At 69.0% G+C, this 113,538-nt stretch carries 97 protein-coding genes, 1 tRNA gene and 12 pseudogenes (1 of these 110 cut by a window edge); 40 read left to right on the top strand and 70 right to left on the bottom strand.

The annotated features are described in order from the left end of the window. Positions 1-126 precede the first annotated feature (126 nt). The 3 genes from K6K41_RS20065 to K6K41_RS20055 all read right to left on the bottom strand — a co-directional run bounded on the left by K6K41_RS20065 (position 127) and on the right by K6K41_RS20055 (position 4,935). A complete protein-coding gene (locus K6K41_RS20065; protein WP_261401967.1) occupies positions 127-1,800 on the bottom strand; it encodes an SWIM zinc finger family protein in 1,674 nt (557 codons plus the stop codon). Continuing rightward, complete coding sequence (locus tag K6K41_RS20060; protein WP_261401966.1) at positions 1,800-3,983, bottom strand: hypothetical protein; 2,184 nt, start codon at positions 3,981-3,983, stop codon at positions 1,800-1,802. Before K6K41_RS20060 ends, K6K41_RS20065 begins: the two co-directional genes overlap by 1 nt. 604 nt (positions 3,984-4,587) lie before the next feature. Next, a complete protein-coding gene (locus tag K6K41_RS20055; protein ID WP_261401965.1) occupies positions 4,588-4,935 on the bottom strand; it encodes a hypothetical protein in 348 nt (115 codons plus the stop codon). A 223-nt stretch (positions 4,936-5,158) separates the two neighbouring features. Between K6K41_RS20055 and K6K41_RS20050 the strand changes: the two genes are divergently transcribed. The 4 genes from K6K41_RS20050 (at position 5,159) to K6K41_RS20035 (ending at position 9,166) form a co-directional block, all read left to right on the top strand. Continuing rightward, complete coding sequence (locus tag K6K41_RS20050) at positions 5,159-5,776, top strand: acyl-CoA-like ligand-binding transcription factor (protein ID WP_261401964.1); 618 nt, start codon at positions 5,159-5,161, stop codon at positions 5,774-5,776. Positions 5,777-5,894: 118 nt separating this feature from the next. Then, positions 5,895-7,034, top strand: a complete 1,140-nt coding sequence (locus K6K41_RS20045; RefSeq protein WP_261401963.1) for a prolyl oligopeptidase family protein — start codon at positions 5,895-5,897, stop codon at positions 7,032-7,034. Positions 7,035-7,152: 118 nt separating this feature from the next. After that, positions 7,153-7,953 (top strand): prolyl oligopeptidase family serine peptidase, encoded by an 801-nt coding sequence (locus K6K41_RS20040; RefSeq protein WP_261401962.1) that lies wholly within the window; start codon positions 7,153-7,155, stop codon positions 7,951-7,953. Between the two features lie 121 nt (positions 7,954-8,074). Next, a complete protein-coding gene (locus K6K41_RS20035; RefSeq protein WP_261401961.1) occupies positions 8,075-9,166 on the top strand; it encodes a hypothetical protein in 1,092 nt (363 codons plus the stop codon). Positions 9,167-9,169: 3 nt separating this feature from the next. Here the strand turns inward: K6K41_RS20035 and K6K41_RS20030 are convergent, their stop codons facing one another. Both K6K41_RS20030 and K6K41_RS20025 read right to left on the bottom strand, forming a co-directional pair. After that, positions 9,170-9,826: a response regulator gene (locus K6K41_RS20030; protein ID WP_261401960.1), complete on the bottom strand. Its 657-nt coding sequence runs from the start codon at positions 9,824-9,826 to the stop codon at positions 9,170-9,172. Between the two features lie 4 nt (positions 9,827-9,830). Beyond that, complete coding sequence (locus tag K6K41_RS20025) at positions 9,831-11,228, bottom strand: histidine kinase (RefSeq protein WP_261401959.1); 1,398 nt, start codon at positions 11,226-11,228, stop codon at positions 9,831-9,833. Between the two features lie 223 nt (positions 11,229-11,451). Here K6K41_RS20025 and xoxF5 point away from each other — a divergent pair. After that, positions 11,452-13,257 (top strand): annotated as a pseudogene (gene xoxF5 / locus K6K41_RS20020) (lanthanide-dependent methanol dehydrogenase XoxF5). A gap of 592 nt (positions 13,258-13,849) precedes the next feature. Here the strand turns inward: xoxF5 and K6K41_RS20015 are convergent. The 7 genes and pseudogenes from K6K41_RS20015 to K6K41_RS19985 all read right to left on the bottom strand — a co-directional run bounded on the left by K6K41_RS20015 (position 13,850) and on the right by K6K41_RS19985 (position 25,120). Then, a complete protein-coding gene (locus K6K41_RS20015; protein ID WP_261401958.1) occupies positions 13,850-15,280 on the bottom strand; it encodes an NAD(P)(+) transhydrogenase (Re/Si-specific) subunit beta in 1,431 nt (476 codons plus the stop codon). A gap of 10 nt (positions 15,281-15,290) precedes the next feature. Then, positions 15,291-16,860, bottom strand: a pseudogene (locus K6K41_RS20010) (Re/Si-specific NAD(P)(+) transhydrogenase subunit alpha). A gap of 134 nt (positions 16,861-16,994) precedes the next feature. Next, positions 16,995-18,914 (bottom strand): dihydrolipoyl dehydrogenase, encoded by a 1,920-nt coding sequence (gene lpdA, locus K6K41_RS20005; protein ID WP_261401957.1) that lies wholly within the window; start codon positions 18,912-18,914, stop codon positions 16,995-16,997. A 16-nt stretch (positions 18,915-18,930) separates the two neighbouring features. Continuing rightward, the gene (locus tag K6K41_RS20000) at positions 18,931-20,538 is read right to left on the bottom strand and encodes a dihydrolipoyllysine-residue acetyltransferase (RefSeq protein ID WP_261401956.1); all 1,608 of its coding nucleotides are present in this window, start codon (positions 20,536-20,538) and stop codon (positions 18,931-18,933) included. 24 nt (positions 20,539-20,562) lie between these two features. Continuing rightward, on the bottom strand, positions 20,563-23,247 hold the full coding sequence (gene aceE, locus K6K41_RS19995; RefSeq protein ID WP_261401955.1) for a pyruvate dehydrogenase (acetyl-transferring), homodimeric type: 2,685 nt from the start codon (positions 23,245-23,247) through the stop codon (positions 20,563-20,565). Between the two features lie 111 nt (positions 23,248-23,358). Beyond that, entirely contained in the window at positions 23,359-24,921 is a 1,563-nt protein-coding gene (gene dld, locus K6K41_RS19990) for a D-lactate dehydrogenase (protein ID WP_261401954.1), read from the bottom strand. Next, the gene (locus K6K41_RS19985; RefSeq protein ID WP_261401953.1) at positions 24,833-25,120 is read right to left on the bottom strand and encodes a hypothetical protein; all 288 of its coding nucleotides are present in this window, start codon (positions 25,118-25,120) and stop codon (positions 24,833-24,835) included. The genes dld and K6K41_RS19985 overlap by 89 nt, the downstream gene beginning before the upstream one ends. Before the next feature lie 251 nt (positions 25,121-25,371). Here K6K41_RS19985 and K6K41_RS19980 point away from each other — a divergent pair, with 251 nt between their 5' ends. Continuing rightward, positions 25,372-26,175, top strand: a complete 804-nt coding sequence (locus K6K41_RS19980; protein ID WP_261401952.1) for a transporter substrate-binding domain-containing protein — start codon at positions 25,372-25,374, stop codon at positions 26,173-26,175. A gap of 65 nt (positions 26,176-26,240) precedes the next feature. Here K6K41_RS19980 and K6K41_RS19975 read toward each other — a convergent pair. From K6K41_RS19975 to K6K41_RS19935, 9 genes and pseudogenes are all read right to left on the bottom strand, one after another. Next, positions 26,241-27,298 (bottom strand): annotated as a pseudogene (locus tag K6K41_RS19975) (hypothetical protein). Between the two features lie 120 nt (positions 27,299-27,418). Then, positions 27,419-28,537: a hypothetical protein gene (locus K6K41_RS19970; RefSeq protein WP_261401951.1), complete on the bottom strand. Its 1,119-nt coding sequence runs from the start codon at positions 28,535-28,537 to the stop codon at positions 27,419-27,421. After that, positions 28,531-28,878, bottom strand: coding sequence for a hypothetical protein (locus tag K6K41_RS19965; RefSeq protein ID WP_261401950.1), 348 nt, complete (start codon positions 28,876-28,878; stop codon positions 28,531-28,533). The genes K6K41_RS19970 and K6K41_RS19965 overlap by 7 nt, the downstream gene beginning before the upstream one ends. A gap of 80 nt (positions 28,879-28,958) precedes the next feature. Beyond that, positions 28,959-31,855 (bottom strand): annotated as a pseudogene (locus K6K41_RS19960) (FAD-binding and (Fe-S)-binding domain-containing protein). A 133-nt stretch (positions 31,856-31,988) separates the two neighbouring features. Continuing rightward, positions 31,989-33,521, bottom strand: a complete 1,533-nt coding sequence (locus K6K41_RS19955) for a tripartite tricarboxylate transporter permease (protein WP_261401949.1) — start codon at positions 33,519-33,521, stop codon at positions 31,989-31,991. A gap of 13 nt (positions 33,522-33,534) precedes the next feature. Beyond that, on the bottom strand, positions 33,535-34,047 hold the full coding sequence (locus K6K41_RS19950) for a tripartite tricarboxylate transporter TctB family protein (protein ID WP_261401948.1): 513 nt from the start codon (positions 34,045-34,047) through the stop codon (positions 33,535-33,537). Between the two features lie 216 nt (positions 34,048-34,263). After that, entirely contained in the window at positions 34,264-35,250 is a 987-nt protein-coding gene (locus K6K41_RS19945) for a tripartite tricarboxylate transporter substrate binding protein (protein ID WP_261401947.1), read from the bottom strand. Positions 35,251-35,355: 105 nt separating this feature from the next. Then, entirely contained in the window at positions 35,356-36,342 is a 987-nt protein-coding gene (locus K6K41_RS19940; protein ID WP_261401946.1) for a tripartite tricarboxylate transporter substrate binding protein, read from the bottom strand. 106 nt (positions 36,343-36,448) lie between these two features. Continuing rightward, complete coding sequence (locus K6K41_RS19935) at positions 36,449-37,213, bottom strand: GntR family transcriptional regulator (protein ID WP_261401945.1); 765 nt, start codon at positions 37,211-37,213, stop codon at positions 36,449-36,451. 150 nt (positions 37,214-37,363) lie between these two features. Here K6K41_RS19935 and K6K41_RS19930 point away from each other — a divergent pair. Continuing rightward, positions 37,364-38,561 (top strand): annotated as a pseudogene (locus tag K6K41_RS19930) (pyridoxal-phosphate-dependent aminotransferase family protein). A gap of 231 nt (positions 38,562-38,792) precedes the next feature. Here K6K41_RS19930 and bhcD read toward each other — a convergent pair. The 9 genes from bhcD to K6K41_RS19885 form a co-directional block, all read right to left on the bottom strand. After that, complete coding sequence (gene bhcD / locus K6K41_RS19925) at positions 38,793-39,758, bottom strand: iminosuccinate reductase BhcD (RefSeq protein WP_261401944.1); 966 nt, start codon at positions 39,756-39,758, stop codon at positions 38,793-38,795. 22 nt (positions 39,759-39,780) lie between these two features. Beyond that, entirely contained in the window at positions 39,781-40,944 is a 1,164-nt protein-coding gene (bhcC, locus tag K6K41_RS19920; protein WP_261401943.1) for a 3-hydroxy-D-aspartate aldolase BhcC, read from the bottom strand. A 13-nt stretch (positions 40,945-40,957) separates the two neighbouring features. After that, positions 40,958-41,905, bottom strand: coding sequence for a beta-hydroxyaspartate dehydratase BhcB (bhcB, locus tag K6K41_RS19915; protein WP_261401942.1), 948 nt, complete (start codon positions 41,903-41,905; stop codon positions 40,958-40,960). A 350-nt stretch (positions 41,906-42,255) separates the two neighbouring features. Continuing rightward, the gene (locus K6K41_RS19910; RefSeq protein ID WP_261401941.1) at positions 42,256-42,549 is read right to left on the bottom strand and encodes a putative quinol monooxygenase; all 294 of its coding nucleotides are present in this window, start codon (positions 42,547-42,549) and stop codon (positions 42,256-42,258) included. A gap of 14 nt (positions 42,550-42,563) precedes the next feature. Beyond that, entirely contained in the window at positions 42,564-43,580 is a 1,017-nt protein-coding gene (locus K6K41_RS19905) for a 2-hydroxyacid dehydrogenase (RefSeq protein WP_428978608.1), read from the bottom strand. Further along, a complete protein-coding gene (locus K6K41_RS19900) occupies positions 43,577-45,076 on the bottom strand; it encodes a tripartite tricarboxylate transporter permease (RefSeq protein WP_261401940.1) in 1,500 nt (499 codons plus the stop codon). Before K6K41_RS19900 ends, K6K41_RS19905 begins: the two co-directional genes overlap by 4 nt. A 4-nt stretch (positions 45,077-45,080) precedes the next feature. Then, positions 45,081-45,527 (bottom strand): tripartite tricarboxylate transporter TctB family protein, encoded by a 447-nt coding sequence (locus tag K6K41_RS19895; RefSeq protein ID WP_261401939.1) that lies wholly within the window; start codon positions 45,525-45,527, stop codon positions 45,081-45,083. Positions 45,528-45,531: 4 nt separating this feature from the next. Continuing rightward, on the bottom strand, positions 45,532-46,515 hold the full coding sequence (locus K6K41_RS19890) for a Bug family tripartite tricarboxylate transporter substrate binding protein (protein ID WP_261401938.1): 984 nt from the start codon (positions 46,513-46,515) through the stop codon (positions 45,532-45,534). 213 nt (positions 46,516-46,728) lie between these two features. Then, positions 46,729-47,823 (bottom strand): calcium-binding protein, encoded by a 1,095-nt coding sequence (locus K6K41_RS19885; RefSeq protein ID WP_261401937.1) that lies wholly within the window; start codon positions 47,821-47,823, stop codon positions 46,729-46,731. A 254-nt stretch (positions 47,824-48,077) separates the two neighbouring features. Here K6K41_RS19885 and K6K41_RS19880 point away from each other — a divergent pair, with 254 nt between their 5' ends. From K6K41_RS19880 to K6K41_RS19865, 4 genes are read left to right on the top strand one after another with little or no spacing between them, the layout of a single operon-like run. Beyond that, a complete protein-coding gene (locus K6K41_RS19880; protein ID WP_261401936.1) occupies positions 48,078-48,539 on the top strand; it encodes a MarR family winged helix-turn-helix transcriptional regulator in 462 nt (153 codons plus the stop codon). Further along, positions 48,536-50,578: an FUSC family protein gene (locus K6K41_RS19875; RefSeq protein WP_261401935.1), complete on the top strand. Its 2,043-nt coding sequence runs from the start codon at positions 48,536-48,538 to the stop codon at positions 50,576-50,578. Before K6K41_RS19880 ends, K6K41_RS19875 begins: the two co-directional genes overlap by 4 nt. Next, positions 50,578-50,775 (top strand): DUF1656 domain-containing protein, encoded by a 198-nt coding sequence (locus K6K41_RS19870; RefSeq protein WP_261401934.1) that lies wholly within the window; start codon positions 50,578-50,580, stop codon positions 50,773-50,775. Before K6K41_RS19875 ends, K6K41_RS19870 begins: the two co-directional genes overlap by 1 nt. Positions 50,776-50,789: 14 nt before the next feature. Next, complete coding sequence (locus K6K41_RS19865) at positions 50,790-51,680, top strand: efflux RND transporter periplasmic adaptor subunit (RefSeq protein ID WP_261401933.1); 891 nt, start codon at positions 50,790-50,792, stop codon at positions 51,678-51,680. A gap of 6 nt (positions 51,681-51,686) precedes the next feature. Here K6K41_RS19865 and K6K41_RS19860 read toward each other — a convergent pair whose 3' ends face one another. Together K6K41_RS19860 and K6K41_RS19855 are read right to left on the bottom strand one after the other, a co-directional pair. Continuing rightward, positions 51,687-53,054, bottom strand: a complete 1,368-nt coding sequence (locus K6K41_RS19860) for a sensor histidine kinase (protein WP_261401932.1) — start codon at positions 53,052-53,054, stop codon at positions 51,687-51,689. After that, a complete protein-coding gene (locus K6K41_RS19855; protein WP_261401931.1) occupies positions 53,051-53,761 on the bottom strand; it encodes a response regulator in 711 nt (236 codons plus the stop codon). Before K6K41_RS19855 ends, K6K41_RS19860 begins: the two co-directional genes overlap by 4 nt. Before the next feature lie 186 nt (positions 53,762-53,947). Between K6K41_RS19855 and K6K41_RS19850 the strand changes: the two genes are divergently transcribed. The 7 genes from K6K41_RS19850 (at position 53,948) to K6K41_RS19820 (ending at position 60,979) form a co-directional block, all read left to right on the top strand. Further along, positions 53,948-54,184: a hypothetical protein gene (locus tag K6K41_RS19850; RefSeq protein WP_261401930.1), complete on the top strand. Its 237-nt coding sequence runs from the start codon at positions 53,948-53,950 to the stop codon at positions 54,182-54,184. Positions 54,185-54,211: 27 nt separating this feature from the next. Continuing rightward, entirely contained in the window at positions 54,212-55,126 is a 915-nt protein-coding gene (locus tag K6K41_RS19845) for a sterol desaturase family protein (protein ID WP_261401929.1), read from the top strand. 58 nt (positions 55,127-55,184) lie between these two features. Next, complete coding sequence (locus tag K6K41_RS19840; protein WP_261401928.1) at positions 55,185-55,433, top strand: hypothetical protein; 249 nt, start codon at positions 55,185-55,187, stop codon at positions 55,431-55,433. A 190-nt stretch (positions 55,434-55,623) separates the two neighbouring features. Continuing rightward, a complete protein-coding gene (locus K6K41_RS19835; RefSeq protein ID WP_261401927.1) occupies positions 55,624-56,235 on the top strand; it encodes an SH3 domain-containing protein in 612 nt (203 codons plus the stop codon). A gap of 55 nt (positions 56,236-56,290) precedes the next feature. Continuing rightward, the gene (locus K6K41_RS19830) at positions 56,291-56,479 is read left to right on the top strand and encodes a cysteine rich repeat-containing protein (RefSeq protein ID WP_261401926.1); all 189 of its coding nucleotides are present in this window, start codon (positions 56,291-56,293) and stop codon (positions 56,477-56,479) included. Between the two features lie 150 nt (positions 56,480-56,629). Next, on the top strand, positions 56,630-57,817 hold the full coding sequence (locus K6K41_RS19825) for an efflux RND transporter periplasmic adaptor subunit (RefSeq protein WP_261401925.1): 1,188 nt from the start codon (positions 56,630-56,632) through the stop codon (positions 57,815-57,817). 12 nt (positions 57,818-57,829) lie between these two features. Further along, on the top strand, positions 57,830-60,979 hold the full coding sequence (locus K6K41_RS19820) for an efflux RND transporter permease subunit (protein WP_261401924.1): 3,150 nt from the start codon (positions 57,830-57,832) through the stop codon (positions 60,977-60,979). Positions 60,980-60,992: 13 nt separating this feature from the next. Here K6K41_RS19820 and K6K41_RS19815 read toward each other — a convergent pair whose 3' ends face one another. From K6K41_RS19815 to K6K41_RS19780, 8 genes are all read right to left on the bottom strand, one after another. Beyond that, positions 60,993-61,721, bottom strand: coding sequence for an amino acid ABC transporter ATP-binding protein (locus K6K41_RS19815; RefSeq protein ID WP_261401923.1), 729 nt, complete (start codon positions 61,719-61,721; stop codon positions 60,993-60,995). Continuing rightward, positions 61,699-62,358 (bottom strand): amino acid ABC transporter permease, encoded by a 660-nt coding sequence (locus tag K6K41_RS19810; protein WP_261401922.1) that lies wholly within the window; start codon positions 62,356-62,358, stop codon positions 61,699-61,701. The genes K6K41_RS19815 and K6K41_RS19810 overlap by 23 nt, the downstream gene beginning before the upstream one ends. Next, positions 62,355-63,029, bottom strand: a complete 675-nt coding sequence (locus K6K41_RS19805; RefSeq protein WP_261401921.1) for an amino acid ABC transporter permease — start codon at positions 63,027-63,029, stop codon at positions 62,355-62,357. Before K6K41_RS19805 ends, K6K41_RS19810 begins: the two co-directional genes overlap by 4 nt. A 34-nt stretch (positions 63,030-63,063) precedes the next feature. Continuing rightward, positions 63,064-63,801, bottom strand: coding sequence for a transporter substrate-binding domain-containing protein (locus K6K41_RS19800; protein WP_378145047.1), 738 nt, complete (start codon positions 63,799-63,801; stop codon positions 63,064-63,066). Positions 63,802-64,148: 347 nt separating this feature from the next. After that, positions 64,149-64,643, bottom strand: a complete 495-nt coding sequence (locus tag K6K41_RS19795; RefSeq protein WP_261401919.1) for an ureidoglycolate lyase — start codon at positions 64,641-64,643, stop codon at positions 64,149-64,151. Next, entirely contained in the window at positions 64,640-65,641 is a 1,002-nt protein-coding gene (gene alc, locus K6K41_RS19790) for an allantoicase (RefSeq protein ID WP_261401918.1), read from the bottom strand. The genes K6K41_RS19795 and alc overlap by 4 nt, the downstream gene beginning before the upstream one ends. A gap of 109 nt (positions 65,642-65,750) precedes the next feature. Next, positions 65,751-67,205, bottom strand: a complete 1,455-nt coding sequence (locus K6K41_RS19785) for an NCS1 family nucleobase:cation symporter-1 (protein ID WP_261401917.1) — start codon at positions 67,203-67,205, stop codon at positions 65,751-65,753. Positions 67,206-67,352: 147 nt separating this feature from the next. Next, positions 67,353-68,027 carry an aspartate/glutamate racemase family protein gene (locus K6K41_RS19780; RefSeq protein ID WP_261405795.1) on the bottom strand — a complete coding sequence of 225 codons (675 nt, stop codon included), beginning with the start codon at positions 68,025-68,027 and terminating at the stop codon, positions 67,353-67,355. Positions 68,028-68,217: 190 nt separating this feature from the next. On the opposite strand from K6K41_RS19780, the gene K6K41_RS19775 reads away from it, so the two are divergent. Together K6K41_RS19775 and puuE are read left to right on the top strand one after the other, a co-directional pair. Next, on the top strand, positions 68,218-68,886 hold the full coding sequence (locus K6K41_RS19775; protein WP_261401916.1) for a TetR/AcrR family transcriptional regulator: 669 nt from the start codon (positions 68,218-68,220) through the stop codon (positions 68,884-68,886). Positions 68,887-68,893: 7 nt separating this feature from the next. Then, positions 68,894-69,808 carry an allantoinase PuuE gene (gene puuE / locus K6K41_RS19770; protein ID WP_261401915.1) on the top strand — a complete coding sequence of 305 codons (915 nt, stop codon included), beginning with the start codon at positions 68,894-68,896 and terminating at the stop codon, positions 69,806-69,808. 3 nt (positions 69,809-69,811) lie between these two features. Here the strand turns inward: puuE and K6K41_RS19765 are convergent, their stop codons facing one another. Continuing rightward, positions 69,812-70,531, bottom strand: a complete 720-nt coding sequence (locus tag K6K41_RS19765; RefSeq protein WP_261401914.1) for a GntR family transcriptional regulator — start codon at positions 70,529-70,531, stop codon at positions 69,812-69,814. 253 nt (positions 70,532-70,784) lie between these two features. On the opposite strand from K6K41_RS19765, the gene K6K41_RS19760 reads away from it, so the two are divergent. From K6K41_RS19760 to K6K41_RS19725, 8 genes are all read left to right on the top strand, one after another. Continuing rightward, positions 70,785-72,137, top strand: a complete 1,353-nt coding sequence (locus K6K41_RS19760; protein ID WP_261401913.1) for an SLC13 family permease — start codon at positions 70,785-70,787, stop codon at positions 72,135-72,137. A gap of 144 nt (positions 72,138-72,281) precedes the next feature. After that, entirely contained in the window at positions 72,282-73,931 is a 1,650-nt protein-coding gene (gene mdcA / locus K6K41_RS19755; RefSeq protein ID WP_378145013.1) for a malonate decarboxylase subunit alpha, read from the top strand. Between the two features lie 3 nt (positions 73,932-73,934). After that, on the top strand, positions 73,935-74,906 hold the full coding sequence (locus tag K6K41_RS19750) for a triphosphoribosyl-dephospho-CoA synthase (protein WP_261401912.1): 972 nt from the start codon (positions 73,935-73,937) through the stop codon (positions 74,904-74,906). Beyond that, positions 74,906-75,193: a malonate decarboxylase subunit delta gene (locus tag K6K41_RS19745; protein ID WP_261401911.1), complete on the top strand. Its 288-nt coding sequence runs from the start codon at positions 74,906-74,908 to the stop codon at positions 75,191-75,193. Before K6K41_RS19750 ends, K6K41_RS19745 begins: the two co-directional genes overlap by 1 nt. After that, the gene (locus K6K41_RS19740) at positions 75,190-76,032 is read left to right on the top strand and encodes a biotin-independent malonate decarboxylase subunit beta (protein WP_261401910.1); all 843 of its coding nucleotides are present in this window, start codon (positions 75,190-75,192) and stop codon (positions 76,030-76,032) included. Before K6K41_RS19745 ends, K6K41_RS19740 begins: the two co-directional genes overlap by 4 nt. Continuing rightward, on the top strand, positions 76,029-76,835 hold the full coding sequence (gene mdcE / locus K6K41_RS19735; RefSeq protein ID WP_261401909.1) for a biotin-independent malonate decarboxylase subunit gamma: 807 nt from the start codon (positions 76,029-76,031) through the stop codon (positions 76,833-76,835). Before K6K41_RS19740 ends, mdcE begins: the two co-directional genes overlap by 4 nt. Then, the gene (locus tag K6K41_RS19730) at positions 76,832-77,440 is read left to right on the top strand and encodes a malonate decarboxylase holo-ACP synthase (RefSeq protein ID WP_261401908.1); all 609 of its coding nucleotides are present in this window, start codon (positions 76,832-76,834) and stop codon (positions 77,438-77,440) included. Before mdcE ends, K6K41_RS19730 begins: the two co-directional genes overlap by 4 nt. Further along, positions 77,434-78,363, top strand: a complete 930-nt coding sequence (locus K6K41_RS19725) for an ACP S-malonyltransferase (protein ID WP_261401907.1) — start codon at positions 77,434-77,436, stop codon at positions 78,361-78,363. Before K6K41_RS19730 ends, K6K41_RS19725 begins: the two co-directional genes overlap by 7 nt. Before the next feature lie 74 nt (positions 78,364-78,437). Here K6K41_RS19725 and katG read toward each other — a convergent pair whose 3' ends face one another. Continuing rightward, positions 78,438-80,603: a catalase/peroxidase HPI gene (gene katG / locus K6K41_RS19720; RefSeq protein WP_261401906.1), complete on the bottom strand. Its 2,166-nt coding sequence runs from the start codon at positions 80,601-80,603 to the stop codon at positions 78,438-78,440. Between the two features lie 161 nt (positions 80,604-80,764). On the opposite strand from katG, the gene K6K41_RS19715 reads away from it, so the two are divergent. Continuing rightward, positions 80,765-81,688 carry a hydrogen peroxide-inducible genes activator gene (locus tag K6K41_RS19715; RefSeq protein WP_261401905.1) on the top strand — a complete coding sequence of 308 codons (924 nt, stop codon included), beginning with the start codon at positions 80,765-80,767 and terminating at the stop codon, positions 81,686-81,688. 12 nt (positions 81,689-81,700) lie between these two features. On the opposite strand, the gene K6K41_RS19710 is transcribed toward K6K41_RS19715, so the two are convergent. Then, on the bottom strand, positions 81,701-83,755 hold the full coding sequence (locus tag K6K41_RS19710; protein ID WP_261401904.1) for an ATP-dependent helicase: 2,055 nt from the start codon (positions 83,753-83,755) through the stop codon (positions 81,701-81,703). A 122-nt stretch (positions 83,756-83,877) separates the two neighbouring features. Here K6K41_RS19710 and K6K41_RS19705 point away from each other — a divergent pair, with 122 nt between their 5' ends. Continuing rightward, positions 83,878-84,114, top strand: a complete 237-nt coding sequence (locus K6K41_RS19705) for a hypothetical protein (RefSeq protein WP_261401903.1) — start codon at positions 83,878-83,880, stop codon at positions 84,112-84,114. A gap of 49 nt (positions 84,115-84,163) precedes the next feature. After that, positions 84,164-85,003 carry an oxygenase MpaB family protein gene (locus K6K41_RS19700; RefSeq protein WP_261401902.1) on the top strand — a complete coding sequence of 280 codons (840 nt, stop codon included), beginning with the start codon at positions 84,164-84,166 and terminating at the stop codon, positions 85,001-85,003. Here the strand turns inward: K6K41_RS19700 and K6K41_RS19695 are convergent. The 12 genes and pseudogenes from K6K41_RS19695 to obgE all read right to left on the bottom strand — a co-directional run bounded on the left by K6K41_RS19695 (position 85,000) and on the right by obgE (position 95,771). Then, the gene (locus K6K41_RS19695; protein ID WP_261401901.1) at positions 85,000-85,509 is read right to left on the bottom strand and encodes an RNA pyrophosphohydrolase; all 510 of its coding nucleotides are present in this window, start codon (positions 85,507-85,509) and stop codon (positions 85,000-85,002) included. The two genes, K6K41_RS19700 and K6K41_RS19695, sit on opposite strands and share 4 nt — an antisense overlap. Beyond that, complete coding sequence (locus K6K41_RS19690; protein WP_261401900.1) at positions 85,506-86,702, bottom strand: divergent polysaccharide deacetylase family protein; 1,197 nt, start codon at positions 86,700-86,702, stop codon at positions 85,506-85,508. Before K6K41_RS19690 ends, K6K41_RS19695 begins: the two co-directional genes overlap by 4 nt. A 204-nt stretch (positions 86,703-86,906) precedes the next feature. Further along, a complete protein-coding gene (locus K6K41_RS19685; protein ID WP_449252277.1) occupies positions 86,907-88,235 on the bottom strand; it encodes a S41 family peptidase in 1,329 nt (442 codons plus the stop codon). Then, complete coding sequence (locus K6K41_RS19680; protein WP_261401898.1) at positions 88,235-89,515, bottom strand: murein hydrolase activator EnvC family protein; 1,281 nt, start codon at positions 89,513-89,515, stop codon at positions 88,235-88,237. The genes K6K41_RS19685 and K6K41_RS19680 overlap by 1 nt, the downstream gene beginning before the upstream one ends. A gap of 198 nt (positions 89,516-89,713) precedes the next feature. After that, complete coding sequence (gene rlmH, locus K6K41_RS19675) at positions 89,714-90,244, bottom strand: 23S rRNA (pseudouridine(1915)-N(3))-methyltransferase RlmH (protein ID WP_261405793.1); 531 nt, start codon at positions 90,242-90,244, stop codon at positions 89,714-89,716. Further along, entirely contained in the window at positions 90,193-90,585 is a 393-nt protein-coding gene (gene rsfS / locus K6K41_RS19670; protein ID WP_428978535.1) for a ribosome silencing factor, read from the bottom strand. Before rsfS ends, rlmH begins: the two co-directional genes overlap by 52 nt. A gap of 143 nt (positions 90,586-90,728) precedes the next feature. Further along, positions 90,729-91,364, bottom strand: coding sequence for a nicotinate-nucleotide adenylyltransferase (locus K6K41_RS19665; protein ID WP_261401897.1), 636 nt, complete (start codon positions 91,362-91,364; stop codon positions 90,729-90,731). 17 nt (positions 91,365-91,381) lie between these two features. Continuing rightward, positions 91,382-92,666: pseudogene (locus K6K41_RS19660) on the bottom strand (glutamate-5-semialdehyde dehydrogenase). Between the two features lie 216 nt (positions 92,667-92,882). Further along, positions 92,883-94,007: a glutamate 5-kinase gene (gene proB, locus K6K41_RS19655; protein WP_261401896.1), complete on the bottom strand. Its 1,125-nt coding sequence runs from the start codon at positions 94,005-94,007 to the stop codon at positions 92,883-92,885. Beyond that, positions 94,004-94,402 (bottom strand): type II toxin-antitoxin system VapC family toxin, encoded by a 399-nt coding sequence (locus tag K6K41_RS19650; protein ID WP_261401895.1) that lies wholly within the window; start codon positions 94,400-94,402, stop codon positions 94,004-94,006. Before K6K41_RS19650 ends, proB begins: the two co-directional genes overlap by 4 nt. Continuing rightward, the gene (locus K6K41_RS19645; RefSeq protein ID WP_261401894.1) at positions 94,399-94,677 is read right to left on the bottom strand and encodes a type II toxin-antitoxin system VapB family antitoxin; all 279 of its coding nucleotides are present in this window, start codon (positions 94,675-94,677) and stop codon (positions 94,399-94,401) included. Before K6K41_RS19645 ends, K6K41_RS19650 begins: the two co-directional genes overlap by 4 nt. Positions 94,678-94,725: 48 nt before the next feature. After that, positions 94,726-95,771, bottom strand: a pseudogene (gene obgE, locus K6K41_RS19640) (GTPase ObgE). A 191-nt stretch (positions 95,772-95,962) separates the two neighbouring features. On the opposite strand from obgE, the pseudogene K6K41_RS19635 reads away from it, so the two are divergent. Beyond that, positions 95,963-97,107, top strand: a pseudogene (locus K6K41_RS19635) (alpha-hydroxy acid oxidase). 15 nt (positions 97,108-97,122) lie between these two features. Here the strand turns inward: K6K41_RS19635 and K6K41_RS19630 are convergent. Then, positions 97,123-97,842: a GNAT family N-acetyltransferase gene (locus K6K41_RS19630; RefSeq protein ID WP_346433460.1), complete on the bottom strand. Its 720-nt coding sequence runs from the start codon at positions 97,840-97,842 to the stop codon at positions 97,123-97,125. A 12-nt stretch (positions 97,843-97,854) separates the two neighbouring features. After that, a pseudogene (locus K6K41_RS19625) lies at positions 97,855-97,959 on the bottom strand (GNAT family N-acetyltransferase); the annotation flags it as partial. A 134-nt stretch (positions 97,960-98,093) separates the two neighbouring features. On the opposite strand from K6K41_RS19625, the gene K6K41_RS19620 reads away from it, so the two are divergent. Then, positions 98,094-98,264, top strand: coding sequence for a hypothetical protein (locus K6K41_RS19620; protein ID WP_261401893.1), 171 nt, complete (start codon positions 98,094-98,096; stop codon positions 98,262-98,264). Between the two features lie 145 nt (positions 98,265-98,409). Here K6K41_RS19620 and K6K41_RS19615 read toward each other — a convergent pair whose 3' ends face one another. The 3 genes from K6K41_RS19615 to K6K41_RS19605 form a co-directional block, all read right to left on the bottom strand. Next, positions 98,410-98,676, bottom strand: coding sequence for a 50S ribosomal protein L27 (locus K6K41_RS19615; RefSeq protein WP_261405791.1), 267 nt, complete (start codon positions 98,674-98,676; stop codon positions 98,410-98,412). Positions 98,677-98,707: 31 nt separating this feature from the next. Further along, entirely contained in the window at positions 98,708-99,031 is a 324-nt protein-coding gene (rplU, locus tag K6K41_RS19610; RefSeq protein WP_261401892.1) for a 50S ribosomal protein L21, read from the bottom strand. A 193-nt stretch (positions 99,032-99,224) separates the two neighbouring features. Further along, complete coding sequence (locus K6K41_RS19605; RefSeq protein WP_261401891.1) at positions 99,225-100,142, bottom strand: EamA family transporter; 918 nt, start codon at positions 100,140-100,142, stop codon at positions 99,225-99,227. A gap of 137 nt (positions 100,143-100,279) precedes the next feature. Between K6K41_RS19605 and K6K41_RS19600 the strand changes: the two genes are divergently transcribed. Continuing rightward, the gene (locus K6K41_RS19600) at positions 100,280-100,756 is read left to right on the top strand and encodes an Lrp/AsnC family transcriptional regulator (RefSeq protein WP_261401890.1); all 477 of its coding nucleotides are present in this window, start codon (positions 100,280-100,282) and stop codon (positions 100,754-100,756) included. Positions 100,757-100,762: 6 nt separating this feature from the next. Here K6K41_RS19600 and K6K41_RS19595 read toward each other — a convergent pair whose 3' ends face one another. Beyond that, positions 100,763-101,254, bottom strand: a complete 492-nt coding sequence (locus K6K41_RS19595) for a prolyl-tRNA synthetase associated domain-containing protein (RefSeq protein ID WP_261401889.1) — start codon at positions 101,252-101,254, stop codon at positions 100,763-100,765. 187 nt (positions 101,255-101,441) lie between these two features. Here K6K41_RS19595 and K6K41_RS19590 point away from each other — a divergent pair. The 3 genes from K6K41_RS19590 (at position 101,442) to K6K41_RS19580 (ending at position 102,933) form a co-directional block, all read left to right on the top strand. Beyond that, positions 101,442-101,516, top strand: a tRNA-Gly gene (locus tag K6K41_RS19590). Between the two features lie 308 nt (positions 101,517-101,824). Then, positions 101,825-102,655: a universal stress protein gene (locus K6K41_RS19585; protein WP_261401888.1), complete on the top strand. Its 831-nt coding sequence runs from the start codon at positions 101,825-101,827 to the stop codon at positions 102,653-102,655. A 98-nt stretch (positions 102,656-102,753) separates the two neighbouring features. After that, a complete protein-coding gene (locus K6K41_RS19580) occupies positions 102,754-102,933 on the top strand; it encodes a hypothetical protein (RefSeq protein WP_261401887.1) in 180 nt (59 codons plus the stop codon). Here K6K41_RS19580 and K6K41_RS19575 read toward each other — a convergent pair. The 4 genes and pseudogenes from K6K41_RS19575 to K6K41_RS19560 all read right to left on the bottom strand — a co-directional run. Beyond that, positions 102,930-103,568, bottom strand: a complete 639-nt coding sequence (locus tag K6K41_RS19575) for a DUF1003 domain-containing protein (protein ID WP_378145049.1) — start codon at positions 103,566-103,568, stop codon at positions 102,930-102,932. The genes K6K41_RS19580 and K6K41_RS19575 overlap by 4 nt on opposite strands. A 52-nt stretch (positions 103,569-103,620) precedes the next feature. Then, entirely contained in the window at positions 103,621-103,713 is a 93-nt protein-coding gene (cydX, locus tag K6K41_RS19570; RefSeq protein ID WP_261401885.1) for a cytochrome bd-I oxidase subunit CydX, read from the bottom strand. A gap of 12 nt (positions 103,714-103,725) precedes the next feature. Then, the gene (gene cydB / locus K6K41_RS19565) at positions 103,726-104,865 is read right to left on the bottom strand and encodes a cytochrome d ubiquinol oxidase subunit II (RefSeq protein WP_261401884.1); all 1,140 of its coding nucleotides are present in this window, start codon (positions 104,863-104,865) and stop codon (positions 103,726-103,728) included. Positions 104,866-104,888: 23 nt separating this feature from the next. Further along, positions 104,889-106,357: pseudogene (locus tag K6K41_RS19560) on the bottom strand (cytochrome ubiquinol oxidase subunit I); the annotation flags it as partial. Positions 106,358-106,420: 63 nt separating this feature from the next. Between K6K41_RS19560 and K6K41_RS19555 the strand changes: the two are divergent. Then, positions 106,421-107,609: pseudogene (locus K6K41_RS19555) on the top strand (IS3 family transposase). Here K6K41_RS19555 and K6K41_RS19550 read toward each other — a convergent pair. The 5 genes and pseudogenes from K6K41_RS19550 to K6K41_RS19530 all read right to left on the bottom strand — a co-directional run bounded on the left by K6K41_RS19550 (position 107,599) and on the right by K6K41_RS19530 (position 111,848). Next, positions 107,599-107,910: a hypothetical protein gene (locus K6K41_RS19550; RefSeq protein ID WP_261401883.1), complete on the bottom strand. Its 312-nt coding sequence runs from the start codon at positions 107,908-107,910 to the stop codon at positions 107,599-107,601. The pseudogene K6K41_RS19555 and the gene K6K41_RS19550 overlap by 11 nt on opposite strands. 64 nt (positions 107,911-107,974) lie before the next feature. After that, positions 107,975-109,163, bottom strand: a pseudogene (locus K6K41_RS19545) (IS3 family transposase). Positions 109,164-109,213: 50 nt separating this feature from the next. Further along, complete coding sequence (locus K6K41_RS19540) at positions 109,214-109,573, bottom strand: hypothetical protein (RefSeq protein ID WP_261401882.1); 360 nt, start codon at positions 109,571-109,573, stop codon at positions 109,214-109,216. Between the two features lie 359 nt (positions 109,574-109,932). Continuing rightward, positions 109,933-110,775, bottom strand: coding sequence for a GntR family transcriptional regulator (locus K6K41_RS19535; protein ID WP_261401881.1), 843 nt, complete (start codon positions 110,773-110,775; stop codon positions 109,933-109,935). Positions 110,776-110,840: 65 nt separating this feature from the next. Continuing rightward, positions 110,841-111,848, bottom strand: a complete 1,008-nt coding sequence (locus K6K41_RS19530; protein WP_261401880.1) for a Bug family tripartite tricarboxylate transporter substrate binding protein — start codon at positions 111,846-111,848, stop codon at positions 110,841-110,843. Between the two features lie 190 nt (positions 111,849-112,038). Between K6K41_RS19530 and K6K41_RS19525 the strand changes: the two genes are divergently transcribed. Continuing rightward, on the top strand, positions 112,039-113,286 hold the full coding sequence (locus tag K6K41_RS19525) for an aconitase X catalytic domain-containing protein (RefSeq protein WP_261401879.1): 1,248 nt from the start codon (positions 112,039-112,041) through the stop codon (positions 113,284-113,286). Continuing rightward, positions 113,286-113,538, top strand: the 5' portion of a protein-coding gene (locus K6K41_RS19520; RefSeq protein WP_261401878.1) for an aconitase X swivel domain-containing protein. It continues 167 nt past the right edge of the window; 253 of the gene's 420 nt are visible here — the first part of the coding sequence; the start codon lies at positions 113,286-113,288; the stop codon falls past the right edge of the window. The genes K6K41_RS19525 and K6K41_RS19520 overlap by 1 nt, the downstream gene beginning before the upstream one ends.

Below are 113,538 nucleotides of genomic sequence, written 5' to 3'. Positions count from 1 at the left end.
TGACGCGGAGCTTAGGGGCCCCGCGCCGATCCATCAATCTCGAAAACGCGGGACGCGCCGCGCGCGCGCCCCTCCCCCTTGCGAGGACGGACAGCGTCGCGGCTCCCGCGCCTGCATGGCAAACCATCACGCCACGCCCTCCGCCCGGAAGGCGCGGGGCTTGCCCTCGACCTCCAAGTGATAGAGCCGGCGCAGCGCCAGCATGTGCTCGCAGGGGCCGCGCATCAGCTTGTTGTGACCGTAGAACCAGCAGTCGCAGGCCGCGGTCGAGAGCCGATCGTCGGCGTCGATGACGAGGCGCGGATGATGCGTCTTGCCGTCGTCCATCACCTCGCCGGAGACGCGTTTTCCCTCGCGCGTATCCACCGAGCCGATCGTGACGAGCCTCGCCGCGACGAAGCGGTCGGCTTTCTCCTCCTGTTCCGAAGAAAAGCGCAGCGCGCCGGGCTTCAGCGGGTCGCGCACGAGCTCGCGCAGGCGATAGACGCCCTTGTCGAGGTCGTACATCGCGCGGCCCGCCTGCACATAGAGGCCGAGCGCGCCAGCCACGATCGAGCGGTCGAGCCCCGTCTCGAAGGCGAGTTCGGGGACGGTCGCGAAATGCTGGCCCTTCAGCGCGTCGAACACCTTTTGCGCGGTGGTCTCGTCGACCTCCGTGCGGGGCGCGAGCAGGTCGAACTGGCCGGCGCGCGACCAGTCGTTGGCGGTCCAGCCCGAAAGCCCGAGCGTGAAGCGCAGGCCGCCATAGTCGACGACCGCGAAGGACGGCAGGCCGCTGCCGAGCAGATGCAGCCGCACCGATTTCGCGAGCGGCAGCGCGCGTTCGAGGATGGCGAGCCGGCGCCGGCCCCAGATGCGGATCTCGGCGGGCTCGGAGCCCTTGTAGATCGAGCGGCGGAAGGTGAGCCGGTCGTTCCACGGCTCGATCAGCACCTCGACCGGCTTGTCGGGCTCCAGCAGGAAGCGCAGCGACCGCGGCCCGTGGCGCTCGCGCTTGGCCGCGAGACGGCTGAGGATCGCGTGCATGTCGACCGGAGCGAGGTCGACGACGTGGGCCGGCTGCGCCATCGCGCTCGAGACCTGCAGGAAGCCGCGCATCCAGCTGTCCGGCAGGTCGATCTTCTCCTCGCGGAAATTGGCCTCGCCCGCCGTCTGCACCTCGAAGCCCGAGGGCTCGATGGTGAGCGAGGTGTCGCGATAGCTGCGGATCTTCTGGAACTCGTCGTAGAGCGCGTGGCTGTAGTCGATGTTGGTGGTGCCACAGGCCATCTCCTCGACGCGCTCGAACACGTCGTGGTCGCAGGACAGCCGGCCATAGGTGGATTCGTCGAGGCTGAAGCACTCGAAGAACACCTCGTCGGGATGGACGGTGATGACCGGGTCCAGCACGAACCAGGCGTCGCGGTTGTTCTGGTAGAGCCAGTCGAAGTAGCGCTTCTGGGCGCCGTAGAACGGGCGCATGATCTCGCTCGACAGCTTGTGGATGTCGGCGAACTCCACGCGAAGCGCGTCGATCCGCTCCCTCACCGCGCCGCGCTCGGCGACGGCCTCGGCGAGCAGCTGCTCCTCGTGGTCCTTCAGCCAGGCGAAATAGGCGGTGCGGTCCTTCGGCTTGAAGCGCAGGTCCGAGACCACGACGTGATGCAGCGCCGAGATCGCCTCGCGGAACGGCAGGTGGCGGCGCACCTTGCCGACGAAATAAGTGGGCTCGCGCAAGAGGTCGGGCGCGAAGGCGAGCGCGGTCGAAAGCGCGTCCGACGACGCCGAGGTCGCGCCGAAATAGCGATGCACGAAATTCATCAGGCGGCCCTCACGGGCGCCGCGCGCCGATTGAGCGGTGTCTCGATTCCCGGATGGGCCGCGCCGATGTCGCGCAACGCCAGGATCGCGGCGGCGCGGTCGCGCGCGACGCCGGCGATCGAGAGATCGGCGAACAGCGGCGCGACGCGCTCGGCTCGGCCGCGGTCGCGCAGCGCCTCCTTCAGCAGGAAGGCCGTGACGCGGTCCTTGGCGATGCGTCCCTTGTGGACCTGCAGCATGACGATGCGGGCGAGCGGCAGGAGCTTGTCGAACGCCTCCTCGCTTGCGGCGGCGTCCTCGGTCATGAGCTCGGTGGCGAGCAGATGCATCGACTGCGCGGGGTGCTCGAGCAGGCGCGTCAGCTGCGCCGCGGCGTCGCCGGGGGCGAGGCGGCTGCGCAGCAGGCGGCGGGCGAAGGCGAGCACGTCGGGCTTCACGCTGTCGGTGACGACGGCGAGCGCCGCCGGGCTCCAGGCGTCCTCCGGCCAGCCGTCGAAGTAGGAGCGCGCGAACTCCTGCGCGTCGTCCCAGTCGCTTTCGACCAGCAGCACCGCGTCCTCGGCCTCGTTCTGGAAGCGGCCGGGATCGTCGCGGAACGCGGCGAGCGCCCATGTCCGCGCGGCAAGATGCGGGTGGTTTCCGAGCCGCGCGATCTGGCGCACAGAAAGCTGCGAGGCCGGGCGGTTCTGGATCTCGGTCGAGCCGAGCAGCTGCGCGCCCTTGGCGCGGGCCTGCAGCAGGCGCCACAGCGTCCCGGGATCGATGGCGGCGACCTGCGCGGGCGTCGCCTCCTTGAGCAGCGCCACCACGTCGCCCGGATAGGCCTCGTCGGGCGCGGTCCGGAACAGGCTGTCGATCAGATCGCGCGACAGGCGCTCGGCGAGGCCCGGATCGCGCGCCGCGAGCCGCACGACGAGCGGCCGGGCGGCGCGGCGGAGCTCGCTCGAGGGCGCGGTGGCGAAGGCGACGACGAGGCTCGCATGGCTTGCGAGCGTGTCGTCGTCGAGCCGGCCGAAGAGGCGCAACGCCGCGCTCTGGACGTCGGTCTCGAACGAGCCGAGCAGCGCGGCCCAGCGCTCGTTCGGAACCGACGACACGTCCGCGCCCGCAAGCGCCAGGATGTCGATGCCGGCGGCCACGACCGCGGCCGCGGGATGGGCGAACGCGTCGATCGCCGCGTGGCCGATCGGCATGTCGCCGTCGCGCCAGAGCGCGCCGATGCGTTCGCGCACCCGGCGGATAAGCGCCTGGGTCGCCTCCTCGGGCTCCGGGGCGATGGCGAGAAGCCATGCGCCGAGGCGGTCGGCGAGCTCGGCCCCGACGACGGCGTCGACGCGCCGCTCGCCCGCCCAGCGCGGCACGGTGTCGGAGAGGTCGTCATGCGGAGAGGTGAGCGCCGCAAGGCCGAGCCCGGCGTCGCTCCAGGGCAGCGAGGGGTCGCGGTCGATCCGCGTCACGGCGAGGCGGCGCGCCTCGGGGAAGTCGGCGGCGAGCAACGCCGCGAGCAGCGCCGGATCGGCCTCGCCGCTCGCCAGGCGGTCGCGCGCCTCCGAAAAGCCGAGCCCCTGGGCCGCGACGTCGACCGAGCGCAGCAGGCGCAGCAGCGCCGCGGCGTCGACGCTCTTCAGGAAGCCGGGATTGGCCTTCAGCACCCGCACCCCGAGCCGCGACACGGGCTCGACCGCGCCGTCGGCCGCGAGATCGAGCGCGAGGTCCGGCCGGGCGTCCCAGAGCGCGGCGAAGGCCTCCGGGCGCTCGGTTGCGCCCGTGTCGGAGGGCTTCTCGCCGAAGGTGAGGCTCGCATAGCGCGGCTCGGCGAGCGGATCGTCGCGGCGCAGGATCTGGCTCGCGGACCAGTTGCGGTTGAGGCCTCCGCCGGTCGCGCGCTCCTCGCGGCTCCAGCGCCCGTTGTCGCCGCGCTTCCAGAACGTCTTGACGACAGGGGGCGACATGTCTTCGGACCGAAGGCTGAGCAGATAGCCGCAGCTGAGCTCGGCGTAGGCCGGGTCGCCGACCTCGCCGCGCTTGCGCAGCGAGCGCCAGATGCGGCGCTTGAGATAGGCGAGCGTGACGTTGGAGAGGCCGACCTTCGCGTCCGGCCGGCCCGCGACGTCGGCGATCCGGATCGCCCGCGCCGAGCTCCGGGATCCAGGGCCGGGCGTTGGGATAGTTCGGCCGGACATACATCGGCCGCGCGGTCTCGAAGGCGCGCGCCGTCACGGCGAACAGCGCGGCGTCGTCGGCCATCTCGGCGTGCTTGAAGAGGCGGCGCAGGCCGATGAGGAACGGCGGGCGCGCAGGCAGCGACCGGATCGCGGCCACGAGCGCGGCGTGGCGCGCCCGATCGCCCTGCGCGCGACGCGCGAGCGCCGCCATCGCCGCCGACGCGGGCCGGCTCGCGCGAGCCGAGATCGACAAGCGCCTGGACGAGGCCGCCGGCCTCGGCGGCCGCGCGCGAGACGGCGTCGAGGATGTCGCCGTCGCGGCTGTCGTGGATCCGCGCCTCGCCCATCAGCGTCGAAGCGAGCGCAAAACGTGCGAGGTCGTGGGTCAGCGCGCTTTTCGACTTGGCGGCGACCTCCGAAAGCATCGGCGCGGCGCGTTCCTGCCCAGCGCGCGCAAGCGCCCAGACGAGCGAGTAGCTCGCCTCCGAAGGACCGATCCGCGACGCGAGCTCGACGAGCAAGGAACCGGCGGCGCGAAGCTTCAGCTGGCCGATGCGCCAGACCAGCCGGTCGAGGTCGCGGGCGGGCCAGGGGCTTCGCACGCAGGCCTCGAGCCGCGCGATCAGCTCGCGGCCGCGTCCGTCGAGCGCCTCGCCCTGCAGGGCGGTCGGGCCGGACGCCCCGGGGGCTTCGGGGGTCTGGGCGGCGGCGGCGGGCTGGTCGTCCGGCGATATCCGTCGTTCACCTTGGAGACGACGATGCTGTCGAAGATCTTTTCGGCAGCGGCGGCCGCGACGGGCTGCGGCGTCTTCGACCCGTCGCGCAGCGTCGCGCCCCGGCGGCCGTAACGGAAATTGACGATGAAGCGCTGGTCGGACTGAAGGGCGTCGTTCTCGATCAGATCGACTTCGTAGAGCTTGTCCGAGGTTCCTTCCTTGAACCACAGCCGCGCCGACCGAACGAGCTTCATGGACCCCCCAACCGGCGACGATCGCCGCGACGGACCGTATAGGTAGAAATACGTATCCGCCAGACAGTTTGTGCGCCGTCCGCGACTTCGTCATCCGCGCCGGAGGCCGCCATCTGCGCCCATCGCGCATGGTCGACGACCGCGCCCCACTTCTGACACTTTGCGCCACGATAAATGTCACTTAGTGACACACATCGACGCGGAACAATGGTCGACGATCGAGATGACGCCCGTTTGTCGGTCGCGCGCCACGCCGCGAAGCTTTTCCTCGAGCGCGGCGTCTCGGGCGCGAGCGGCGACGACATCGCCGCCGCGGCCGGGCTCTCCAAACGCACGGTCTGGCGGTTTCCGGACCAAGGAGAGTTGCGTCGACCCGCTGTTCTCAGCCTCTCACCGCGGCTTTCTGGAGAAGCTGAAGCGCTGGCCGCGCGAGGCCACGATCGAGGCCCATCTCAGGGAGTGCTTCCGGCTCGACGCCAAGACGCAGCAGGAGATCGCCGACGAGGTGCTGATCGTGCGCCTCATCGCCGTCATGCCGGAGGAGCCGGATTTGCGCTCGGTCTGGCTGATGTCCTGTCAGGAGACCGAGGACGCCCTGATCGCGATCGTGGCCGACCGGCTCGACCGCTCGGTCAAGGATTTCGACGTGCGCCTGTGCGCCGCCACCATGGTGGCGGCGATCCGGATCGTGGACGAGACCATCAGCGTCGCGGCGATCCGCCACAAGCAGACATTCACGCTCGAAGACGTGGTCGAGCAGATGGCGAAGGCGATCCGCGCGGCGAGCACGCTGCCGATCTGCGATCCCGTGATTCCGAACGTCTTCGGGGGCAGGCCGTGACGCGCAGCCCCTCGCCTCCTTCGCCGCCCCTCCGGGCCGCGCTGCTGTGCGCGGCGCTCGCCCTGCCGGTCGCCGCCCTCCCCTCGCCCTCATTCGCCAATCGCTATCGGAGACGATCATGCCCGCATTCGCCCATCCCCAGACCAAGCGCGTCGAACTGGTGGAGGACCATTTCGGACAGAAGGTCTCCGATCCCTACCGGTGGCTGGAGAACGACATCCGGGAAGACGGCGAGGTCGCGGCGGTCGCGGCGCAGAACGACGTCACGGAGGCCTATCTCGAGGCCCTGCCGGGCAGGAAGATCTTCCGCGACCGGCTTTCGGCGCTGCTGAACTACGAGCGGCTCGCCCCGCCCCGCAAGCGCGGCGACCGCTATTTCTTCACCCGCAACGCCGGCCTCGACAACCAGGCGGCGCTGCATGTGCGCGACGGCGCCGCGGGCAAGGACCGCCTCCTCATCGATCCGAACGGCTGGTCGCAGGACGGCGCCACCGCGCTCGGCGAATGGGCGCCCTCCAAGGACGGCAAGCACGTCGCCTACGGGATCCAGCACGACGGCTCGGATTGGCGCGTGATCAGGGTCGTGAACGTCGACACCGGCGACGTGCTGGACGACAAGATCGAGTGGGCCCGCTTCGCCTCGATCGCCTGGTCGAAGGACGGCGCGGGCTTCTTCTACACGCGCTTTCCCGAGCCCGTGGCCGGCGGAACCTTCCAGGCCGGGGTCTCGGGCCATGCGGTGTACCATCACGCGCTCGGGACGCCGCAGTCCGCCGACCGCCTCGTCTATTCCGACCCCGAGCGGCCGCACTTCATCCACTCGGTCGAGGCGACCGACGACGGCCGCTATCTCGCGGTCTATTCGACGCCCGGCGCCGGCAACAACGCGCTGACGATCATCGATCTCGACAGCGCCGACTGGCGGCCGAAGACGGTGGCGGCCGCCGACGGCGACTTCTGGTACGTGGTCGGAAACGAGGGACCGACGCTCTACGTCATGACCAACAAGGGCGCGGCCCGCGGCAAGGTCCTGGCGATGGACCTCGGCGGCGACGAGCCGGTCTTCAGCGACCTCATCCCGGAGCGCCAGACGGTCCTGAGCGGCGGCGGCCTGCTCGGCGGCAAGCTGATCCTGACCTATCTCGAGGACGTCAAGACGCGCGTCCGGCGCTTCGAGACCGACGGGACGCCGGCGGGCGAGGGAGCTGCCGGGCGTCGGGACCGCGGGCGGCTTCCTCGGCGAGGCGAGCGACCGTGAGGTCTTCTATGTCTTCACGAGCTACAACGCCCCGACCACGATCTATCGCTACGACGTCGAGACCGGCGCCAGCACGGTCTGGGCCGCGCCCAAGGTCCCGATCGACCTCGACAGGATCGTGGTGGAGCAGCGCTTCTACGGATCGAAGGACGGGGCCAAGATCCCGATCTTCGTCATCCGCCGCAAGGACGTCGAGGGGCCGGCGCCGACTCTGCTTTACGGCTATGGCGGCTTCGGCATTCCGCTCGCGCCGTTCTACTCGCCGCCGCTCCTCGCCTGGGTCGAACAGGGCGGCGTCGCGGCCGTCGCCAACCTTCGCGGCGGCGGCGAATACGGCAAGGCCTGGCACGACGCCGGCCGGCGGGCCAACAAGCAGAACGTGTTCGACGACTACATCGCGGCGGGCGAGTTCCTGAAGGCGCAGGGGATCGCCTCGCAGGACGGCCTCGTGATCCAGGGCGAGTCGAACGGCGGACTTCTCGTCGGCGCCGTCGCCAACCAGCGGCCGGACCTGTTCGCCGCCGCCATTCCAGGCGTCGGCGTGATGGACATGGTCCGCTTCCCCCGCTTCACCGGCGGGCAGTTCTGGGTCGACGAATATGGCGACCCGGCCAAGGACACGGACTTCGCGACGCTCATCGCCTACTCGCCCTATCACAACGTCCGGTCCGGCGCGGACTATCCCGCGGTGCTCGCCGTCACCGCCGACACCGACGACCGCGTGGTCCCGAGCCACACCTTCAAATATGTCGCGGCGCTCCAGGCCGCCGATCTCGGCCCCAAGCCGCGCCTTCTCCGCGTCGAGGCGCGCGCCGGCCACGGCGGCGGCAAGCCGACCGACAAGATGATCGCCGAGGTCGCGGACATGTGGGCCTTCGCGGCGAAATGGGCGGGGCTTGAGACCCGCGCCAAGCCCTGAAGTCTCCTCGCGCCGGCGGCCGTTCGCCCCGCCGGCGCGCCCTGCCCTAACTTGCGACGCGTGGTCGCCATAACGCCGACCGAGGGTTTTCGGCGTGGCCCCGCGCCGCTAGGGTCGCGCGATGAAACGGGCGGGGGCCGGCATCTCGAAACTCATCCTGAGCCTCGGCGCCGTGGCGTCGCTTAGCCTCTCGGGCTGCTCGAGCTTCGCGCCCGAGCGGCTCTACCAGGACCAGATCGGCTACTCCGAGTCGCTCGGCGACAGCCAGAAGGCCCAGACGCTGCTCAACGTGGTGCGGCTGCGCTACGGCGATTTCCCGGTGTTCCTGAAGACCACGCAGGTGATCTCCGGCTATTCGCTGCAGCAGACGGTGGGCGCGAGCCTTGTGCCGTCCGCGGGCTGGAATTCGGTCGTCGGCACGCCCGGCGTCACCGTCGGCCAGACCCCGACCTTCACCTATCAGCCCGTCACCGGCGAGGCGCTCGCGCAGAGCTTCGTGCGCCCGCTCTCGCCGAGCGAGCTGCTGCCGCTGACGGTGAGCGGCATCCCGGTCGACGTGCTGTTCCGCCTGTCGGTGCAGTCGGTCAACGGGCTGACCAATGTGCGGCTGCTCGAATCGGGCGGCCGCGGCGGCTCGTCGGGCTTCGCCAAGCTCCTCGTGAACCTGCGCCGGCTGCAGAAGGCCGACCTCATCGGCGTGCGGCTTGACCAGAAGGGCGGCGGCGACCCGAAGGCCAAGGCCGCCGGCCGGCTGATGCTGACCATCGCGGCCGGCGGAGACCCGGCGTCGCGCGCCGTCGCCGACGAGACGCGGGCGATGCTCGGCTTCAGGCCGGGCTCCACGGAGGCCGAGGTCGTCTATGGCCGCGCGCCCTCGGCCGGCGGCAAGGTCTCGGTGCTGACCCGCTCGATGCTCGGCGTGCTGAGCTTCGTCGCCTCCGAAGTCGAGGTGTCGGAGGCCGACGTCTCGCGCGGCTCGACCATGGGCACGGCGAGCTACGCCGACATCCTGCGCCGGCCCGCCGTCGTGGTGCGCAGCGGCGAGAAGGCCCCCAAGGACGCATTCTCCCGCATCGACTATCGCGGCCGCGCCTACTGGATCGAGAACGACGACTTCGACAGCAAGCTCGCCTTCTCGGTCATCCAGATGCTGATGTCGCTCGCAGAGACGCCCCAGGGCGGCGGCCCGGTCGTGACCGTCCCGGCGCGTTGACGCTCAAGCGACGTCCGCCGGCGAGAGGTCGATCAACCCGGCGTCGATCGCGATGCGCACCAGCCGCGCGTCGGTGCGCGCGTCGAGCTTGGCCTTGATGGCCGAGTGGTAGTTCTGGATCGTCTTCTGGCTGAGCGAGAGCGCGTCGGCGATCTCCTCGGTGGTCATGCCCGAGGCGATCAGCTTGAGGATCTCGACCTCGCGCGGCCCGAGCCCCTCGACGGCGGAGCGCCGGCCGAGCAGCCGCTCGGCCGCGATCTCGCGCGCGATGTCGTCGCTCACCGCCTTGCCGCCGTGGCAGATCTGCTCCATCGCCGAGATCAACGCCTCGGGCGGGCTCGACTTGGTGACATAGCCCGACGCGCCCGCCTCAAAGGCTTTCAGCGCGTAGGACAGCCCGTCATGCATGGTGAAGACGAGGATGCGCGCCTTGCGGTCCACCGCCTTGATCCGGCGGATGCCCTCGAGGCCGCTGGTGCCCGGCATGGTGAGGTCGATGATCACGAGGTCGGCCGGGGCCCGGCGATAGGCGAGATAGGCGGCGGAAGCGCTGTCGGCCTCGGCGATCACGCAATAGCCGGGCTGCATCTCGATCAGCCGCCGGTAGCCGGCCCGGACCACGGGATGATCGTCGACGAGGAGAACGGTGCGGTCGCCCATCGGATCAAGCCGCCATCGCCGACGCCGCGCCGAGCGGAAGGCTCGCCGCGATCCTGACGCCGCCGAGGTCCGACGCCTCGGCCACGAAGCGGCCGCCGAGCGCGTCGACGCGCTCGCGGATGCCGATGAGGCCGTGGCCGGTCCCGCCTCCGGAAAGCGCGCTTGCGTCGCCGCCGCCGTCGTCGTCGACCGAGACCGCGACGCCCGGCTCGGGCGCCGAGACGCGCGCCACCCTGATGCGCACGAGACTCGGCGCCCCGTGCTTGGCGGCGTTGGTGAGCCCCTCCTGCGCGATGCGATAGACGGCGAGCGCGGTCGGGGCCGCGAGGTCGTCGAAATCGTCCGAAACCTCGAGGCGGAAGGTCGGCCGCCGCGTCGCGGTCGCGGTCCGGGCGTTCCAGCCGGAGACCAAATGCTCGAGGCTCGGCCGCAGGCCGATCTCGTCGAGCTCGGGAGGCCGCAACCGCGCGAGCGTGCTCCGCAGCGTCGCCGCCATGCCCTCGCTGATCACGCCGATCTCCCGCGCGCTGTCCCAGACCGCCGGCCGGTCGCGCGAGCTGACCGCGACCGCGGCCGCAAGCGCGCGCGTCGCGGCGAGGCACTGGCCGAACTCGTCGTGAAGGTCGCGGGCGAGCGAGCGGCGCTCGTCCTCCTGCACCTGGAACAGGCGCCGCGTCACCGCCGCGCGCTGCTCGGTCGAGCGCGCGAGGCGCTCGGAAAGCTCGTTGAAGGCGCTCGCCACCTGCGCGAATTCGCGCGCCGCGAAACTCGGCAGGCGGACACTCAGGTCGCCGTCCTCGAGCTTCTTCAGGCCGCGCGTGATGACCTCGGCGGGCCGCAGCGCATGCCCGATGGCGAAGCTCGCCAGAAGCGCGATCGCGACCGCCATCGCGCCCGCGACCCCCACCACCACGCTGACCTGCCGCCAGGCCTGCCAGTCCACGATCGCCTGGTCGGCCTCGGCGCGGATGGTCCCGACCTCGTGCCGGCCCGAGGTGACGGTTCTCAGCTCCGGTTCGATCGGTCCGAACAATGCGGCGTTGAAGTTCGAAAACCACTCCGGAGCGGCGCCGGTCTTGCGGCCGGGATCGCCGCCGCACACCCGCGCCGGCGCGTCGCCGTTCCATTCGAGCGTCACGCAATAGCCCGGCCCGACGATCCTGAGCGAATTCGCCGTGCGCCACTCGGGAAAGGCCAGCCGCGCCTGCGAGCCCTCGTTGCCGCGGAACATCACCTCACGCCAGGCGAGCGACCGCGCCTCGGTCTGGACGCGGGTCGCGGTGGCGGCGAGCTCGGTTCTTATGGACTGGTTGGCCTCGACCATGGTCCAGGCGCTGGCGCCCGCCAGACAGGCGGCCACGACGGCGAAGACGCGCAGCATGAGTCCAGTCAGCAAGGACATGGCTTTCGCCTTTCAGCTCAACGTCTTGGTGTCCGAAACTGGAGGCTTGCGCGCAAGCCTCTCGCGCAAGATCGGGAAAATCTCCCAGCCGACCCCGGGAAGCCGGCTCTACGGTTTCGCGCCCTTATTAGCAGTTTCACAGTCCTCTGCGGACGGGACGCCCACGGGGCGAAAAAGAATGCCGTAACGCCGGCGCCGCCGCCCGCTTTTTCGGAGGACGTCCATGAAACGCGCACTGTTTCTCGGGCTCGGCGCATCGTTGCTCGCCGGAACCGTTCCGGCTTTCGCCAACGACAGCGTGGAAGCCATCGTGAAAGACCCCAAGCAGTGGGGCATCCAGACCGGCGATTACGCCAACACCGCTATTCCAAGCTCGACCAGATCAACAAGGACAACGTCAAGAAGCTGACGGTGGCCTGGTCGTTCTCGACCGGCGTGCTTCGCGGACATGAGGGCGGCCCGCTCGTGGTCGGCGACATCATGTACGTGCACACGCCCTTCCCGAACACGGTCTACGCCCTCAACCTCAACGAGGAAGGCAAGATCATCTGGAAGTACGAGCCCAAGCAGGACAACAACGTCGTGCCGGTGATGTGCTGCGACACGGTCAACCGCGGCGTCGCCTACGCCGACGGCATGATCTTCCTGCACCAGGCCGACACGACCGTCGTCGCGCTCGACGCCAAGACGGGCCAGAAGAAGTGGTCGGTCCAGAACGGCGACCCGAAGAAGGGCGAGACCAACACCGCGACCGTGATGCCGGTGAAGGACAAGCTGATCGTCGGCATCTCGGGCGGCGAGTTCGGCGTCCAGGGCTCCCTCACGGCCTACAACATCGCCGACGGCAAGCGCGTGTGGCGCGGCTACTCGGTCGGCCCGGACGACCAGCTGCTTGTCGACCCGGAGAAGACCACCGAGCTCGGCAAGCCGATCGGCAAGGACTCGTCGCTGAAGACCTGGGAAGGCGATCAGTGGAAGATCGGCGGCGGCTCCACCTGGGGCTGGTACTCCTACGACCCGAAGCTCAACCTGATCTATTACGGCTCGGGCAACCCCTCGACCTGGAACCCCAAGCAGCGCCCCGGCGACAACAAGTGGTCGATGACCATCTGGGCGCGCGACGCCGACACGGGCATGGCCAAGGGTCTACCAGATGACCCCGCATGACGAGTGGGACTACGACGGCGTCAACGAGATGATCCTCACGGATCAGAAGATCGACGGCAAGGAGCGCCACCTGCTGACGCATCCCGACCGCAACGGCTTCGCCTACACGCTCGACCGCGTGACCGGCGAGCTGCTGGTGGCGGAGAAGTTCGACCCGGCGGTGAACTGGGCCACCAAGATCGACATGGACAAGTCGTCCAAGACCTACGGCCGCCCGCTGGTCGTCGCCAAATACTCGACCGAGCAGAACGGCGAAGACACCAACAGCCAGGGCATCTGCCCGGCGGCGCTTGGCACCAAGGACCAGCAGCCCTCGGCCTATTCGCCGAAGACCGAGCTGTTCTACCTGCCGACCAACCACGTCTGCATGGACTACGAGCCGTTCCGCGTGAGCTACACTGCGGGCCAGCCCTATGTCGGCGCGACGCTGTCGATGTACCCGGCCCCCAACAGCCATGGCGGCATGGGCAACTTCGTCGCCTGGGACAACCTCAAGGGCAAGATCGTCTGGTCGAACAAGGAGCAGTTCTCGGTGTGGTCGGGCGCTCTCGCGACCGCCGGCGACATCGTGTTCTACGGTACGCTCGAAGGCTACCTGAAGGCCGTCGACGCCAAGACCGGCAAGGAGCTTTACAAGTTCAAGACGCCGTCGGGCATCATCGGCAACGTCATGACCTATGAGAACAAGGGCAAGCAGTACGTCGCGGTGCTCTCGGGCGTCGGCGGCTGGGCGGGCATCGGCCTCGCGGCGGGCCTCACCGGCGGCACCGAAGGCCTCGGCGCGGTCGGCGGCTACGCGGCGCTCGCCAACTACACCGCTCTCGGCGGCCAGCTCACGGTCTTCCACCTTCCCACGAATTGACGAGGTCTAGGGCGGCGCCCTGCCGGGGGGCCGCCCACGACGAACTTCCATGCGCAGTCGCGCGGGCTTTCCTCCTCCCTCGGCCCGGGCATAACTTATGGACACGGCGAGCTCCAACGTGGGCTCGCCGTTTTTTTGTGTCTGGGTGCAAGGGGAGCGAGGGACGATGCGGCCGGCGCCGCCTCACAGGCTTCGCGAGCGAGCCGGCTGAAGCGTGATGCGATCTCGTCCGCTCCCGCCGTGATGCCCGGCGGCCCCGGCATCCACGACGTTCCCCACCGGCGAGCCTTAGGTCGAAGTCGCGGACGCCCGCCAAGACGCGGGCATGACGTGGCGGGTCAGCCTGAAGGCGTCGTGCTCCGGCGCCGCGCTCCGGGCGCCCCGTCTCCGGCGTCCGCGCCTTCCGAATCGGAGATCCACGATCCGGCCGATCGCCGACGCCCGGCTCCGCCGACGCAAGGGCGGCGCGAGCCAACCGACCGCCCGGAGCGTGCGGAGGCGGAGACAAGGCCAGCCCCGGCAGGCCGATGCTCGAAACGAAAAGAGGCGCGGCGATCGCTCGCCGCGCCTCCTTGTTCGGCCGTCCGCAGCCTCAGTTGATCATCGGCAGCAGCTTGTCGACCGAGGCCTTGGCGTCGCCGTAGAACATGCGCGTGTTCTCCTTGAAGAACAGCGGGTTCTCGATGCCCGAATAGCCCGCGCCCTGGCCGCGCTTCGAGACGAACACCTGACGCGCTTTCCAGCATTCGAGCACCGGCATGCCGGCGATCGGAGAGTTCGGGTCGTCCTGGGCCGCCGGGTTCACGATGTCGTTCGAGCCCACCACGATCGCGACGTCGGTCGAGGGGAAGTCCTCGTTGATCTCGTCCATTTCGAGGACGATGTCGTACGGCACCTTGGCCTCGGCGAGCAGCACGTTCATGTGGCCGGGCAGGCGCCCCGCCACCGGGTGGATGGCGAAGCGCACCGTCTTGCCGGACGCGCGCAGCTTGCGGGTCAGCTCCGAGATCGAGCCTTGCGCCTGCGCCACCGCCATGCCGTAGCCCGGAATGATGATGACGCTGTCGGCGTCGTTGAGGGCCGCCGCGACGCCGGCGGCGTCGATCGCCACCTGCTCGCCCTCGATCACCTGCGCGGGGCCGGTGGTCGTGCCGAAGCCGCCCAGGATGACCGAGATGAAGCTCCGGTTCATCGCCTTGCACATGATATAGGACAGGATCGCGCCCGAGGAGCCGACCAGCGCGCCGACCACGATCAGCAGGTCGTTGCCGAGCGTGAAGCCGATCGCGGCCGCGGCCCAGCCGGAATAGGAGTTCAGCATCGAGACGACGACGGGCATGTCGGCGCCGCCGATGCCCATGATCAGGTGCCAGCCGATGAACAGCGCGAGCGCCGTCATCAGGATCAGCGCCCAGATGCCCGCGCCGTTGCAGTAGAGGATCAGCAGCAGCAGCGACCCGGCCGCGGCGCCGGCGTTCAGCGCATGGCCGCCCGGCAGCTTGACGGCCTTGCCGTCGACCTTGCCGGCGAGCTTGCCGAAGGCCACCACGGAGCCGGTGAACGTCACCGCGCCGATGAAGACGCCGAGGAACACCTCGACCTTCAGGATCGCGATCTCGACGCCCGACTTGTGCGCGAGGATCGCGGCGAAGCCGGTGAGCGCCGCGCGCCCCGCCTCGTCGAGCGACTGGACGTGGGAGAGCTCGATGTCGGCGTTGTAGCCGATGAACACCGCGGCGAGGCCGACGAAGCTGTGCAGCGCCGCGACGAGCTGCGGCATCTCGGTCATCTGGACCTTGCCGGCTACGTACCAGCCGGCGGCCGAGCCGATCAGGACCATCAGGATGACGAGCCACAGATGCCCAACGCCCGGGCCGAGGATTGTGGCGAGGACCGCCACGGCCATGCCCACGATGCCGTACCACACGGCGCGCGCGCTTGCGCCTGGCCCGAGGCCGCCGAGCGAGAGGATGAAGAGGACCGCGGCCGCGATATAGGCGGCGGAGACGATTCCGATGCTCATGGGATCGCCCTCACGACTTCTGGAACATGGCGAGCATCCGGCGCGTGACCAGGAAGCCGCCGACGATGTTGATGGTCGCGATCAGCACCGAAATGGCCGCGAGAATCGCCACGATCGTCGAGCTCGAGCCGATCTGCAGCAGCGCGCCGATGATCACGATGCCCGAAATGGCGTTGGTGACGGCCATCAGCGGCGTGTGCAGCGAGTGGCTGACGTTCCAGATCACCTGGAAGCCGACGAAGCAGGCGAGCACGAACACGACGAAATGCGCCATGAAGCTCGCGGGCGCGAAGGCGCCGACGAGCAGCATGACGGCCGCGCCGGCAGCGAGCGTCGTTACCTGGCTTGGTCTGAGCCTTGAAGCCCGCGAGCTCCTTGGCGCGCTTCTCCTCAGGCGTCAGCTCCTTGGCCTTCTCCTTCGGCTTCTGGGCCGCGATTGCCGCGATCTTGGGCGGCGGCGGCGGGAAGGTGACGGCGCCCGCATGGGTCACCGTCGCGCCCCGGATGACGTCGTCCTCCATGTTGTGGACGATGACGCCGTCCTTCTCGGGCGTCAGGTCCGTCATCATGTGGCGGATGTTGGTGGAGAGCGCGCTCGACTGGGTCGCCATGCGGCTCGGGAAGTCGGTGTAGCCGACGATCGTCACGCCGTTGGGGCTCACGACCTTCTGGTCCGGGACCGTGAGGTCGCAGTTGCCGCCGCGCTCGGCCGCGAGGTCGATCACCACCGAGCCCGGCTTCATCATCGCCACCATGTCGGCGAGCCAGAGCTTGGGCGCCGGGCGTCCCGGGATCAGCGCGGTCGAGATGACGATGTCCATCTCGGGCGCGAGCTCGCGGAACTTGGCCAGCTGCTTCTCGCGGAATTCGGGGCTCGAGGGAGCCGCGTAACCGCCGGTCGCTGCGCCGTCGGCTTGGCTCTCCTCGAAGTCGAGGAACACGAAATTCGCGCCCATCGACTCGATCTGCTCGGCGACTTCCGGGCGCACATCGAACGCATAGGTGACGGCGCCGAGCGAGGTCGCGGTGCCGATCGCGGCCAGTCCCGCGACGCCCGCGCCGATCACCAGCACCTTGGCCGGGGGCACCTTGCCCGCGGCGGTCACCTGGCCGGTGAAGAAGCGGCCGAAGTTGGCGCCGGCCTCGATCACCGCGCGATAGCCGGCGATGTTCGCCATCGACGACAGCGCGTCCATCTTCTGCGCGCGGCTGATGCGGGGCACCATGTCCATCGCGACGACGGTCGCGCCGGTGTCGGCGCAACGCTTCAGCAGCTCTTCGCTCTGCGCCGGGTAGAAGAACGAGATCAGGGTCTTGCCCGAAGAGAGCCGCGACGCCTCGGCGTCCTCCGGCGGGCGCACCTTGGCGATGACGTCGGCCTTCGCCCAGAGGTCCTCGGCGGTCGGAACCACCTCGACGCCCGCGGCGCGATAGGCGTCGTCGAGATAGCCCGCGGCGGCGCCGGCGCCGGCCTCGATCAGGCACTCATGGCCAAGTTTTTGAAGCTGCGCCGCGCTGTCGGGCGTCATCGCGACGCGCGACTCCCCTGCGAACGTCTCTTTTGGCGAACCGATTTTCACTAAGGACCCCCTAGAACCCTTGGATCATGCTCCGGCGGAACAGCCGGAAAGGAGAGCGGCCGTCAAACGACGACATTGGGTGGGATTGCGGACCGTGCGGGCGTACGCCCACGGCCGCGCAGCATTTGCTCCCTTTAGAGCAACTCTGGCAATCTTGTCGTTGAACTTTCTTCCAGACAGGCTCGCCGCCGCCGCATGTCTCGAACGGCGGCGGACACGCCCGCATCTTGGCATACCATATACCAGAACGCGTTCAAGCGATCCTGGACGCCGGCGCTACTTCTCTTCTGCGGCGGCAGGTCGGTGCAGACGCCCTCGAACACTTCCGCCGCCATGCCGATGGACTCGCCGAGCGTCGGATGCGGATGGATGGTCTTGCCGATGTCGGCCGGCTCGCAGCCCATCTCGACCGCGAGGCAGATCTCGCTGATCAGGTCGCCGGCGTTCGTGCCGACGATCCCGCCGCCGATCACCCGGTGCGTCGCCTCGTCGAAGATGAGCTTCGTGAAGCCCTCGTCGCGGCCGTTGGCGATGGCGCGGCCCGAGGCCGCCCAGGGGAACACCGACTTGCCGTATTTGATCCCCTCGGCCTTGCATTGCTCCTCGGTCTTGCCCGTCCAGGCGATCTCCGGGTCGGTGTAGGCGACCGAGGGGATCTGGCGCGCGTCGAAATGCGAGGGCTGGCCGTTCGCGGCTTCGGCCGCGACATGGGCCTCGTGCACCGCCTTGTGGGCCAGCATCGGCTGCCCGACGATGTCGCCGATGGCGTAGATGTGAGCCACGTTGGTGGTCATCTGTTTGGTCGTGGAGATGAAGCCGCGGTCGCCGACCGCGACGCCGGCCTTCTCCGCGCCGATTTTCTTGCCGTTCGGCGAACGGCCGACCGCGACCAGCACCAGGTCGTAGAGCTGTGGCCCGGCCGGAGCCTTCTCGCCCTCGAACGTCACCTCGATGCCGGCCTCGGTCGCCTTGGCGCCGACCGTCTTGGTCTTGAGCATGACGTTGTCGAAGCGGGGAGCGTTCTTCTTCTCCCACACCTTCACGAGGTCCCGGTCCGCGCCCGGCATCAGGCCGTCGAGCATCTCGACGACGTCGACGCGCGCGCTCAGCGTGGAATAGACCGTCGCCATCTCGAGCCCGATGATTCCGCCGCCGATGACGAGCATGCGCTTGGGGATCGACTTCAGCAGCAGCGCGCCGGTCGAATCCACGATGCGCGGATCCTCCGGCAGGAACGGCAGTTTCACCGCCTGCGAGCCGGCGGCGATGATCGCCTTGGCGAACTTCACCGTCTTCTTGCCCGACGAGGTCTCGACCTCGAGATGGTGCGGATCGAGGAAGGCGCCGACGCCTGTGACGACCTCGACCTTGCGCATTTTGGCCATGCCCGCGAGACCGCCGGTGAGTTTGGCGATCACCCCGTCCTTGAAGCCGCGCAGCTTGTCGAGATCGACCTGCGGCGCGCCGAACGAGATGCCGTGGCGGCTAAGCGCCGCCACCTCATCCACGATGAAGGCCGAGTGCAGCAGCGCCTTGGACGGGATGCAACCGACATTGAGGCACACGCCGCCGAGCGTCGCGTAGCGCTCGACCAGCACCGTCTTCATGCCGAGATCGGCGGAGCGGAAGGCCGCCGAGTAACCGCCGGGGCCTGCGCCCATCACCACGACCTCGCACTCGATGTCGGCCTTGCCGCCGTAAACCGCGGCGGCCGGCGCCGGGGCGGCGGATGGCGCGGGGGCCGCCGCCGAGGGCGCCGAGGCGGCCGGAGCCGCGGCCGCGTCCTTCGGCGCGGAGGCGGAGGCCGTGTCGGCCGCCGCCTCGACGGTCAGGATCACCGCGCCTTCCGAGACCTTGTCGTCGACCTTGACCCGGATGTCCTTGACCACGCCCGCCGTCGAGGACGGGATCTCCATCGAGGCCTTGTCGGATTCCACCATGATGAGGCTGGTGTCGACCCGGATCGTCTCGCCGGGCGTCACCAGCACCTCGATCACGGCGACGTCCTTGAAGTCGCCGATGTCCGGAACCTTCACTTCGATCTGGTTCGCCATCTCGTCGCCCTCCCTCTCAGAACAGCACGCGCCGCATGTCCGCGAGGACAGCGGCGAAGTGGGTGTTGAAGCGGGCGGCGGCGGCGCCGTCGATCACGCGGTGGTCCCATGAGAGGGACAGAGGAAGCGTCAGCCGCGCCTCCCAGTTCTTGCCGTCGGCGGAGTGCTGCTTCCAGAAGCTCTTGCACACGCCCATGATCGCGACTTCGGGCGCGTTGATGATCGGCGTGAAGTAGGTGCCGCCGAGGCCGCCGAGCGAGGAGATCGAGAACGTCCCGCCCTGCATGTCGGCGGGCTTGATCTTGCCCTCGCGCGCAAGCTTGGCGAGGTCGTTCATCTCCTTGCCGATCTCGGGGATCGACTTCTTGTCCGCGTCCTTGATCACCGGGACCATCAGACCGTTCGGCGTGTCGGCCGCGAAGCCGATGTGCCAGTAGTTCTTGTAGACGAGGCTGTCGCCGTCGAGGCTGGCGTTGAACTCGGGGAACTTCTTCAGCGCCGAGACCGCGGCCTTCACCATGAAGGGCAGCAGCGACAGCTTCACGCCGCTCTTCTCCAGCTCCTTGTTCATGCGGACGCGGAACTGCTCGAGGTCGGTGATGTCGGCCTCCTCGTGGTTGGTGACGTGCGGGATCACCACCCAGTTGCGATGGAGGTTTGCGCCGGAGATCTTCTTGATCCGGCTAAGCTCCTTGCGCTCGACCGGCCCGTATTTGGCGAAGTCGACCTTGGGCCAGGGGAGCAGGTCGACGCCCCCGATCCCGCCGCCGGAGGCCGCAGGACCGGACGCGGCCTTGGCGGGCGCCGCCGCGCCGCCGACTTTCCCGCCTCCCTGGGCGAAGGCCTCGACGTCCTCGCGGGTGATGCGGCCGTGCTTGCCGGATCCGGTCACCTTGCCGAGGTCGACGCCCTTCTCACGGGCGAGGCCTCGCACCGCGGGGCTGGCGTAGGCGAGCGTGAAGGCCTTTTCGTCGATCGCCCCGCCCGGCGCTGACGCGGGAGCCGCCGGCGCCGCAGCCGCGGCGGCGCTCACCGCGGGCGCCGGCGTCGCGGCCGTCACGCCCGCCCCGTCGCCGGAGGCGAGCGTCAGAATGACCGCGCCCTCGCTCACCTTGTCGCCGACCTTGATGCGGATGTCCTGCACCTTGCCCGACAGCGGCGAGGGCACGTCCATCGTGGCCTTTTCGCTTTCGAGCGCGAGCAGCGGATCCTCGGCCTTCACCTCGTCGCCCGGCTTCACGAAGATCTCGATGACCGGCACGTCCTTGAAGTCGCCGATGTCGGGCACCCGCACCTCGGCGACGCCGGTCGGCGCGCTGACGGACGGCGGCGGCGCGGTGAGGTTCGTGCGCGCAGGCGCCTCGGCGGCGGCGGCCGGAGCCCCCTCGCCTTCCATCTGCATGATCACGACGCCGGCGCTGACCTTGTCGCCGACCTTGATCGAGACCGATTTGACGACGCCCGTCCGAGGAGACGGCACGTCCATCGTGGCCTTTTCGGATTCGAGCGAGATCAGCGGGTCTTCCGCCTTCACGGAGTCGCCGGGCTTCACGAAGATTTCGATGACGGGAACGTCGGTGAAGTCGCCGATGTCCGGGACTTCGATGTCGATCGCATTGCTCATCGTCTTGTCCTCCGAATGTCGCCGTCAGACCGTCCAGGGCGCGGCGCGCCCCTGGTCGAGCCCGTACTTCGCGATCGCTTCGGCGGCGACGGAGGAGGGCAGCATGTTCTCGTCCGCCAACGCCTTCAGCGCGGCCACCGCCACATAGTGGCGGTCCACCTCGAAGAAGCGTCTGAGGTTCACCCGGTAGTCGCTGCGCCCGAACCCGTCGGTGCCGAGCACGACGTAGCGCTTTCCGGCCGCGGTCACGTATTCGCGGATCTGGTCGGCGTAGTTGCGGACGTAGTCGGTCGAGGCGATCACCGGCCCGTCATGCGCGCCGAGCTTGGCCTCGACCCAGCTCTTCCGCCGATCCTCGGTCGGATGCAGCATGTTCCAGCGCTCCGCCGCCATGCCGTCGCGGCGCAGCTCGTTGAAGCTCGTGGCGGACCAGATGTTGGCCGCGACCCCGAAGTCCTTCTCGAGGAGTTCGGCGGCGGCGATGACCTCGCGCAGGATCGTGCCCGATCCGACGAGCTGGACGGTCTTGCCCGACGCCTGGCGCTCGCCCTTGCGCAGCAGATAGAGCCCGCGAAGGATGCCCTCCTCGGTCTCGTCTCCCGCCGCGGCCTCGGCCATGCCGGGGTGGGCGTAGTTCTCGTTCATCAGGGTGACGTAGTAGTAGACGTCCTCCTGCTCCTGATACATCCGCCGCATGCCGTCGCGGATAATCGTGACGACCTCATACGCGAAGGTCGGGTCGTAGGAGATGCAGTTCGGGATCGCGGCCGCGAAGACGTGGCTGTGCCCGTCCTCGTGCTGCAGGCCCTCGCCATTCAGCGTGGTGCGGCCGGCGGTGCCGCCGAGCAGGAAGCCGCGGGCGCGCATGTCGCCGGCGAGCCAGGCGAGGTCGCCGACGCGCTGGAGTCCGAACATCGAGTAGAAAATGTAGAACGGGATCATGGGCACGTTGTTCGTGCTGTAGGACGTCGCCGCCACGATCCAGCTCGACATCGCGCCGCCTTCGTTGATGCCCTCCTGCAGCACCTGCCCCTGCTTGTCCTCGCGGTAGTACATCAGCTGGTCGGCGTCTTCCGGCCGGTAGAGCTGGCCGACCGACGAGTAGATGCCGAGTTGGCGGAACATGCCCTCCATGCCGAAGGTGCGGCTCTCGTCCGGCACGATCGGCACGATGCGCTTGCCGATCTGCTTGTCGCGCACGAGGCTTCCGAGCATCTGCACGAAGGCCATGGTGGTCGAGATCTCGCGCTCGCCGGAGTTGTCGAGCAGGCGCTGGAAGCTCGACAGCGCCGGGATCTCGAGCGCTTCGGACTTCTGCCGCCGCTGCGGCAGCGAGCCGCCGAGCGCCGCGCGCTGGGCCCGCAGATACTGCATCTCGGGCGCGTCTTCGGGCAGCTTGATGAAGGGGACCTTGTCGAGGTCCTCGTCCGACACCGGGATCTGGAAACGGTCGCGGAAGCCCTTCAACGCCCCGGCCGTCATCTTCTTGGCCTGGTGGGCGATCATCTGGCCTTCGCCGCTTTCGCCCATGCCGTAGCCCTTGACGGTCTTCGGCAGAATGAGCGTCGGCTGGCCCGTGTGCTTCACCGCCGCCGCATAGGCCGCGAACACCTTCGCGGAGTCATGGCCGCCGCGGGTCAGCTTCCAGATGTCGTCGTCGCTCATGTCGGCGACGAGGGCCCTGGTCTCCTCGTATTTCCCGAAGAAGTGCTCGCGCACATAGGCGCCGCTCTTCGACTTGAAGGTCTGGTACTCGCCGTCGACGCACTCCTCCATGCGCTTCAGCAGCATGCCGGACTTGTCTTTCTCGATCAGCGCGTCCCAGCCGGTGCCCCAGAGCACCTTGATGACGTTCCACCCGGCGCCGCGGAAGTTGCTCTCGAGCTCCTGGACGATCTTGCCGTTGCCGCGCACGGGTCCGTCGAGGCGCTGCAGGTTGCAGTTGATGACGAAGATCAGGTTGTCGAGCTTTTCGCGGCCCGCGAGCGAGATCGCGCCCATCGACTCCGGCTCGTCCATCTCGCCGTCGCCCATGAAGGCCCAGACCTTGCGATTTGCTGTTTCAGCAAATCCACGGCTTTCGAGATATTTCAGAAACCGCGCCTGATAGATCGCCATCAGCGGCCCAAGGCCCATCGAGACGGTCGGGAACTGCCAGAAGTCCGGCATCAGCCAGGGATGGGGGTAGCTCGAGATGCCCTTGCCTTCGGTCTCCTGCCGGTAGTTGAGCAGCTGCTCTTCCGTCAGGCGTCCTTCGAGGAAGGCGCGGGCGTAGATGCCGGGCGAGGAATGGCCCTGCACGAAGATCAGGTCGCCGCCATGCCCCTCCGTCGGCGCGTGCCAGAAATGGCCGAAGCCGATGTCGTAGAGGGTCGCGGCCGACTGGAAGCTGGCGATGTGGCCGCCGAGTTCCGAGCTCTCCTTGTTGGCGCGCAGAATGATGGCGAGCGCGTTCCAGCGGATGATGGAGCGCAGCTTGCGCTCGAGCGCGCGGTCGCCGGGAAGCTGCGGCTGCTCGGCGACGGGGATCGTGTTGCGGTAGGGCGTCGTCAGGGATTGGGGAACGTAGAGCCACTCGCGCCGCGCCGCCTCGAGCACGGCGTCGACGATGTGGCTCGCACGGCCCTCGCCGCGCCGCTCCTTCAGCGCTTCGAGCGACTCCAGCCAGTCCTGGACTTCGAGGGCGTCTCCGTCGTCGTGGTCCATCATCGGGCTCTCCCTGCCTGTTCTTGTCTCTTTGGGGGCGACCGCCTCGATGCCCGGCGCCCGTGGAATTCGGCGTCCTGCCTGAACGCTAGCCTAAGCATCGCTGAACATCCGTCAGACTTCCGCAGCAGCGGGCACGCATCTAGGGCCGTGGCCGCCGACGTCCGCATCCGCGCAGCCCCAATGCCGACATTTGGACGTCTGGCCGATCCCCGGATTGAGGCTGTTGGTCGGATCGAGCTTTTTGTAGAAATCGGCGAGCGCGGGCTTGGCGTGATAAAGATGGCCGACATTGTGCTCGGCCGGATATTCCGCGCCGCGCTGGTCGAGAAGCTTCCACATCTCGTGCTCGACCGCGATGCAGTCATGGCCCTTCTTGACCACGTAATCCTGATGGAAGACGGCAGAAGAAGTGGCCGTAATAGAGCTTCTTCTCGATCTTGGCCTCGATCTCGGCCGGAAGGCGCTCGACCCAGTCGCGGTCGTTGCGACGCAGCGCGATGTCGAGCGCGACGATGTCCTCGACCTCGCGCGCATGGATCGCGCGGTAGCGGTTGGCGGCGCCCGCCACCGCGAAACGGTGGAGGAACGCGGCCTTGCCCTCCTCCGGCGTGCAACGGAACATCGCCCGGTCTTCGAGGGGAAGATCACGGACAAATACGCCTGCGCCTCCGCCACGCCGGCGCCGCCCATCTTCAGCATGAGGTGATGCTCGTAGGCGTCGCGGAACCCGTTCATGCGCGCCGGAAGATGCTGCGGCGTCAGCCCGCGGCGGCCTGCGCCAGCCTGTCCGACACCGTGGCGCCGAGCTTCAGGCGCTCGGTCAGCGCGTCGACGCGCTTTCGCGCTGAAGAAGGCCGGCATCCGGTCCGTGCCGGCCTTCTGGATGAACAGGAAGGTGTCCTTGCCGTATTTCGCCGCGACGTCGTAGGCCTCGCGATGAAGGTACTCGGCGGCGATCGGCAGGGTCTCGAAGCTCGCCAGGACATGGCGCCGGATCTCGGTCAGTTCGGCGGGATCGTTGGTTCCGACATAAAACACCGCGGTCTCGGTCTCGGCCGCGAAGGTGTCGAGCCGCACCGCGAACACCGCGAGCTTTCCGGCGCAGCCCGAGGCCTCGCGCAGGCGACGCGGATGGGCGTTGAAGCGCGCGGGCGTGTCGGCGTCGACGTCGCGGACATGGCTCGCGTATTCGCGGTCCGACGCCCAGGCGTTGCTGGGCTGCGGGGCCGGCAGATCGCCCCGCTCGACGCGAGAAAGAAGCTCCTCCGGATCCTCGCCGAGATCGAAGCCGAGATGGTTCACGAGCGCCACCGAACCGTCCTCGCGGACTTCGGCGAACAGCGTCATCTCGGTGTAGGCGGGCCCGCGCTGGATCAGCGAGCCGCCGGAATTGTTGCAGACGCCGCCGAGCACCGAGGCGCCGATGCAGGACGACCCGATCACCGAATGCGGCTCGCGCCCGAGCGGCCGCAGCAGCTTTTCGAGCGAGTCGAGCGTCGCGCCGGGCAGGCAGCAGACCTGGCGGCCCTCCTCGATCAGGTGGACGCCCTTGAGCCGCATGACGCTGACCAGCACGATCTCGCGGTCATAGTCGTCGCCCCAGGGCGTCGAGCCGCCCGTGAGCCCGGTGTTGGCCGCCTGGAAAATCGCCGCGCGCCCGGCCTCGACGATCACGTTGAGAGCCCGCCCACATCTCGACGAGCGAGCCCGGCCGCACCACCGCGGCCACCGGGCCGCCGCCATAGCGGAAGCCTTTGACGTAGCGGCGGGTCTCGGCGTCCGAGGTCAGGACGTCGGCGCTTCCGACGACGCCTGTCAGGCGGTTCAGCAGCTCGGCGCGCGACGGCGCATCCGGCGCGTGATGGCCAGACATGACGCTTCCTCCTCCGTGCGGCGTCTTGGCGCGCCGCTGCGCGATAAAACCACGATTGACGCGGAATGCGACCCGCATGTCCGCAGACGGGGCCCCTCAGGAACGCGTAGCTCCCTCAAAATGGACCAGCTGAGGGATCGACGCAGGCCGCCCTGGGCTGGATCAAACGTGAAGCAGGATACGACCAAAGTGGCATATCGCTTGCGTGCCAGGGCCGCGGCGCCCTTCGCCGGACACAACAGGACCTCGACATGCTCAAAATCGCAGCCCTTTCCGCCCTCCTGCTCGCCGGAGCGGCGCTCCCGGCTTCCGCCGACGTGATGGAGACGATCAAGGCGCGCGGGACGCTGATCGTGGGCATCAAGGCCGACTACAAGCCGTTCGGCTTCCGCGACACGTCCGGCGCGGTGGTGGGCATCGAGCCAGATCTGGCGGCCGACATCGCCCAGCGGCTGGGCGTGAAGCTCGAGATCGTGCCGGTGGTCTCGTCGAACCGCATCGAGTTCGTGAACCAGGGCAAGATCGACCTCGTGGTCGCGACCATGTCGGACAAGCCCGAGCGCCGTCAGTCGGTGCTCGCGATCGACCCGCAATACTATTCGGACTCGGTCAACGTGCTCATGAACAAGAAGGCCAGCTTCAAGAACTGGGAGGAGCTGAAGGGCAAGACGCTCTGCGGCACCTCGGGCGCCTTCTACAACAAGGAGGTCGAGGCGAAGTACGGCGCGACCGTGAAGGCCTTCGACGGCTCCGAGAAGCCGCTCTTCGCGCTGAAGCAGGGCGAGTGCGTCGGCTATCTCTACGACCAGACCTTCGTGCAGGGGAAGCTGCTCGACGCCGAGTGGAGCGAGGGCTACGGCATGCCGCTGCCCGGCATTCTCGAGACGCCCTGGATCATGGGCGTGAAGCACGGCGAGACCGCCTTCGCGAAGTTCCTGACCGACACGACCAACGACTGGTTCAAGACCGGCAAGATCGTCGAGCTCGAGAAGAAGTGGGGCATCGCCCCGACCGACTACGCCAAGCGCATGGCCGAGAAGGCCAAGGGCTCCTGACCCTCGCCCGGGCCGGGCGCCGTCGCGGCGTCCGGCCCGGGACCCGTGTCATTTTGAATTCATATTCAAGCCGCGGCGCGGCGGTTTTGTTCGAGCCGCGCGTCGATCAGCGCGACGGTTTCGTCGAGCGTCTCGTTCCGCATCCCCCTCTGCGCCGCAAGCGTCTGCACGAGCTTGTCGACCCGCTCGATGTTCTGCGCGCCGGCGAACAGCGCCCGCGCGGCCGAGGACGGGCTCGACAGCCCCTTCGCCGCGTTTGCGTATTTCTCGAAGGGCACCAGATCGCTTTCCTGCGCGCCAAGCGCGACGCAGACGTCTCGGACCCAGGCGTAGACGGCGCGCGAGGCCTCGATGTCCGAATGGACCGCGTCGCGGATCGCGCGCGGACCCTGCGGCGTCACGCAGCGATAGTTGCCGGTGAGCAGCATCGCCCATTTGGCGAGCGGCACGAACACGCTCTCATGCACCCTGAGCTTCACCGGCAGCTCGACGTCCGAGCCCGCCGGCCAGCGCACCGCGTCGACGCCCGCCTCGAGGTCGCGCAGGATCTTGGTGTGGGCGTCCTGCTCGAAGCGCGTCGCCTTGAAGTTCGTGGGCAGCGAGACCTGCAGCACGTTTGAGGGCTGCCCTTGCGGCCGGAACGCCTGCGGGTCCGGGCTGCACAGGGTGAGAAGCTCGGGGCTGACCGGCGCCCAGACGGACGGATCGGCAGAAGCGGCGCCGATCGAGCGGACGTCGACGCCCGGCAGCCGCGCGAGATAGGGCAGCGGCATGTTCATGATCGACATCGCCGGAACCTTGGCGCGGCCGATGCGCGCGAGCAGCTCGCGGACGCCGGGCGAGCGATATTGCGGCTCTTGCATCGCAAGGCACACGAGATCGAACTTCGCCGGATCGACCGCGTCGGGACCCGCGGCGGAGAGCTTTCCGGGCGCCTTGCGCGTGTCGACCTCGACCCGTTCGCGCTTCAGCGGCATGCGGATGCGTACGCCCTCGGCGTTGATGAGCTCGGCCTCGGCGGGCAGGCACACGAGCGTGACGTCGTTTCCGGCGAGGAGCAGTTTTGTCCGAGCAGCGATCCGTAGGACGCCCCGAGGATCAGGATCTTGTATCGGCCGCTCATGGTCCGTCTCCCAAATGCTTGTGGAGCGCCGGTCATGCGGTCGCCGGCGCATCGGGATCGACGATCGAATTCCTCGATCCGCCGATCACTATGCACGCGCCAAGCAGTGATTTGTGATAATTATGAATGCAAAATTGGAGGGTCTAGGGCCCCGGCCCCGCACGCAGCGGCCATCAAAGCTTCGCGACGAGGCGATGAGGCAGGCGACGCGCGGCCCCTGGGCCGCGCGTCGGATTCGCCGTTCGGTCTCGTCAATCGCCCCGGAAGGCGCCGATCATGTAGCTCTCGTTGCCGATCTGCGTGACCCGGCCGCGGACCTTGTAGGTCTCGAGGTCGATGATCCAGACGACGCTGGAGTTCGACGCTCCGCGCGGCACGCCGGTGATCGCCGCATAGCGTCCGTCGGCCGTGATCGCGATCCCGCGCGGGTTCGACGGTCCGCCGTCCGGCGTCTTGAGCGTGATCCGCTTCAGCGTGGCGTTCTTGCCCTTCAGCGCCTTCTTCACGTCGACGATGTCGACGTTGTCGGTGCGGAACTGCGTGGTGACGAGCCGCTGTCCGTCCGGCGTGAAGGCCGCGACGAACGGCCGGGGTGCCGACCTTCTTGTCGTCGGTCCCGACGCGGATGCGCGCCACTTCCGCCTTGGCGGGGTTCTTCAGCGCCTTCTTCACGTCGATCAGCGAGACGGTGTTGCCCTCCTTGCCTGTCTGGGCGTTCTCGCGCGAGGCGTGGGCGACGAGCGTCCCGTCAGGGCTCGTCGAGATTCCGAAGCCGCCGGCCTGCATCGGGATGCGGGCGACCTCCGGCTTGGCCAGCCCCTTGAGCGCCTTCTCGACGCTGATGACCGAGACGTCGTCTGTCCCGCCGTTCGCCGTGAAGATCGTTCCGCCGCCGAGCGGGCTGACGGTGACGCCGTTCGAATCCGGGAAGCAGCCGAAGTTCGGATCGGGCGCGCGCTTCGGGATCACGGGCGGCGGGCACTCGAAGCCCGGCTCGCCGAAGCGCTGCTTGATCCGCGACGTCACCTCCATGCGCTTCAGGTCCACGACGTTGATGTGGCGGCCGCCGTCCTCGTGGTGCTTCATCTCGGCATGGGCGAGCGCGCCATGCTTGCCGTCCGGCAGCAGCGCGAATCCGGTCGCCCCGAAGCCTTTCGAGTCGATGAAGCCCTCCACGGCCCCGAGCGTGCCGTTGACCGAAGGGTCGAGCGCCTTCTTGAGATTGACCACCGTCACCATGCCGGGCCAGCCGTGCTGGAAGGCCTCGGCCTTTTCAGGCGTCGTGGCGCCGGAGTGGAGCGAGACGTAGGCGCGCTTCTCGTCGGGCGCGATGGTGACGATGATCGGCTGGCCGCTCGCCGGAATGGTCTTGCCTCGACCTCGATGTCGGGCGTCACGCGCAGCCGGTTGATCACGGCGTTGGGGGTGGCGTCGTTCTTGGGGTCGATCGCTTTCTCGAGGTCGATGACCAGGACCACGTTGTCCCACCGCCCGGAGGCGAGGAAGTAGTCTTTCGCGAGCGCGGGTCCGCCCGCGACGGTCGCCGCCGCGAGCGCGGCGACCGAGAACGCAAGCGTCATCGTCCGTTTCTTGGTTGCATGCCAGTCCTCCCATGTCGCGCCCGGTTGATCCGGGCGTCGCATCGCGTCGGCGGCGGTCGTCAGCCCTCCAGCGCCAAGTCGAGAATTCGAACGACGTGCAGCGCCTCGCGCGAGGCGCCGTCATGGATCTGGTGGCGGCAGCTGGTCCCGTCGGCGACCACGACGTCGTCCGGGCCGGCATTGCGCACCGCCGGCAGCAGCGAGAGCTCGCCCATGGCGATCGAGACGTCGATGGTCTTCGCGCCATAGCCGAAGGCGCCCGACATGCCGCAACAGCTCGACTCGATCGGTCGGACGTCGAGGCCCGGCACCGACTTGAGCGCCGCCTGAACCGCGCCCATGGCGTCGAAGGCCTTCTGGTGGCAGTGGCCGTGAAGATGGGCGACGCGGCCGCCCTGGTCTTTGAGCGGGAGTTCGGGTTTGTCGGCCGCGATCAGTTCCTCGATCAGCAGCGCGGCGTCGGCGATCGGCTGGACGTCGGCCTTCGGAAGCAGCGCGAAGAACTCGTCGCGGAGCGTGAAGAGGCAGGAGGGTTCGAGCCCCACGACGCGCGCGCCCTTGGCGACGTATGGCGAGAGCGCGTCGAGCGTGCGCCGCGCTTCCTTCCGCGCCTCCTCCACCATGCCGGCCGAAAGATAGGTGCGTCCGCAGCAGAGCGGCCGGCCTCGGTCCGCCGGTTCGACGCGGTGGACGCGATAGCCGCCGGCCGCCAGCACCCGCTCGGCGGCCTCGAGATTCTCGCGCTCGTAGTAGCGGTTGAAGGTGTCGCCGAAGAGCACGACGTCGCGGCCGTCGCCCTCGACGCGAGACGGATCGGACGGCGCGCCCTTCTGCGCCCAGGGGCGCCGCCACTGCGGCAGCGTGCGGCGGGCCGAGAAGCCGAGGAGCTTTCGGTGAGCTTCGCCGCGCCCGGCAGCCGGTCGCGCAGGTTCATGAGCCACGACAGTTTCGCCGCCCAGGGCGCATAGGCCGGCAGATGCGCGATCAGCTTCTCTTTGAGCGGCAGGCCGTTCTTGGCGTGGTAGGCCGAAAGGAACTCGATCTTCATCCGCGCCATGTCGACGCCCGTCGGGCAGTCGCGCCGGCAGCCCTTGCAGGAGACGCAGAGGTCGAGCGTCTCCTTCATCTCGTCCGAGGTGAAGGCGTCCTCGCCGAGCTGGCCCGAAATCGCAAGCCTGAGCGTGTTGGCCCGCCCGCGGGTGAGGTGCTGCTCATCTTTCGTGACGCGGTACGACGGGCACATGGTCCCGCCGGTCATCTTCCGGCAGGTTCCGTTGTTGTTGCACATCTCGACGGCCTGCCCGAAGCCGCCCTGCTCGGACCAGTCGAGCGCGGGCGTCGCGGGCGCGGGCGTCTCGTAGCCCGGCGCGAAGCGCATCAGTTCGCGGTCGTCGAACTTCGGGCCGCGGACGATCTTGTTCGGGTTGAGGTGGTTCTTCGGGTCGAACCCGTCCTTCACCTGCTCGAAGGCGCGGGTGAGCTTTGAGCCGAACATCGGTTCGACGAATTCCGAGCGCGAGATGCCGTCGCCGTGCTCGCCCGAGAAGCTGCCCTTGTACTTGCGGACGAGCTCGCAGGCCTCCTCGCCGATGGCGCGCATCTTCCGCGCGCCGTCTTCCGTCTTCATGTTGAGGATCGGGCGCACATGCAGGCAGCCCACGGATGCGTGCGCGTACCAGGTGCCGCGCGTGCCGTGCTTCTCGAACACGGCGGTGACGGCGTCGGTGTAGTCGGCCAGATGCTCGAGCGGGACCGCGCAGTCCTCGATGAAGGAGATCGGCTTTCCGTCGCCCTTCATCGACATCATGATGTTGAGGCAGGCCTCGCGCACGCCCCAGACATTGGCCTGCCGGGCGGGCTCCAGCACCTCGACGACGGCGTCCGGAAACCCGTGGTCGGCCATGCACTGGGTGAGCTTGAGGTCGAGCCGCAGCAGGTTCAGGTCGTCGCCCGCGAACTCGACCAGCAGCAGGCAGTTGGGCTTGCCCTTCGTGATGTCGCCGAGCGTGCGCTTGAACAGCGGGATGTCGGCGCCGAGCACCAGCACGTTGTTGTCCACGAGCTCGACGGCGACCGGCGCCAGCGCGACCAGGTGCTGGGTGGGTCTCCATCGCCGAGCGGAAGTCGGGGAAGTGGGCGACCCCCATCACGCGATGCTTGGGCAGCGGCGACAGCTGAAGCGTGATCTCGGTCGTGACCGCGAGCGTGCCTTCCGAGCCGACCAGCAGATGGCTGAGGTTCGGCCGCGCGGGCAGAAGTTCGTCGAGGTTTAGCCGCCGACGCGGCGCTGGACCTTGGGATAGATCGCCTCGATGTCGGCGCGGTGGGCGTCCGCGAGGCCGAGCAGGCGGGACATGAGATCGCGGGCGCGGGTCGAGGCGTTGTCGCCCACCGGCCCGTCGTCGAGCGAGAACGCCTCGCCGTCGTGGAACAGCGCGCGCATGCCGATGACGTTCTCGACAGTCTTGCCGTAGCGCAGCGACCGGGCTCCCGACGAGTTGTTGCCCGTCATGCCGCCGAGCGTGCAGCGGCTCTGGGTCGAGGGCTCGACGGGGAAGAACAGCCCGTCCTTCTTGGCGCGCGCGTTGAGATGTTCGAGCACCATGCCGGGCCGCACCGTCGCGGTCCGCGCTTCGGCGTCGAAGGCCATGAGCCCGTTGAAGTGGCGCGAGAAATCGAGCACCAGCCCCGCGCCGATCGGCTGGCCGTTCTGCGAGGTGCCGGCGCCGCGCGCGATGACGGGGACGCCGTGTTCGGCCGCGATCGTCAGCGCCGCCTGGACGTCGGCTTCGGACTTCGGGAAGACCACGCCCGCCGGCATGATCTGGTAGATCGAGGCGTCGGTCGAATAGCGGCCGCGGGTGAAGGCGTCGAACCGCGTCTCGCCTTCGAGCGCGTTGCCGAGCGCGCGTTCGAGGGCGGTGTTGCGGGTCAGCGATTTGAACGTGCCGTGCATGTGCTCAATCCAGTGGCGTCATCCCGGCCGCAGCGGAGCGGAGAGCCGGGATCGCTTTCAGCATGAGGCTCAAGCCGATGCGGAGGACGATCCCGGATCGGCGCTGCGGCGCCGTCAGGATGACGCCCTTGGCTTAGCGAGCTGCGCTCGGGCTCGCGCCGCCCGACGACTTGCCGCGTCCCTTGGCCCATCCGATGAGGTCTGAGAGTGGTCCCCAGAAGAGGAGGATGGCGGAGAGGACGACGAGCGTGGTGACGAGGCCGTTGGCCCAGAACACGTTGAGGCTTCCGCCCGAACCCAGCAGCGCCTGGCGGAAGGCGTCTTCGGCGCGGTCGCCGAGCACCAGCGCCAGCACCATCGGCGCGAGCGGGAAGCCGAGCTTCTTGAACACGTAGCCCACGACCCCGAACAGCAGCATTAGCCAGATGTCGAAGATCGAGTTGCCGACCGTGTAGGCCCCGATCGCGCACACCACCAGGATGATCGGAGCCACGATCGCGAACGGGATCCGCATGATCGCGGCGAAGAGCGGCACGGTCGCGAGCACGATCAGAAGGCCGGCGACATTGCCGAGATACATCGACGCGATCAGGCCCCAGACGAAGTCCTTCTGCTCGACGAACAGCATCGGCCCGGGCTGCAGGCCCCAGATCATCAGCCCGCCGAGCAGCACGGCCGCCGTCGCCGAGCCCGGGATGCCGAGCGCGAGCATCGGCAGCAGCGCGGCGGTGCCGGCGGCGTGCGCCGCGGTCTCCGGCGCCAGCACGCCCTCGATCTCGCCCTTGCCGAAATTGTCGCCGCGCTTGGAGAAGCGCTTGGCCAGGCCATAGCCCATGAACGAGGCCGCGATCGCCCCGCCCGGCGTCACGCCCATCCACATGCCCACGATCGAGGAGCGGATCAGCGTCGCCCAGTAGCGCGGCAGCCCGGCCCAGGTGCGCAGCACGACCTTGAGGTCGATCGCCGCCTTCTTGCCCTTGAACGCCAGGCCCTCCTCGACCGTGAGGAAGATCTCCGAGACGCCGAACAGCCCGATCACCACCACGAGGAAGTCGAAGCCGCGCATCAGCTCGGCGACGTCGAAGGTCATGCGCAGGTCGCCCGAGATCGTGTCCATGCCGACGCCGGCGAGCAGAAAGCCGATGCAGAGCGAGACCAGGATCTTGATGCGGTTGTCCTTGCCCATGCCGATGAAGGAGCAGAACGTCAGCAGGAACACGGCGAAGAACTCGGCCGGCCCGAACCTGAGCGCGAACTTCGCCACGAGCGGCGCGACGAAGGTGATGAGCAGCACGCCCGAGATCGCGCCGATGAAGGAGGCGGTGAAGGCGGCGGTGAGCGCCTCGCCGGCGCGTCCTTCCTGGGCCATCGGATAGCCGTCGAAGGTGGTGGCGACCGACCAGGCTTCGCCTGGAATGTTGAACAGGATCGAGGTGATGGCGCCGCCGAAGAGCGCGCCCCAGTAGATCGACGACAAGAGGATGATGGCCGACGTCGGGTCCATGCCGAAGGTGAGCGGCAGCAGGATCGCGACGCCGTTGGGGCCGCCGAGGCCCGGCAGAACCCCCACCACGATGCCGAGCAGCACGCCGACGATCATGAAGCCGACATTGTGCCAGGAGAGCGCGACCTGGAAGCCGCCGAGCAGCGCGGAGAAATCGTCCATCCGGGGCTCTCCTTCAGTAGCCGAACATGGCTTCGAGCGGCCCCTTGGGGAGCGGCACGAGGAACTCGATCTCGAACACGAAGAAGCAGACGAGCGGCACCAGCACCGAGGTCAGCAGGATCGTGTGCCAGCGCGCGCCGCCGACGATCGGCATGAAGACGGCGGTGAAGATCGCCGCCGCCACATAGATGCCGAGCGGCTCGACCAGCACGACGAACAAAGCGAGCGGCCCGAAGACCTTGGCCACCATCAGGAGCTGGGACCAGGTGGCGAAGATCGCCGGCGGCTCGCGGAACGCCTGGACCAGCAGGAAGAGCGAGCCGGCGAGGAAGATCCAGCCGACGCGCGCGGGAAAGAAGCCGCTTTCCGGCCCGCCGTTCCAGCCCGCGCCGCGGCCGTAAGAGTCGTAGAGCACCGCGGCCGCAAGCCCGATCAGGATCAGCGAGACCACGATCTCCACCGCCCGCTTCGACGGCCCGCGCGCGCCGGGATCGTCCGGCTGTTCGATGTCGGCTGAAAGGGACATGGGACTTCTCCGTCGGCGGCCCGTGTCGAGCCGGCTGCTTGGGAGCAGCGGGATTGCGTGCTTCGAGACGCCTCGGCCGATGGCCGAGGCTCCTCAGCATGAGGAGGGTTGCAGCCTGCCATCCTCCACGCGCCTCATGCTGAGGAGGCCGCTATGGCGGCCGTCTCGAAGCACGCAGTTGGGTCGCCGCAGGCTGCTCCCCTCGAGCGCTCGCGCTCAGTTCGTCGGCAGGAAGCCGGCCTTGCCCATGAGCTCCTTGTGCTTGGCCTCGTCGGCCGTGAGGAACTCCTCGAACGGCTTGCCGTCGCGGAAGTCGGGGAGCAGGCCGCTGCGCTCGAGGTAGTCCTTCCACTCGGGCGTCTCGACCGCCTTCTTGAACATGTCGACGTAGAAGGCCTGCTGCTCGGGCGTCACGCGGCCGGGCATGAAGATGCCTCGCAGCATGTTGTAGGTGAACTTGACGCCCTGCTCGCCGCAGGTCGGCACGTCCGACCACGACATGTCGTTGGCGACCTTGGTGGTGTAGCGCATCCGCTTTTCAGACAGCAGGCAAAGGGGCTTGGCCGTCCCGCCCTTGAAGCTGCCGATCTCCTCCGACGGGTTGCCGGTCGAGGCCTGGATGTGGCCGCCGGCGAGCTGCGTCGAGGTTTCGCCGCCCGACTTGTAGGGGATGTAGGCGAACTTGACCCCGGTCTCGGCGCCGAGCGCGAAGGTGATGAGGTCGTCCTCGCGCTTCGATCCGGCGCCGCCGATCTTGAAGGGCGGAGACGCGGTTTTGGCGGCCTCGATGAACTCGGTGAGCGTCTTGTAGGGCGCAGACCCTTGCGCCCAGATGAGAAACTCGTCCTGCGCCAGCATCGCGACCGGCGTGAAGTCGCGCCAGTTGACCGGCATCTTGGTCGAGAGCGGGGTCATGTAGATGCCGCTCGAGGTGGTCAGAAGCTTGTGCGGGTCGCGCGCGGACTTCTGGATGTCCATCATGGCCTCGCCGCCGGCCGCCGCCGGCTTGTTGACCACGATGACGGGCTGCGGCGACAGGCTGTGCTTCTGGATGAGGCCCTGGAGCGTGCGGGCCATCTGGTCCGAGGCGCCGCCGGGGCCGAACGGCACCACGATCTCGATCGGCTTGGTGGGCTCCCAGGCGTAGGCCGGGGCGGCGGTCACGCAGGCGACCGCGCAGGCCGCAGCGAAAAGCTGCTTCATCGTTTCATTCCTCCCAGATCCGGCGCTCTGGCGGCGCCTGGAACAGCCGACTTACCACGTCCCGGGGCCGCGCGTCGCCGACGCCGCGGCCCAAAGAAGCGGCGCTCAGTTGCCCGCGATGAAGCCGGCCTTGGTCAGGAGATCGCGGTGGCGCTCCTCGTCCTGCTTCAGAAAGGCGACATAGGCCTCGCCCTCGCGGAAGTCGGGAACGAGCGCGTTGCGGGCGATGTACTCCTTCCACTCGGCCGTCTCGGAGACCTTCTTGAACAGGTCGACGTAATAGGCCTGCTGGTCCGGCGTCACCCCGCCCGGCATGAACATGCCGCGGAGCATCTGGTAGGTGACGTTGAGGCCGAGGCTCGGGCAGGTCGGGATCTCGGACCAGCTTTTGTCCTCGGCGACCTTCTCGGTGTAGGGCAGCGCCTTCTCGGAGAAGATGCAGAGCGGACGCGTCTGGCCGCCGCGCCAGTTGGCGACGTCCTCGGCCGGATTGTTGGTGGTGGCCTCGAGATGGCCGCCTGCGAGCTGGGTCGAGGCCGCGCCGCCGCCGGTGTGCGGGATGTAGGCGAACTTCGCGCCGCTCTCGCGCTCCATCGCCACGACGAGGAGCTGGTCCTCGCGCTTCGACGAGGTGCCGCCGACCTTGAACGGCGGCGAGGCCTTCTTGGCGGCTTCGATGAAATCGGCCGGCGCCTTGTAGGGGCTGTCGGCCTTGACCCAGAGGCCGAAGGCGTCCTGCGCCATCATGGCCACGGGGGTGAAATCGGTCCAGGAGACCGGGAGCTTCGTGGTCATCGGCGTCATGAAGATGCCGCTCGAGGTGGTCAGCAGCCGGTGCGCGTCGCCCTTGGATTTCTGGATGTCGACCATGGCCTCGCCGCCGCCGGCCGCGGGCTTGTTGACGACCACGATGGGCTGCTTGGACAGGCCGTTCTTCTGGATCGCGCCCTGGATCACGCGCGCCATCTGGTCGGAGGCGCCGCCGGCGGAGAACGGGACCACGATCTCGATCGCCTTGGTGGGCTCCCAGGCGAAGGCCGGGGCCGCAAGCGCGCACGACGCGGCGAGAGCCGCCGCAAGCTGCTGCTTCATCGCTTTCACTCCCTCAAGCGAGGCGCTCTGACGGCGCCTTCAGGAGGACTGTAAGCGAGATCTAATTTGCATTCAAACTGAAAAAGGAAGAGTTCGCGTCTGCATATTATGCGACTGAAGTCTCATCCTGCGGGAGCGCGCCGGCGCCGTCGCTCGCGCCCTGATGGACGTCGAGCGCCGCGAGTTGCTTGTTGCGCAGGTGAAGGAACAGGATGTCGCTGAGCTCGCGGCCGTCGCGCCGGCGCAGCGCGTCGAGCATCGCCTCATGCTCGCGCATCGCCTGCCCCCAGCGGTCGCGGTGTTGGTCGAGATTGGCGGCGTAGCGCGTGCGCCGCAGCCGCGCGGACAGCGTGCGGTAGGTCTCGTCGAGCGTCGCGTTGCGGGCCGCCGCGACGATCGCGAGATGGATCGCCTGGTTGCAGCGGAAGTAGCCATGCAGGTCGCGGCGCAGGTAATAGCCGTACATTTCGTAGTGAAGCCGCTCGACCTCAGCGATCTCGGCCTCCTCGACCTTCTCGCAGGCGAGCCGCCCGGCGAGCGCCTCCAGACCCCCCATCACGTCGAAAAGCTCGTGGATGTCATGCGGCCTTAAGGGGCGGATGCGCGCGCCGCGATTGGGCAGGAGATCGATCAGACCTTCCGACGCCAGGACCTTCAGCGCCTCGCGCAGCGGCGTGCGGGAGACGCCGAAACGCTCGCAGAGGTCGCGTTCCGGCACGCGGGCGCCGTCCGCGAGATTGCCCTCGACGATGTAGTCGCGCAGCGCGACCAGCAGCTCGCCATGGAGGCTCGCCGGCGCGCGCGGCCGCTCGGCCTCGCCCGTCGGCGGCGTCGCGGGAGCGCCCGGAACAGGATGCGGCAACTCGTTCATATCTCACTGGATAGGCCAGGCTTGCGCATCTGTCGAGCGCCAGCAGGACACACCTTGCGTTCGAACGTGACTTGCAGGCTCCAAAAATGAATGCAAAAACAGGAGACCGAAGTCGCTCGGAAGCGGCGACGCGGAGAGGGAGAGCGTCCCATGACGCAGCGCGGACATCATTTCCTGAACATTCCCGGCCCGTCGCCGGTGCCTGAGCGCGTGCTGCGCGCCATGAACCGGCAGGGTGATCGATCATCGCGGACCGGACTTCCAGAAGCTCGGCCGCGAGGTTCTGGCGGGCTGCCAGGCGGTGTTCCAGACGAAGAGCCCGGTGGTGATCTATCCGGGATCGGGCACCGGCGCGTGGGAGGCCACGATCGTCAACACGCTCGCCCGGCGACCGCGTGCTGATGGTCGAGACCGGACATTTCGCGAGCCTTTGGAAGAAGATGGCGGACCGCTGGGGCGTCGAGGTCGACTTCGTGCCCGGCGACTGGCGCAGCGGCGTCGACCCGGCTCTGGTCGAGGCCAAGCTCTCCGAGGACAAGGCCCACGCCATCAAGGCCGTGGCGGTCGTGCACAACGAGACGTCGACGGGCGTGACGAGCCGCATCGCGGAGATCCGCAAGGCGATCGACGCGGCGAACCACCCTGCTCTCCTGCTGGTCGACTCGATCTCCGGCCTCGCCTCGGCGGATCTGCGGCACGACGAATGGGGCGTGGACGTCACCGTCAGCTGCTCGCAGAAGGGCCTGATGCTGCCGCCGGGCCTCGGCTTCACCGCGATCTCGGACAAGGCGCTCGCGGCGTCCAAGACCAACACCATGCCCCGCTCCTACTGGGATTGGGCCGAGATGATGAAGCCGAACGCCGACGGCTGGTTCCCTACACGCCCGCCACCAACCTGCTGTGGGGTCTCAACGAGGCGATCGCGATCCTGCTCGAGGAGGGGCTCGAGAACGTCTTCGCCCGCCACCAGCGGCTCGCCGCCGCGACCCGCGCCGCGGTCGAGGCTTGGGGGCTGGAGATCCTCTGCCGGAACCCCAAGGAATATTCGCCGGTGCTGACCGCGGTGATGATGCCGCCGAGCCATGACGCCGACGTCTTCCGCAAGATCGCGCTCGAAAAGTACGACATCTCGCTCGGCACCGGCCTTGCGAAGCTCCAGGGCAAGGTGTTCCGCATCGGCCATCTCGGCGAGTGCAACGAGCTGATGCTGATCGGCGCGCTGTCGGGCGTCGAGATGGGGCTCAGCGCCGCCGGCGTGCCCCATCGCAGCGGCGGCGTTCAGGCCGCGATGGCCTCGCTCGAGGGCGCCAAGACCCAGAACGCGCCGCTTCGCGCGGTGGCTGGCTGAGATGTAAAAGGGCGGCGCCCGCAAAGGACGCCGCCCTCTTCATTTCCAGAAATCTGGATCAACGAACTGCGTGCTTCGAGACGCCCGCTGGCGCGGGCTCCTCAGCATGAGGTTGGTTTGAGCGCTCCATGAAGCGCTAAGCCAATGCGCAGACCTCCCTCATGCTGAGGAGCCGTCCGCGAGGACGGCGTCTCGAAGCACGCGGTTCGGTCATGCCGTGGCCAACCAACGTCAGAAGTCGACGTCGGTCCCCTGCCCCGAGGCGCTCGCGCGCTCGGCGACTTTCGACGCGACCGCAAGATCCTGCAGCCCGACGCCGGTGCCGTCGAACAGCGTGATCTCCTCGTCCGAGGTCCGGCCCGGATGGTCGCCGTTGATCACGGCGCCGAGCTCCACGATCGCGTCCTGCTTGATGAGCCCCGCGGCGATCGCGTGCTGGCATTCGCCGATGGTGATCGACTGCGCGATCTCGTCGGTGAAGACGGTCGCCTTCGCCACGAGCTCGGCCTCGACCTCCTGCTTGCCCTTGGTGTCGGTGCCCATGCAGGCGAGGTGAACGCCGGGGCGCACCTGCGCTGCTTTCAGGATCGGGTCGAACGAGGAGGTGATCGTGATGATCACGTCGGCCTCGGCGCCCATCCGGTCGAGATCCACCGCCTCGAACAGCAGCCCTTTCTCGGCCGCGACGTCCTTCAGCTTCGTCAACGCCTCCGGCTCGATGTTCCAGCCGATGACCTTCTCGAACGCACGCTGCGCGAGCGCGGAGCGGAGCTGGAAGGTGGACTGGTGGCCAGCGCCGATCATGCCGATCACCTTCGCGTCCTTGCGGGCGAGATGCTTGATCGAGATCGAGGAGGCGGCGGCCGTCCGCAGCGCCGTCAGCAGGTTGCCGCCGATCACCGCCTTGCAGCGGCCGGTGTCGGCGTCGAACAGAAAGACGGTCGACTGGTGGTTGGTGAGGCCCTTGGCCATGTTGCCCGGCCAGAACCCGCCGGACTTCAGGCCAAGCGCCAGCGACTGGCGGTCGAAGCCCGACTTGAAGCCATAGAGCGCGTCCGCATGGCCGATGGCCTCGCGGATGACCGGGAAGTTGTAGGCCGCCTTCGAAGCCATCGAGGCGAACACGCTCTCGACGGCTTCAAAGCACTCGGCAGGGGTGATCAGTCCGGCGACGTCGCGCTCGGGAACGATGATCATGAGGGGTGACGCCTTTCGCTGATCAGTAGGCCTTGCCGCGGGCCGAGACCGGCCACACCGTCTCGACCTTGCCGTCGCGCACGCCCACATACCAGTCGTGGACGTTGCAGGTCGGGTCGCAATGGCCCGGCACGAGGCGCAGCTTCTCGTTGATGGCGAGCACGTTGCCCGAATCCTCGATGACGCCGTGCTCGTCGGAGCACTTGATGTACTTCACGTCCTCGCGGCCGAAGATGACGGGGAGGCCGGAGTCGACCGACTGGGCCTTGAGGCCGGCGTCGCAGATCGCCTTGCCGGACTTGGCGTGGCTCATGACGCTCGTGAGGATGAACAGCGCGTTCTCCCACTCGCCCTTGTCGATGCGCTCGCCCTTCTGGTCGTGCACGCGGCCGTAGTCGGCGTCCATGAAGGCGTAGCTGCCGCACTGCAGTTCGTTGAAGACGCCCGAGCCGGTCTCGAAATAGTAGCTGCCGGTGCCGGCGCCGCTCACGAGCTCGCATTCGAGGCCGACCGCCTTCAGCGCCTCGACCACGCCGGTCACCTGGGCGACCACGGCGTCGGTCTTGGCCTTGCGCTCCTCGTAGGACACGATGTGCTGCATCGCGCCCTGATAGGCCTGGAGACCCGCGAAACGCAGGCCTTCAGCGGCGTCGATGGCCTTGGCGATCTCGACCACTTCCGGCGGAGTGACGACGCCGCAGCGGCCTGCGCCGCAATCGACCTCGACGAAGCAATCGAGCTGCGTCGCGTGCTTCACGGCGGCGGCCGACAGATCTTTCACGTTCGTCACGTCGTCGACGCAGACGATGATGCGCGCGCCGTATTTCGGCAGGCGGGCGAGACGGTCGATCTTGGCCGGATCGCGCACCTGGTTGGATACCAGAATGTCCTTGATGCCGCCGCGGGCGAAGACCTCCGCCTCCGACACCTTCTGGCAGCACACGCCGACCGCGCCGCCGAGCTCCTGCTGGAGCTTCAGCACGTCGACGGACTTGTGCATCTTGCCGTGGGCGCGGTGGCGGATGCCATGGGCCTTGGCGTAGTCGCCCATCTTCTTGACGTTGCGCTCGAGCGCGTCGAGGTCGAGCACGAGGCAGGGCGTGGAGATCTCGCTCTCGTCCATCCCCGGCAGGGCGGGAACGTCGAAGCCGACCTCGAGGCCTTCGAACTTCGTTTCCATCTTCATGTCGTCGTCTCCTTCACAGCCAGGGCAGCTTGTCGAGATCGACGTTGCCGCCCGTCAGGATGACGCCGACGCGCTTCTGCGCGAAGACGTCCGGGTTTTTCAGGACCGCGGCGAGCGGAACCGCGGATGACGGTTCGACCACGATCTTCATGCGCTTCCAGATCAGCTTCATGGCGTCGACGATCTCCTGCTCGGAGACCGTCAGGATGTCGGTCACATGGGACTTCACGAAGCGCCAGGTGAGGTCCTTGAGCGGCACGCGCAGGCCGTCGGCGACAGTCTCGGGCGCGTCGTCGGCGATGATGTGGCCGGCCTTGAAGCTTCGCGCCGCGTCGTCGGCCTGCTCGGGCTCGGCGGCGTAGATCTTGATGTTCGGCGCAAGGTTGGAGAGCGTCAGGCACGTGCCCGACACCATGCCGCCGCCGCCGATGGGCGCGATCACCGCGTCGAGACTTTCGACGTTCTCGATCATCTCCTTCGCGCAGGTGCCCTGCCCCGCGATCACCCGCGGGTCGTTGTAGGGGTGCACGAACTCGGCGCCGGTCTCGGCCACCACCTCGGCGAACGTCGCCTCGCGCGACGTCACGGACGGCTCGCATTCGACCACCCGCGCGCCGTAGCCGGCGACCGCGTCCTTCTTCGCTTGCGGGGCAGTGCGCGGCATCACGACGGTGCAGGGGATTCCTCGCCGGCCCGCCGCATAGGACAGGCACGTGCCGTGATTGCCGGAGGAATGAGTGGCGACGCCGCGCGCGGCCTCGGCGTCGGACAGCCCGAACACGGCGTTCGACGCGCCGCGAGCCTTGAAGGCGCCGGCCTTCTGCAGGTTCTCGCATTTGAAGAACAGCTGCGCGCCGGCGAGGCCGTCGACGTGGCTCGACGTCAGCACCGGGGTGCGATGGACATGCGGCTTGATGCGCTCGTGAGCGGCGAGCATGTCGTCGAGGGTCGGGATGATCATCGGTCGCCGCTCCTTGAAGCTCCGAGCGTTTCGAGGCCGGCCGGCCCCCATGCGGCGGGCCTCCGGTCGCAGGCCACGGCGCGTCGAAGGCCGCTCACGCGCTGCTTGGTATCACGCCGCTCCAGATCGCCAAATGATTTTGCATTCATTTTTTGACGTCGATCGGCGCCGATCGATCAGATCGGTCAGTTCAATGGGACGAAGCCGAGGCTGATCCAGCCCCGGACGTGGCCGCGAGGGTGAAATTCCGCGCATCCGCATTCAAAGCTTCGCGAAATCGGGCCGAGCGCATAATGCAAACGCCGCCGATCGGCGGAACGCCCGCCGCGGCATGGCGGATATGCCGGAGCCTATCCCACGCGCACGGGATCGAGGACGAACGCGGTTCGCTCCGCCAGCTCCCCGACCTTCGAGACATAGTCCCGGAAATGCGGCGTCTCGCGATGGGCCGCGACCGCGTCGGCGTCGACATAGAGTTCGTCCAGCACGAAGCGGTTCGGGTCCGCTTTGTCCCGCCACACGTCCCAGCGCAGCGAGCCGGGCTCCGCGCGACTTGGCTCCGCCATTCCCAGAAGCAGGGCCTCGAGCTCCTCCGCCCGGCCGGGCCGGGCGATCAGGACGGCGACGATCTTGGCGGCGGGCATCTGAGGCCTCAGGTTCAGGCGGACTGGGCGGTCCAGGGCGTTTCTGGCACTGGCGTCACCGGGCCCTTGCCGTCGAACCAGGTCTCGAGGTTCGCGACCGTCAGATCCGCCATCCGCTCTCGCGTCCAATGGGTGCCGGAGCCGACATGGGGCGTCAGCACGACGTTGGCGAGCCTGCCGAGCTCCGGCATGTAGGCCGGCTCGCGCTCGAACACGTCGAGGCCGGCGGCCAGGATCCCGCCGGACGTCAGCGCATCGACCAGCGCCGCCTCGTCCACCACCGAGCCGCGCGCGACGTTGATCAGCACGCCGTTGGGGCCGAGCGCCTTCAGGACCTCGGCGTTCACCGCTTTGTTGGTCGCCGCCCCGCCCGGCAGGATGACGATCAGCACGTCGCAGGCCTGCGCGAGACCGAGGAGATCGGGAAAATGCCGATAGCCGAGCCCCTCGACCGGGCGGCGCGAATGATAGGCGATCGGCCGCCCGAAGGGCTCGAGGCGCTTCGCCACCGCCTGGCCGATCCGCCCCATGCCCGCGATCCCGATCGTGCGGTCGCGCAGCGTCGCGGTGAGGCGGAACGGGCCGCCGTTCCAGCCGCCCGAGCGCAGGTAGACGTCGGACTGCGGGATCTCGCGGATGGTCGCGAGCGTAAGGCCGACGGTGAAGTCCGCGACCTCGTCGGTCAGCACGTCTGGCGTGTTGGTGACGACGATCCCGCGCCTGGCGGCTTCCGCGACGTCGACGCTGTCATAGCCGACGCCGAAGCCCGACACGATCTCGAGCTTCGGCAGGCGATCCATCAGCGCGGCGTTGATGGGCAGGCGGCCGCGGGTGACGATCCCGCGGATCTCCGCTCCGCGCTCGGCGAGCAGCGCGTCAGGCCCGTCGGCGCCCGTCGCAGCAGTTCGAAGCGCCGCCCGAGGTCGCGCTCGGAATTGCCCATCAGCTCGCCGAGGACGAGCAGGGGTTCGCGGCGGGCGGCGTCGGACATGCGGGCGTTCCTTGAAAGACGGGCGAGAGGCGCCGGCTATTCGGCCAGCGCCTCCTCGCGCTTGCGCGCGATCTTGGGCGAGAACATCGCGATCAGCAGGGCGGCCACGACCGCGAGGATCACGGCCGAGATCGGCGAGGTGAAGAACACGCTGACGTCGCCGTCGGCGATCAGCATGGCGCGGCGGAAGTTTTCCTCGAGCTGGGGACCGAGCACAAGGCCGAGCAGCAGCGGCGCGGGCTCCACGCCGATCTTGATGAAAAAGTAGCCGATCGCCGCGCAGCCCAGCATGAGCCAGACGTTGAACATGCTGTTGGAAATGCCGTACGCGCCCACGCAGCAGAACAGCACGATGGCCGGAAACAGCAGCCGGTAGGGGATCTTCAGCATCGAGATCCACATGCCGATGAGCGGCAGGTTGATGACGAGCAGCATCAGGTTGCCGACCCACATCGAAGCGATCAGGCCCCAGACGAGCTGCGGCTGCTCGGTCATGATCTGGGGGCCGGGCTGGATGCCATGCATCATCAAGCCGCCGATCATCAGGGCCATCAGCGCGTTCGACGGAATGCCGAGCGTCAGCAGCGGGATGAAGCTCGTCTGCGCGCCGGCGTTGTTGGCGCTTTCGGGCCCCGCCACGCCCTGGATCGCGCCCTTGCCGAACTGCGAGGGATCCTTGGCGAATTTCTTCTCGAGCGCATAGGCCGTGAAGGGCGGCAGAGCCGCGCCCCCGCCCGGCAGCACGCCGAGGAACGAGCCGATCGCGGTGCCGCGCACCATTGCGGGAAACGCGGTCTTGAGATCCGCCCAGCTCGGCAGCAGACCCGTGACCTTCCTGGCCACCACCTGCCGGTCGGTCGGGCGTTCGAGATTTGCCGCGATCTCCCCGAGGCCGAACAGGCCCATGGCGATCGGAACGAAGTCGAGCCCGTCGGCGAGCTGCGGGAAACCGAACGTCATGCGCTGCGCGCCCGACGAGACGTCGATGCCGACGATTCCGAGGATCAGCCCGAGCACGATCATCGCAAGCGCCTTGGCGACCGAGCCGTGGGCGAGCACGACGGCCGCGATAAGGCCGAGCACCAGCAGCGAAAAATATTCGACCGCCGTGAACTTCAGCGCGAGCGAGGCGAGCGGCAGCGCGAGCACGGCGATCACGATGGTCGCGACCGTGCCGGCGAAAAACGATCCGATGGCGGCGATCGCGAGCGCGAGGCCGGCCTTGCCCTGCTTCGCCATCTGGTGACCGTCGATGCAGGTGACGACCGAGGAGGTTTCGCCCGGGACGTTGACGAGGATCGCGGTGGTCGAGCCGCCATATTGCGCGCCATAGAAGATGCCGGCGAGCATGATGAAGGCGGTGGGCGGCGCGAGCCCGAAGGTGAAGGGCAACAGCAGCGCCACCGTCGGCACCGGGCCGATGCCCGGCAGCACGCCGATCGCGGTTCCGATCAGCACGCCGAACAGGCAGTAGGCGAGATTGACGGGCTCGGTCGCGGTCGACAGGCCGATCAGGAGATTTGCGAAAAGGTCCATGGCCTCACCAGAAGCCGACGGGAAGCGGCAGCGACAGCGCCTTGACGAAGAGCAGCGCGGAGGCCGCCGCGATCGCGAGCGCGAAGGGAATGATCTCGAGCGCCTTGGTCTCGCGGCTCCCGAGCGCGGCGATGACGACGGTCGCCGCCGCCGCGACCACGATGCCGCCCTTCGCGCCGAGCAGCGCGAAGGCCGCGATCGCGGCGAGGAGGCAGGCGAGCGGGCGGACCTGCGGCGCCTCGATCGGCTCGCCGCCCCGCGTCAGCCCGCGGACGGCGAAGAACAGCCCGAAGGCCATCGCCATTCCGGCGAGCGCGCGCGGCATGAAGCCCGGCCCCATGTCGGCGGGCGTGCCGAAGGCGAGGTTGCGGGTCGCCCAGAACACGAGGCACGCGACCGCGATCAGGAACGCGCCGAACAGCGCGTCCTTCAGGTCGAAGCGGCTGGTCACGGGCTTACTGGCCCTTGATGCCGGCGTCGGCGATCACCTTGCCCCAGCGCTCGGTGTTGGTCTTGAGCCAGGAGCCGAGCTCCTCGCCCGACCCGCCGACCACCCGGCCGCCCTGCTGCTTGATGCGATCGACGACCTCAGGGCGCCTCAGGATCTCGTTCATCGCGGCGTTCATCGCCTGGACGCGGTCGGGCGGCGAGCCCGCGGTCGTCATCAGGCCTTGCCACGAGCCGGCGTCGGCCTGCGGCAGCTTGGCCTCGGTGAAGGTCGGCAGGTCGGGCGCCGCGGCGTTGCGCTGCTCGCCCGTCACCGCGAGACCCTTGAGCTGGCCGTTGGTGACGAAAGGCAGCGTCGCGGTCGCGCCGTTGATGATGAGCTTGCTCTCGCCGGAGACCACGGCCTGAGTCGCCGCCGCGCCGCCCTTGTAGGGCACGGTCTTCCACTGGATTCCGAGTTCTTTCGCCATCGCCACCGCGGTGATGTGGTTCACCCCGCCGATGCCGGAATTGGCGACCGCAAGCTTGCCGGGGTTCGCCTTGACGTAGGCGAGAAGGCTCGGCACGTCCGTGACGCCCTCGAGCTTAGGGTTCACCGCGAGCACGTAAGGCGAGAACATCACCATCGTGACGGGCGCGAGATCCTCGAGCGGCTTGTAGCTGAGGTCGGGGAAGAGGCCCGGGGCCGAGGCCACGGTGCCGACGTCGGTCAGCAGATAGGTCTGGCCGTCCTTGTCGGCCTTGGCGACCGCGTCCGCGCCGATGTTGCCGGCCGCGCCCGGCTTGTTCTCGACGACGACCGTCTGGCCGATCTTTTCCTGCAAGAGCGGCGCGAAGATGCGCGCGAGCGTGTCCGACGTGCCCCCGGGGGCGTAGGGCACGATGATGCGGACGGTGCGGTCGAAACCCTGGGCGAAACCGGGGACCGGCAGCGCGAGGGCGGCGGCGAGCGCGCACAGCCCCGTCGTCGCCATGCGGCGGGTGATCTTCATGGACGTCCTCCCAAACGCTGCGTTTCGCAGACTGTTTGACCGGAGCGTCGAACCACGGACCTTTTCTGTCCATGTCCATTCGGGCATCGATCGATGCTTAGATTGAATTGCTGGACCTTGAAACGAAGGCGGTGTGGCTCGATCGGGACGCGCCGGCCCCTCGGCCGGCGGGGGCGTCAGATCGGAGCGCGCGGCTTCTGACGGAAGGCGAGGCTACCAAAACGCATCATGGTGATCGGCCGCGTCCGGGGCGACCTCCTGGTGCCGTTGCAGCCAATCGGCCACGACCTCATGCGCCTTCGAGCCGTCGCGCGGACGGTAGATCAGCACGTCGCCTTCGTCGGGATTGAAGTCCACGATCTCGTCGAAGTCGTCATAGTAGAAAATGTCGGCTCCCGCGCCGCCGATCAGCGTGTCGGCGCCCGCGCCGCCCCTGAGCACATCGGCGCCGTCTCCGCCGACGATCAGGTCGTCGCCGCCGCGCCCGCGAAGAACGTCGGCCCCGCCAAGCCCGTTCAGGACATTTGCGCCGCCGTCGCCCGCGAGTTGGTCGTCGAAGCCCGACCCCGTGACGTTCTCGACCTTGCTCAGGACGTCCGTCGCCGCGGCCCCGCCGTTCACGCCGCTTCGCAGGTCGATCGTCACGCCGGAGCGCTCGAACGCATAGGAGATCTCGTCGATCCCGCTTCCGCCGTCGAAGCGGTCGAAGCCTGCGCCTGCGATGACCGTATCGTTCCCGCCGCCGCCGAACGTCTCGACGCCCCCGGATGCAGACCTGTCGAAGCTCGTCGAGCCGTCGACGACGTCGTCGCCTGCGCCGAGCGAGAGCCTCCTCGATCCCGCTTCGACCACCTGGGCGTAATTGACGACGTCATCGCCCGCGCCGCCGCTGAGCCGGCAGAAGAACAATCCTAGATCGATCGTGTCGTCGCCGGCGCCGCCGTCGATGTAGGACGCTCCCCCAAGCTGAACGATGTGGTCGTCGCCCGTCCCGCCGTAGAGATGTTCGGACCCGACGGTCGATCGCCGCGTGGTCCCGTAGATCAGGTCGTCGCCGCTTCCGCCCCTCGCTTCGAAGGAGGAGGCCCCGTGAAGCGTGTCGTCGCCGGCGCCGCCGCGGATGGCGCGCAAGTTGATCGAACCGGTGATCTCGTCGTCTCCGCCAAGGCCGTAGACCGTGAACTCCCAGCGGGAGCCGCCGCCCTCATAGACGTAAACGTCGTCTTCCCGGGTCAGATAGACGCCGGTCGGATCGCGGCCGGACGCCGGGTCTGCGGCTGGAGCGCCCATGTGGTCCAGATCGGTCATCGCGAGGCCTTCCGTCGAAGCGCGACGCGGGGATCGGCCCGGCCGCCCGCAAAGACGCCGCACGGCATCATCGGCGGCCGCGGGCATGTCCGCCATGGCCCCGTTCGGCGATCCGCTTACCTCATCTGGTCAGAGCCACGCCCCCGACGGCGACGCGAGGGGCGAAAGCAACGCGCTCGCCGCATGACAGCCACGCGCGGCGCTCCTGCGGAAGTCGCTAGACTCCTATTAGATAGCTTCCTATTTATTAGGTCATGTCGAAACCCATCGATCCCGCAGACGCCGCCGAGTTCGGCTACCAGCTCGCCTTCGCGGCCCGCCGCTGGCGGCGCGAGCTCGACGACGCGCTCGGCGGATCCGGCCTCACCGACGCGAGCTGGCGCCCGCTCGTCCATCTCGGACGGCTGGGCGAAGGCGCGCGACAGAGCGATCTCGCGCGCTCGCTCGGCATCGAGGGCCCGTCGCTCGTGCGCCTGCTCGACCGGCTCGCGGCCGCGGGCTTTCTCGAACGGCGCGAGGACGCTTCAGACCGCCGCGCCAAGACGCTGCACCTGACGCCGGAGGGCCGCCGGCTGGTCGACCGCCTGCGTGCCGTCGTCGCCGACGTCTGCGCCGCCATGGTGGAGGACGTCGCGGAGGAGGACTTCGCGGCCTGCATGCGCGTCTTCGCCCGCCTCGGCGCGCGCGCCGAGAAATCCGCGAGAGACGCGGCGTGAGCGCCCCCGACCCGAAACAGCTGATCTTCGCCGCGCGCACCACCGCGGCGGCGCTGCTGGCGGCCTTCATCGCCTTTCTCGTGCACCTGCCGCAGGCCTCGACCTCGATGATCACCGTCTTCATCGTGTCGCAGCCGCTCGCCGGCATGGTGCTGTCGAAGTCGCTGTTCCGCGGCGCCGGCACGGCCGCGGGCGCGGTCGCGGCGATCGCCTTCACGAGCGCCTTCTCGAACGCGCCGGAGCTGTTCGCGCTCGCGGTCTCGCTCTGGATCGGCGGATGCGTGGCGGCCTCGGTCTATCTGCGCGACGCGCCGGCCGCCTATGGCGCGATGCTGTCGGGCTATTCGGTCGCGATCATCGCCTTTCCCGCCGTCGAGGCCCCGGACACGATCTTCCAGGCGGCCCTCGATCGCGGCTCGGAGATCATGGTGGGGATCGCCTGCGCGACCGTGCTCAGCCAGATCGTGTTCCCGCAGAGCGCGGCCGACACGCTGAAGGCCGCGACGCTTTCGGTCGTGTCCTCCGCCTCGCGCTGGGCCGCCGACACGCTGCGCGGCCGCCCCGACCCGGCGGCGGTGCTTGCCGACCGGCGTGCGCTCGTCGCCAAGGTCACGGCGCTCGACGGGCTGCGCGTCCAGGCCTCGTTCGACAGCCTCGAGACGCGCCGCTCCAACCGGGCGCTCAGGCTGCTGCATGCGCGCATCGTCAATTTCCTCGCGCTGCTGGTCTCGATTCACGACCGGCTGGAGATCCTGCGCGCCGAACGTCCGGCTGCGCTCGAGCGGATGGAGCCCCTGCTCGCTCAGGCCGCCGACGCGATGTCGCCGGAAGCGGGCGCTGACCGGCGGGCGGCGGCCAAGGCCGCGCTCCTGTCGGCCACGCCGGACTTCGAGGCGCTCGCCGCCGACCGCGCGCGGCTGATCGAGCGCACCGTGCTGCTGCGGACCGCAGACCTCGTCGCCCTGCGCGACGATCTCGACCGCGCCCGGCCGGCAGGCGCAGGGGACGGCGACGACGCATCGCTCACCATCGCGCGCTACCGCGACCACGGCCTCGCCTTCGTCGCCGGCCTCTGCGCCTTCGTCGCGGTCGGCGCGGTCTGCGCCTTCTGGATCGCGACCGGCTGGAAGGACGGCGCAGGCGCGGCGATCATGACGGCGGTGATGATGAGCCTGTTCGCGCAGGCCGACGATCCGTCGGCCGCCGCCGGAGGCTTCTTCAAGATGACCGCGGTCGGCTCCGTGGTCGCCGGCGCCTACGCCTACGCGATCTTGCCGGGCCTCGAGGGCTTCGAGGCGCTCGCTCTCGCGCTCGCGCCCTTCCTGTTCGCCGCGGCCTACGCGATGACCATCCCGCGCTACACGCTGCCCGCGCTCGCCAGCGCGCTCGGCGCGCTCAACGCCATGGGGCTCGTCAACGTCATGACGCCCGATTTCGCAAGCTTCGCCAACGGCGCGCTCGCCCAGCTCTTCGGCATTGGGCTTGCGGCCGCGCTGCTCAGCGCGCTTCGGCCGATCGGCGCCGCCTGGCCCGTGGCGCGCCTGACCTCGGGCCTTTACGCCGACCTCGCCGAGGCGGTGGCGGGCCGCAGCGCGCCGAGCCGCGTCGCCTTCGAGAGCCGGATCCTCGACCGGGTCGACGGCCTGATGCGTCGGCTCGACCTCTCGGATCCGAACCAGCTCGCGCTCGAGCAGGGCGCGCTGGCGAGCATCCGGATCGGCCTCAACGCCATCGCGCTGCGGGGCGTCGCGCGCGACCTGCCCGACGAGGTCTCCGCGCCGCTCGTCTCCGCGCTCGCCGCGACGGCGCGCCATTTCCGGCGGCTCGCCCGCGGCGAGGCTTCCGCGCCCCCGCTCGCCGAGCTCGACCGGGCGCTCGACGCCGCGCTCGACGCCCGCCTCGCGGACCGCCCCGACGCCGCCGACGCGCCGGTCTGGATCGCGGCGCTGCGCGGGGGCCTGGCCCATCACCCGCGGATGTTCGGCGAGGCGGAGCCGACGCCTGCGCCCGAACACGGGCCGCTGAAGGAGGCCGCCTGATGATCAAGGAAGTCGATCTCTTCGGCGTCTTCGTGCCGCCGCTCATCGCCTATGCGGTCCTCGCCGCGCTGATCTGGCAGCCGATGCGCATGGTCCTCGAGCGCGCCGGCTTCTACCGCGCGGTCTGGCACCCGGCGCTGTTCAACCTCGCGGCCTACGCGATGACGCTCGCCGGCGTCGTGGCCCTGCTGAAGTGAGAAGGATCTTCGAAATGCCGTGGTGGAAGGCGGGACTTCGGGTCGCCCTGACGCTCCTCGTGGTCGCGGGCGGGATCGCCGGCGGCGTCTATGTCTGGCGCGCCTATATGGACGATCCCTGGACGCGCGACGGCCGCGTGCGCGCCGACATCGTCCGGCTCGGGGCCGACGTCTCGGGCGCCGTGACGGAGGTGCGCATCCATGACAACGAGGTGGTGAAGAAGGGCGACGTGCTGTTCGTGGTCGATCAGGCGCGCTTTCGCCTCGCGCTCGACCTCGCCCATGCGACCGAGGCCGGCAAGCAGTCCGACCTCGAGCAGAAGCGCCGCGAGGCCGACCGCCGCGACAAGCTCACCAGCGCGGCGCTGTCGGAAGAGTCCAAGGAGCAGGCCCGCGCGGCGGTCGACGCGGCGGACGCCGCCATGCGCGCCGCCGTCGCCGATCGCCAGAAGGCCGAGCTCGACCTCGCCCGCACCGAAGTGCGCGCGCCGGTCAACGGCCACGTCACCAACCTCCTGCTGCGGCCGGGCGACTACGTCTCCCCGGGCAAGGCGGTGGTGGCGATCGTCGACTCGGATTCCTTCTACGTCGCGGGCTATTTCGAGGAGACCAAGATCGCCCGCATCCATACGGGCGACGTCGCGACGGTGCGCCTGATGGGCCGTTCCGACGACCTCAAGGGCCGGGTCCAGAGCGTCGCCCGCGCCATCGTCGACCGCGACAACGCAGCCGGCGACGACCTCATCGCCAACGTCAATCCGAGCTTCTCTTGGGTCCGCCTCGCCCAGCGCGTGCCGGTCCGCATCAAGCTCGACGCGACGCCCGACGACCTGGGGCTGACCGCCGGACTCACCGCGACGGTGGTGATCACGCCGTCCGGAGCCGAGGGCGCCCGCCAGCCGTAAGGCTTGCTACCCCTCCGCCGCCTCGGAGACGCCCGCGCGCGGATCAAACAGCGGAACGCGCGCCACGAACCGCGCGCCGCCATGGGCCGAATCCTCGATGGCGAGCGTCGCGCCATGGGCGTCGACGAGCGCGCGAACGATCGCAAGGCCAAGCCCCGACCCGCCCGTTCGGCGGTTGCGCGAGGTCTCGAGCCGCACGAACGGCTCCAGCAGCTCGGCGCGTTTGTCCGGCGGAACTCCGGGCCCCTCGTCCTCGACGGCGAGCGTCGCGATCCCGTCCGCGACGCGCAGCCCGACATGCGCGACGCGGCCATAGGCGACGGCGTTGTCGATGAGGTTCGAGGCGATGCGGCGAAGCGCGACCCGGTCGCCGAGCACGAGCGCCTCGCGGCCGTCGGACGAGAAGGCGACGGGCGCGCCGAGCGCCTGCCGGTCCTCGACCTCGCTGCGGACGATGGCGTCGAACTCGACGAGCTCCTGGACCAGCTCCCCGGCGCCTGCGCGGCTTGCGAGCAGCGCGTCGTCGAGCAGGCGGATCATGTCCGCGATGTCGTTTTCGGCGCGGGCGCGCTCGGCCTCGTCGGGGATCTGGTCGAGCTGCAGCCGCAGCCGCGTCGCGAAGGTGCGCACGTCGTGCGAGATGCCGCCGAGCAGCGCCATGCGGGCCCGCAAAAGCGTCGCGAGCCGCTCGCCCAGCCGGTTGAAGGCCGCGACCAACGCCTGGACCTCGGGCGCGCCGCGCCGCGGGACGGGTATCGGCGTGTGAGCGTCGAGCAGCTCCATCTCGTCGACCGCCGAGGCGAGGCGCGCGATCGGCCGCGTCTCGCGCTGCATGATGATGAGGGCGACCAGCGCGATCAGCGTTCCGATGAGACCGGCCCCGAGCCCGACCGGCAGCCCGAACCGCGTCACCGCGACCGGCCCGCGCGTCTTAAACATCAGCGTCGCGCCGTCCGCGAGCCCGACGCGGAGCTCGAGCGCAGGCGCGGCGTAGACGAAAAGCTTGGGGAAGAGATGCTCGCGCGAGGAGGCCGAGTCCAGGCTCACAGAGAGCGGCCGCCCGCCGAGCGCGGCGGCGTAGGGCTCGAGCCAGTCGCGATCCGTCCGGCTCGGATCGAGCGCTGCGCCCGGCGCCGCGAGGCTCGCCCGCAGCGCCTCCGAGCTCACCGCCGAGAGCGCGAGATCGCGGTCCGCCGGCGCGGTCCGCTCGATCAGCTCGACGATCGCGGCCACCCGGGCCGGCGAGGGCCGCGCCTCGACGGCGGCGGCGTCGAACCCCTTGTAATAGATGATCGCGGCCAGCAGCCAGGCGGCGAGCAGCGCGCTCACCATGATGGCGCCGATGCGCGTCGCGAGGCTGAGCCGTCCTCTCACGACGCCGACCTCACGACGGCCGAGAACAGGTACCCGCCGTTGCGCACCGTCGCGATCAGCCCGGGCGCGGCGCCGGCGCTTTCGAGTTTTCGGCGCAAGCGCGAGACCAGCATGTCGACGGTCCGGTCGTAGGGTTCGGACGCGCGCCCATGGGTCCATTCGAGGATCTGGTCGCGGGTGAGCACGCGCCGCGGCCGCTGCACGAAGCAGGCGAGCAGCTCGAACTCGGCGCTGGTCAGCGTCATCGGTTCGCCGCCCGGCTCGAAGGCCTGGCGGGCGTCGACGTCGACCGAAAAGCCGTCGAAGGCGAAGCGGCGCGAGGGCGGCGCGGCGGGCCTGGCGTCGGCGCGGCGCAGCAGCGCGCGGACGCGCGCCACCAGCTCGCGCGGGCCGAAGGGCTTCGCGAGATAGTCGTCCGCCCCGACCTCGAGGCCGATCACGCGGTCGATCTCGTCGTTCCTGGCGGTGAGCATCAGGATCGGCAGCCAGTCGCCCGCGCGCACGCGCCGGCAGATCGAGAGGCCGTCCTCGCCCGGCAGCATCAGGTCGAGGATCATCAGGTCCGGCCGCCGGAGCGCCATGGCGGCGTCCATCGCCTGCCCGTCCTCGACATGGGCGACCTCGTAGCCCTCGCGGCGCAGCAGGTCGCCGACCATGCGGCCGATGTCGGGATCGTCCTCGACGATGAGGATGGCGGCGGCGCTCATGGTCCCTACTTGTCGGCGCCGCATCGGCGGACCGCAAGAGCGTCTTGCGATTTTTACAAGCCGTTACACGTCGTGACGAAACGCGACGCTTTGGCGCCGGGGCGTGATCGGCGCGTGACGCCGCGACGCCAGTCTCCTCCCCATCGCCGGCCGCTCTTCGGGTCGGCCCCAGGGAGACCTGTTCTCATGACCAAGATCTTCGCCGCCTCGGCCTATGTCGCCGTCATGTCCTGCGCCATCGCGACCGAAGGCGCCTTCAGCCGCCAGCCGGAGGCCTCGTCGAGCCACGCGGCCGTCCATGGCGGCCGCAAGGACGAGACGCGCCTCGCCTCCGCCTCCGACGACTGGGGCTCGGGCCGCTTCGCCGAACTCTCGCGCACCGGCGCGAACGAGACCACCGCGGTCCGCGCGCCGTCGCGCTGACCCCAGCCGATCCTCTCGGAGACTCCGATGTCCGACTCCATCGTCATGGCGATGGATCCGGCGGTGCGCGCCACGATCTTCGGCGCGGCCGTCGGCTTCATGGCCCTCGAATACGGCGCGAGCCGCCTCGCCCATCGCCACGAGGAGACCCACGACCTCGCCGAAACGGCGGCCTCGTTCGGGGTCGCGCTCGGCCAGAACGTCGTGCGCCTCGTCGAGGCCGGCCTCGTGGCCGCGCCGTTCGCGCTGCTCTACGAACACCGGCTGTTCGAGATCGACGCGGCGACGCCGCTCGGGCTGCTGGCGCTCTTTCTCGCCGTCGAGTTCGCCTATTACTGGCGCCACCGCGCCTCGCACCGCATCCGCTGGATGTGGGCGACGCATTCGGTCCACCACTCGGCCACCAAGCTCAACCTCACCGCGGCGGTCCGGCTCGGCTGGACCGGCGCGATCTCGGGGACCTTCCTGTTCTTCGCGCCGCTCGCGCTGATCGGCTTCCACCCGATCGCGATCGTCGCGACGCTCGGCGCGAACCTCCTCTACCAGTTCTTCGTCCATTCCGAGCTCGCGCCGAGGCTCGGGCCGCTCGAATGGGTTCTCAACACGCCGACGCATCACCGGGTGCACCACGCCTCGAACGCGTCGTGCCTCGACAAGAACTACGGCGGCCTCCTGATCGTGTTCGACCGGCTGTTCGGCACCTTCGCGGCGCCGCCTGCAGAACCGCTCCGCTACGGCCTCGTGGGCGGAACGCGGAGCCTCAATCCGGTCCGGATCGCGCTCGGCGAATGGGCCGCGATGTTCGCCGACGCGCGCCGCGCCCGCACGCTGAAGGGCCGCCTCCGCGCTCTGTTCGCGCCGCCCGGCGCCGTGATCGAGCCCGACGCGCCGCCGGCCCTCCCGTCCCCGAACCGTCCCGCCATCGAGGAGACGCGCGCATGAGCGAGGTCGTCCGCCTGTCCGCCCGCATCGTCGGGCGCTGCTGCTGTCCTTCTCCCTGATGCTGCCGACGATCGTCGGCGCGCTCTCGGACCCTGCGTCGCCTCGGCAGGCCGAACTCGTCTGCCCCGACGAAAGCGACCCTCAGACCGACCCCGACACCGAAGACTTCGCGCCGCGGATCGACACCGTCGCGGCGTGCATCGAGCTCCTGCCGGAAGAGACGACGCCCGAAGACGACCCTCAGGCCGCTTCCGCGCACGAGACCCGCATGGCGGCGAACGACCGCCTGCGGGAGGAGGCGCCGTGATCCCCCGCCACGCCGCCTCCCATCGACGAGGGCCTTAGACCCGCCCTCCTCCGCGCGCCTCGCCGGCGGTTCCCCCCACCTCGGCCGGCGAGGCGCCGGAGATCTCTCGAGACGCAAGCTTTTCCGGACGCCCGGCTTCGGCGCGCCCGCCCCCGAGACGCGCTTGACGCCCAAGCCCAGGAGACCTCGCATGAAAGCCCTCGCCTTTTCGGCGGCCCTCGCCGCGCTTGCCCTCCCCTCGCTCGCTCCGTCGTCGGCGCAAGCCGCGACCGGCGCCGTCTCGGTCGCAAGCGTCAACCTGCGGGCCGGGCCGAGCTCGAACTATCCCGTAGTCGCGCTGCTTCCCTCCCGCGCGCCGCTCACGCTCTTTGGCTGCAACGCCGCGACCACCTGGTGCGACGTGTCGTGGGACGGCGAGCGCGGCTGGGTCTCGGCGACCTATGTCAGCGTGACCTATCGCGGCTCCGCCACGGTGGTGTCGCCCGTGATCGCGCCCGCCGTCGGCGTCACGGTCGTCGGCTTCTCCCACGCCTACTGGAACGCCCACTATGTGGGCCGCCCCTGGTACGGCCACTGGGGCCGCCATCACCACCACGTCCGCCCGCACCATCCGCACCGCGTGAAAGCGGCAGGCGGCTGCGCGCGCGGTCGGTGCGGCGGCGTTGTCGCCGGCCCGCGCCGAGTCGCCGCCGGCGGCTGCGGCCCGCGCGGCTGCGCCGGCGGCGTGATCCGCCGCCCGCACGCCGGCGTCCGCGCCGGCCACGGGTTCCGGTCCGCCCACGCCGGCTTCCGTCGGCGCTGAGCGGCGCCCCCCTCCTCGCCCTCCGGCGACCAACACCCCGAAAAGGAGAACTCCCATGCTTCAGCTTCGCATCGCCCCCGCCTTCGCGCTCGCGGTCATGAGCCTGCCCGTGCTCACCCTCGCGGCCTCGGCGCAGACCCTCTCGATGGCCGACCGCAAGGAGCTGCGCCAGGCCTGCGGGCCCGAGATCAAGCAGCTCTGCGCCGGGATCGCGCCCGGCGGGGGCGGATCATGGAGTGCGTGAAGTCCAAGAAGGACCAGCTCTCCGAGACCTGCACGGCCGCGCTCGCAAAGGCCAAGGACCAGAAGCAGCAGAACTGAACCACGACGGGCGCGGGCGGCCGACGACCGGCCGCCCGCGCCTTTTTTCCAACGGCGACCACGGACCAGACCGATGCGGACGAGAGCCTTCACGCCTTTGGCCTGCGCCTTTGCGGCCGCGACCCTGCTCGCGGCCTGCAAGGACGAAAGCAAGGCGCCGCCCGCCCCCAAGGTCGCGGTCGTCGCGCAGCCGAAGCCCGTCACGGCGACGCGCTATCTCTACGAGACCGGCGTCGCCAAGGCTGTGAACCGGGTCGATCTGATCGCGCGGGTTTCCGGCTTCCTGAAGTCCATCGACTACAAGGACGGGGCGGAGGTCAAAGCCGGCCAGCGCCTGTTCCTGATCGAGCCCGAGCTCTACGAGGCTCAGGTCCAGCAGGCCGAGGCGAGCCTCGCGCAGTCAGGCGCCACGTTCGACAACGCCCAGCGCGCGCTCGACCGGCAGCGCCAGCTGCTGAAGACCAGCGCGACTCCCGAGGTAAATGTCGACAACGCCCAGAATTCGCTGGAGTCCGCCAGGGGCCAGCGCGCAGCGGCCGACGCTTCGCTGGTGCAGGCGCGCCTTAACCTCAGCTACGCGACCGTCGTCGCCCCCTTCGACGGCGCCGTCTCCGAACACAAGGCCGACGTCGGTGCGCTGGTGGGCTCGGGCGGCGTCACGACGCTCGCGACCATCGTCCAGCTCGATCCGATCCATGTGACCTTCTCGATCTCCGACGCCGACCTGCTGCGGATCCGCAGGCAGGCCCGCGAACGGGGACTGACGCGCAAGGACATCGCCTCCGTGCCGATCGAGATCGGCGTGAAGGGCGACGACGGCTACCCGATCAAGGGCCGGCTCGACTACGCCGCGCCCGAGACCTCCGCGGACACCGGCACGCTGTCGGTGCGCGCCGTGTTCGAAAACGCCGACCGCGCCCTGCTGCCGGACCTGTTCGTGCGCGTGCGCATCCCCGTCGAGACCGTGAAGGACGCGCTGCTCGTGCCCCCTTCGGCGATCGGGACCGACCAGCAGGGCCGCTACGTGCTCGTCGTGACCGAAAAGGGCGTCGTCGAGCGCCGCTCGGTCTCTCTGATCGAGCGCGACGGCGAGCTCCAGCAGGTGCGCGGCGCGCTCATGACCACCGACTGGGTCATCCAGAACGTCGCCTCCGGCCCGAGGCCCGGCGACGCCGTCGACCGGCGCGAGGCGGCGACGCAGGCCAGGGAACAGTTCCGGCAGGCGGCCGGCTCGACAAGCCCCTCCGTCCAAACCCGCTGACGAGCAGGACCGATGTTCGCAAAGTTCTTCATCGAGCGCCCGGTGCTCGCCAACGTCATCGCGCTGCTGACGATCCTCATCGGCGCGATCGCGTTCCTGAAGCTCCCCGTCGCGCAATATCCCGACGTCACGCCCCCGACCGTACAGGTGACGGCGCGCTATCCGGGCGCAAGCGCCAAGACGCTGGTCGACACAGTTGCGCTGCCGATCGAGCGGCAGGTCAACGGCGCGCCCGGGATGCTCTACATGCAGTCGACGAACGCGAGCGACGGCGCCTACACGCTCACCGTCACGTTCGAGATCGGGACCGACGCCGACAAGGCCGAGACGCTGGTGAAGAGCCGCGTCGACGCCGCCACCGCGCAGCTGCCGAGCGCGGTGCAGACGCAAGGGGTCAACGTCCGCAAGCGCTCGACCGCGATCCTCGCCTTCGTGACGCTGTCGTCGGAGGATCCGGCCAAGGACAGCCTGTTCCTGTCGAATTACGCCTCGATCAACCTGCGCGACCCGATCGCGCGCGTTCCCGGCGTCGGCGACGTCTCGGTGTTCGGCGCGGGCGAATACGCCATGCGCGTCTGGCTCGATCCGGACCGCCTGCAGGCCCGCGGCCTCAAGCCCTCCGACGTCGTCTCGGCGATCCAGGCCTCAAGCCAGACGGTTCCGGGCGGTCAGGTCGGCATGCCGCCCGCCCCGACAGGCCAGGGCTTCCAGACCGTCATCGACGTCTCCGGCCGGCTCGACCAGGTCGGCCAGTTCGAGGACGTGATCGTCAAGTCGAACGCCGAAGACGGGTCGACGACGCGCGTGCGCGACGTCGCCCGCGTGGAGCTCGGCTCGAAGACCTACGCGCAGGTGTTCCGCATGAACGGGCGGCCATCCGCCGCGCTCGCGATCAGCCAGCTGCCGGAGGCGAACGCGCTCGAGACCGCCGACCGGGTCGAGGCGCGCATGGCGGAGCTTTCGAAGTCGTTCCCGCCGGGCCTCACATACGAGATCCCGTTCAACACCTCGGCCTTCGTCGACGCCGCCGTGCGCGACGTCTACAAGACGCTGATCGAGGCCTGCGTGATCGTCTTCGTGGTCATCCTGCTCTTTTTGCAGGACTTGCGCGCCGTGCTGGTGCCCGCCACCACGGTGCCGGTGACGATCATCGGCGCCTTCGCGGCGATGGCCGCGCTCGGCTTCACCATCAACATGTCGACGCTGTTCGCGCTGGTGCTCGCGATCGGCATCGTGGTCGACGACGCGATCGTCATCGTCGAGGGCGCGGCGCGCCATCTGGAGAAGGGTCTTCCGGGGCCGCAGGCGGCCGAGAAGGCCATGGACGAGCTGTTCGGCCCCATCATGGGCGTGACGCTCGTGCTGATCGCCGTGTTCCTGCCGGCCGCGTTCCTGCCGGGCCTCACCGGCCAGCTCTACCAGCAGTTCGCGCTCGTGATCGCCGCGACCGCGATCATCAGCGCGATCAACGCCGTGACGCTCAAACCCGTGCAGGCCGCGCTCTGGATGCGCCCGCCGAAGCCGCTCGCGCGGCGCAACCTCGCATTCCGCCTGTTCGACCGCGGTTTCTCGACATTCGAGGGCGGCTACGTCCGGCTGCTGGAGCGCGCGCTGCGGGTCAAATATCTGGTCGCGGCCGCAGCCGTGGCGATCCTCGCGCTCGGCGTCGCAGGGCTCAATCGCGTGCCCGCCGGCTTCCTGCCGATCGAGGATCAGGGCTATCTCATCGCCGCCGTCCAGCTGCCGGCCGGCGCCTCGCTCGAGCGCACCGACAAGGCGCTCGCCGACGTCGATGCGCGGCTCAAAGGCCAGCCGGGCGTCGCGAACGTCATCACGGTGGCGGGCGTCTCGCCATTCGACGGCAACGCCTCTCTGCCGAACGCCGGCGTCGCCTACGTCATGCTGACGCCCTGGGACGAGCGCGGCGAGAACGAGGACCTGCTGCCGCTCTTTCAGGGGATCTCGAAGACGCTCTCGGCGCTGCCCGACGGGCTCGCGGTCGTGGTTCCGCCGCCCTCCATCCAGGGCGTCGGAAACACCGGCGGCTTCACCATGATGGTGGAGCTCACCGACGGCTCCTCCGACTTCGGCCGCCTCTCCGAGGTCGCCCGCGCGATCGCGAACCGCGCGCTCGCCGACGGACGGCTCCAGGCCGCTCAGGTGACGTCGAATTTCGACGCGCCCCAGCTCGGCGTCTCGATCGACCGCGCCAAGGCCGTCAGGCTCGGCGTCTCGGTCAACGACGCCTTCGAGGCGCTCTCAGGCTATCTCGGCTCGGCCTACGTCAACCAGTTCACGCAGTTCGGCCAGGTGTTCCAGGTCTATGTCCAGGCCGAAGGCTCGCTGCGCGGCCTGAGCGAGGCGGTGTCGCGGCTCAAGGTCCCGAACGCATCGGGCGACTCCGTGCCCTTGAGCGCGCTCGCGAGCGTGAAGGAGACCACCGGCCCGTCGCTGATCTCGCTCTACAATCTCCGTCCCGCGGCGACGATCGTCGGGCGCCCGCAGGCCGACGTCTCGTCCGGCGAGGCGTTGACGATGCTCGACCGCGCGGCGGCCGAGACCCTGCCCGCCGGAACCGCCGCCGAATGGACCGGCGTCTCCTATCAGGAGCGGCTCGCGGGCGGGCAGGTCTATGTCGCGTTCGGCCTCGCGCTGCTGCTCGTCTATTTCGTGCTCGCCGGCCAGTACGGCAGCTGGATCGCGCCGATGCCCGTCATCGTCTCGGCGCCGCTCGCGCTCTGCGGCACGGTCGCGACGCTGCTCGCGCTCGGGCTCCAGAACACGCTCTATACCCAGATCGGGCTGGTGCTGCTGATCGCGCTCGCGGCCAAGAACGCGATCCTGATCGTCGAATACGCCCGCGAGCTTCGGGCGAAGGAGGGCCGGCCGCTGGTCGAGGCGGCGCTGACCGCCGGGCGGCTGCGCTTCCGGCCGATCCTGATGACGTCGATCGCCTTCATCCTCGGCATGATCCCGCTGGTGCTCGCCGACGGCGCCGGCGCCAACGCCTCGAAGTCGATCGGCGTCTCGGTCGTCAGCGGCATGGCGGTCTCGACCGCGCTGTCGGTCTTCGTCGTCCCGGCGCTGTTCGTGATCTTCCAGCAGATCGAGGAGCGTCTCGCCGCGCGCAAGCCCTCGCCGGCTCAGGCCCGCGAAGCGTGATCGCCGACGCGCCTCAGTGCGTCTGCCCGAGGAACTGTCGGAGCTCGGGCGTCTTCGGGTTTCCGAACACCTCTCCGGGCGGGCCGATTTCGTGCACGCGGCCGAGATGCATGAAGACGACGCGCGAGCAGACGTCACGGGCGAAGCGCATCTCGTGGGTGACCATCAGCAGCGTCATGCCTTCGGAGGCGAGCTCCTTCACGACCGCCAGAACCTCCTGCACGAGCTCGGGGTCGAGCGCCGAGGTGATCTCGTCGCAGAGCAGCGCCACCGGCTGCATGGCGAGCGCACGAGCGATCGCGACGCGCTGCTGCTGGCCGCCGGAGAGCTGGTCGGGATAGGCGTCGAACTTGTGGCCGAGCCCGACGCGGTCGAGCATCTTCTTCGCCATCTCCTCGGCTTGCGGCTTCGGCGTCTTCTTCACCACCATCTGGGAGAGCATGACGTTCTGCCCCGCGGTCTTGTGCGGGAACAGATTGAAGCCCTGGAAGATCATGCCGACCTTGAGGCGCAGCGCCTTGAGGTGAAGCTCGTCCGTCGCGAGCTGCGCGCCCGCGACCTGAATCGAGCCGGCGTTGATGGTCTCGAGCCCGTTGATGCAGCGCAGAAGCGTCGACTTGCCCGAGCCCGACTTGCCGATGATGGCGATGACCTCGCCCGGCTCGACGTTCAGGTCGATGCCCTTGAGGACCTCGTTGTCGCCGAAGCTCTTGCGGACCTCAGTGATCTCGATGAGCGACATTGAGCTTCCTCTCGAGGAACTGGCTGGACTTCGACAGCGGGAAGCACAGCGCGAAATAGATCAGCGCGACGAAGCCGTAGACCGTGAAGGGCATGAAGGTGGCGTTGGTCAGCACCTGGCCGGCCTTTGCGAGCTCGGTGAAGCCGATGATCGAGGTGAGCGAGGTGCCCTTCACGACCTGCACCGAGAAGCCGACCGTCGGCGGGATCGCGATGGTGAGCGCCTGCGGCAGGATCACGTGGCGCATCTGCTCGAAGCGCCCCATGCCGAGGCTCGCCGACGCCTCCCACTGCCCCTTCGGGATCGACTCCACGCAGCCGCGCCAGATCTCGGCAAGGAAGGAGGCGGTCCACAGGATGAGCGCGACGCTCGCCGCGAGCCATGCCGGGACCTCGACGCCGAGCAGCGACAGGCCGAAGAACGACAGGAACAGCTGCATCAGCAGCGGCGTGCCCTGAAAGAGCTCGATGTAGCCGCCGGCGAAGACGCGCGCGGCCTTCTGCTTCGAGATGCGGAGGAACAGGATGACGAGTCCGACCGTCGCGCCGCCCGCGAAGGCGACGAGCGACAGCACGATCGTCCAGCGCGCCGCCAGCAGCAGGTTGCGCACGATGTCCCAGGTGGAGAATTCCATCATCGGGCGGCGCTCCTCTTCGGGAACAGCACCCAGCCGACGCCCTTCAGCAGTTGCCGGAGCAGAATCGCCAGCGCGAGGTAGATCAGCGTCGCGACGATGTAGGTCTCAAACGCACGGAAGGTGCGCGACTGGATGAAGTCCGCCGCGTAGGAGATGTCTTCCGCCGCGATCTGCGAGACGACCGCCGAACCCAGCATCACGATGACGATCTGCGAGGAGAGCGCCGGCCAGATGCGCTGGAGCGCAGGGATCAGCACCACGTGCCGGAAGGTCTCGATCCGGCTGAGCCCCAGGCTCCAGCCGGCCTCGAACTGGCCCTTGGTCGTCGCCTGGATGCCGGCGCGCACGATCTCGCAGCCATAGGCCCCGAGATTGATGATCATCGCGAGCAGCGCGGCCTGCGTCTCGCCCATCTGGACGCCGAGCGACGGCAGGCCGAAGAAGATGAAGAACAGCTGGATCAGGAACGGCGTGTTCCGGATCAGCTCGACATAGGCGCCGACGATCGGCCGCGCCCATTTGGGGCCGAGCGCCCTCACCCAGGCGCAGAAGATCCCGAGCGCGACGCCGAAGGTCGCGCCGACGAGGATCAGCCAGACGGTGAGCCAGAGCCCCTTGAGCAGGACGCCGGAATACTCCCCGATCCAGCTGTAGTCGAAAACATAACCCACTGGCGGCCCCCCGGTCGCGACGCGTCGACGGTCGTCAGAGGTCCTTCGGCAGGTCGGTCTTCAGCCACTTCTGGGCGATGGCGTTCATCGTCCCGTCGGCCTTGGCGGCAGCGATGATCTCGTCGACCTTGGCCTTGAGGTTCGGCTGATCCTTGTTCATGCCCACGAAGCAGGGCGAGTTCTTGATGAGGAACTTCAGCAGCGGCTTCTTCGGCGGGTTCTTCTCGATGATGGCGGCGGCCACGACGTTGCCGGTCGCCACCACCTGCACCTGGCCCGACAGGAAGGCCGAGATGGTGCCGTTGTTGTTGTCGTAGCGCTTCACGGTGGCGTCGGCAGGGATGATCTTGGTGAGCTCCAGATCCTCGACCGAGCCGCGCGTGACCCCGACGGTCTTGCCCGAAAGATCCTCGACCTTGGTGACCGCGACGTTGTCGGGCGCGAACACGCCGTTGAAGAACGGGGCGTAGGCGGTCGAGAAATCGATGACCTTCTCGCGGTCCGGGTTCTTGCCGAGGCTCGAGATGACGAGGTCGACCTTGTTGGTCTGCAGGAACGGGATGCGGTTGGCGCTCGTCACCGGCGTCAGCTCGATCTTCACACCGAGTTTCTCGGCGATGAGCTTGGCGACGTCGATGTCATAGCCCTGCGGGGTCATGTCGAGCCCGACGCTGCCGAACGGCGGAAAGTCCTGCGGCACCGCGACCCGAAGCGTCCCGCGCGTGGTGATGTCGGCGAGTTCGGCGCGAGCGCTATGCGGCGCGCCGACCATCACGGCGGCGAGAGCTGCGAAGGCTGCGACAACGGCGCGACGGGTCAGGAACGGCATGATCGGTCTCCGGGCCCGGATCTCCGCCCGGGCGACGAAACCGATCACGCAAGAGGCGTACCAGCGGATATTTGCGCAGCCGGACGGTGAGTAGGGTGACGGAGCGCGCATGCCGATCGCGCAGGCGCCTAAGATTTCATCTGGCGGACTTCGGCTGCACCCAACGCCTCGTCATGCCCCGGCTCGTCCGGGGCATCCACTGGTCCGACGCATGTCGGTCAGCGATCTGGCGTCGATGCCCCCGGACAAGCCAAGGCGCGGGCATGGCGGCGGCGGTGGTGGTTCGGATTCTACAGCGCGATCTTGAACGCCTCGAACCGGACCTCCTCGAGGTTCGCGCCCGGCCCCTCGCGGTCGGCCACGAGAAAACTCTGCGCCTCGACGAGGATCAGCACCGGGAAGTGCCAGACGCCGGCGCCGTAGTTCACGCCCTGCCGCCCGCTCGCGCGAAAGCAGCGCAGCGTCGCAAGGTCGGGCGCGTCCCCGCCCTCGGCCACCACCAGGAGCCAGTCGTGCTCGGAGAGCGGAAAGAACGCCTGGCTCGCCAGCGGATGGCGCTCCAGCATGTCGATCACGATCGGAGACGGCCGGCGGGTCGCGTCGAAGATCGAGAGGATCGCGCGCCCGCCCTCGCCCGGCTCGACGGTCGCCAGCGCATGGCGGCGGAGCGCGAACCCGTCATTGATGACGCGCGTCTGCGCCCCTTGAGTCTCGATCACCTCGCCAAACGGCGCGAAGGCCGCCTTGGTCAAAGGCTCTGGGACAAGAGCGCGGGATGCGCTCATGCGAGGCGGCCGAAGAGCCTCAGGCGCGAGACGCCGCCATCCGGAAAAATGTTGAAGCGCACGTGGCTCACGGGCCCGAGCGCCGAGATGTCGCCGCCCGAGAACGAATGGATGGCGTCGGCCGAGAGCTTCTGGGGCGTCATCAGCTCCGGCCAGAACATCGACTGGGTGATGAGCGCCTGATGCGCGCCCTGCTCGACGCGCGCGGCCTGGATCGAACAACGGTCGGGGAAGTTGCCTTTGAAATGCGCGGTGTCGACCTCGATGCGCTCGATGACGCCGGGGTCGGCGAGCGCGACGATCATCCAGTCGTTGCCAGGCTCCCGGCGCCGGCGGGTCTCCCAGCCGTCGCCCATATTGGTTCCGCGGCCCGCCGCCAGCATGCGCTGGACGTTGCCGTAATGGGCGTCGTTGTATGCGATGACGCGGCCGCCGTTCTTGGCGGCCGAAAGCTCGATCTCGCCGCCGCGCTCGGCCTCGGTCCATTCGCGGAACGGCACGCCGTGGACGCGCAGCCGCGCGACGCCGCCGTCCGGGAAGATCGACAGCTTCAACCAGTTGACCGGCTCGGGGTCGGCGACGCCGACATAATGATGGGCGCTGGGCCCGAGCGGCGTGGTGCGCACCAGCGGGCGCCAGCGGCCGTTCGGGTCGGGCTCGGTCAGGCTGAAGCAGCCCTCCAGCATCGCGGCCGGCGGGTAGTTGCCGGTGAAGTGCGAGGTGTCGATGTCGACGCCCTTCACCACGCCGGGGACGCCGAGCTTGATCAGCAGCCAGTCGTTGCCGCCGTCGCGGCGCCGGCGGGTCTCCCAGCCGTCCATCCACTTGCCGTGGTCGTCGAACGCCTCCGGCAGAAAGACGGCGGGCTGATCCTGCAGGATACGGGCCTTGTCGGCGAAGAACTCGTCGGAGACCACCACGGCCTCGGCGCCCATCAGCGGCGAGGCGAGGTTGACGTAGTCGTAGATGAAATCGGGGGCGGACGGATCGCGGAGCATCGAGGTCTGGCGGTTCGTGGGGAGACGCCGCGCCTATCACGTGGCGCGCCGGCCTGTCGAGGCTCGGGCCGGCGGAGACTGCACGTCTCCGCCGAACCTCATGCCGACGTCAGACCTCGAACCCCCGCTTGGCGAGGTTGTAGTAGACCAGCCCGCCGAGCGCCGCGCCAAGCAGCCAGGCGTAGCCCGACAGGACGGAGAGGAACGGAATCCACACCGTCGCGATCGCGAACACCGCGCCGATCCCGAAAGCGATCATGGCGGCGTCGTTCCAGCCCTTGCGGTAGTGGTACCGGCCTCCCTGAAGATTGTAGAGGTCGTCGCGCTCCAGCTTCTGTTTCCGCAGCAAGTAGTAGTCCGCCATCATGATCCCGTAGACCGGCGCGAGGGTCGCGCCGAGGGTGTTGACGAAGCCCGAGATGCCGAACTCGCTGATGAACGATGTCCAGAAGCCGCCGATCACCAGCGCGAAGGCCGACGTGATCATTCCGGCCATGCGGAAGCTGATCTTGGACGGCGCGAGGTTCGCGATGCCGTTCACCGAGGGGATGAAGTTCGCCACCAGATTGATGCCGACAGTCGCGGCGAAGAAGGTGATGGCGGCGATGATGCTCAAGGTGACGCTGTTGGTCTTCTCCACGATCACCGTCGGATTGGTGATCGCCTCGCCATAGACCACCGCCGCGCCCGCGGTCGTCAGCAGGGCGAGCGCCGAGAACAGGATCATGTTGAACGGCAGGCCGGCAAGGTTGCCGAGCATCATGGCGCGCTTGTCCTTGGCGTAGCGCGAGAAGTCCGAGAAGTTCAGCACCGCGGCGAAGTAAGAGATCATCGTCCCGATGATGGCGATGAAGCCGGAGAACTCGGTCCAGGCGGTCGCGTTCGGATTGGCGAAGATCGTCTGCGCCTTGGAGAGAAGCTGCCCGTCGGCCTCGATCCAGAGCACGACCACGAGGCCGATCATCACAACGTAGACGAAGGGGCCGGCGATGTTGAGGAAGGTCTCGACCCATCCCATGCCGCGCCAGAAGATAAAGATGTGGAAGGCCCAGACGACGAAGAAGCTGAACCAGTCGATGGCGGTCATGCCGAGGAGCTTCGCGCCGCCGGCGCCGCCGAAGACGGAGTAGATCAGCAGCGCGAGCGCGGTCGAGGCGAAATAGACCTGCACGCCATACCAAAACACGGCCACGATCGCGCGCAGGAGCGCCGGGAGCTTGGCGCCCTGCGTGCCTTTGCTGGCGCGCGCCAGCACCGGATAAGGAATGCCGTAGCGCTCGCCGGCGGCTCCAGAGAGGTTCACGAGAACCATCACCAGAAGGCCCGCCACGATCAGCGCCGCGAAAGCGGTCCAGCCGCTCACCCCGTAGGAGATGAGCAGCGAGGCCACCAGCGAGTAGCCGAACAGCGACTGGATGTCGTTCGCCCAGATGTTGAAGATGGCGAACCAGCCCCAGCTCTTCTCCTCGCTCGTGACCGGACTGAGGGTGTTGGAGCCGTGGGCGGAGCCGCTCGAAACGGGCGCCGCCGGGCCGCCGGCGCCGATGACCTGTGCGTCAGTCAAATTCCTGCCCCCTCTGTTCCGGCGGCGCTCGCCGCGCGCTTGAAAGACGAAGGCCACGGAGCAACCCGCATGCCAAAGCTGACCGGTCGCTCAATTTTTTTGAACGACCGGTCAAGATTGTAGCCGGGGGGAACGCCTGCGCAACTGTCAGAAAGGCGTGCGCGCCTTCGGCAGCGGATGGGCGAGATCGCCATATTTCGAGGTCTTCAGCCCGAGGCTCACCAGCGCCTCGGCGAACTTCACCGCCGCGCCGACGCCGTCGATGACCGGCGCGCCGAACTCCCTGCTCAAATCCTCGGCGAGATCGGCCATGCCTGCGCAGCCGAGCACCAGCGCGCCGACGTGGTCTTCCTCGAGCGCGCGGCGGCATTCGGCGACCAGCAGGCCGCGCGTGTTGGAGGCCGGATCGTCGAGCTCGAGCACCGCGACGTCGACCGCGCGGACGCGCCGGCAGGCCCGCTCGGCCCCGTAGACGAGCGCGAGATGCTCGGCGATCACCTTGGTGCGGGTGAGCGTCGTCACCACGCTGAAATGGGTCGAGACGAAGCTCGCGGCCCGGAACGCGGCCTCCGCGATGCCGATCACCGGGCCGGTCGCGATTTCGCGGGCGGCGAGCAGGCCGGGATCGCCGAAACAGGCGAGCACATGCGCGTCGCAGCCTTGCGCCTCGCCCTCCGCCACCGCCTTCAGCACGCCGACCGCCGACAGCGCCTCGTCATAATGGCCTTCGATCGAGGCCGCGCCGAAGGCCGAGGTGCGGCCGACGATCTCGACGCCGGGGCCGGCCGCCCGCCGCGCGGCGCCGACGATGACCTCGGTCATCGACGCCGTGGTGTTGGGGTTGATGACGTTGACGCGACATTTGCGCGTCGCCCCCACGCTCGTCGTCGGGTTCGGCCAAGCTCTTCTCTCCCTTCAACAATCGGTCAGGCGCCTTTCGGGATGCGAGGTCCTACTCGTACGGCGTCCAAAAGCTGATATTCAAGCGGCGGACTTTCTCCGCCGAACGCCGATGACCGCGCAAGACAAGCTCTTCCAGATCCGCCTCGCGCCCCGCCGCGCCAAGCGCCCGACCCATGAGATCAACGTCGAGGACAAGATCCTGGACGCGGCCGAATTCGTGTTCGGCAATTTCGGGCTGCGCGGCGCGACCACGGCGCTGATCGCCAAGAGGGCCGGCGTCGCCAAGGCGCATCTCTATTATTATTTCGAGGACAAGGAGGATCTCTACCGGGCGATCCTCGAGCGCGCGATGAACAGATGGGCGCGCGACATCGACACTCTCGGCGCGTCCGGAGACCTGCGCGAGGTGCTGCGCGACTACATTCACCGCAAGGTGGATTTCTCGCGCGACAATCCTTCCCTGTCGCGGATCTACGCCAACGAGATCATCTCCGGCGCGCCTTTCATCGGCGAGTTCATCGAGAAGGTCTCGACGCCGCTGCTGCTCGAAAAGGTCAAGGCCGTCGAGGAGTGGCGGAGCCTTGGCCTCATCAAGCCGATCAGCGCCGTCGACCTGTTCTTCTGCATCTGGGCGATGACGCAGGCCTATGCGGACTTCTCCTCCCAGATGGAGATCATGAAGACGCGCCGCCGGCTCGAGGAGCCCGATTACGACGCCGCCAAGGCCACCATCACGCAGCTCGTGTTCGGCGGGCTCGGCCTGCCGCTCGACGAGTGAGTTCGCGATGACGACGCCGGCCTATCCCCGCGACCTGATCGGCTACGGCCCGCAGCCGCCGCGCATTCGCTGGCCGGGCGACGCCCGCGTCGCCGTCCAGTTCGTGCTGAACTACGAGGAGGGCGGGGAGAATTCGGTGCTGCATGGCGACGCGGCTTCCGAGACGTTCCTTTCCGAGATCGTCGGGGCCCTGCCCTATCCGGGCGCGCGGCACATGAGCATGGAGTCGCTCTACGAATACGGCTCGCGCGTCGGCGTGTGGCGGCTGCTGTCGCTGTTTCGCGAACGGCGCATGCCCATCACTGTGTTCGCCGTCGCCATGGCGCTCGAGCGCAATCCGCGCGTCGCCGAGGTCGCGCTCCGGGACGGCCACGAGATCTGTTCGCACGGGCTTCGCTGGTTCAACTATCACGGCGTGCCCGAGGACGTTGAGCGCGAGCACATGGAGCGCGCGATCGAGATCCAGACCCGGATCTGCGGCGAGCGCCCGCTCGGCTGGTACACCGGCCGCACCAGCGTCAACACGCGCCGCCTCGTCGCCGAGGAAGGCGGCTTCGTCTACGACGCCGACGACTACAGCGACGACCTGCCGTTCTGGAGCCGCGTCGTCGACCGGCCGCACCTCGTGGTGCCCTACACGCTCGACGCCAACGACATGCGCTTCGTGACGCCCCAGGGCTTCAACACGGGCGAGCACTTCTTCCACTACCTGCGAGACAGCTTCGACGCGCTCTACGCCGAAGGCGAGACGACGCCCCGCATGATGTCGATCGGGCTGCATTGCCGGCTGATCGGCAAGCCCGGGCGGATCGGAGGGCTCGCGAAGTTCCTCGACCACGTCGCCGCGCATGAGAAGGCGTGGGTCGCCCGGCGCATCGACATCGCTCGCTCCTTCGCCTCGCAGGCGCCCCCGCCCGCATAAAGCTCAGTCGTCGCGGCCCTGGCGCTCAAAGGCCGCGAGAAAATCGTTGAGCCGGTCGCCCTGGACGAGGATGTGGGTCTTCAGCTCGCGCTCGGCCGCCGCGGGATCGCCCGCCAGGATCGCGGCCGCGATGCGCTCGTGTTCGGCGAGCGAGACCGCGACGCGCGCGCCCGCCCTCAGCTGCAGCCGCCTGTAAGGCTTCAGGCGTTGATGGAGCCTGCGCGCCTCGTCACCCAGGAAGCCGTTGTGGGCCTGCGCGTAGATGACGTGGTGAAACCGCTCGTTGGCGAGATAATAGCTGTCGCTGTCGCTGCGCTCGGCTTCCGAGCGGCAGGCCGCAAGCGAGGTCTCGAGCTCGCGCCGGCCCGCGCTGTCGATCCGCCGCGCCGCGAGGCTCCCCGCCATCGCCTCGAGCGCCGCCATGGTCTCGAACCGCTCGATGATGTCGCGGAAGCCGAGCGAGGCCACGAAGGCTCCGCGACGGGGCTGAAGGGTCACGAGGCCGGTCGCCGCCAATTGACCGAGCGCCTCGCGCAGCGGCGTGCGCGACACGCCGAACCGGTCGGCGAGCGACTGCTCGTCGAGCCGGTCGCCCGGCTTAAACGCGCCGGTGACGATCGCGTTTTCGAGCTCGACCCGCAGCGCGTCGGCGCGTCTTGCGCCGGGCGCGAAAGCGATCGGCTCGGGCGTGGTCTCGGCTCTCGGTTTCGTAACGCCGGTCATGTCGCGCGGTCTTCTTTTGCGCCAGCCTAGGGTGCGCTCCGAAAATGCACAACCGAATTTCTTGTATACAAAAAGGTTGACACCGTATTCCCACGGGCGTTCCATGGGCGTCAACGAGAGCCGAAAACGGCCTTGCACCGCAGAGGAACCGCCATGAGAACGCCTGCTGCCGCGCCCCCGGGGCGCGAGGCGCCGGCTCGCGCCCGCTCGCCTTTCGCCGACGCTCGGAACTCCCGCAGGAGGAGCGCCGGCCATGTCGCCTGAACTTCTCTCGATCCTCGGCCTCGCGGCGATGTTCGTCGTCGCCACGATCCTGCCGGTGAACATGGGCGTCATCGCCTTCACCGGCGCGTTCCTGCTCGGGACGCTGGTGGCGGGCCTCACCACCAAGGCGATCCTCGGCTTCTTCCCGACCGGCCTGTTCCTGACTCTGGTCGGCATCACCTATCTGTTCGCCATCGCCCAGACCAACGGCACGATCGACTGGCTGGTGCGGCTTGCGGTGCGCGCCGTTAAGGGCCGGGTCGCGGCGATCCCGTGGATCATGTTCTTCGTCGCAGCCGCCCTGACCTCGGTCGGAGCGGTGTCGCCGGGCGCGGTCGCGATCATCGCGCCGATCGCGCTGGGCTTCGCCATCAAATACGGCATCTCGCCGCTGCTCATGGGCCTCATGGTCATTCATGGGGCGCAGGCCGGCGGCTTCTCGCCGATCTCGATCTATGGCGGCATCACCAACGGCGTCGTCTCCAAGGCGGGGCTGCCGCTCGAGCCGATGGTGACGTTCCTCGCGAGCTTCGCGGTGAACGCCGGCGTCGCCGTCCTGCTGTTCATCGCGCTCGGCGGCCGCAAGCTGTTCGGCGCGCGGCTCGAGCCGGCGGGCGCGAACGGCGCCCCGGCCGGCGGTTACGCCCGGAGCCCCGAGACGCCCGAGCGCTACGGCGACGCCGAGACCGAGGCGCTGCTCGCCGAAGAAGACATCGCGAGCAACCGCAAGGTCGACCACCCGATGGCCGACAACCGGCAGTACCAGATCCTGACGCTCGCCGGCATTCTGCTGCTCGCTGTGCTGACGCTTGGCTTCAACCTCGACATCGGCTTCTGCGCGATCGCGATCGGCCTCGCGCTTTCGCTCGTCTCCCCGACGCTCCAGCGCAAGGCGGTCGCGCAGGTGACGTGGCCCGAGATCGTGCTGATCACGGGCGTCAGCACTTACGTCGGCGTGATGGAGAAGATGGGCACGATCTCCTACGTGGCCGACGGCGTCGCAGGCCTCGCTTCGCCGCTGACCGCAGCCCTCCTGCTCTGCCTGATCGGCGCGGTGGTGTCGGCCTTCGCATCCTCCACCGCGGTGCTCGGCTCGCTGATCCCGCTCGCCGTGCCCTTCCTCCAGGGCGATTCCGGCGTCGGCGCGATCGGCTTCATCGCCGCCATGGCGGTGTCCTCCACCATCGTCGACGTGTCGCCGTTCTCGACCAACGGCGCGCTGGTGCTCGCCAATGCGCCCGAGGGCTCGCGCGACGGCTTCTTCAGGCAGTTGCTGAGCTACGGAGCGCTCGTCACGATCGTCGCGCCCTTCGTGGTCTGGTTCCTGTTCGTGGTGCTGTGAGGATGAGCGACGGTTCAAGACATGGCGTCATCCCCCGGCTCGTCCGGGGGATGACGCCCGATCACGGATCGCCGCGCCAGCCGAACTGTGGATGCCCCGGACGAGCCGGGGCATGACGAGCCTTATCCGGAAAGGTTGGGTTCAATGCCCGAAATGACCGCGTCCCGCTCCTGGACCGCCCGCCGCGACAACAAGCTCGAGCGGCTTCGCGCGGCGTCCGCCTTCGCGGACGGCAAGGTTCTGGACAGCGCTAGGATGGTCGAGGCGCTCGAAGCGATCCTGCGGTCCGGCGACCGGGTCGCGCTCGAGGGCGACAACCAGAAGCAGGCGGACTTCCTCTCCCGATCGCTCGCCGAGGTCTCGCCCGAGAAGGTGCGCGACCTCCACATGCTGATCTCCTCGATCTCCCGGCCGGAGCAGATCGACGTGTTCGAGACGGGCGTCGCAAAGAAGATCGACTTCGCCTATGCGGGCCCGCAGAGCCTGCGCGTCGCGCAGCTGCTCGAGGACGGCCAGCTCGAGGTCGGCGCGATCCACACCTATGTCGAGCTCTATGCCCGCATGTTCGTGGACCTGACGCCGCGCGTCGCGCTGGTGGCGGCCGAGAAGGCCGACCGGCGCGGCAACCTTTATACGGGCGCCAACACCGAGGACACGCCGACCATCGTGGAGGCCTGCGCCTTCGGCGGCGGGATCGTGGTCGCGCAGGCCAACGAAATCGTCGACGAACTGCCGCGCGTCGACATTCCCGGCGACTGGGTAGACCTCGTGGTGAAGGCCGACCGGCCGGCCGCGATCGAGCCGCTGTTCACCCGCGACCCGCGCCTCATCACCGAGCAGCACATCCTGATGGCGATGCTCGCGATCCGCGGCGTCTACGAACGCCACGGCGTCGTCTCGCTCAACCACGGCATCGGCTTTAACACCGCGGCCGTCGAGCTGCTGCTGCCGACCTACGCCGAGCGGCTCGGGCTGAAAGGCCAGATCTGCAAGCACTGGACGCTCAACCCGCACCCGACCCTCATCCCGGCGATCGAGAGCGGCTGGGTCGAGAGCGTGCACTGCTTCGGCGGCGAGGTCGGCATGGAGGACTACATCGCGGCCCGCTCCGACGTGTTCTTCACCGGCCGTGACGGCTCGCTGCGGTCAAATCGCGTGCTCTGCCAGCTCGCGGGCCAATACGCGGTCGACATGTTCATCGGCGCGACGCTGCAGATCGACGGCGACGGCAACTCCTCCACCGTGACCAGCGGGCGCCTCGCAGGCTTCGGCGGGGCGCCCAATATGGGCCACGATCCCGGCGGGCGCCGCCACGCCAGCAAGGCCTGGCTCGACATGAAGACCGACCCCTCCCCCACCGCGCGCGGCAAGAAGCTCGTCGTGCAGATGGCCGAGACCTTCCAGAAGGGCGGCGTGCCGACCTTCGTGGAGGAGCTCGACGCCGTCGGCGTCGGCAAGGCGGCCGGCATGCCGATCGCGCCGGTGATGATCTATGGCGACGACGTCAGCCATGTCGTGACCGAGGAGGGCGTCGCCTATCTCTATCTCGCGGCGGACGAGGACGAGCGCCGCGCCGCGATCGCAGCCGTGGCGGGGGTGAGCCCGATCGGCCTGCGGCACGACGCGCGCCGCACCGACGACCTCCGCGCCAAGGGGCTCGTGGCCTATCCGGAGGATCTCGGCGTCGATCCCGCGGAGGCGAAACGCTCGCTGCTCGCGGCCCGCACCATTGAGGATCTGGTCGACTGGTCCGGCGGCCTCTACCGCCCGCCCGCCAAGTTCAGGAGCTTTTGAGCGATGAGCGACCTGCTTGATAGGGACGCGAGCCGAGGCGCAGCGCGTGCTTCGAGACGGCGCTTCGCGCCTCCTCAGCATGAGGACTGTTGGAGCCCCTCCCCCGTCCCTCATGCTGAGGAGCGCGCCACGGGCGCGCGTCTCGAAGCACGCAGTTCCTCTCAGCTCTTCGCCGACCTCGCGGCCTCCGCGCTGATCGCGGAGGCGTCTCTCACCCCCAAGCCCGGCCTCGTGGACGCCCGCGGACCGGGCGCGCACGCAGACGTCGAGCTCTCCCATTTCCTCGCCTCGGCCGAGGCGCTGCGGCCGACCTTCGCGGCGCTGGCGCGGGCGGCGGAGGGGCGCGAGCCCTCGCAGGCGCTGCGCGAGGAGCTCGCAGCCGTCGGCCGCGAGGGCGAGGCCGCGATGTTCGCCGCGACCGGCGGCGCAAACACCCACCGCGGCGCGATCTGGGCGCTCGGACTGCTGGTCGCGGCCGCGGCGATGCGACCCGCCGCCTCCGCGACGGACATCCGCGAGACCGCCGGCGCAATCGCGCGATTCGAGGACAGCGCCGCTCGGCCGTTGGACCTCAACGGCGCGCGCGCGTGCCGGGCCTATGGCGTGACGGGCGCGCGCGGCGAGGCCGCGGCCGGCTTTCCGCATGCGGCGACGGCTCTTCGCGCCCTGCGAACCTCCCGCCGTCAGGGCGCCCCCGAGGCCGCGGCCCGGCTCGACGGGCTGCTCACGGTGATGGCCACGCTCGACGACACCTGCCTGCTCCACCGCGGCGGCCTCAGGGCGCTCAGGATCGCCCGGCTCGGGGCGCGCGCGGCGCTCGCCGCCGGCGGAGCCGGGACGCCCGACGGCATGGCGGCGGCGAAGGCGCTCGACCGCCGCCTGCTGGCGCTGAACGCCTCGCCCGGCGGCGCGGCCGACATGCTCGCCGCCGCGCTGCTGCTCGACGCGCTCGATCCGAAGGGAGAGGACGCCTGATGGAAAGCTTCGAACTCCGCTTCTCCGGAAACGCGCCGATCGGCGGTCGCGCGCATGTGGGCGTCGTGGGCTCCGGCGATCTCGAGGTCCTGATGGAGCCCGCGAACGAGACCGTGGTCTCGGTGCGCACCAGCGTCGACGGCTTCGGCATGATCTGGCGCGCGACGCTGGAGCGCTTCCTCGCCCGCAACCCGATCGCCGCGAAGATCGAGATCAACGATTTCGGCGCGACGCCGGGCGTCGTGTCGCTGCGGCTCGCCCAGGCGCTCGAGGAGGCCCGCCGATGACCCGCCCCGCCCTCCTCGACCGCATCAGCTTCGTCGAGCTGAACGCCCGCGCCCGCGCCATGGCGCTGCTGGACGCGGGCTCGTTCCGAGAGCTGCTCGGCCCGTTCGACCGCATCGAGTCGCCGTGGCTTCCCCGCCAGGGCGTCGTCCCGCAATCCGACGACGGCGTCGTGGCGGCGCGCGGGACGATCGGCGGCGCGCCGGCGGTCGCCATCGCGATCGAAGGCGCGTTCCAGGGCGGCTCCACCGGCGAGGTATCGGGCGCCAAGATCGCGGGAGCGCTCGAGCTCGCGCTGAAGGATTGCGAGGCCGGCCGGCCCATCCGGCCCGTGCTCGTTTTCGAGACCGGCGGCGTGCGGCTGCAGGAGGCCAATCTCGGCCTCGCGGCCATGGCCGACGTGCACGCCGCAGTCGTCGCTCTTCGCCGCCGCACGCCCGTCGTCGGCGTGATCGCCGGCATGATCGGCTGCTTCGGCGGCATGGGCATCACGGCCGGGCTGATGAGCCGACTGATCGTGACGCGACAGGCGCGGCTCGGGCTCAACGGCCCGGAGGTCATCGAGCAGAACGCCGGCCTCGACGAGCTAGACAGCCGAGACCGGCCTTTGATCTGGAGCCTCACGGGGGGCGAGCAGCGCCACGCAGTCGGCCTCGCCGACGACCTCGTGGCCGATGACGCCGAAGCGATTTCGGCCGCCGTGCGCGCGGCCTTCGAGGCGGGCGCGCCGCGCGAGCACAACAGCCAGCGGATCGACTTCTGGCGCGCGCGGCTCGACCGCCTGCCCGCGCGCGCCGAAGGCCCGGCTTTGCGCCAAGTCTGGAAGGGAGACGAGGCATGAGCGCCGTTCCGACAAGCCGCGGCCGCACCTGGTTCGACGCGCTCGCCGGCGAGGCCGCGCGCCTCGAAGGCGGGCCGCCCTCCGTGCTCGCGGCCGACGCCCCGATCGGCGGCGAGAGCGTGCGGATCATCTCGGTGGTTCCCGATCCCGAAAACCGGTTTCCGCGCGCCCGCGAGGGCGAAGTCGGCCTCGACGAAGGCTGGGGCGTGGCGGCCCGGGTCCGCGAGGTTCTCGGCGGCGAGACGCGGCCGGTGCTCGCGGTCGTCGACGTCCCAAGCCAGGCCTATGGCCGCGCGGAGGAGCTTTTTGGCATCCACCTCGCCTGCGCGGCGGCGGCCGACGCCTACGCCAGCGCCCGCCTCGCCGGCTGTCCAGTGGTCTCGCTCATCGTCGGCCGGGCGCTCTCCGGCGCTTTCCTCGCGCATGGCTATCAGGCCAACCGGGTGCTCGCGCTCGACGATCCCGGCGTCTCCATCCACGCCATGGGCAAGCAGGCGGCCGCGCGCGTCACCAAGCGCACCGTCGAGCAGCTCGAGAAGCTCGGCGAGGAGATCCTGCCGCTCGCCTATGACGTCCGCTCCTTCGCGAAGCTCGGCCTGGTGCACGAGCTGATCGGCGGCGTCGACGCCGACGCGCCGGGTCCGGACCACGTCGCGAAGGTCGCCGAGCGCATTTCCGCAGCGATCGCCGACGCGCGCCAGGGTCCGCGCGACCTGTCGAGCCGCCTGACGTCCGAGGCCGCGCGCGAGAACCGGACGGCGTCGATCCGCGTGCGCGAGGCGCTCGCGGCGCAATGGGGGTGAGGCCGCACGACCTGCTCCGGCTCGCCTCGCCGACCGCCGTCGAGGCAGCCGCGGCGCCGGCTTGGGTCGCGGCGGCGCTCGCAGCGACGCCCTGGGTGGTGGCGCGGCGCGCGGGAGAAGCCGGCGGCCGCATCGCCGTCGGCGTGCGCGGCGCGACGCGGTCGGAGCGGTTCGCGGCCCATGTCCCAACCACTGCGGTCGTCGAGACGCTCGGCCCCGAGGATCTCGCGGACCGGCCGCCGCCGCGCGCCCACAGCGCCTTCGACGCCATGGCGGCGCTGCGGCCGGCGCTGGACGACGTCGGATGCGGCTGGGGACCGGCGGGCGCGGCCGGCTTCGAGCTTGCGACCGGCCGTCCGGCGCTCACCGCCGACAGCGACCTCGACCTCGTGTTGCGCCTCCGCGCTCCGCCGCGCGACGGCGTCCTCGCCGGCCTCGCGGCGGCGGCGCGGCGCGCGCCGTTGCGCGTCGACGTCCTGCTGGAGGCGCCCGCAGGCGCGGCGGCGCTTGAGGAGTATCTCTCGGACGTCGAAAGCGTCCTGCTGCGCACGCGGGAGGGGCCGCGGCTCGCGCGGCGCGGCGCGCTCTGGACCGGGCCGTGCTGAAGACCGCGCTGCTCTTTCCGGGTCAGGGATCGCAGCGGCCCGGCATGCTGGCGGGCCTGCCCGACCACCGCGCGGTTCACGACGCGCGTGAGGAGGCCGCGGCGATCCTCGGCCGCGACTGGCGCTCGCTCGACGACGCCGACGCGCTGTCGCGCACCGACGGCGCGCAGCTCGCGCTCACGATCGCGGGCGTCGCGGCGGGCCGCGCCTTACTGGCCGAAGGCGCGCCGATCGACGTGGTGGCGGGTCATTCGGTGGGGGCGTTTCCGGCCGCGGTCGTGGCCGGAGCGCTGTCGTTCCAGGACGCGATCGAGCTGGTCCGGCTGCGCGGAGGCCTGATGGCCAAGAGCCACCCGCAGGGCTACGGCATGACCGCGATCCTCGGCTTGCGCGAGGCGGCGGTGGCGCGGCTCGTCGACGAGGCGCGAGCCGCCGGGGAGCTCTACGTCTCCAACCGCAACGCCGAACGTCAGATCGTGGTCTCGGGCGCCGACGCCGCGCTTGCGCGGGTCGCCGAGCTCGCGCTCGAGCGCGGCGCGCGGAAGGCCGAGCGGCTCGCGGTCGCCACGCCCTCTCATTCTCCGCTGGTCGCGCCCGTGGCCGATCGCCTGCGCGCTGCGATCGCGCAGGTCGCGCTCTCGGCGCCTGCGATCGCGGTGGTGAGCGCGCGCACGGCCCGCCGGCTCCGCGCCGCAGACGCGATCGGCGAGGATCTCGCCTCAAACGTCGCCGAGCCGGTTCGCTGGCGCGACGCCGCGCAGCTGCTCGGGGAGCTCGGCGTCAGGACCGCGCTCGAGGCCCCGCCGGGCTCGACCCTGCGCGACCTCACGGCCGAAGCGATCGAGGCGGCGGAGGTGGTTTCGCTCGACGGCGCGGATATCTCGGCGCTTGCAAGGCTCGCCGCGGTCCGCAGCGCGGACTGACGGCTCCGCGCAAAAAAATCCCGGCGCCGCGTGAAGCGGCGCCGGGAGCGTTTTTTAGGTCGATCGACGGCCGATCAGGCCGCGAGGTCGAACCGGTCGAGGTTCATGACCTTGACCCAGGCGGCCACGAAGTCCGAGACGAACTTCTCCTTCGCGTCGGAGGCCGCATAGACCTCGGCGAGCGCGCGCAGGATCGAGTTCGAGCCGAAGACGAGGTCGGCGCGCGACGCCGTCCAGGTCTTGTCGCCGGTCTTGCGGTTCACGCCGTCGAACGACCGCTTGGTGTCGTCGGTGGCCTTCCACTTGGTGTCCATCGAGAGCAGGTTGACGAACACCTCGTTGGTGAGCGCCCCCGGGGTCGAGGTCAGCACGCCGCGCGAAGACCCGTCGGCGTTGATGTTGATGGCGCGAAGGCCGCCCATCAGCACGGTCAGTTCCGGCGCGGTCAGCGTCAGGAGCTGGGCGCGGTCGACGAGCGCGACCTCGGCCCGCTTGGTGCCGCCGGTCTCGTAGTTGCGGAAGCCGTCGAGCTCGGGCTCCAGATAGCTGAAGCTCTCGACGTCGGTGTCTTCCTGTCTGGCGTCGGCGCGGCCGGGCGTGAACGGCACCACGACGTCGTGGCCGGCGGCCTTGGCCGCCTGCTCGACGCCGACGGAGCCCGCCAGCACGATGAGGTCGGCGATCGACACCTTCTTGCCGCCCTGCTCGAACTGAGCCTTCACGGCTTCGAGCGCCGCCGCAGCCTTGGCGAGCTGGGCCGGCTGGTTGACCTCCCAGTCCTTCTGCGGAGCCAGACGGATGCGCGCACCGTTGGCGCCGCCGCGCTTGTCGCCTCCGCGGAACGTGGACGCGGACGCCCAGGCGGTCCCGACGAGTTCGGAGACCGAGAGGCCAGCCTCGGCGATCTTGGCCTTGAGCGCCGCGACGTCCGCGTCATCGACCAGCGGGTGGTCGACGGCCGGGATCGGATCCTGCCAGATCAGCACTTCCTTCGGGACTTCCGGGCCCATGTAGCGCGAGCGCGGGCCGAGATCGCGATGGGTCAGCTTGAACCAGGCGCGCGCGAAGGCTTCGGCGAAGGCCTGCGGGTCTTCGAGGAAGCGGCGCGAGATCTTCTCGTAGATCGGATCGAAGCGCAGCGACAGGTCGGTCGTCAGCATGGTCGGCTTGATCTTCTTCGTGGCGTCGTGCGCCATCGGAATGATCTCGGGGGCGTCCTTGGCCTCCCACTGGATCGCGCCGGCCGGGCTGCGGGTCTGCACCCACTCGAACTTGAACAGGTTCTCGAAGAAGAAGTTCGACCACTGGGCCGGCGTCTGGGTCCAGGTGACCTCAAGGCCCGAGCCGATGGCGTCGCCGCCGTGGCCCGCGCCGTAGCTCGACGTCCAGCCGAGGCCCTGGTCCTCGATGTCGGCGGCTTCCGGATCCGGGCCCTTGTAGGACTCGGCTTCCGCGCCGTGGGTCTTGCCGAAGGTGTGGCCGCCGGCGATCAGCGCGACGGTCTCCTCGTCGTTCATCGCCATGCGCTTGAACGTCTCGCGGATGAACTCGGCCGCCGTCAGCGGGTTCCCGTCGGCGTTCGGACCCTGCGGGTTGACGTAGATCAGGCCCATCTCGGTCGCGCCGAGGTCCTTGCCGAACTGCTCGGGATTGCGGTGCGTCAGCCACTCGGTGTCCGAGCCCCAGTTGACGTCGCGATCCGGCTCCCAGGTGTCGGCGCGCCCGCCGGCGAAGCCGAAGGTGCGGAAGCCCATGGTCTCGAGCGCGACGTTGCCCGTGAGGATCAGGAGGTCGGCCCAGGAGATCGCCTGGCCGTACTTCTGCTTGATCGGCCACAGCAGGCGGCGCGACTTGTCGATGTTGACGTTGTCCGGCCAGGCGTTGAGGGGCGCGAAGCGCTGCTGGCCGCGACCGCCGCCGCCGCGGCCGTCCATGAGGCGATAGGTGCCGGCGGCGTGCCACGACATGCGGATGAACTGCGGGCCGTAATGGCCGAAGTCGGCCGGCCACCACTCCTGGCTCTCGGTCATCAGCGCGCGCAGGTCGCGCTTCAGGCCCTGATAGTCGAGCTTCTTGAAGGCCTCGCGGTAATTGAATTCCTTGTCGAGCGGATCGGACTTGGCGGAGTGCTGGTTGAGCAGGTCGACCGGCAGCGTGTTCGGCCACCAGTCGGTGTTCTGCCTCGGGCCCCCGTGCGCGACGGGGCACTTGCCGACGTTGTCCTCGGTCTTGGCGTCCATTTTCATTTCTCCGATTGTGGCTCGGCTGATAGGGCGTCGTCGGTCCGCGGAGCGATCGGCGGCTTCCGCGCGACCTGTCCGCCCCTTCCTTGGGAGCGTTCTAGCAAAGCCGTTTCATTATATTAATTCCGATTTCCTGATTGTGACGATAAGTCGTCCTTATGAAAAACCTCACCCTCAAGCAGTTCCGCTATTTCGAGGCGCTGGCCCGCCACGGCCATTTCGGCCGCGCGGCCGAGGCCTGCGCCATCTCCCAGCCGGCCTTGTCCATGCAGATCAAGGCCTTGGAGGAGGAGCTCGGAGCGCCGCTGTTCGAGCGCGACCGGCGGCAGGTGCGGCTGACGAATTTCGGCGAGGAGATCGCCCTGCGCGCCCGCGACATCCTGCGCGCGCTCGACGATCTCGAGGGCTTTGCGCGCGCCTCCCGCGGAAGGCTGGTCGGCCGGCTGCGCATCGGCGTGATTCCGACCGTCGCGCCCTATCTGCTGCCGAGCCTCATCGCCGACCTCATCCGCCTCCATGGCGGCCTCGACCTCCACGTGCGCGAGACGCTGACGCCGAAGCTCGTGCAGGAGCTGAACGACGGCCGCATCGACGTCGCGATCGTCGCCTTGCCCGTCTCCGAGCCCTCGCTCACGGAAGCGCCGCTGTTCACCGAGGAGTTCGTGCTCGTGCGCCCGCGCGCCGACGAGGGCCAGCCCGTCCCCAACCGCGAGGCGCTGCGCGAGATGCGGCTGCTGCTGCTGGAGGAAGGCCACTGCTTCCGGGAACAGGCGCTCACCTTCTGCAACCGCCCGACGCACGCCGCGCAGCCGCGCGGCCTGCTCGACGCAAGCTCGCTCTCGACGCTCGTCCAAATGGTCGAGGCGGGGCTCGGCGTCACGCTCATTCCCGAAATGGCCGTCGGGGTCGAGACCCGCTCGGCCTCGGTGTCGATCGCGCGCTTCACGAACCCGAAGCCCTCGCGCACCATCGGCATGGTGTGGCGCACGACGAGCCCCCTCACCGCGCAGCTGCTGCAGATGTCGGAGACCGTGCGCCGTTCGGCCGGAGCGCTCGGCCAGGCGGCCGCGGCGCGCGCGTGATCCGCCTGCGCTTCAGCCCCACATCGCCTTCATCTTGGCGCGCAGGTCGACCTTCGCGGTCCCGGCGGGCCGCGCCGCCGGCTCGGCCGCGGCCGGCGGCCAGGCGATCGCCTCGAACAGGCCGAGCATCGCCGCAGTGATGAAGCGGGTGCGGGCGGCGTAGACGTGCCGGTCGCCGCGCGCCGCCTGCCCGTGGACGTAGAAGCGCTGCGGCAGCACGATCGAGAGCGCGTCCTTGGCCCGCGTCATGGCGACGTAGAGCAGGCGGCGCTCCTCCTCGATCTCCTCGCGCGAGCCGACGCCGAGGTCGGAGGGCATGCAGCCGTCGACGCCGTTCAGCACGAAGACCGAGCGCCACTCCTGCCCCTTGGCGGAGTGAATGGTCGACAGGATCAGGTAGTCGTCGTCCTTCGACGGCGGGCCGGCCTCGTCGCTGGTCGCGTCCGGCGGGTCGAGCGTGAGCTCGGTGAGGAAGCGCTGGCGCGAGGGATAGGTGGCGGCGATCTGCTCGAGCTGCGCGAGGTCCGCCCGGCGCGTCTCGGCGTCCTCGTGGACGCGTTCGAGCTGCGGGTCGTACCACCGGCGCGCCGCCGCGATCTCGCCCGGCCATCCGGCCTGCCCCGTGGCGAGCGTCGCGATCGTCTCGGCGAAGGCCGCCCAGTCGGCCGCGGCGCGCGGCGGCGGCGAAGCGGCGGTGAGCGCCTCGAACGGCGCCGAAGCGGCCGCGATCGCGTCGAGCGCGCGGGCGGCCGTCGAGGGCCCGACGCCCGGAATGAGCTGCATGGCGCGGAAGCCCGCGGTGCGGTCGCGCGGGTTCTCGGCGAAACGCAGCAGCGCCAGCATGTCCTTGACGTGGGCGGCGTCGAGGAATTTGAGGCCGCCGAACTTCACGAACGGAATGTTGCGCCGGACGAGCTCGAGTTCGAGCGGCGCGCTGTGGGAGGAGGTGCGGAACAGCACCGCCTGCTGCTTGAGCGTCTCGCCCGCCTCGCGGTTCTCGAGCACGGCGTCGGCGACGAAGGCGGCCTGCGAGGCCTCATCGCGGACCGAGACGAGGCGCGGCCGCCCGCCGCCTTCCCGGCCCGACCACAGGTTCTTGGTGAAGCGCTCCGACGCCTCGCCGATGACGGCGTTGGCGGCGGAAAGGATCGGCTCGGTCGAGCGGTAGTTGCGGTCGAGCGTGACGATCCGCGCGGGCGGCGAGAAGGCGGCGGGAAAGTCGAGAATGTTGCGCACCGTGGCGGCGCGGAACGAGTAGATCGCCTGCGCGTCGTCGCCGACCACCGCAAGGCCGCGCCCGTCGGGCTTGAGCGCGGTGAGGATCGAGGCCTGCAGGCGGTTGGTGTCCTGGTATTCGTCGACCAGCACGTGGTCGAACGCCCCGCCGATCTCGGCCGCGATCCCGGGCTCGGCGGCCATCTGCGCCCAGTAGAGCAGCAGGTCGTCGTAATCGAGCACGTTCTGGGCCTGCTTGGCCTCGACATAGGCGGCGAACAGACGCCCGAGCTCGTCGGCCCATCCGGCGCACCAGGGGAACGAGCGCCCGAGCGTTTCGTCGATGCGCGCCTCGGCGTTCACGGCGCGTGAATAAATCGACATGCAGGCGCTCTTGGTCGGGAAGCGCTTGTGGGTCTTCGAGAAGCCGAGCTCGTGACGGACCACGTTCATGAGGTCGGCGGCGTCCTCGCGGTCGAGGATGGTGAATTGCGGGTCGAGCCCGATCGTCTCGGCGCGGTCGCGCAGCAGCCGCGCGCCGACGCCGTGGAACGTGCCGGCCCAGGGCAGCGACAGCGCGCCGCCGATCTGGGGCCCGAGGGCCTCGCGCAGGATGCGTTCGACGCGCCGGATCATCTCGACGCTCGCGCGGCGCGAGAAGGTCAGGAGCAGGATGCGGGCCGGGTCCGCGCCGCGCGCCACCAGATGCGCGACCCGGTGGGCGAGCGTGTTGGTCTTGCCCGAGCCCGCGCCCGCGATGACGAGCAGCGGCCCGCACGGGCCCGTCGCGCCATGCTCCACCGCCTGCCGCTGCTCGTCGTTCAGCTTGTCGAGATAGGCCTCGGCCGCCACCAGTCGCCGCCTCGAATCGATGTCCGCGTCGCGCTCGGGCGAGTGAGCCCCATTCGCGTTTCGTTCGCAATCGGCTCCGGCGCCCCTGTCGCGCCGGCGCGATCCGTGCGAGCCTCGACGACATGGGCGCCAACACCGACGACGGCTTCATCGTGGAGAGCCAGGCGCAGCCGGCCGAAGAGGGCCGCGCCGCGACGCTGATGGTCTTCCTCGTGCTCGCAAGCGACGAGACCGAGGCGCTCGGCCTCGTCGAGGCCGACCATCCGGGCCTCGAGCACCGCATCTCGTCGAGCGGACCCGAGATCAAGGCGCAGGCGGCCCGGCTCGGGATCGAACCGGGCACCTATCGCCAGATCTAGCGTCGAGGTTCGGCTTGGCGGCCGGCGACCGGAAGCCCACATTCTCCCCATGAAAGCAGCGCGCAGAGCCGTCCGCGACCAGGTGCTCAAGATCGTCGGCGTCGAGCGGCGCGCCGGCGAGGCGCCGCCGCCTTCGGCCGAGGGGCTGTTTCCGCCGGGCTCGATCGTCCGCGCGGTCCATGCCGACTTCACCTCGATGATGATCGGCGGCGTCGGATCGCTGCTGCTCCAGATGCTTCACCCGTCGGCGCTCGCCGGCGTCTGGGACCATTCGGACTTCCGCAAGGACATGGCGGGGCGGCTGCGGCGCACCGCGCGCTTCGTCTCCGTCACCACCTACGGCGCGAAGGACGACGCCCTCGCCGCGATCGCGCGCGTCAGGGCGATCCACGAGAAGGTCGCGGGAGCCCTGCCGGACGGGACGCCCTACGCGGCGTCCGACCCGGAGCTCCTCAGATGGGTCCACGTCGCCGAGACGCGCTGCTTCCTGGAGGCTCATCTGCGCTATCGCGCGCCCCGCACGCCCGCGGCCGACCAGGACCGCTACTTCGCCGAGATGGCGAGCGTCGCGCGCCTCCTCGGCTCCGCGGAGCCGCCCGCGACCCGCGCCGACGCCGAGGCCTATCTCGAGGCGATGCGCCCGCGGCTCAAATGGGACGCGCGCACGCGACGGGTCGCGAGCCACCTGCTGTCGCAGCCAGCCGTCGCGCCGTCCTTCGCGCCGGTCGACGGCTTCATCTTCGACGCCGGCTGCGACCTCCTCCCGGACTGGGCCGCCGAGATGCACGGGCTTGGCCGAAGTCCGCGGGCGCGTCGCGCGGTGCGGGCGCGCGCCTACGGCGCCGGGGCGCTGCTGCGATGGGCGATGCGCGTCGACGCCACGGCTTAGGCCGCGAAGCGCCCGAAGGTCTCGACGACCTGACGGTAGACCGAGCGCTTGAACGGCACGATCAGCGCCGGCGTCTCGGCGAGGTCCGCCCAGCGCCACTCGTCGAACTCCGGCTTGTGGCCGGGCGGCGCGAGGTCGATCTCTGCGTCCTCTCCGGTGAAGCGGAACGCGAACCAGAGCTGGGTCTGGCCGGAAAACTTGCCGCCGCGGGCTCGCGCGAGGATCTCGGGCGGGAAGTCGTAGGTGAACCACTCCGGCGCCTCGGCGAGGAGCTCGGCCGAGCGCACGCCCGTCTCCTCCTCGAGCTCCCTGCGGGCCGCGGTCAGCGGGTCCTCGTGGCGGTCGATCCCGCCCTGCGGCATCTGCCAGCGGTGGACGAGCTTTTCGGCGTCTCCGGCTCCGGACTTGCGACGACCGACGAACACCTTGCCTTGCGCGTTGAAGAGCGCGACCCCGACGCAACGCCGATAGGGCAGCCGCCGCCCGTCCGCCGGCGCCGCGCTCACGACCGGTCCTGCGGCTTGATGACGGCGGTGAGCGGCGACAGCGTCAGGCCGCGGGCCGAGAGCCCCGAGCGCCAGGCCTCGATGCGCTTCAGCGTGAGCGGCGAGGCGCTCGCCCAGCCGACCGCGGAGCCGTTCTCCCTGGCGCGGCGCTCGAGCTCGGCGAGCGCGCCGTCGATCGCGCCGGCGTCCGGCGCGGCGTCGATCGGCGCGCCAGCGCGGGCGTAGAGCAGCCCGGCGCGCTCGGCCACCGCGCCGAAGCGGCTCTCCCGGTCGGTCTGGCCAAGGAACATCAGGCCGCGGCGCGCAAGCTCCGCGAACACCGGCTGGAGCGCCTCGTCGGCCTGCAGGAAGCGGCCGCCCGCGAGCGGGGCGACGCCGACATAGCCCCGCGCCCGGGCGAGCGCCCAGCGCAGGCGCTCGAGATTGGCGGGGGCCGGAAGGCTCGCCAGCAGCGTCTGCGGGCCGGGGTCGTTCGAGGGATAGGCGAACGGCTCCATCGGGGCCTGGATCAGCGTCTCGTGGCCGTCCTTGCGGGCGGCCTCGACGAACTCGCCGACGTCGGAGCCATAGGGCGAGAAGGCGAGCGTCACCTCGCCCGGCAAGCCCTTGATCGCGGCGAGCGTCGCGTCGCGGCCGACGCCGAGGCCCGCGACCACCAGCGCCACGCGCGGCGCGTCGGCGGGGCCGGCGGCGGCGCGGGCGTAGACGTCGACGGGCCGCTTGCCGTCCGGGGCGATGCGCGGAAGCTGGCCGTAGCGGCTGTCCTCCAGCATCGCGGTCTGGAGATCGGCGGCGGGAGCGGGAGCCGCGGCCTGCGCCGAGGGGGCGTCGTGGCCGTTGGCGTCCGGCACGCGGATGATGACCGGTCCGCTCTTCGGCATCGGGTCGCCCGGCCGTACGATCCTCACGCCCTCGCGCGAGAACGACGGCTGTTCGATCTCGGCGGCCGCATGGGCGTCGGGCTCGGCCGCCGACTTCTGCGGCGCGGAGGGCGCGCGGCGCTCGATCGCGGCCGTCGCGACCGGCTCTCCGCCGAGAGGATCATGGACGAACATCGCCCAGAGCCCGGCGGCCGCCAGCGCGCCGCCGACGCCGAGCGCGAGCAGCGTCATGCCCTCGACCTTCGGGCGCGGGAACGGGAGCTTCGCCGGCTTGCGCGCCTTGAGCGGCTTCTTGAGTTCGTCCTCGGTCATCGGTCTCGTCGGCTGGCCGTGCGAGACGATAACGGATTCGCGCCCGCTGCGTCGAAGAAACGCGCGCCGATCCCCAGGGCGATCGGAGCGGGGATCGGAACGAGCCGCCGCCCTCCAAGACTGGCGCAAAGACCCCCCCCTTCCGCAGAGCGCGGAAGGGGGTCGGATCTGGCCGGAATCTCCGCGGAGTTCGCGGAGGTCTTGTCAGTTCGCCGAGGTCTTGCCCTGGGGCGGGAAGGCGGCGTTCGACTGGATGCCGCGCATCAGGTCGAGGGCGTAGTTGAGCTGCTTGTCGTCCTTGCGCTCGGCCGGCACGTAGGCCGAAGAGCCCGACTGCTCGTCTTCGCCGTTCTTGAGGTGACCCTTCAGGCCCGCCTCGCCCTTGGTCTCGAAGTCCTTGTCCTTCATGTCCTCGGGCAGTTCCTGCTTCACCTCGATGTCGGGCGAGATGCCCTTCGCCTGGATCGACTTGCCCGACGGCGTGTAGTAGCGCGCGGTGGTGAGGCGGATGGCCCCGTTGCCCCCGAGCGGGATGATGGTCTGGACCGAGCCCTTGCCGAAGGAGCGCGTGCCGAGAATGGTCGCGCGCTTGTGGTCCTGCAGGGCGCCGGCGACGATCTCCGACGCCGAGGCCGAACCGCCGTTCACGAGCACGATCACCGGCTTGCCCTTGGCGAGATCGCCCGGACGCGCGTTGAAGCGCTGCGACTCTTCCGGATTGCGGCCGCGGGTCGAGACGATCTCGCCGCGCTCGAGATAGGCGTCGGAGACCGCGATCGCCTGGTCGAGCAGGCCGCCCGGATTGTTGCGCAGGTCGATGACGAAGCCCTTGAGCTTGTCGTTCGGCACCTTGCTCTCGATCTGGTCCAGGCCCTTGTTCATCATCTCGAACGTCTGGGCGTTGAACTGGCTGACGCGGATGTAGCCGATGTCGTCGTTCAGCACTTCCCACTTGACCGAGTCGAGGCTGATCTCGGCGCGGGTGAGCTTCACCTCGACGGGCTTCTCGATGTTCTCGCGCTGGATGGTCAGCGTGATGGGCGTGCCGACCGGCCCGCGCATCTTGTCGACCGCCTGCTCGAGCGTCATGCCCTCGACCTGCTGGCCGTCGATCTGGGTGATGACGTCCTTGGCGCGGATGCCGGCCTTCTGCGCCGGCGTGTCGTCGATCGCGCCCTCGACGCGGATCAGCTTCTCGAACATCTGCACCTTGATGCCGAGGCCGCCGAACTTGCCGTCGGTGTTGGTGCGCATGTCCTTGAACGCCTTGGCGTCCATGTAGCTCGAATGCGGATCGAGGCCCGAGAGCATGCCGTTGATGGCGCTCTCGACGAGCTTGGCGTCGTCCGGCTTCTCGACATAGTCGGCGCGCACGCGCTCGAACACGTCGCCGAACAGGTTCAGCTGGCGGTAGGTGTCGGCGGAGCCCGCGGCCTCCGCCACGGACCCGAAGAAGGCGCGAGGCTGCAGCGCCATGCCGGCCGCCGAGGCGCCGATCACGGCTCCGAAGAGCACCAGAGTAACCTTTCGCATCATCCGCCTACCTTTTCGCCGGGATTGCCGGCGGCCCACCAGGGCGAGGGGTCGATCGAGCCGCGGTCCTTGCGGAACTCGACGTAGAGCACTGGACGATCCGGCGAGGTGGTCGCCGGCCGTGCCGGTCCGGCGGCCGCGCCGCGCATCGTCGCCACAGGCTCTCCCGCGAGAACAAACTGGTTCAATGCGACGGAAATACGCTCCATGCCCGCAAGAAGCACATGATAGCCGCCGCCCGCGTTCAGGATCAAGAGTTGGCCGTAGGACCGGAACGGCCCGGCATAGACCACCCAGCCGTCGCACGGGGCGGTCACGGGCGCGCCGGGCGAGGCCGAGATCGACACGCCCTTGGAGGCGCCGCCGCCCCCGTCGCCGTCTCCGAACCCGTGGATCCTCTTGCCCGAAACGGGCAGCGGCAGCAGCCCGCGCGCCTTCTCGAACGGCATAGCCGGGGCGAGCCTCGACGCGTTCGCCAGCTGTCCCGCGCCTGCGCCCGATCCGTCTTGCGCCGGCGCCTTGGCGGCCTCGGCTGCGGCGCGCGCGGCCTGCTCCTTCTCCATCTTCGCGATCAGCGCCTCGAGATCGCCGACGCCGCGGACGAGTTCCGCGGTTTTCGCGACCTCGCCCTGGAGGTCGTGCTCGCGAATCACGGACTGGCGCTGGCGCTCCTCGACGAGCGCCGCGAGGCGCTCCTGCTGGCCGCCGAGATCGAGAATCTCGCGAGCGAGCGCGTCGCGCTCGTCGGTCATCAGGCCCTTGAGCCGCACGAGCTCGCGCAGGTCCGAGCCGAGCGCCTCCGCCTCGGCGCGCATGTCCGGCACCACGGCGCCGAGCAGCATGGCCGAGCGCACCGCTTCGAGCGCGTCGTTCGGGCGGACGAGCAGCGCCGGCGGCGGCTGGCGGCCCATGCGCTGGAGCGCGGCGATGACGTCGGCCAGCACGCCTCGCCGGGCCGCGAGCGAGACCTTGAGCTGGCGCTCGGACTCAGCGAGCTCTCCGATGCGGCGGCTCCGCTCCTCGACCTGCGGCTCCTTGGTCCGGATCGCCGCCACCGCCGAGGCGAGGCTTTCCTGCAGCTTGCCGCGCTCGCCCTTGAGCGCCTCGATCTCGGCCGCGATGGCCTGCCGGCGCTCTTCCGCGGCCTTCAGATCCTGGCGCGCGACTCGAGGGCGCGGCGCTGTTCCCCGGCGGGATCTGGGGCCGGCTCCTGCGCGCGCGCGCCTCCGGCCGCGAGAGCGGCGGCGAGAGCAAGCGCGCTGAAAAGAGATCCTGACCATCGGGTCGATTTCAGTCCCGGCTGATTAAGGTTTCGTCAACCAAGCTCGCGAAACGGAGGCCGACTGCGCGCTTCGAGACAGCCGCTTTGCGGCTTCCTCAGCATGAGGGACGATGAGGATGTCGAAAACGGTCCTCATGCTGAAGAGCCGGCCGACAAGGCCGACGTCTCGAAGCGCGCAGTCGATCTCCGCCTCGTCTCACGCCCGATGATATGGGTGCCCGGCGAGAATGGTCGCGGCGCGATAGAGCTGTTCGGCGAGCAGGATGCGCACGATCTGGTGAGGCCATGTCATCGCGCCGAAGGCGAGCCGCGCCTGCGCGTCGGCCAGGAGCGACGGGTCGATCCCGTCCGCGCCCCCGATCACGAAGGCGATTCCGGCCGCGCCGTCGTCGCGGCGGCGACCGATCGCGGCCGCGAAGGCCTCGCTGGACATGGTCTTGCCGCCCTCGTCGAGGGCGAACAGCGCGAGCTTCGGATCGAGCGCCGCGCGAAGGGCCGCGGCCTCGTCGCGCTTGCGCTCCTCCGCCCGCCGGGCGCGCGACTCGTCGAGCTCGATGACGTCGGGCGCGTCGAGCCCGACGCCGCGGCCGATCTTGCCGATCCGCTCGAGATAGCGGCGCGCAAGGTCGCGCTCGGGGCGCTCGCGCAGGGGCCCGCGACGACCAGACGCAAGTTCTAGTCTCGCGTCAGGACAGCGGCATTTCCCCGGACGGCCGGCCGACCACATCTTCTCGAGATTGTAGAAGGCGCGGCTTCCGGGCGGAACAGGTGGACGATCACGTCGCCGCAATCGATCAGCACCCAGTCGCAATGCGGCAGGCCCTCGACCTTCACTTTGCCGTGGCCGGCGTTCTTCAGCTCCTCCTGGAGCTTGTCGGCGATGGAGCCGACATGCCGATTGGAGCGGCCGGACGCGATCACCATCTCATCGGCCATCGCGGATTTTCCGCGCAGGTCGATGACGGTGGTCTCTTCCGCCTTGTTGTCTTCGAGCACGTCGAGGATGAGGTGAAGCAGCGCCAGGTCAGCCGCTTGCGCGGCGCCGGCGCCAATGTGAGCCGCCGGCAAGGGCGTCTCCTTCAGCGCGATGGTGGACAGGGTAATGGCCTTCCGTCTGCCGTCCTCAAGCCGGAGTCACGCCCCAGCCATCGAACATTAAGGCCGAGAGCTGCGACATTTCAACCGTCGCGGCCACAAGCGTGTCGAAACCCTTAAAGCGATGCGCCCCGGCCACGCAGCGCCGTGGACGACAGATCGAGCCTCCGGCCATGCAGAAACGCCCAGGCGGGCGGCTCCATATGCGCGAGCCCCGCGGCGTCGCGCTCGTCGATCCGGGAGCGGCGCAGCACGGCGGCGGCGCGGCTCGAGAGCGGCGCGAAGGTGCCGCCGGGCCGGTCCACGACCGCGATCGGCGTAAGCCCAGCGAGCTCCCGCCAGCGCCCCCAGCCATGCAGCGAGGCGAGATTGTCCGCGCCCATGACCCAGACGAACCGCACGTCTGGGGCGCGGCTCTTGAGATGGCGGACCACCTCGAAGGTGCGCGCAGCCCCGATCCCGGCCTCGACGTCGGTGACGACGATCCTCGGATTGTCCAGCAGCGCCCGCGCCGCCGCCATGCGGTTTGCGGCGGGAGGAAGCGCACGGTTGTCCTTCAAAGGATTGCCGGGCGTGACGAGCGCCCACAGCCGGTCGAGACCGAGTTTTTCAAGCGCGGTCTCGGCCACCATGCGATGGGCGGCGTGCGGCGGGTTGAACGAGCCGCCATAGAGGCCGATGGCCATGCCCGGCGCATGCGGCGGCAGGCGCGGCGTCAGCGTGCGGGAGACGGGGCGCTGAAAGCTCGTCATCCCGGCCGAGCATATTCTCACGGCCGCGTCTGGCCGGCCCCGTGGACGCGGTAGTTGAACGAGGTCAGCTGCTCGACGCCCACCGGCCCGCGGGCGTGCATGCGGCCCGTGGCGATGCCGATCTCGGCCCCGAAGCCGAACTCGCCGCCGTCGGCGAACTGCGTCGAGGCGTTGTGGACCACGATCGCGCTGTCGACCTCGGCCAGAAACCTCGCCGCCAGCCGCTCGTCGTCGGTGACGATCGCGTCGGTGTGGTGGGAGCCATAGGTCTCCACGTGGTCGATCGCCGCCTCGATCCCGTCCACCACCTTCACGGCGATGACGGCGTCGAGATATTCGGTGCGCCAGTCCTCTTCGGTCGCAGGCGTCACGCGGGAATCGACCGCGCGGGTCTCGGCGTCGCCGCGCACCGCGCAGCCGGCGTCGAGCAGCGCCTTCACGAGCGGGGCGAGATGCGTCGCGGCGACGGCGCGATCGACGAGAAGAGTCTCGGCCGCGCCGCAGACGCCGGTGCGGCGGAGCTTGGCGTTGAGAATGATGTCGGTCGCCATGCCGAGCTGCGCGCCGGCCGCCACATAGACGTGGCAGTTGCCCTCGAGATGCGCGAACACCGGCACGCGCGCCTCTTCCTGCACGCGCGCCACGAGCCCCTTGCCGCCGCGCGGCACGATGACGTCGATGTTTCCGTCGAGCCCCGAGAGCATCGCGCCGACCGCCGCGCGGTCGCGGGTGGGGACGAGCTGGATCGCGTCGACGGGCAGGCCGGCCTCGTCGAGCCGAAGGCAAGCGCCTCATGGATCGCTACGGAGGAGCGGAAGCTGTCGGCGCCGCCGCGCAGGATCGCGGCGTTGCCGGCCTTGAGGCAGAGCGCGCCGGCGTCGGCCGTGACGTTGGGGCGGCTCTCATAGATGACGCCACGACGCCGAGCGGCGTGCGCACGCGATCAATCCGCAGGCCGTTGGGACGGGTCCAGGACGCGATGGTCTCGCCGACGGGATCGGGAAGGCCGGCGACGATCTCCAGCCCCTCGGCGACGCCCGCGAGGCGCGAATGGGTGAGCGTCAGCCGGTCGATGAAGGAGCCCGCGACGCCCGAGGCCTTGGCGGCCGCCACATCCGCCTCGTTCGCGGCCATGACCGCGGCTTCGGCCTCGCGAAGACGGCGGCCGGCCGCGGTCAGCGCCACGATCTTGGCCTCCCGCGGCGCGAGCGCGAGCGCCCGCGCGGCCCGGCGGGCGCGGCGTCCGACATCGGCCATCACGGCCGCGACGTCGTCGGTCTGGCGTTCGAGCGCGAGCGACATGCGCGATCTCCCACGGTTTCGAGGCGTCCTAGCGCGATTTCGCGCGAGCGTCATCAGATGGGAGCGGATCGATCGAAACGCCACCCTCTTCTTGTCCCGGACCTGATCCGGGACACAGAACCGATCCGATCTCCACTGAGAGCACGGCGCGTCGCGCGAACCTTGAACCACCGTCGGTTCTGGGTCCCGGATCAAGTCCGGGACAAGAGAGGCGGTTCAGGCGCCCGTCAGCACGAGATCATCCCGATGGATGATCGCGGCGCGGCCCTTGAAGCCGAGGATCTCCTCGATCTCGGCCGAAGGCTTTCCGCGCAGACGGTTGGCGTCGCCGGAGTCGTAGGATACGAGCCCGCGCGCGACCTCCACCCCGTCCGGCGCGCGCACGATCACGGCGTCGCCGCGCGAAAAATGGCCCTCGATCTTCGTGACGCCCGCCGGCAGCAGCGAGCGGCCGTGGTTGAGCGCCGACGCCGCGCCGGCGTCGACATGGATCGCGCCGCGGGGAGCCAAAACGCCGGCGATCCAGCGCTTGCGGGAATGCGCGGGGCTCTCATGCGGCAGGAACCAGGTGCAGCGCCCGCCGTTTTCGACCACCGACAGCGGCTTCTCGACATGGCCGGCGGCGATCAGCATGTGGACGCCCGCGCCGGTCGCGATGCGCGCGGCCTCGATCTTGGTCTTCATGCCGCCGCGCGAAAATTCCGACGCCGCGCCGCCGGCGATCGCCTCGATGGCCGGCGTCACGCGCTCCACCACCGGGATCAGCGTCGCGGTCGGGTCGCTCGCGGGCGGGGCGGTGTAGAGCCCGTCGATGTCGGAGAGCAGCACGAGGCAGTCGGCGCTCGCCATGGAGGCGACGCGCGCGGCCAATCGGTCGTTGTCCCCGTAGCGGATCTCCTGCGTCGCGACCGTGTCGTTCTCGTTGACGACCGGCACGGCCTTCAGCGCCAGCAACCGCGCCAGCGTCGCGCGGGCGTTCAGGAAGCGGCGGCGCTCTTCGGTGTCGCCGAGCGTCAGCAACACCTGGCCGGCGTTGAGCCCATGGGCGCCCAGCGCCTCGCTCCAGGCGCGGGCGAGCGCGATCTGGCCGACGGCGGCGGCCGCCTGGCTGTCCTCGAGCCGCAAGGGGCCGCGCGGCAGCTTCAGCACGGTGCGGCCGAGCGCGATCGAGCCGGACGAGACGACCACCACCTCGGCTCCGCGGGCGGCGTGGCGGGCGAGGTCCTCCACCAGCCCGTCGAGCCAGGCGCGCTTGAGCCGTCCGGCCTTCTGGTCGACGAGCAGCGCCGAGCCGATCTTTACGACGATGCGGTTGAAGGAGGCGAGAACGGGAAGGGTCACGGGAGATAGGCCGGGCGAATGTCGGTGCGGGCGAAGTCGTCGCCTTTGAACAGGAGCGGAAGATCGTCGCAAGACGCGACCGCGTAGGAAAAACAGTCGCAGATGTTGAGTTGGGCCGGATGTCCGCGGCCTTTGCCGAAGCGGCGATGGGCTTCATGCGCGGCAGCGGCGTGCCGGTCGTCGAACGGCTCGATCGTCACGGTGGGGCGCTCCAGGATCTCTTCGAGAAGTTCGAGACCGCCGCGTCCCGCCTTCGATTCAATCACAATGCGGGCTTCCGCCAGCGTGGGAGCGCCGATTTTCGCAGCCGCCCGCGCCATGATCGAAGAGAAGATCTCGGCTTCCTCTTCCTGCATCACGATGCAGACCAGCGCCGACGTATCGACCGCGATCATTTCGGCAGGCCGTTCTCGTCATACATGTCGCTGTGGTCCGACGTGACGCCCTCGGGCAAGGTCGCCCTCACGGCCCTCGCCTTCTCCATGATGCCGTCCACCCAACTGCGCTCTTCCTCATTGAGGTCCGCATAGGTGGTCGGCCGGTAAGTCTTGCGATCGAGGGTCTCGAGCGCGCGCTCCACCACTTCGGTGGTCGAAACTCCAAGTCGCCGCGAAAGGCGGTTGGCGGCTTCATAAGCGCGATCGCTTCGAACGTTGAGTTGGCGGGCCATCGCCATAGCTCCGGATGCTAGCACTGATGCTAGCATATAGGTCTTCATTCAGGGCCGCCACGCCTCCTCGGCGACCTTGGGCGCCTGTTCGGCCGCTTCGACGCCCTTGGCCTCGTCGATCACGGAGAGGAGCTTTCGCAACGTCTCCGGCACGTCTTCGCCCGAAAGCGCGGAGAGAACGACCGGCGTCTTCTTGGCGGCGCGCTTCAAGCGCGCCAACTGCTCCTTGCGGAGCTCCGGCGACAGCGAATCCGCCTTCGACAGCGCGACGATCTCGGGCTTGTCCGAAAGCCCGCCGCCATAGGCCTCGAGCTCGCCGCGCACGACCTTATAGGCTTGGCCCGCATGCTCGCAGGTGCCGTCGACGAGATGGAGAAGCACGCGGCAGCGCTCGACATGGCCGAGGAAGCGGTCGCCGAGGCCGACGCCTTCGTGCGCGCCCTCGATGAGGCCCGGAATGTCCGCCATCACGAACTCTCGGCCGTCGACGCCGACGACCCCGAGGTTCGGCTCGAGCGTCGTGAACGGATAATCGGCGATCTTGGGCTTGGCGGCCGAAACCGCGGCCAGAAAGGTGGACTTGCCGGCGTTCGCAGGCCCACGAGGCCTGCGTCCGCGATCAGCTTCAGGCGCAGCCAGATCCAGCGCTCGTCGCCCGGAAGGCCCGGATTGGCGCGGCGCGGGGCCTGATTGGTCGAGGTCTTGAAATAGGCGTTGCCGAAGCCGCCGTTGCCGCCCTTGGCCAGCACGATCGACTGGCCCACTTCCGTGAGGTCGGCCAGCAGCGTCTCCTCGTCCTCGTCGAAGATCTGCGTGCCGACCGGAACCTTGAGCACCGCGTCCGCGCCGTTCGCGCCGGTGCGGTTCTTGCCCATGCCGTGCACGCCGGTCTGCGCCTTGAAGTGCTGCTTGAAGCGGTAGTCGATGAGCGTGTTCAGCCCCGCGACGCACTCCACCACGACGTCGCCACCGCGCCCGCCGTCGCCGCCGTTCGGCCCGCCGAACTCGATGAACTTCTCGCGCCGGAACGACACGCAGCCTGCGCCGCCGTCGCCGGAGCGAACATAAACCTTGGCCTGATCGAGAAATTTCATGATTTTTGACGTCGCCGGTCCTGCAAACGGCGCTCATAGCACAAGAGACGCCGCGCTTTTAGGGTCTCGTGCGGAATGTCAGGTCTTCGGTCGCTTTGGCCCCAGACACGTGTATGGGATTGGGGACACGGCCGCATCGCCTCGCGGCCCCTTCAGTCCAAATGCGTCCCGGAGCCCCGGGGAGATTTTTGATGCGTCTCGAAAACTGCTTCAATTTCCATGACTTTCGCCGCCTCGCGAAGCAGCGGCTGCCCGGCCCGATCTTCAACTACATCGACGGCGCCGCCGACGACGAGACGACCTACCGTCGGAACACCGCCGCGTTCGAAGACTGCGACCTGCTGCCGAGCATCCTGCGCGGCGTCGGCGACGTCGACATGTCGGTCACCGTCATGGGCCAGAAGCTCGCGACGCCGTTCTACTGCTCGCCCACCGCGCTCCAGCGCCTATTCCACCATGACGGCGAACGCGCGGTCGCCGCGGCCGCGGGCAAGTTCGGCACCATGTTCGGGGTCTCGTCGCTCGGCACGGTGAGCCTGGAAGAGGCCCGCCGCATCAGCCAGGGCCCGCAGGCCTACCAGTTCTATTTCCACAAGGATCGCGGCCTCAACCGCGAGATGATGGCCCGCGCCAAGCAGGCGGGCGTCAACGTGATGATGCTCACCGTCGACAGCATCACGGGCGGCAACCGCGAGCGCGACAAGCGCACGGGCTTCGCCATCCCGTTCAAGCTTACGATCGCGGGCATGGCGCAGTTCGCCATGAAGCCGGCCTGGGGGATCAACTACCTGACTCACGAGAATTCCGCCTGCCGCAGCTCGACACCCACGTCGACATGGGCGGCGGCGTCATGTCGATCAGCCGCTACTTCACCGAGATGCTCGACCCGTCGATGACCTGGGACGACGTCGCCAAGATGGTCGCCGAATGGGGCGGGCAGTTCTGCCTCAAGGGCGTGATGACGGCCGAGGACGCACGCAGGGCCGCCGACATCGGCTGCACGGGCGTGATCCTCTCCAATCATGGCGGGCGCCAGCTCGACGGCTCGCGGACCGGCTTCGACCAGCTCGCCGAAGTCGTCGAAGCGGCCGGCGACAAGCTCGACGTGCTGATGGACGGCGGCGTCCAGCGCGGCACCCATGTGCTCAAGGCTCTGGCGCTCGGCGCCAAGGCCGTCGGTCTCGGGCGCTACTACCTGTTCCCGCTTGCGGCCGCCGGCCAGCCGGGCGTGGAGCGCGCGCTCGAGAACCTGCGCGTCGAGATCGAACGCGCCATGAAGCTCATGGGCAAGACGCAGGTCAGCGAGCTCTCGCGCGCCGACCTGCGCTTCCGCTGACCGGCTCCGCCGCCGTCAGGGAGCCTGCACGGCGGCGTTCCGGGCCGAGAGCCCCCACTCCTTGAGCGACAGGAACACGTCGCGGTCGAGCCGGAAGACGTCGACCGCGACCGACCCCGCGGCGCCTGGCGAGCGCACGAAGCCCGCGCCCTCCCACTGAAATCCGCAGCGCTCCAGCACGCCGCGCGAAGCCGGGTTGGTCACCCGGCAGCGCGCTGTGGCCGCCGTCGCGCCCGTCATCTCGAAGGCGGCGTCGAGCACCGCCCGGGCGGCCTCGGTCGCAAGCCCCCTACCCCGGTGCTCGGCGCCCAGCCAATAGCCGAGCTCGATCTCGCTCCCCTGCCCCTCGGCCCAGCCGATGCCTCCGATCAGGTCGCCGACGTCGCGGCGGCGGATCGAGAAGGTCATCGAGGCCGGGCGACTGCGCCGCGCTGAGCCCAGCACGAAGGCGCGCGCGTCCTCGAGCGTGAAGGGCTTTGGGATCGCGGCGGTCATCAGGCCGAGCGTCGGGTCGGCCGAGAGCAGCGCGATCTCGTCGGCGTCGGCCGTCACGGGCGGGCGCATGACGAGCCGCGTCGTTTCGACCAGCGGCCGGGTCGCGTCCCATGACGCCCGATCGAGCGTCATGGCCACGAGCCGGACCGGCTCGGGCCGCGCCCGGGAGCGCTGCTCGACGAGGCCCGTGCGCCGGAAGCCGAGCTTCGCCAGGATCGCGGCCGAAGCCTCGTTGTCCACGAAATGGCCCGAGGCCAGCGCGTCGAGGTCGGTCGCGGAGAAGACGAGGTCGACCATGGCGCGCGCGGCGAGCGTTCCGATCCCACGGCCCCAGAAGGGCTTGGCGAGCCAGTAGCCGAGCTCCGGCCGTCCGCAGCGTCGATCGAGACGCTGCCGGCGAACACGCCCTCGACCTCGATCGCCGCGACGAGCATGTGGGGCGAGGCCGCAGGGCCCGCCAGGAACGTGCGCGCGTCGTCAATCGTATAGGGGTGCGGGACCGCGATGAGGTTCTGGGCGACGTCGAGGTTCGAAAGGCCCTCGGCCATGGCGAGCGCGTCGGCCTCGGCCAGCGCTCGCAGGCGCACGCCTGCGGCTTTCGTGGCGCAGGGCTTGTCGAGAAGCCGCGGGTCGAGTCTGTAGTTCGGCTCGGTCTCGGATGACGCGCGCATGGCGGCCGCCTCATGGGTCCGGAAAACGAAAAACGGGGGAGTACGGCGCCCCGTCTCCCCCGTCTGTCCGGATCTTGCGGTCGAACCGCCGAGGGAGCTTTAGGCGCCCGGCGGGATGCGTCGCATCAGCCCGCCGTCATTCCGCAGCTTCGGCCATGGCGGCCGGAACGACGTTCACGTAAGTGCGGCCGTTGGCTTTGTGCGTGAACTGCACTTTGCCTTCGGCGGTGGCGAACAGGGTGTGGTCCTTGCCCATGCCGATGTTGAGGCCCGGATGCCACTTAGTGCCGCGCTGGCGCACGACGATGTTGCCCGGGATCACGGCTTCGCCGCCGAACTTCTTCACCGAGACGGCGGCCGGCCGAGTCGCGGCCGTTGCGGGACGAACCGCCTGCTTTTTTATGAGCCATGTCTGTCTCCTATGTCCGGGCGGTTCAGTTCTTCGACGCGCCGGTCAGGCCCACGATCTTGACGATCGTGTAGTCCTGGCGATGGCCGCGCTTGCGCTTGGAGTTCTGACGACGGCGCTTCTTGAAGGCGATGACCTTCGCGCCGCGGGCGTGCTCGACGATCTCGGCCGCGACGGACGCGCCGGACACGAAGGGAGCGCCGATCGAAATCTGGTCGCCCTCGCCGATCGCGAGGACTTCGCCGAAGGTGACCTTGGAGCCGGCCTCTCCTTCGAGCTTTCCGACGGTCAGCACGTCGTCGGCGACGACCCGGTGCTGCTTTCCGCCGGTCTTGATGACTGCGAACATGTTTGTCAGTTCCCGTTTGCTAGAACGCGCTCCGGGGCGAATTCCCCTGGCGCGGCTTTTTGTTGGTTCAGACCAAAGGCCCAAACGGAAAGGCGCGAACGAGGGGTCCCGTCGCGCCGTGACGGGCTTCTACAGGAAGAGCCACGGGACGGTCAATCGAAAGCGAGCCGCTTCGTCACGAAAGCGTCGCGCCTTAGGGCGCGACGGCGGCGGGCGGGACCGGACGCCGCCTCGCGGCGCTCGCCGCGGCCCCGCCGCAGGCCATGACGATCGCGCCGATCGCGATCCATTCGAGGAGCGCCAGACGCTCGCCGAGAATCGCAAGCCCCGCGAGCGAGCCGACTGCGGGCTCGAGGCAGAGCAGCACGCCGAAGGTCTGGCTCGGCAGGTGTTTCAGCGAAAAGATCTCGAGCGAATAGGGAATCGCGCTCGACAGCACCGCCACTCCGGCCGCCATCGCGAGCAGCGTCGGGTCGAATGCGGCCTTCGCCGCGCCGGGCGCGCCGAAGGGCAGCGTCACGAGCGCCGCGGCGCACATCGCCAGCGCGATCGTGCGCCCGCCATGCAGATGGCCGACGCGCTTGCCGAGAATGATGTAGGCCGCCCAGCACGCCGCCGCTCCCAACGCGCAGGCGACGCCGACCGGATCGAGCGCGCTCGTCCCGTGGCCGAGCGGCAGCAGCAGGCCGAGGCCGAGCACGGCGAGCCCGACCCAGACGAGATCTAGCGCCCGCCGCGAGCCCGCGACGGCGACGGCGAGCGGCCCGGAGAACTCGATCGCGATCGTGATCCCGAGCGGGACGGTGCGCAGCGCGAGATAGAACAGCAGGTTCATGGTCCCGAGCACCGCGCCGAAGAGCGCGACCGAGCGCAGATCCTTGGCCGAGAACCGCGCGCGCCATGGCCGCCAGAGCGCGCAGAGGATCAGCGCCGAGATCGTGACGCGCAGCGTCGTGACGCCGGCGGCGCCGACTTCGGCAAACAGGCCCTTGGCGAAGGACGTGCCGACGCACAGCGCCACGATGCTGCCGACGAGCGCCGCCACCGCGAGCGGAAAAGCGAAATCGGGGGACGCGCCGGCGCTCTGGGAGCTGGCCGCGGGGCTCGACATCTCGGGAACCTGAGGCTGGAGGGACCGGCGGCGCCGGTCGGGGTGGGACTGCGCGGCGATCTCTATCCTGAAGGCCCCGCCGGATGTCGGCGATTTCAGTCGCCTAATCGACTGTTTCCGGCGCAAGCTGCCGTCTGATGACGAAACTCACCGAACTCGACGCCTTCGACCGGCGCCTGCTCGACCTTGTGCGCCGGGACAACCAGATGCCGGCCCGCGCGCTCGCCGAGACCGTCGGGCTGTCCGAGAGCGCCGTGCTGCGTCGCCTCAGGCGGCTGCGCGCCGAGGGCGTCATCACGGCGGACGTCTCCGTGGTGCGCCCCGAGGCGCTCGGCCTCGGCCTCACCATGCATGTGCTCGTCGCGATGGAGCGCGAGGGCTCGGCCGTGCTCGACGCCTTCGCGCGCAAGATCGCCGGCCGACCGGAGGTGCACCAGGCCTGGTACGTGACCGGCGAGAGCGATTTCGTGCTGCTGGTGCGCGTCGCCTCGATGGAGGACTATGAGCGCTTCACACGCGCGACGCTGAACGACGACCCGAACGTGCGCTCGTTCCGCACCATCATCGCGATTCGCGAGGTGGTGGAGGCGCGCACGCCCTCCGCGCTCGCCTGAGGGCCGTCAGCGCTCGACGATCACCGGCTCATGACCGGTCTCGCGCAGGAAACGCACGAGATCCTCAGCCGCGACCGCGGTGGTGGCGGTGTTCTCGAGCGGATGGAAGTTGACCCGGCCCTTCGCCAGGAGGCCGGCGTCGAGCCCGACCGTCACCCGGCCCTCGGCGTCGTTGATCGCGCCGAACGGCGTGACCGAGCCCGGCCGCACGCCCCAGACCTCCTCGAGGAGCCCGGCGGAAGCGAAGGAGAACCGTCCCTGCGCGCCGAGCTTCCGGTGCAGCGTCTTCAGATCGATCTCGGCCTCGTCCTCGGCGGTGAACAGGAACAAGCGGCCCTTCTTGTCCTTGAGGAACAGGTTCTTGGACTTGCCGCCCTGGATGCGGGCGCGGAGATGCGCGGACTCCGCGACGGTGAACACCGCCGGATGCTCGATGGTCTCATGCGCGATCCCGAGGCCGTCGAGAAAAGCGAACAGTTCGGCGCGGGTCGCGGGCATCGGGCGAAATCCTTCAGAGCGCCGGGCGTTCGCGCGATCAGGCGGGGCCGCTTCCGGACGCGCCGCCATAACGCGAGGCGGTTCGCGTCCACAAGTCGTCGAAAGCGCCTTGCAATCGCTCCGCCGTTGCGGCATATGGCGCCTCTCGCGAGCGACATGCTTCGCCCGCGACGAAGACGACTGCGATGCGGGTGTAGCTCAGGGGTAGAGCACAACCTTGCCAAGGTTGGGGTCGAGGGTTCGAATCCCTTCGCCCGCTCCAGTCTCTCAAACGAAGAAAGCCGCCGGAGACCGGCGGCTTTCTTCGTTTTCGGGCTACCGCTTCGATGCGCTCCGAACGCCCGTGGTTACACGCGGGTTACTCGGCCGTCTCCGACAGGCGATATGAAATCGTGTTGTCACGAGGGTACGCCCTGATGCGCTTATGACCCTTAGCCGTCCTGAGCTGAGTCCGCTCTTAGCCACAGCCTCGCTCGGCGAGACGGGGAAGGCGTGCTGCCTTCTGACTCAGATCAACGATGGTCCACCGCGGCCGGGCTATCTTGTGACGAACACGTCAGGGAGACCGCCATGGAAGCGACCAAAGCGGCTGGCTTTGCCAGCATCATGACCCACTTCGACCTCGGACCGTGGGCCGAGGCCCGCGGGCGGCTTGCCGCCGCGCTGGCGGACGAGCATGGCGCGCGCTTCATCGGCGTAGCTGCAGAGCTGCCGATCACCGTCGTAAGCGACATCAACTTTGCTGTCGAAGAGGTAGCGGATGACGAGCGCCGTCGCGCCAACGGGGATATTGCCGCGGCGAAGAAAACGTTCGACGCGGTCGTGGGTTCGCGCAACGACGTCGAGTGGCGCTGCTCGCTCTCGGATCCCACGCGTTTTCTGATCCAGCAGTCCCGGGCCGCGGATCTCATCGTCGTCGGACGCCGGGCATCATACGACCAGAGCGACCCGAGCATGAGTGTCTGGCCAGGCGTCGTCGCCATGGAGGCCGGCCGCCCGCTCTTGGTGGTGCCGCCGGAGAAGGACTTCCTCGCTGGCCACAAGGTCGTCGTCGCCTGGAAAGAGACCAGGGAAGCGAGACGCGCCGTCAAGGACGCACTTCCGATTCTGAAGAGAGCGAATGAAGTGGTGGTCATGACCGCCTCGGCTCATTACCGAGACGAGAGCGCCGAAGACGTGTGCTCCTGGCTTTCGCGCCACGGGGTCGCCTGCCGACCCTCACTGCATGCCGGGGAGATGACCTCGGTCGCAGGCGAAGTCCTTGACCTCGTCTCCGACATCGGGGCCGACCTGATCGTCTCCGGCGCCTATGGACACAGCCGCATGCGCGAATGGCTGTTCGGCGGGGCCACCCGCGACCTGCTCGAGACCAGCGGGGCCTGCCTGTTCATGTCGCATTGATGGGCCGGGCGAGTTCCCTCCGACCCCGAACCCGACGCTCGCTTCAAGAGGAGCGGGCGTCGTCTTTTTGCATCAAGTCGCCCGACTGGCTCGGCGGCGTGACGCTGGTCGTCCTCAGCGCACGTGAAGCCGTCGACCAGATGACCCTGCTCCGGGAAGGTGGCTTCCACGTCGGCCACGTCACGACCATCGACGGCGACCCCGTCACGCCCTTCGTGCTGGCGCTGCTCGCCGTCGACCGCCCGATAGTCGTGCCGTCGGGGACCGCGGCGCCTTAAGCCGCGGTGCGCCCGTCGTCGACGCCCGCGGCCGTCGCCGGCGGGACGGACTTCTCGTTCCCGTCCTGCACCAGCTTCGTCAGCAGATCGATCTGCTCTTGCTGCTTCTTGAGCAGACTGACGAGATGCTCGTCGCGCATGCGATCGAGCTTGTCGTGGAGCGCCATGATCTCGATCTCCGCCTTGAGGTTGACCTCGTAGTCGAGGGCGGCCGTCTCGCGGTCCTTCGCGACCTGGCGGTTCTGGCTCATCATGATGACGGGGGCCTGGATCGCGGCGAGCATCGACAGCAGCAGGTTCAGGAAGATGTAGGTGTAAGGGTCAAACGGACGCGCCAGCGCGTACGAGTTCAACCCGGCCCACGCCACGAAGCATGCTCCGAAGCCGAGAATGAAGCCCCAGGAGCCGCCGAGCTCGGCGACGCGGTCGGCGAGCCTCTGCCCGAAGGTCAGCTCGTCCCGGTCGGTCCCGGGACGACGCGTGACGACCCGGCGCTCGGCGGCGTGCTGAAGCACGCGCGCCTCGGCTTCCCGAAGCGCGCTCGGGTGCTTGCCGAACCAGCGCAGCGCCGCCTCGACCGCGCCGGGATGAGGATTGGCCGCGGCCGGCCGGACGCTCTTCGAATCCTTCGGCAGCCGGACGTACTTGAACAGCGGCGGCGTGCCTCCGCCCGCAGCCAGCCCGGCTTCAGGCGGTTTCACGGAGCTCGAGCCACATGGCGTTCAGCACCGCGAACGCGCTCGCGAGGCCGAGGCCGAGAACCCAGGCGAAGTACCACATGGGCAAATCCTCTCAGTAGGCGCTGGTGTCGCTTCGGATCGCCGCCAGGGTCACGCGGCCGCGCAGCACGCGGTAGACCCACGCCGTGTAGGCGACGATGATCGGCAGAAAGATCACGATGGCGGCGAGCATGATCTTGAGGGTCATCTCGCTCGAGGAGGCGTCCCAGACGGTGAGGCTCTGGTTCGGCGCGATCGACGACGGCAGCAGGAACGGGAACAGGCTGACCCCCGCGGTCGCCACAACGCCCGCCACCGAGACCGCGCTCGAGACGAACGCCAGGCTGTTCGGCCGCCTCGTCAGCAGCAGGCCTGTGACGGCCGCGCCCGCAAGCGCAGCGGCCGGGGCGGCCAGCATCCAGAGGTGGGCGGCGTAGCTCGCGAAGACGCGTCCGACCGAGACGTCGACGCTCTTCAGCAGCGGGTTCGACGGACCCGCCGGGTCGATCTTCCCGACGATGCGGTAGCTGTCGATTCCGAGCGCCATGCACACGCCGCCCACCATCATGCCGATGATGAGCAGCAGCGCGGCCTGCCGGGCGGCGAACGCAGCCCGCGACGCCACGGGCTCTTCCGCCTTCAAGGCGAGGTAGGTGCCGCCGTGCATGACCAGCATCGTGACGCTGACCACGCCGCAAAACAGCGCGAAGGGGTTGAGCAGGCCGAAAAACCCGCCCTCGTAGGTCATGCGGAGCTCATCGTCGAAGCGGAAGGGCACGCCCTGCAGCGCGTTGCCGACCGCGACGCCGAAGATCAGCGCGGGCACGAAGCCCCCGGTGAAGAGCGCCCAGTCCCAGAAGGCCCGCCAGCGGCGGTCCAAGACCTTCGAGCGGAACTTGAAGCCGACGGGCCGCAGGATCAGCGCCCAGAGCACCACGAACATTGCGAGGTAGAAACCGGAGAAGGCCGCGGCGTAGAGCGCGGGCCAGGCGGCGAAGATCGCGCCGGCGCCCAGCACGAGCCAGACCTGGTTGCCCTCCCAGACCGGGCCGACGGTGTTGATGGCGACGCGCCTCTCGCCGTCGGTGCGGGCGACGAACGGCAGCAGCGTCGCGACGCCGAGGTCGAAGCCGTCCATGACGGCGAAGCCAATCAGGAGGGCGCCGAGCAGCACCCACCAGACGACGCGCAGGGTTTCGTAATCGAGGGTCATGGGAGCGGTCCTGGGGTGAGGGCTTATTCGGCGGCGATTGCGGCGGGACGCGGCGTCCAGGGGCTCGCCGGGGCGTCGCGGGCCGGGCCGAGCAGGAGGTCCGGCCCCATGCGGATCGTTTTGACCATCAGGAACATGTCGACGACGGCGAGCGCCGAGTAGAAGACGACGAAGCCGATCAGCGTGGTCCAGACGTTGCCCGCGGACACGCTCGACACCGCAAGGAAGGTCGGCATCACCCCTCGATGACCCAAGGCTGGCGGCCGACCTCGGCCACGATCCAGCCGAGTTCGCCGGCGATCCACGGCGTCGGCAGCGCGAGGAGCGCGACCCACAGGAAAGCGCGCGAGGAAGCGATGCGGCCCCGGCTCGCCAGCACGAAGGCGGTCGCGAACAGGCCGATGAAGAAGAAGCCGAGCGCCACCATGATCCGGAAGCTCCAGAACAGCGGCGACACGGGCGGCACGGTGCTCCAAGCGGCCTGGGCGATCTCGGCGTCGGTCGCGTTGAGCACGTCGGGCCGGATCTTCTTCAGCAGCAGCGCGTAGCCGAGCTCGCCCGACGTCGCCTCGAGCTTGGCGCGGGCCATCACGTCGGTCCGGTCGACCTTGATCTTCTCGAGCGCCTCGTAGGCCATCAGCCCAAAGCGGATCCGAAGCTCGACGTCCTTCACGAGGTCTTCGATCCCGGAGACCTCCTTGCTGATCGAGCGCGTGGCGATCAGGCCGAGCATCCAGGGAACCTTACCTCGTAGGGGTCTCGCGCGCCTCAGCGTCCGGGATGCCGAACAGGGTGAAGGACGCCGGGGCGGGCTCGGTTTTCCACATCGCCTCGATGGCGGCGAGCTTCATCCTCTGGTTCTCGCCCGTCGTGTAGCCGCTCTCGTCGCCGAGCACGACGACCGACACGCCGCGGCGAGGCCGAAGCTCGCGGCGACGGTGGCCGAGCGCTTGGCGAGGTCCACGTGGCGGCCGCGCAGGAGGTAGAGGGCGCTGATCGCGAGCACGAAGACGGCGCCCGTGACGTATCCGGCGCTCACCGTGTGGACGAACTTCGCCTGGGCGACCGGGTTGAAGATCAGCGCGGAGAAGTCGGAGACCTCCATCCGCATGGTGTCGGGATTGAACGTCGCCCCGACCGGGTTCTGCATCCAGCCGTTGGCGATCAGGATCCAGAGCGCCGACAGGTCCGTGCCGAGCGCGAGCAGCCAGGTCACCACGAGGTGGCCGACGCGTGAGAGCCGCTCCCAGCCGAAGAAGAACAGGCCGATGAACGTCGCCTCGAGGAAGAAGGCCATCATGCCCTCGATGGCGAGCGGCGCCCCAAACACGTCACCGACGTAATGGCTGTAGTAGGCCCAGTTCGTGCCGAACTGGAACTCCATGGTCACGCCCGTCGCGACACCCATGGCGAAGTTGATGCCGAACAGCGCGCCCCAGAACTTTACCATCCGCCGCCAGATCTCGCGGCCCGTCATCACGTAGACGGTCTGGTCTGCCCCCTGAGAAGTGGTCCTCCCTGAGGTATGGCTTTTGGCCATTTGGAGGACTGCTTGATGCCGAGGAAGAGGCACGCGCCTGAAGAGATCGTCGCGAAGCTGCGGCAGGTGGAGGTTCTGACCGCGCAAGGTCGACCGGTGGCGGAAGCGATCCGTTCGATCGGCGTGACCGAAGTGACGTTCTATCGCTGGCGCACCGAGTATGGCGGGCTGAAGGGCGATCAAGTGAAACGCCTGAAGGAGCTCGAGGCGGAGAATGCCCGGCTTCGACGAGCGGTGTCGGACCTGACGCTCGACAAGATGATCCTGGCGGAGGCGGCCAGGGGAAACTGATCAGCCCCGCCCGTCGCCGGGACTGCGTGGACCGTGTGGTGAGCAAGCTCGGCGTGACGGAGCGCCGTGCCTGCCTCGTGCTCGGCCAGCACCGATCGACGCAGCGGAAGATCCCGACCCGGCCTGACAACGAAGCGGCGCTGACCGCCGATATCGTGGCGCTGGCTGTCCAGTATGGCCGTTACGGCTACAGGCGGATCGCGGCTCTGCTGCGCTCCGCCGGCTGGAGCGTGAACCTGAAGCGCGTCGAACGGATCTGGAGACGGGAGGGGCTGAAGGTTCCGGTGAAGCAGCCCAGGCGCGGGCGGCTCTGGCTCAACGACGGCTCATGTGTCCGGCTGCGGCCTGAACGGCCGAACCACGTCTGGTCCTACGACTTCGTCGAGGATCGCACGCATGACGGCCGTAAGTTCAGGATGCTCAACGTGATCGACGAACCGAAGGTCGGCGCAGCCAGTTCACACGCGAATGCCTGGCGATCCGGATCGGGCGGAGGCTCCGGTCGACCGACGTGATCGACGTTCTGTCGGACCTGTTCATCCTGCGCGGCGCGCCGGTCCACATCAGGTCGGACAACGGTCCAGAGTTCGCGGCCAAGGCCGTCCGTGAATGGATCGCGGCCGTCGGCTCTCGAACCGCCTTCATCGAGCCAGGCAGTCCTTGGGAGAATGGCTACTGCGAGAGCTTCAACGCCCGGCTGCGGGACGAGCTTCTCAACGGCGAGATCTTCTACTCGCTCGCCGAGGCCAAGGCCGTGATCGAAGGTTGGCGGCGGCATTACAACGCTGTCCGCCCGCACTCGTCGCTTGGCTACAGGCCGCCTGCGCCGGAGGTCGCGCTATGGCCGGCTGCGCAACCCCGACCAGCTCCGCCGGCCACGCCAACCGTCGCGTCAGCGCCGCTCATGAACTAACATTCCAACCGGACCACTCGATGGGGGCCGGCCACGACAGGCCGCGCGGGTTGATGGCCGAGAAGAAGAACGCGCTGCTCAGGGTGAACCGCATCGCGGACCCTTCGGGCGTTCCCTTGAAGACCATGGCGTCGTCTGCAGAAGACGCGCTCCGCGCTAGGCGGATGATACCCTTCAGGCGACGAACGTCCTGATCACTCTCAAACTCGTCGATCAGGACCGGCAGACTGTCAGCTCCAAGGGCCTGTCGAATGCCCGCCTCGGAGCTCTGTCCATCGGCGGAGATGGCCAGCGGGGCCAAGAGCGCTGAGGCCAGCGTCTGAATGGTCGTTGGCCGGCCCCCATCGAGTGGTCCGGTTGGAATGTTAGTTCATGAGCGGCGCTGACGCGACGGTTGGTGTGGCCGGCGGAGCTGGTCGGGGTTGCGCAGCCGGCCATAGCGCGACCTCTGGCGCGGACGGCCTGTAGCCGAGCGCCGAGTGTGGGCGGATGGCGTTGTAGTGCCGCCGCCAGGTTTCGATCACGGCCTTGGCCTCGGCGAGTGAGGAGAAGATCTCGCCGTTGAGAAGCTCGTCGCGGAGCCGAGCGTTGAAGCTCTCGCAGTAGCCGTTCTCCCAAGGGCTGCCGGGCTCGATGAAGGCAGTCCTCGAGCCGACGGCGACGATCCACTCGCGGACGGCCTTGGCCGCGAACTCCGGGCCGTTGTCCGACCGGATGTGGCCCGGCGCGCCGCGGAGAATGAACAGGTCTGACAGGACGTCGATGACGTCGGTCGACCTGAGCCTCCGCCCGATCCGGATCGCCAGGCATTCGCGCGTGAACTGGCTGCGCCGACCTTCGGTTCGTCGATCACGTTGAGCATCCTGAACTTGCGGCCGTCATGCGTTCGATCCTCGACGAAGTCGTAGGACCAGACGTGGTTTGGCCGCTCGGGCCGCAGCCGCACGCATGAGCCGTCGTTGAGCCACAGCCGCCCGCGCTTGGGTTGCTTCGTCGGAACCTTCAGCCCCTCACGTCGCCAGATCCGCTCGACCCGCTTCAGGTTCACGACCCAGCCGGCGGAGCGCAGCAGAGCCGCGATCCGCCTGTAGCCGTAACGGCCATACTGGACAGCCAGCGCGACGATGTCGGCGGTCAGCGCCGCCTCGTCGTCGGGCCGCGTTGGGACCTTCCGCTGTGTCGATCGGTGCTGGCCGAGCACAAGGCAAGCACGGCGCTCCGTCACGCCGAGCTTGCTCACCACACGATCGACGCAGTCGCGGCGACGGGCGGGGCTGATCAGTTTCCCCGAGCTGCCTCCGCCAGGATCATCTTGTCCAGCGTCAGGTCCGACACCGCTCGACGAAGCCGGGCGTTCTCGGCCTCCAGCTCCTTCAGGCGCTTCACTTGATCGCCCTTCAGCCCGCCATACTCGGTGCGCCAGCGATAGAACGTGACTTCGGTCACCCCGATCGACCGGATCGCTTCCGCGACCGGCCGACCTTGCGCGGTCAGAACCTCGACCTGCCGCAGCTTCGCGACGATCTCTTCAGGTGCGTGCCTCTTCCTCGGCATCGTTCAGTCCTCCACATGGCCAAAAGCCATACATCAGGGAGGACCACTTCTCAGGGGGCAGACCAGGCCGCTAGGTAGCCATGAGCACAATGAGCTACGCCCCACGCTTGGCAAAACTCTATGCTAAGTTTTCGGTTAGCCAAGCCTTCCTCTACTATCTTAAGAGCATCGTTTCCTACGAAATGGAAATAATAACGCATATCATTGGCTTCAGAAGTTCCGGCATGAGCGATCATCATCATACCGGTTAGTTTATTGTTGTCGCCTTCTCTAAATGTACCGGCGAGAGCTTCCTCTTCGCTTTCAATGCGCGCTCCAAGCACAGTTCTTAAGTAGCCAATGTTCTCCTCAACCAACACCCAAAAATGATCTGTATCGCGCGGTGTTACGACAGCATCTTCGTGGTACATATCGAAACTCCAATCATATTTTTTGTCGCCGCGAGATGGATGAGGAGCATGAGACCGGCTCTCATATGCCTTCTAGCTCGACGCTTTTTCGGCTCTCGGGTCGTCGCCGCCCGAGCACATGGGGTCCCGTTCGCGCACGAGATTCGTAGCGATTCACAACCTGTACGTACAGGTTCATACCCAAGCGAACGCTTCGACGGCTACGTGGCGCCGGCCGCTGAGGACACGGGGGCGCTTCTGCCGTCCTGCTTCGCGCCCTTCGCCACGACCACAAGAGCGTCGTCGGGGAGCGGCCGCTGCAAGGCCCTCGCTTCGACCCATGGCGCTCGCATCCAGACGCCGATTTCTGAGACGCCGCTTTAGCGCGCGCGGCTGAAGCGGCCCGCGTCGTCTCCCGACATTAGCTGAAGCTTCCGAACATTCGGCGGAATGAAGATGTGCTGGAACGCGATCGGCTGACTGCCCCGCGTGTAGGATCGGACCTCGAGCGCGAGGCCGTGGTAGCTCTCGCTTTCGAGCTTCAGTAGCTTCGCGATCTCAGGCGTGAATTGGGTCGCCTGCACGCGTTGGTCGACGAACAGCGTCGGGACGTCGAACCGCTCCTCGAGAACCGTGCGGATCATGACGCGGTGCAGCTCGCTCATCGGCATGTCGAGCACGCCCGCGAAACGGTCACCATCAATGTAGAATTCGCTAAGGCAGTCGAACTCCTCCGCCACGGTGATGCGTCGCCGGATGCGGATGAAACGCGACGCCTCGACCAGCATCGCCGACCATGGCCCGCGACGGGTGGTGACGCGGCGCTCGATCGCCTCGGCGTAGACCGGCGCAATCGCGCTGTCGTCGTCGCTGACGAAACGAAAGTGCAAGAGGCGTTCGGCCTGCGACGCGCCGCTCGGGACGAAAGTGCCGTGGCCGTGCCGACGGATCAGCGCGCCATCGCGCGCCAGCGCGCCAAGCGCCTTCTGAGCCGTGCCGAGACTGAGACCGCTCGCGCGGGCGAGCTCGGTCTCGGCGGGCAGCTTGTCGCCGGGCGTCCAGAGGCCGTCGGCGATCATGCCGAGGATGGCGGCCCTCAGGCGAAGATGGCGGGGCTCGTCCTGTTGGGCGGCGTCCTCTACGCGGCGACGCAGCTCCGCCATCGCCTCGCCGCGCGGGCGGCTGTCGGTCCGCTGATCGCCGATATCCGCGATGATGGCCAAGCGGGCGCGCTCTCTGGTCTCCGCTCCGGACGGTCTAGGACGAGCGCCGCGGCCGCTCAAGCGGCTCAACGCTCTCCCGAGGCCTTGATCATCGGCGTCCATTTGGCGATCTCGGCGGTAACGAAGTCGCGCAGCGCTTGCGGCGTGCGTTGCTCGGGCGGCGGCACTTCGTTGCCCAGCTCCTTCATGCGCTTCTGTATGCCCTCGTCTCTGAACGCGGCCTCGAGCGCCGCCACCAGCTCGTCGACGATCGGCTTCGGAGTGTTCTTTGGTAGGAAGAGCGCCGACCAGGCGAGCGTTTCGAACTCCGCCAGGCCAGCCTCCGGCGCAGACGGCACGTCGGGTAGCGCCTCGGCGCGCTTCGGCCCGGCGATGGCGAGTGCCCGCACCGCCCCGGTGCGGATGTGCGGCGCGCCGCTCACCACCTGATCGAACATCATCGGGATCTGGCCCGCGATCACGTCGGTCATCGCCTGGCTGAGGCCGCGATAGGGAATGTGCGTCAGCCCTGCGCCAGTAAGCTGGTTGAACGAGATGCCGGCCAAATGCCCAATCGAGCCCTTGCCTGCCGTCCCGTATCCAACCTTGCCGGGATTGGCTTTGGCGTAATCGACTAGTTCCTTGAGGCTTTTGACCGGCAGGTCCTTGTTGACCACCACCACCATCGGCGTCGTGCCGATCAGCATTACGGGCTGAAAGTCCTTGACCGGGTCATAGGGCAGATTGTCGTAGATGCCGACAGCGGCCGCGTGGCTTCCGAGATTGCCCATCACCATCGTGTAGCCGTCGGGATCGGAGCGCGCGACGCGGGCGCTGCCAATGCTGCCCCCGCCCCCACCGGGGTTCTCCACCACGACCTGCTGACCGAGCGTCTTCGACATGTGCGCGCTTAGCACGCGGGCCAGGACGTCGGTCGGGCCGCCGGCGGCGAACGGAACCACCATAGTCATGACCCGGCTCGGATAGGTGTCCGGCGCGGCGGCGGCCGGGACTGAGAGGCCCGCCAGCGCAAGCGCCGCAAAGGCTGCGCCCTGAAGCGCCGTTCGTCTTGAGGAACCGTTGGGCGACGTCATGGGCGCTTCCCCCTCGTCTTGTCGGCCGCTCTCCTGGCGGCGCAGGAATTATGCGCCGTGAAAGCTATATAGCTATGAAGCTTAAGTATAAGATTGCGGGTAGCTGCAGAGCATGTCTGAAGCCGCTATAGACAGGTGAAAGCTATATAGGACTCGGTTCGAACGCCAGTCCTCGCCGGAGGCAGACGCGATGAAGCTCGACGACGAGACCGAAGCGATGCTCGCGGGCGAGCACGGAGCCGTTCGGCGCTGGGCCGTTGAGCATCAGGTCATGGTTGGGCGCTTCTTCGACGCCGTCGATCTCGTGCCCGTCGGCCAGGCGCACATCATGGCCGACACCGAAGCCACGGGCCCCACGGGCGTCGATTTCATGGAGGAGCTCGCGCGCGCGCCGCACGCGGATCGGAAAGTGAAAATACCGACGATCACCGACCCACGCGGCGTCGACTTCAAGGCCTATGAGCGGCTGAAGCAAACGCAAAGCATGGTCGATCTTGAGGCGCGGCTCATCAAGGCGTTCGAGGCTCTCGGCGTCCTGATGACCAACACCTGCATCAACTACCAGACCATCCTGCCGCCTGTGCGCGGCGAGCATCTGGCTTTCGGCGACACCGGCGTGGTGATCTATTCGAACTCGGTGCTTGGAGCCCGCAGCAATTTTGAGGGCGGACCCTCGGCGCTCGCCGCCGCGCTCACCGGCCGCACCCCGCGCTACGGCTATCACCTCGACGAGAAGCGCGTCGGCACGTTGCATTTCGAGCTCAAGCATCAGCCGACGGATCTCAGCGACTGGGGCGCGCTCGGCGGCATCGTCGGGCGCAAGACCGACAGTTATTGGCGCGTGCCGGTGATCACCGGGCTCGAACGCGCGCCGAACTCCGACGAGCTGAAGCATTTTGGCGCGGCGGCCGCGAGCTTCGGCTCGGTGGCGCTGTTCCATATTCCCGGCGTCACGCCCGAGGCGCCCGATCTTCACGCCGCCTTCAACGGAGGCGCTGTCCCGGCGGCGGAACCCATCACCGCGGACGACTTCGACGCCTTCTACGAGGGTTATGCCGCCCGCGGCGACAAGGTCGACGTGGTGGTGTTCTCCGCGCCCCAGCTCTCGCTGCTCGAGATGGAGCAGGTCGCGACTCTCATGGACGGCCGCCGCGTTCATCCCGACACGACTCTGATGGCCGTGACCTCGCCCGAGATCAAGGCCGCGTCCGACCGTATGGGTCTCACACGGCGCATCGAGGCCGCAGGCGGCCTCGTGCTGGAAGGGGTGTGCTTCTACCAGAGCTACGCCCGCGAGATGGCGGAAGCGAACGGCTGGAGCCGGCTCGTTACCAACTCGGCGAAACTCGTCAACATCATCGGCGGCTACGGCTACAAGCCGACGCTCGCCACCATGGAGCGCTGCGTCGAAAGCGCGTGCGCCGGAAAGGTGTCGTGATGAGCAGAGTGCTGCGTTGCCATCCTGGCATCGGCCCAAAGGTCGAAGGAGAAGCGCTGGTCGCGAGCGACAATTTCAGCGCCCGCTATGATCTCGACCGGATCAAGGGCGTGTTCTCACGCCCCGCCCACAAGCTGTTTGGCGAGAGCTATCGCAACAAGATCCTGGTGCTCAACACCGCCAAGGGCGGCGTCGCCTCGGCCTGGATGCTGCGCGAAATGCTCCAGTCGGGCGTCACGCCGAAGGCGCTGG

This window comes from Chenggangzhangella methanolivorans (assembly GCF_019797865.1).
Lineage (GTDB): Bacteria > Pseudomonadota > Alphaproteobacteria > Rhizobiales > Methylopilaceae > Methylopila > Methylopila methanolivorans.
The sequence above is the reverse complement of the archived record's forward strand: the minus strand, read 5'-3'. Positions and strand labels throughout refer to the sequence as shown.

Coding starts and splice junctions, on each gene's coding strand:
- K6K41_RS19940 (WP_261401946.1), bottom strand. CDS start 36,342: ATGAAGCAGCAGCTTGCGGCGGCTCTCGCCGCGTCGTGCGCGCTTGCG.
- K6K41_RS20025 (WP_261401959.1), bottom strand. CDS start 11,228: ATGTCCTTGCTGACTGGACTCATGCTGCGCGTCTTCGCCGTCGTGGCC.
- aceE (WP_261401955.1), bottom strand. CDS start 23,247: ATGATGGACCACGACGACGGAGACGCCCTCGAAGTCCAGGACTGGCTG.
- cydX (WP_261401885.1), bottom strand. CDS start 103,713: ATGTGGTACTTCGCCTGGGTTCTCGGCCTCGGCCTCGCGAGCGCGTTC.
- K6K41_RS19845 (WP_261401929.1), top strand. CDS start 54,212: ATGTCCGACTCCATCGTCATGGCGATGGATCCGGCGGTGCGCGCCACG.
- K6K41_RS19715 (WP_261401905.1), top strand. CDS start 80,765: ATGAAAAACCTCACCCTCAAGCAGTTCCGCTATTTCGAGGCGCTGGCC.
- mdcA (WP_378145013.1), top strand. CDS start 72,282: ATGCCCGAAATGACCGCGTCCCGCTCCTGGACCGCCCGCCGCGACAAC.
- K6K41_RS19795 (WP_261401919.1), bottom strand. CDS start 64,643: ATGAGCGCATCCCGCGCTCTTGTCCCAGAGCCTTTGACCAAGGCGGCC.
- K6K41_RS20015 (WP_261401958.1), bottom strand. CDS start 15,280: ATGAGCATCGGAATCGTCTCCGCCGCCTATATCGCGGCCGCGGTCCTC.
- K6K41_RS19700 (WP_261401902.1), top strand. CDS start 84,164: ATGAAAGCAGCGCGCAGAGCCGTCCGCGACCAGGTGCTCAAGATCGTC.
- K6K41_RS20065 (WP_261401967.1), bottom strand. CDS start 1,800: ATGAATTTCGTGCATCGCTATTTCGGCGCGACCTCGGCGTCGTCGGAC.
- K6K41_RS19525 (WP_261401879.1), top strand. CDS start 112,039: ATGAAGCTCGACGACGAGACCGAAGCGATGCTCGCGGGCGAGCACGGA.
- K6K41_RS19950 (WP_261401948.1), bottom strand. CDS start 34,047: ATGTCCCTTTCAGCCGACATCGAACAGCCGGACGATCCCGGCGCGCGC.
- K6K41_RS19745 (WP_261401911.1), top strand. CDS start 74,906: ATGGAAAGCTTCGAACTCCGCTTCTCCGGAAACGCGCCGATCGGCGGT.
- K6K41_RS19840 (WP_261401928.1), top strand. CDS start 55,185: ATGCTGCCGACGATCGTCGGCGCGCTCTCGGACCCTGCGTCGCCTCGG.
- K6K41_RS19900 (WP_261401940.1), bottom strand. CDS start 45,076: ATGGACCTTTTCGCAAATCTCCTGATCGGCCTGTCGACCGCGACCGAG.
- K6K41_RS19850 (WP_261401930.1), top strand. CDS start 53,948: ATGACCAAGATCTTCGCCGCCTCGGCCTATGTCGCCGTCATGTCCTGC.
- K6K41_RS19740 (WP_261401910.1), top strand. CDS start 75,190: ATGACCCGCCCCGCCCTCCTCGACCGCATCAGCTTCGTCGAGCTGAAC.
- K6K41_RS19680 (WP_261401898.1), bottom strand. CDS start 89,515: ATGGTCAGGATCTCTTTTCAGCGCGCTTGCTCTCGCCGCCGCTCTCGC.
- K6K41_RS19540 (WP_261401882.1), bottom strand. CDS start 109,573: ATGTACCACGAAGATGCTGTCGTAACACCGCGCGATACAGATCATTTT.
- K6K41_RS19910 (WP_261401941.1), bottom strand. CDS start 42,549: ATGCCCGCCGCCAAGATCGTCGCCGTCCTGATCGCCCGGCCCGGCCGG.
- K6K41_RS19690 (WP_261401900.1), bottom strand. CDS start 86,702: ATGACCGAGGACGAACTCAAGAAGCCGCTCAAGGCGCGCAAGCCGGCG.
- bhcD (WP_261401944.1), bottom strand. CDS start 39,758: ATGATCATCGTTCCCGAGCGCGACGTCGCCGGACTGATCACCCCTGCC.
- K6K41_RS19600 (WP_261401890.1), top strand. CDS start 100,280: ATGACGAAACTCACCGAACTCGACGCCTTCGACCGGCGCCTGCTCGAC.
- K6K41_RS19665 (WP_261401897.1), bottom strand. CDS start 91,364: ATGACGAGCTTTCAGCGCCCCGTCTCCCGCACGCTGACGCCGCGCCTG.
- K6K41_RS19880 (WP_261401936.1), top strand. CDS start 48,078: ATGTCGAAACCCATCGATCCCGCAGACGCCGCCGAGTTCGGCTACCAG.
- K6K41_RS20000 (WP_261401956.1), bottom strand. CDS start 20,538: ATGAGCAATGCGATCGACATCGAAGTCCCGGACATCGGCGACTTCACC.
- K6K41_RS20055 (WP_261401965.1), bottom strand. CDS start 4,935: ATGAAGCTCGTTCGGTCGGCGCGGCTGTGGTTCAAGGAAGGAACCTCG.
- K6K41_RS19835 (WP_261401927.1), top strand. CDS start 55,624: ATGAAAGCCCTCGCCTTTTCGGCGGCCCTCGCCGCGCTTGCCCTCCCC.
- K6K41_RS20050 (WP_261401964.1), top strand. CDS start 5,159: ATGACGCCCGTTTGTCGGTCGCGCGCCACGCCGCGAAGCTTTTCCTCG.
- K6K41_RS19885 (WP_261401937.1), bottom strand. CDS start 47,823: ATGACCGATCTGGACCACATGGGCGCTCCAGCCGCAGACCCGGCGTCC.
- K6K41_RS20030 (WP_261401960.1), bottom strand. CDS start 9,826: ATGGGCGACCGCACCGTTCTCCTCGTCGACGATCATCCCGTGGTCCGG.
- K6K41_RS19935 (WP_261401945.1), bottom strand. CDS start 37,213: ATGAACGAGTTGCCGCATCCTGTTCCGGGCGCTCCCGCGACGCCGCCG.
- K6K41_RS19775 (WP_261401916.1), top strand. CDS start 68,218: ATGACCGCGCAAGACAAGCTCTTCCAGATCCGCCTCGCGCCCCGCCGC.
- K6K41_RS19780 (WP_261405795.1), bottom strand. CDS start 68,027: ATGACCGAGGTCATCGTCGGCGCCGCGCGGCGGGCGGCCGGCCCCGGC.
- K6K41_RS19760 (WP_261401913.1), top strand. CDS start 70,785: ATGTCGCCTGAACTTCTCTCGATCCTCGGCCTCGCGGCGATGTTCGTC.
- mdcE (WP_261401909.1), top strand. CDS start 76,029: ATGAGCGCCGTTCCGACAAGCCGCGGCCGCACCTGGTTCGACGCGCTC.
- K6K41_RS20045 (WP_261401963.1), top strand. CDS start 5,895: ATGCCCGCATTCGCCCATCCCCAGACCAAGCGCGTCGAACTGGTGGAG.
- K6K41_RS19585 (WP_261401888.1), top strand. CDS start 101,825: ATGGAAGCGACCAAAGCGGCTGGCTTTGCCAGCATCATGACCCACTTC.
- K6K41_RS19685 (WP_449252277.1), bottom strand. CDS start 88,235: ATGCGAAAGGTTACTCTGGTGCTCTTCGGAGCCGTGATCGGCGCCTCG.
- K6K41_RS19645 (WP_261401894.1), bottom strand. CDS start 94,677: ATGGCCCGCCAACTCAACGTTCGAAGCGATCGCGCTTATGAAGCCGCC.
- K6K41_RS19765 (WP_261401914.1), bottom strand. CDS start 70,531: ATGACCGGCGTTACGAAACCGAGAGCCGAGACCACGCCCGAGCCGATC.
- bhcB (WP_261401942.1), bottom strand. CDS start 41,905: ATGATCATCCCGACCCTCGACGACATGCTCGCCGCTCACGAGCGCATC.
- K6K41_RS19705 (WP_261401903.1), top strand. CDS start 83,878: ATGGGCGCCAACACCGACGACGGCTTCATCGTGGAGAGCCAGGCGCAG.
- K6K41_RS19825 (WP_261401925.1), top strand. CDS start 56,630: ATGCGGACGAGAGCCTTCACGCCTTTGGCCTGCGCCTTTGCGGCCGCG.
- K6K41_RS19945 (WP_261401947.1), bottom strand. CDS start 35,250: ATGAAGCAGCTTTTCGCTGCGGCCTGCGCGGTCGCCTGCGTGACCGCC.
- K6K41_RS19865 (WP_261401933.1), top strand. CDS start 50,790: ATGCCGTGGTGGAAGGCGGGACTTCGGGTCGCCCTGACGCTCCTCGTG.
- alc (WP_261401918.1), bottom strand. CDS start 65,641: ATGCTCCGCGATCCGTCCGCCCCCGATTTCATCTACGACTACGTCAAC.
- K6K41_RS19815 (WP_261401923.1), bottom strand. CDS start 61,721: ATGTCGCTCATCGAGATCACTGAGGTCCGCAAGAGCTTCGGCGACAAC.
- K6K41_RS19985 (WP_261401953.1), bottom strand. CDS start 25,120: ATGTCTGGCCATCACGCGCCGGATGCGCCGTCGCGCGCCGAGCTGCTG.
- rlmH (WP_261405793.1), bottom strand. CDS start 90,244: ATGTGGTCGGCCGGCCGTCCGGGGAAATGCCGCTGTCCTGACGCGAGA.
- K6K41_RS19595 (WP_261401889.1), bottom strand. CDS start 101,254: ATGCCCGCGACCCGCGCCGAACTGTTCGCTTTTCTCGACGGCCTCGGG.
- K6K41_RS19810 (WP_261401922.1), bottom strand. CDS start 62,358: ATGATGGAATTCTCCACCTGGGACATCGTGCGCAACCTGCTGCTGGCG.
- K6K41_RS20060 (WP_261401966.1), bottom strand. CDS start 3,983: ATGTCCGGCCGAACTATCCCAACGCCCGGCCCTGGATCCCGGAGCTCG.
- K6K41_RS19890 (WP_261401938.1), bottom strand. CDS start 46,515: ATGAAGATCACCCGCCGCATGGCGACGACGGGGCTGTGCGCGCTCGCC.
- lpdA (WP_261401957.1), bottom strand. CDS start 18,914: ATGGCGAACCAGATCGAAGTGAAGGTTCCGGACATCGGCGACTTCAAG.
- cydB (WP_261401884.1), bottom strand. CDS start 104,865: ATGACCCTCGATTACGAAACCCTGCGCGTCGTCTGGTGGGTGCTGCTC.
- rplU (WP_261401892.1), bottom strand. CDS start 99,031: ATGTTCGCAGTCATCAAGACCGGCGGAAAGCAGCACCGGGTCGTCGCC.
- K6K41_RS20035 (WP_261401961.1), top strand. CDS start 8,075: ATGAAACGGGCGGGGGCCGGCATCTCGAAACTCATCCTGAGCCTCGGC.
- K6K41_RS19965 (WP_261401950.1), bottom strand. CDS start 28,878: ATGACGCTTGCGTTCTCGGTCGCCGCGCTCGCGGCGGCGACCGTCGCG.
- K6K41_RS19980 (WP_261401952.1), top strand. CDS start 25,372: ATGCTCAAAATCGCAGCCCTTTCCGCCCTCCTGCTCGCCGGAGCGGCG.
- K6K41_RS19800 (WP_378145047.1), bottom strand. CDS start 63,801: ATGGTCGGCGCGCCGCATAGCGCTCGCGCCGAACTCGCCGACATCACC.
- K6K41_RS19970 (WP_261401951.1), bottom strand. CDS start 28,537: ATGGTGACGGTGGTCAATCTCAAGAAGGCGCTCGACCCTTCGGTCAAC.
- K6K41_RS19750 (WP_261401912.1), top strand. CDS start 73,935: ATGAGCGACCTGCTTGATAGGGACGCGAGCCGAGGCGCAGCGCGTGCT.
- K6K41_RS19955 (WP_261401949.1), bottom strand. CDS start 33,521: ATGGACGATTTCTCCGCGCTGCTCGGCGGCTTCCAGGTCGCGCTCTCC.
- puuE (WP_261401915.1), top strand. CDS start 68,894: ATGACGACGCCGGCCTATCCCCGCGACCTGATCGGCTACGGCCCGCAG.
- K6K41_RS19650 (WP_261401895.1), bottom strand. CDS start 94,402: ATGATCGCGGTCGATACGTCGGCGCTGGTCTGCATCGTGATGCAGGAA.
- K6K41_RS19530 (WP_261401880.1), bottom strand. CDS start 111,848: ATGACGTCGCCCAACGGTTCCTCAAGACGAACGGCGCTTCAGGGCGCA.
- katG (WP_261401906.1), bottom strand. CDS start 80,603: ATGGACGCCAAGACCGAGGACAACGTCGGCAAGTGCCCCGTCGCGCAC.
- K6K41_RS19870 (WP_261401934.1), top strand. CDS start 50,578: ATGATCAAGGAAGTCGATCTCTTCGGCGTCTTCGTGCCGCCGCTCATC.
- bhcC (WP_261401943.1), bottom strand. CDS start 40,944: ATGAAGATGGAAACGAAGTTCGAAGGCCTCGAGGTCGGCTTCGACGTT.
- K6K41_RS19855 (WP_261401931.1), bottom strand. CDS start 53,761: ATGAGCGCCGCCGCCATCCTCATCGTCGAGGACGATCCCGACATCGGC.
- K6K41_RS19830 (WP_261401926.1), top strand. CDS start 56,291: ATGCTTCAGCTTCGCATCGCCCCCGCCTTCGCGCTCGCGGTCATGAGC.
- K6K41_RS19820 (WP_261401924.1), top strand. CDS start 57,830: ATGTTCGCAAAGTTCTTCATCGAGCGCCCGGTGCTCGCCAACGTCATC.
- K6K41_RS19605 (WP_261401891.1), bottom strand. CDS start 100,142: ATGTCGAGCCCCGCGGCCAGCTCCCAGAGCGCCGGCGCGTCCCCCGAT.